At 66.6% G+C, this 112157-nt stretch carries 106 protein-coding genes, 1 tRNA gene and 1 pseudogene (1 of these 108 running past the window's edge); 36 read left to right on the top strand and 72 right to left on the bottom strand.

Annotated features, from left to right (window positions below):
* Positions 1-19: 19 nt before the first annotated feature.
* From Q1A36_RS12185 to Q1A36_RS12345, 33 genes are all read right to left on the bottom strand, one after another.
* Positions 20-643: a hypothetical protein gene (locus Q1A36_RS12185; RefSeq protein WP_299844209.1), complete on the bottom strand. Its 624-nt coding sequence runs from the start codon at positions 641-643 to the stop codon at positions 20-22.
* A gap of 16 nt (positions 644-659) precedes the next feature.
* Positions 660-2336, bottom strand: a complete 1677-nt coding sequence (locus Q1A36_RS12190; RefSeq protein ID WP_299844212.1) for a ribonuclease J — start codon at positions 2334-2336, stop codon at positions 660-662.
* Entirely contained in the window at positions 2329-3108 is a 780-nt protein-coding gene (locus Q1A36_RS12195) for a type III pantothenate kinase (protein ID WP_101750851.1), read from the bottom strand. Before Q1A36_RS12195 ends, Q1A36_RS12190 begins: the two co-directional genes overlap by 8 nt.
* A 6-nt stretch (positions 3109-3114) precedes the next feature.
* Positions 3115-3888, bottom strand: coding sequence for a biotin--[acetyl-CoA-carboxylase] ligase (locus tag Q1A36_RS12200; RefSeq protein WP_299844217.1), 774 nt, complete (start codon positions 3886-3888; stop codon positions 3115-3117).
* Positions 3881-5377 carry an NADH-quinone oxidoreductase subunit NuoN gene (nuoN, locus tag Q1A36_RS12205; RefSeq protein WP_299844220.1) on the bottom strand — a complete coding sequence of 499 codons (1497 nt, stop codon included), beginning with the start codon at positions 5375-5377 and terminating at the stop codon, positions 3881-3883. The genes Q1A36_RS12200 and nuoN overlap by 8 nt, the downstream gene beginning before the upstream one ends.
* Before the next feature lie 10 nt (positions 5378-5387).
* Positions 5388-6959, bottom strand: coding sequence for an NADH-quinone oxidoreductase subunit M (locus Q1A36_RS12210; protein ID WP_299844223.1), 1572 nt, complete (start codon positions 6957-6959; stop codon positions 5388-5390).
* A 1-nt stretch (position 6960) separates the two neighbouring features.
* Positions 6961-9156 (bottom strand): NADH-quinone oxidoreductase subunit L, encoded by a 2196-nt coding sequence (gene nuoL, locus Q1A36_RS12215; RefSeq protein WP_299844225.1) that lies wholly within the window; start codon positions 9154-9156, stop codon positions 6961-6963.
* Between the two features lie 4 nt (positions 9157-9160).
* Positions 9161-9466 (bottom strand): NADH-quinone oxidoreductase subunit NuoK, encoded by a 306-nt coding sequence (gene nuoK, locus Q1A36_RS12220; protein ID WP_101750847.1) that lies wholly within the window; start codon positions 9464-9466, stop codon positions 9161-9163.
* A 66-nt stretch (positions 9467-9532) separates the two neighbouring features.
* Positions 9533-10135, bottom strand: coding sequence for an NADH-quinone oxidoreductase subunit J (locus Q1A36_RS12225; protein ID WP_299844228.1), 603 nt, complete (start codon positions 10133-10135; stop codon positions 9533-9535).
* Positions 10132-10554: a carboxymuconolactone decarboxylase family protein gene (locus tag Q1A36_RS12230; RefSeq protein ID WP_299844230.1), complete on the bottom strand. Its 423-nt coding sequence runs from the start codon at positions 10552-10554 to the stop codon at positions 10132-10134. The genes Q1A36_RS12225 and Q1A36_RS12230 overlap by 4 nt, the downstream gene beginning before the upstream one ends.
* A 31-nt stretch (positions 10555-10585) precedes the next feature.
* Positions 10586-11077 (bottom strand): NADH-quinone oxidoreductase subunit NuoI, encoded by a 492-nt coding sequence (gene nuoI, locus Q1A36_RS12235; RefSeq protein ID WP_101750844.1) that lies wholly within the window; start codon positions 11075-11077, stop codon positions 10586-10588.
* Positions 11077-11262: a hypothetical protein gene (locus Q1A36_RS12240; protein WP_101750843.1), complete on the bottom strand. Its 186-nt coding sequence runs from the start codon at positions 11260-11262 to the stop codon at positions 11077-11079. Before Q1A36_RS12240 ends, nuoI begins: the two co-directional genes overlap by 1 nt.
* 4 nt (positions 11263-11266) lie before the next feature.
* Positions 11267-12301, bottom strand: a complete 1035-nt coding sequence (gene nuoH / locus Q1A36_RS12245; RefSeq protein WP_299844234.1) for an NADH-quinone oxidoreductase subunit NuoH — start codon at positions 12299-12301, stop codon at positions 11267-11269.
* Between the two features lie 18 nt (positions 12302-12319).
* A complete protein-coding gene (locus tag Q1A36_RS12250) occupies positions 12320-13093 on the bottom strand; it encodes a hypothetical protein (protein WP_299844236.1) in 774 nt (257 codons plus the stop codon).
* A 7-nt stretch (positions 13094-13100) separates the two neighbouring features.
* Positions 13101-15125: an NADH-quinone oxidoreductase subunit NuoG gene (gene nuoG / locus Q1A36_RS12255; protein ID WP_299844238.1), complete on the bottom strand. Its 2025-nt coding sequence runs from the start codon at positions 15123-15125 to the stop codon at positions 13101-13103.
* A gap of 10 nt (positions 15126-15135) precedes the next feature.
* Positions 15136-15549 carry a DUF5333 domain-containing protein gene (locus Q1A36_RS12260; RefSeq protein ID WP_299844240.1) on the bottom strand — a complete coding sequence of 138 codons (414 nt, stop codon included), beginning with the start codon at positions 15547-15549 and terminating at the stop codon, positions 15136-15138.
* 122 nt (positions 15550-15671) lie between these two features.
* A complete protein-coding gene (locus Q1A36_RS12265) occupies positions 15672-16025 on the bottom strand; it encodes a hypothetical protein (protein ID WP_299844242.1) in 354 nt (117 codons plus the stop codon).
* Complete coding sequence (locus Q1A36_RS12270; protein WP_299844244.1) at positions 16022-16525, bottom strand: hypothetical protein; 504 nt, start codon at positions 16523-16525, stop codon at positions 16022-16024. Before Q1A36_RS12270 ends, Q1A36_RS12265 begins: the two co-directional genes overlap by 4 nt.
* Positions 16525-17019 (bottom strand): DUF3291 domain-containing protein, encoded by a 495-nt coding sequence (locus Q1A36_RS12275; protein WP_299844246.1) that lies wholly within the window; start codon positions 17017-17019, stop codon positions 16525-16527. Before Q1A36_RS12275 ends, Q1A36_RS12270 begins: the two co-directional genes overlap by 1 nt.
* Positions 17016-17513 carry a DUF3291 domain-containing protein gene (locus Q1A36_RS12280; RefSeq protein WP_299844248.1) on the bottom strand — a complete coding sequence of 166 codons (498 nt, stop codon included), beginning with the start codon at positions 17511-17513 and terminating at the stop codon, positions 17016-17018. The genes Q1A36_RS12275 and Q1A36_RS12280 overlap by 4 nt, the downstream gene beginning before the upstream one ends.
* Before the next feature lie 4 nt (positions 17514-17517).
* On the bottom strand, positions 17518-18816 hold the full coding sequence (gene nuoF / locus Q1A36_RS12285; RefSeq protein ID WP_299844250.1) for an NADH-quinone oxidoreductase subunit NuoF: 1299 nt from the start codon (positions 18814-18816) through the stop codon (positions 17518-17520).
* A gap of 27 nt (positions 18817-18843) precedes the next feature.
* A complete protein-coding gene (locus Q1A36_RS12290; RefSeq protein ID WP_299844252.1) occupies positions 18844-19059 on the bottom strand; it encodes a DUF5337 family protein in 216 nt (71 codons plus the stop codon).
* Positions 19059-19817: an endonuclease gene (locus Q1A36_RS12295; RefSeq protein WP_299844254.1), complete on the bottom strand. Its 759-nt coding sequence runs from the start codon at positions 19815-19817 to the stop codon at positions 19059-19061. Before Q1A36_RS12295 ends, Q1A36_RS12290 begins: the two co-directional genes overlap by 1 nt.
* Positions 19818-19865: 48 nt before the next feature.
* The gene (gene nuoE, locus Q1A36_RS12300; RefSeq protein ID WP_299844256.1) at positions 19866-20969 is read right to left on the bottom strand and encodes an NADH-quinone oxidoreductase subunit NuoE; all 1104 of its coding nucleotides are present in this window, start codon (positions 20967-20969) and stop codon (positions 19866-19868) included.
* Between the two features lie 7 nt (positions 20970-20976).
* Positions 20977-21327 (bottom strand): hypothetical protein, encoded by a 351-nt coding sequence (locus Q1A36_RS12305; protein WP_101750831.1) that lies wholly within the window; start codon positions 21325-21327, stop codon positions 20977-20979.
* Between the two features lie 9 nt (positions 21328-21336).
* A complete protein-coding gene (locus Q1A36_RS12310) occupies positions 21337-21462 on the bottom strand; it encodes a hypothetical protein (protein WP_269801962.1) in 126 nt (41 codons plus the stop codon).
* Positions 21462-22706: an NADH-quinone oxidoreductase subunit D gene (locus tag Q1A36_RS12315; protein WP_299844259.1), complete on the bottom strand. Its 1245-nt coding sequence runs from the start codon at positions 22704-22706 to the stop codon at positions 21462-21464. Before Q1A36_RS12315 ends, Q1A36_RS12310 begins: the two co-directional genes overlap by 1 nt.
* Positions 22703-23320 (bottom strand): NADH-quinone oxidoreductase subunit C, encoded by a 618-nt coding sequence (locus Q1A36_RS12320; protein WP_299844261.1) that lies wholly within the window; start codon positions 23318-23320, stop codon positions 22703-22705. Before Q1A36_RS12320 ends, Q1A36_RS12315 begins: the two co-directional genes overlap by 4 nt.
* 2 nt (positions 23321-23322) lie before the next feature.
* Positions 23323-23856: an NADH-quinone oxidoreductase subunit B gene (locus Q1A36_RS12325; RefSeq protein WP_198590247.1), complete on the bottom strand. Its 534-nt coding sequence runs from the start codon at positions 23854-23856 to the stop codon at positions 23323-23325.
* A complete protein-coding gene (locus tag Q1A36_RS12330) occupies positions 23847-24212 on the bottom strand; it encodes an NADH-quinone oxidoreductase subunit A (protein WP_101750828.1) in 366 nt (121 codons plus the stop codon). Before Q1A36_RS12330 ends, Q1A36_RS12325 begins: the two co-directional genes overlap by 10 nt.
* Before the next feature lie 196 nt (positions 24213-24408).
* A complete protein-coding gene (locus tag Q1A36_RS12335; RefSeq protein ID WP_299844268.1) occupies positions 24409-26055 on the bottom strand; it encodes a VWA domain-containing protein in 1647 nt (548 codons plus the stop codon).
* Positions 26056-26320: 265 nt separating this feature from the next.
* Positions 26321-29755, bottom strand: a complete 3435-nt coding sequence (locus Q1A36_RS12340; protein ID WP_299844271.1) for a pyruvate carboxylase — start codon at positions 29753-29755, stop codon at positions 26321-26323.
* A gap of 188 nt (positions 29756-29943) precedes the next feature.
* A complete protein-coding gene (locus Q1A36_RS12345; RefSeq protein WP_299844274.1) occupies positions 29944-30294 on the bottom strand; it encodes a GFA family protein in 351 nt (116 codons plus the stop codon).
* Positions 30295-30510: 216 nt separating this feature from the next.
* Between Q1A36_RS12345 and uvrA the strand changes: the two genes are divergently transcribed.
* Together uvrA and Q1A36_RS12355 are read left to right on the top strand one after the other, a co-directional pair.
* Positions 30511-33381 (top strand): excinuclease ABC subunit UvrA, encoded by a 2871-nt coding sequence (gene uvrA, locus Q1A36_RS12350; protein WP_299844277.1) that lies wholly within the window; start codon positions 30511-30513, stop codon positions 33379-33381.
* On the top strand, positions 33378-33749 hold the full coding sequence (locus Q1A36_RS12355; RefSeq protein WP_299844280.1) for a DUF4260 domain-containing protein: 372 nt from the start codon (positions 33378-33380) through the stop codon (positions 33747-33749). Before uvrA ends, Q1A36_RS12355 begins: the two co-directional genes overlap by 4 nt.
* Here Q1A36_RS12355 and Q1A36_RS12360 read toward each other — a convergent pair.
* Positions 33746-34174, bottom strand: a complete 429-nt coding sequence (locus Q1A36_RS12360) for a hypothetical protein (protein WP_299844283.1) — start codon at positions 34172-34174, stop codon at positions 33746-33748. The genes Q1A36_RS12355 and Q1A36_RS12360 overlap by 4 nt on opposite strands.
* Positions 34171-34785, bottom strand: coding sequence for a DUF5671 domain-containing protein (locus Q1A36_RS12365; protein ID WP_299844286.1), 615 nt, complete (start codon positions 34783-34785; stop codon positions 34171-34173). Before Q1A36_RS12365 ends, Q1A36_RS12360 begins: the two co-directional genes overlap by 4 nt.
* A gap of 165 nt (positions 34786-34950) precedes the next feature.
* On the opposite strand from Q1A36_RS12365, the gene Q1A36_RS12370 reads away from it, so the two are divergent.
* Both Q1A36_RS12370 and Q1A36_RS12375 read left to right on the top strand, forming a co-directional pair.
* A tRNA-Gly gene (locus Q1A36_RS12370) sits at positions 34951-35025 on the top strand.
* A 288-nt stretch (positions 35026-35313) separates the two neighbouring features.
* On the top strand, positions 35314-35901 hold the full coding sequence (locus tag Q1A36_RS12375) for a TetR/AcrR family transcriptional regulator (RefSeq protein ID WP_299844288.1): 588 nt from the start codon (positions 35314-35316) through the stop codon (positions 35899-35901).
* On the opposite strand, the gene Q1A36_RS12380 is transcribed toward Q1A36_RS12375, so the two are convergent.
* Positions 35902-38400 (bottom strand): FAD-dependent oxidoreductase, encoded by a 2499-nt coding sequence (locus Q1A36_RS12380; protein WP_299844291.1) that lies wholly within the window; start codon positions 38398-38400, stop codon positions 35902-35904.
* A gap of 192 nt (positions 38401-38592) precedes the next feature.
* Between Q1A36_RS12380 and panC the strand changes: the two genes are divergently transcribed.
* Positions 38593-39459, top strand: a complete 867-nt coding sequence (gene panC, locus Q1A36_RS12385; RefSeq protein ID WP_299844294.1) for a pantoate--beta-alanine ligase — start codon at positions 38593-38595, stop codon at positions 39457-39459.
* Here panC and Q1A36_RS12390 read toward each other — a convergent pair.
* From Q1A36_RS12390 to Q1A36_RS12420, 7 genes are read right to left on the bottom strand one after another with little or no spacing between them, the layout of a single operon-like run.
* A complete protein-coding gene (locus Q1A36_RS12390; RefSeq protein ID WP_299844297.1) occupies positions 39378-40649 on the bottom strand; it encodes a hypothetical protein in 1272 nt (423 codons plus the stop codon). The two genes, panC and Q1A36_RS12390, sit on opposite strands and share 82 nt — an antisense overlap.
* Complete coding sequence (locus Q1A36_RS12395) at positions 40643-41269, bottom strand: hypothetical protein (protein WP_299844300.1); 627 nt, start codon at positions 41267-41269, stop codon at positions 40643-40645. The genes Q1A36_RS12390 and Q1A36_RS12395 overlap by 7 nt, the downstream gene beginning before the upstream one ends.
* Positions 41266-42174 (bottom strand): hypothetical protein, encoded by a 909-nt coding sequence (locus tag Q1A36_RS12400; RefSeq protein WP_299844303.1) that lies wholly within the window; start codon positions 42172-42174, stop codon positions 41266-41268. Before Q1A36_RS12400 ends, Q1A36_RS12395 begins: the two co-directional genes overlap by 4 nt.
* Positions 42171-43115, bottom strand: a complete 945-nt coding sequence (locus Q1A36_RS12405) for a VWA domain-containing protein (RefSeq protein WP_299844306.1) — start codon at positions 43113-43115, stop codon at positions 42171-42173. Before Q1A36_RS12405 ends, Q1A36_RS12400 begins: the two co-directional genes overlap by 4 nt.
* A complete protein-coding gene (locus Q1A36_RS12410; RefSeq protein ID WP_299844309.1) occupies positions 43112-43444 on the bottom strand; it encodes a hypothetical protein in 333 nt (110 codons plus the stop codon). Before Q1A36_RS12410 ends, Q1A36_RS12405 begins: the two co-directional genes overlap by 4 nt.
* Entirely contained in the window at positions 43441-44280 is an 840-nt protein-coding gene (locus tag Q1A36_RS12415; protein ID WP_299844312.1) for a DUF58 domain-containing protein, read from the bottom strand. Before Q1A36_RS12415 ends, Q1A36_RS12410 begins: the two co-directional genes overlap by 4 nt.
* Positions 44274-45233: an AAA family ATPase gene (locus Q1A36_RS12420; RefSeq protein WP_299844315.1), complete on the bottom strand. Its 960-nt coding sequence runs from the start codon at positions 45231-45233 to the stop codon at positions 44274-44276. The genes Q1A36_RS12415 and Q1A36_RS12420 overlap by 7 nt, the downstream gene beginning before the upstream one ends.
* 169 nt (positions 45234-45402) lie before the next feature.
* On the opposite strand from Q1A36_RS12420, the gene Q1A36_RS12425 reads away from it, so the two are divergent.
* Positions 45403-46863 carry an aldehyde dehydrogenase family protein gene (locus Q1A36_RS12425; RefSeq protein ID WP_299844318.1) on the top strand — a complete coding sequence of 487 codons (1461 nt, stop codon included), beginning with the start codon at positions 45403-45405 and terminating at the stop codon, positions 46861-46863.
* Between the two features lie 17 nt (positions 46864-46880).
* Positions 46881-47630 carry an SDR family oxidoreductase gene (locus tag Q1A36_RS12430; protein ID WP_299844321.1) on the top strand — a complete coding sequence of 250 codons (750 nt, stop codon included), beginning with the start codon at positions 46881-46883 and terminating at the stop codon, positions 47628-47630.
* Positions 47631-47648: 18 nt separating this feature from the next.
* Here the strand turns inward: Q1A36_RS12430 and Q1A36_RS12435 are convergent, their stop codons facing one another.
* From Q1A36_RS12435 to Q1A36_RS12445, 3 genes are all read right to left on the bottom strand, one after another.
* Complete coding sequence (locus Q1A36_RS12435; protein WP_299844323.1) at positions 47649-48122, bottom strand: SRPBCC family protein; 474 nt, start codon at positions 48120-48122, stop codon at positions 47649-47651.
* 88 nt (positions 48123-48210) lie between these two features.
* Positions 48211-48447 (bottom strand): Lrp/AsnC ligand binding domain-containing protein, encoded by a 237-nt coding sequence (locus Q1A36_RS12440; RefSeq protein ID WP_299844326.1) that lies wholly within the window; start codon positions 48445-48447, stop codon positions 48211-48213.
* Positions 48448-48479: 32 nt separating this feature from the next.
* The gene (locus Q1A36_RS12445; RefSeq protein ID WP_299844329.1) at positions 48480-49856 is read right to left on the bottom strand and encodes an MATE family efflux transporter; all 1377 of its coding nucleotides are present in this window, start codon (positions 49854-49856) and stop codon (positions 48480-48482) included.
* Positions 49857-49972: 116 nt separating this feature from the next.
* Between Q1A36_RS12445 and Q1A36_RS12450 the strand changes: the two genes are divergently transcribed.
* From Q1A36_RS12450 to plsY, 4 genes are read left to right on the top strand one after another with little or no spacing between them, the layout of a single operon-like run.
* Positions 49973-50944, top strand: coding sequence for an aspartate carbamoyltransferase catalytic subunit (locus Q1A36_RS12450; RefSeq protein ID WP_299844331.1), 972 nt, complete (start codon positions 49973-49975; stop codon positions 50942-50944).
* A complete protein-coding gene (locus tag Q1A36_RS12455; protein WP_299844334.1) occupies positions 50937-51368 on the top strand; it encodes a hypothetical protein in 432 nt (143 codons plus the stop codon). Before Q1A36_RS12450 ends, Q1A36_RS12455 begins: the two co-directional genes overlap by 8 nt.
* A complete protein-coding gene (gene pyrC, locus Q1A36_RS12460; protein ID WP_299844337.1) occupies positions 51361-52632 on the top strand; it encodes a dihydroorotase in 1272 nt (423 codons plus the stop codon). Before Q1A36_RS12455 ends, pyrC begins: the two co-directional genes overlap by 8 nt.
* The gene (gene plsY / locus Q1A36_RS12465) at positions 52629-53213 is read left to right on the top strand and encodes a glycerol-3-phosphate 1-O-acyltransferase PlsY (protein WP_299844340.1); all 585 of its coding nucleotides are present in this window, start codon (positions 52629-52631) and stop codon (positions 53211-53213) included. Before pyrC ends, plsY begins: the two co-directional genes overlap by 4 nt.
* Positions 53214-53286: 73 nt before the next feature.
* Here plsY and Q1A36_RS12470 read toward each other — a convergent pair whose 3' ends face one another.
* Positions 53287-53979, bottom strand: a complete 693-nt coding sequence (locus Q1A36_RS12470; protein ID WP_299844343.1) for an acyl-homoserine-lactone synthase — start codon at positions 53977-53979, stop codon at positions 53287-53289.
* Complete coding sequence (locus Q1A36_RS12475; RefSeq protein ID WP_157935883.1) at positions 53951-54193, bottom strand: hypothetical protein; 243 nt, start codon at positions 54191-54193, stop codon at positions 53951-53953. Before Q1A36_RS12475 ends, Q1A36_RS12470 begins: the two co-directional genes overlap by 29 nt.
* Positions 54194-54333: 140 nt before the next feature.
* Here Q1A36_RS12475 and Q1A36_RS12480 point away from each other — a divergent pair, with 140 nt between their 5' ends.
* Positions 54334-54954 carry an autoinducer binding domain-containing protein gene (locus Q1A36_RS12480; protein WP_299844348.1) on the top strand — a complete coding sequence of 207 codons (621 nt, stop codon included), beginning with the start codon at positions 54334-54336 and terminating at the stop codon, positions 54952-54954.
* 9 nt (positions 54955-54963) lie between these two features.
* Here the strand turns inward: Q1A36_RS12480 and Q1A36_RS12485 are convergent, their stop codons facing one another.
* Genes Q1A36_RS12485 through Q1A36_RS12575 form a run of 19 tightly spaced genes read right to left on the bottom strand, consistent with a single transcriptional unit; the run spans position 54964 to position 78759 of the window.
* Positions 54964-55500, bottom strand: coding sequence for a hypothetical protein (locus Q1A36_RS12485; protein ID WP_299844351.1), 537 nt, complete (start codon positions 55498-55500; stop codon positions 54964-54966).
* Between the two features lie 13 nt (positions 55501-55513).
* The gene (locus Q1A36_RS12490; protein WP_299844354.1) at positions 55514-58861 is read right to left on the bottom strand and encodes a DUF6519 domain-containing protein; all 3348 of its coding nucleotides are present in this window, start codon (positions 58859-58861) and stop codon (positions 55514-55516) included.
* Between the two features lie 18 nt (positions 58862-58879).
* A complete protein-coding gene (locus tag Q1A36_RS12495; protein WP_299844357.1) occupies positions 58880-61012 on the bottom strand; it encodes a hypothetical protein in 2133 nt (710 codons plus the stop codon).
* A complete protein-coding gene (locus Q1A36_RS12500; protein ID WP_299844360.1) occupies positions 61009-63792 on the bottom strand; it encodes a hypothetical protein in 2784 nt (927 codons plus the stop codon). Before Q1A36_RS12500 ends, Q1A36_RS12495 begins: the two co-directional genes overlap by 4 nt.
* Positions 63789-66311, bottom strand: coding sequence for a putative baseplate assembly protein (locus tag Q1A36_RS12505; protein WP_299844363.1), 2523 nt, complete (start codon positions 66309-66311; stop codon positions 63789-63791). Before Q1A36_RS12505 ends, Q1A36_RS12500 begins: the two co-directional genes overlap by 4 nt.
* Positions 66308-66670: a GPW/gp25 family protein gene (locus tag Q1A36_RS12510; protein WP_299844366.1), complete on the bottom strand. Its 363-nt coding sequence runs from the start codon at positions 66668-66670 to the stop codon at positions 66308-66310. Before Q1A36_RS12510 ends, Q1A36_RS12505 begins: the two co-directional genes overlap by 4 nt.
* A 4-nt stretch (positions 66671-66674) precedes the next feature.
* Complete coding sequence (locus tag Q1A36_RS12515) at positions 66675-66995, bottom strand: hypothetical protein (protein ID WP_299844369.1); 321 nt, start codon at positions 66993-66995, stop codon at positions 66675-66677.
* A gap of 17 nt (positions 66996-67012) precedes the next feature.
* Positions 67013-67522, bottom strand: coding sequence for a phage baseplate assembly protein V (locus Q1A36_RS12520; protein ID WP_299844372.1), 510 nt, complete (start codon positions 67520-67522; stop codon positions 67013-67015).
* Positions 67519-68646: a hypothetical protein gene (locus tag Q1A36_RS12525; RefSeq protein WP_299844375.1), complete on the bottom strand. Its 1128-nt coding sequence runs from the start codon at positions 68644-68646 to the stop codon at positions 67519-67521. The genes Q1A36_RS12520 and Q1A36_RS12525 overlap by 4 nt, the downstream gene beginning before the upstream one ends.
* Positions 68646-69005, bottom strand: a complete 360-nt coding sequence (locus tag Q1A36_RS12530; protein WP_299844377.1) for a hypothetical protein — start codon at positions 69003-69005, stop codon at positions 68646-68648. Before Q1A36_RS12530 ends, Q1A36_RS12525 begins: the two co-directional genes overlap by 1 nt.
* Positions 69002-69658 (bottom strand): hypothetical protein, encoded by a 657-nt coding sequence (locus Q1A36_RS12535; RefSeq protein WP_299844380.1) that lies wholly within the window; start codon positions 69656-69658, stop codon positions 69002-69004. Before Q1A36_RS12535 ends, Q1A36_RS12530 begins: the two co-directional genes overlap by 4 nt.
* A gap of 7 nt (positions 69659-69665) precedes the next feature.
* Positions 69666-71090 (bottom strand): DUF4157 domain-containing protein, encoded by a 1425-nt coding sequence (locus Q1A36_RS12540; protein WP_299844386.1) that lies wholly within the window; start codon positions 71088-71090, stop codon positions 69666-69668.
* The gene (locus Q1A36_RS12545; RefSeq protein WP_299844389.1) at positions 71087-71320 is read right to left on the bottom strand and encodes a hypothetical protein; all 234 of its coding nucleotides are present in this window, start codon (positions 71318-71320) and stop codon (positions 71087-71089) included. The genes Q1A36_RS12540 and Q1A36_RS12545 overlap by 4 nt, the downstream gene beginning before the upstream one ends.
* A complete protein-coding gene (locus Q1A36_RS12550) occupies positions 71320-73197 on the bottom strand; it encodes an ATP-binding protein (protein ID WP_299844392.1) in 1878 nt (625 codons plus the stop codon). Before Q1A36_RS12550 ends, Q1A36_RS12545 begins: the two co-directional genes overlap by 1 nt.
* Complete coding sequence (locus Q1A36_RS12555) at positions 73194-74534, bottom strand: DUF4255 domain-containing protein (protein WP_299844395.1); 1341 nt, start codon at positions 74532-74534, stop codon at positions 73194-73196. The genes Q1A36_RS12550 and Q1A36_RS12555 overlap by 4 nt, the downstream gene beginning before the upstream one ends.
* The gene (locus tag Q1A36_RS12560; RefSeq protein ID WP_299844398.1) at positions 74531-75208 is read right to left on the bottom strand and encodes a hypothetical protein; all 678 of its coding nucleotides are present in this window, start codon (positions 75206-75208) and stop codon (positions 74531-74533) included. Before Q1A36_RS12560 ends, Q1A36_RS12555 begins: the two co-directional genes overlap by 4 nt.
* The gene (locus Q1A36_RS12565; protein ID WP_299844401.1) at positions 75205-75879 is read right to left on the bottom strand and encodes a hypothetical protein; all 675 of its coding nucleotides are present in this window, start codon (positions 75877-75879) and stop codon (positions 75205-75207) included. Before Q1A36_RS12565 ends, Q1A36_RS12560 begins: the two co-directional genes overlap by 4 nt.
* Positions 75880-75927: 48 nt before the next feature.
* Positions 75928-76440, bottom strand: coding sequence for a phage tail protein (locus Q1A36_RS12570; RefSeq protein ID WP_299844404.1), 513 nt, complete (start codon positions 76438-76440; stop codon positions 75928-75930).
* Between the two features lie 18 nt (positions 76441-76458).
* Positions 76459-78759 (bottom strand): phage tail sheath C-terminal domain-containing protein, encoded by a 2301-nt coding sequence (locus Q1A36_RS12575; protein WP_299844407.1) that lies wholly within the window; start codon positions 78757-78759, stop codon positions 76459-76461.
* Between the two features lie 530 nt (positions 78760-79289).
* Between Q1A36_RS12575 and Q1A36_RS12580 the strand changes: the two genes are divergently transcribed.
* Genes Q1A36_RS12580 through Q1A36_RS12595 form a run of 4 tightly spaced genes read left to right on the top strand, consistent with a single transcriptional unit; the run spans position 79290 to position 84057 of the window.
* Positions 79290-79943, top strand: coding sequence for a hypothetical protein (locus tag Q1A36_RS12580; RefSeq protein ID WP_299844410.1), 654 nt, complete (start codon positions 79290-79292; stop codon positions 79941-79943).
* Positions 79944-79967: 24 nt separating this feature from the next.
* Positions 79968-80990, top strand: coding sequence for a hypothetical protein (locus Q1A36_RS12585; RefSeq protein WP_299844412.1), 1023 nt, complete (start codon positions 79968-79970; stop codon positions 80988-80990).
* A gap of 15 nt (positions 80991-81005) precedes the next feature.
* A complete protein-coding gene (locus Q1A36_RS12590) occupies positions 81006-82682 on the top strand; it encodes a peroxidase (protein WP_299844415.1) in 1677 nt (558 codons plus the stop codon).
* Positions 82683-82704: 22 nt separating this feature from the next.
* A complete protein-coding gene (locus tag Q1A36_RS12595) occupies positions 82705-84057 on the top strand; it encodes a cytochrome P450 (RefSeq protein ID WP_299844418.1) in 1353 nt (450 codons plus the stop codon).
* 7 nt (positions 84058-84064) lie between these two features.
* Here Q1A36_RS12595 and Q1A36_RS12600 read toward each other — a convergent pair whose 3' ends face one another.
* Together Q1A36_RS12600 and Q1A36_RS12605 are read right to left on the bottom strand one after the other, a co-directional pair.
* The gene (locus Q1A36_RS12600) at positions 84065-85600 is read right to left on the bottom strand and encodes a TRAFs-binding domain-containing protein (protein ID WP_299844421.1); all 1536 of its coding nucleotides are present in this window, start codon (positions 85598-85600) and stop codon (positions 84065-84067) included.
* 12 nt (positions 85601-85612) lie between these two features.
* Positions 85613-86758 (bottom strand): patatin-like phospholipase family protein, encoded by a 1146-nt coding sequence (locus Q1A36_RS12605; protein WP_299844423.1) that lies wholly within the window; start codon positions 86756-86758, stop codon positions 85613-85615.
* Positions 86759-86881: 123 nt separating this feature from the next.
* On the opposite strand from Q1A36_RS12605, the gene Q1A36_RS12610 reads away from it, so the two are divergent.
* Complete coding sequence (locus Q1A36_RS12610) at positions 86882-87427, top strand: hypothetical protein (protein ID WP_299844426.1); 546 nt, start codon at positions 86882-86884, stop codon at positions 87425-87427.
* A gap of 28 nt (positions 87428-87455) precedes the next feature.
* On the opposite strand, the gene Q1A36_RS12615 is transcribed toward Q1A36_RS12610, so the two are convergent.
* Positions 87456-88760: an outer membrane protein transport protein gene (locus Q1A36_RS12615; RefSeq protein ID WP_299844429.1), complete on the bottom strand. Its 1305-nt coding sequence runs from the start codon at positions 88758-88760 to the stop codon at positions 87456-87458.
* A gap of 567 nt (positions 88761-89327) precedes the next feature.
* On the opposite strand from Q1A36_RS12615, the gene Q1A36_RS12620 reads away from it, so the two are divergent.
* The 9 genes and pseudogenes from Q1A36_RS12620 to Q1A36_RS12660 all read left to right on the top strand — a co-directional run.
* Positions 89328-90371 carry a hypothetical protein gene (locus Q1A36_RS12620; protein WP_299844432.1) on the top strand — a complete coding sequence of 348 codons (1044 nt, stop codon included), beginning with the start codon at positions 89328-89330 and terminating at the stop codon, positions 90369-90371.
* A 10-nt stretch (positions 90372-90381) separates the two neighbouring features.
* Positions 90382-91323: a hypothetical protein gene (locus Q1A36_RS12625; protein WP_299844435.1), complete on the top strand. Its 942-nt coding sequence runs from the start codon at positions 90382-90384 to the stop codon at positions 91321-91323.
* Between the two features lie 6 nt (positions 91324-91329).
* Entirely contained in the window at positions 91330-92016 is a 687-nt protein-coding gene (locus tag Q1A36_RS12630) for a class I SAM-dependent methyltransferase (RefSeq protein ID WP_299844438.1), read from the top strand.
* Complete coding sequence (locus Q1A36_RS12635; protein ID WP_299844441.1) at positions 92013-93890, top strand: SLC13 family permease; 1878 nt, start codon at positions 92013-92015, stop codon at positions 93888-93890. The genes Q1A36_RS12630 and Q1A36_RS12635 overlap by 4 nt, the downstream gene beginning before the upstream one ends.
* Positions 93887-94948 (top strand): ABC transporter substrate binding protein, encoded by a 1062-nt coding sequence (locus tag Q1A36_RS12640; protein WP_299844444.1) that lies wholly within the window; start codon positions 93887-93889, stop codon positions 94946-94948. The genes Q1A36_RS12635 and Q1A36_RS12640 overlap by 4 nt, the downstream gene beginning before the upstream one ends.
* Positions 94948-98739 carry a TIR domain-containing protein gene (locus tag Q1A36_RS12645; protein ID WP_299844447.1) on the top strand — a complete coding sequence of 1264 codons (3792 nt, stop codon included), beginning with the start codon at positions 94948-94950 and terminating at the stop codon, positions 98737-98739. The genes Q1A36_RS12640 and Q1A36_RS12645 overlap by 1 nt, the downstream gene beginning before the upstream one ends.
* Positions 98740-98813: 74 nt before the next feature.
* Complete coding sequence (locus Q1A36_RS12650; RefSeq protein WP_299844450.1) at positions 98814-99170, top strand: VOC family protein; 357 nt, start codon at positions 98814-98816, stop codon at positions 99168-99170.
* 127 nt (positions 99171-99297) lie between these two features.
* On the top strand, positions 99298-99741 hold the full coding sequence (locus Q1A36_RS12655; RefSeq protein WP_299844453.1) for a DoxX family protein: 444 nt from the start codon (positions 99298-99300) through the stop codon (positions 99739-99741).
* Positions 99742-99780: 39 nt separating this feature from the next.
* A pseudogene (locus tag Q1A36_RS12660) lies at positions 99781-99882 on the top strand (carnitinyl-CoA dehydratase); the annotation flags it as partial.
* Positions 99883-99885: 3 nt separating this feature from the next.
* Here Q1A36_RS12660 and Q1A36_RS12665 read toward each other — a convergent pair.
* On the bottom strand, positions 99886-101370 hold the full coding sequence (locus Q1A36_RS12665; protein WP_299844456.1) for a PLP-dependent aminotransferase family protein: 1485 nt from the start codon (positions 101368-101370) through the stop codon (positions 99886-99888).
* Between the two features lie 115 nt (positions 101371-101485).
* On the opposite strand from Q1A36_RS12665, the gene Q1A36_RS12670 reads away from it, so the two are divergent.
* The 8 genes from Q1A36_RS12670 (at position 101486) to Q1A36_RS12705 (ending at position 110218) form a co-directional block, all read left to right on the top strand.
* The gene (locus Q1A36_RS12670) at positions 101486-102490 is read left to right on the top strand and encodes a TRAP transporter substrate-binding protein (RefSeq protein ID WP_299844459.1); all 1005 of its coding nucleotides are present in this window, start codon (positions 101486-101488) and stop codon (positions 102488-102490) included.
* Between the two features lie 92 nt (positions 102491-102582).
* Positions 102583-103140, top strand: a complete 558-nt coding sequence (locus tag Q1A36_RS12675; protein ID WP_299844462.1) for a TRAP transporter small permease — start codon at positions 102583-102585, stop codon at positions 103138-103140.
* Positions 103140-104480 (top strand): TRAP transporter large permease, encoded by a 1341-nt coding sequence (locus tag Q1A36_RS12680; RefSeq protein WP_299844465.1) that lies wholly within the window; start codon positions 103140-103142, stop codon positions 104478-104480. The genes Q1A36_RS12675 and Q1A36_RS12680 overlap by 1 nt, the downstream gene beginning before the upstream one ends.
* Before the next feature lie 18 nt (positions 104481-104498).
* Positions 104499-104909 (top strand): nuclear transport factor 2 family protein, encoded by a 411-nt coding sequence (locus Q1A36_RS12685; protein WP_299844468.1) that lies wholly within the window; start codon positions 104499-104501, stop codon positions 104907-104909.
* Positions 104910-104916: 7 nt separating this feature from the next.
* Positions 104917-106308 (top strand): FAD-dependent oxidoreductase, encoded by a 1392-nt coding sequence (locus Q1A36_RS12690; RefSeq protein WP_366141572.1) that lies wholly within the window; start codon positions 104917-104919, stop codon positions 106306-106308.
* A gap of 12 nt (positions 106309-106320) precedes the next feature.
* Positions 106321-108102: a sulfoacetaldehyde acetyltransferase gene (gene xsc / locus Q1A36_RS12695; protein WP_299844474.1), complete on the top strand. Its 1782-nt coding sequence runs from the start codon at positions 106321-106323 to the stop codon at positions 108100-108102.
* A 58-nt stretch (positions 108103-108160) separates the two neighbouring features.
* Positions 108161-109183: a putative sulfate exporter family transporter gene (locus Q1A36_RS12700; RefSeq protein ID WP_299844477.1), complete on the top strand. Its 1023-nt coding sequence runs from the start codon at positions 108161-108163 to the stop codon at positions 109181-109183.
* 45 nt (positions 109184-109228) lie between these two features.
* Positions 109229-110218, top strand: coding sequence for a phosphate acetyltransferase (locus Q1A36_RS12705; protein ID WP_299844479.1), 990 nt, complete (start codon positions 109229-109231; stop codon positions 110216-110218).
* Here the strand turns inward: Q1A36_RS12705 and Q1A36_RS12710 are convergent.
* A complete protein-coding gene (locus Q1A36_RS12710; protein WP_299844482.1) occupies positions 110191-110664 on the bottom strand; it encodes an Lrp/AsnC family transcriptional regulator in 474 nt (157 codons plus the stop codon). The two genes, Q1A36_RS12705 and Q1A36_RS12710, sit on opposite strands and share 28 nt — an antisense overlap.
* 333 nt (positions 110665-110997) lie before the next feature.
* Between Q1A36_RS12710 and Q1A36_RS12715 the strand changes: the two genes are divergently transcribed.
* Together Q1A36_RS12715 and cysT are read left to right on the top strand one after the other, a co-directional pair.
* The gene (locus Q1A36_RS12715) at positions 110998-112080 is read left to right on the top strand and encodes a sulfate ABC transporter substrate-binding protein (protein ID WP_299844485.1); all 1083 of its coding nucleotides are present in this window, start codon (positions 110998-111000) and stop codon (positions 112078-112080) included.
* Positions 112081-112088: 8 nt separating this feature from the next.
* Positions 112089-112157, top strand: partial view of a sulfate ABC transporter permease subunit CysT gene (gene cysT / locus Q1A36_RS12720; RefSeq protein ID WP_299844488.1) — the 5' end (the start) only. Its footprint extends 768 nt past the window's final position; 69 of the gene's 837 nt are visible here — the first part of the coding sequence; the start codon lies at positions 112089-112091; its stop codon lies off the right edge, out of view.

The raw sequence follows: 112157 nt of genomic DNA on the forward strand, positions 1-112157 counted from the left end.
AATGAACGGAAATCCATAGTCAGAGGTGGCTCACTTCTCGATGGAAATGCCGGCTCACTTCTGAGTGAAAATCAACAGCCATGGCCAGCAGGATCAACAGCGCATCCACTGTCCAGCCCAGCAGCAGGACCGCCAGCAGCAACAGGGCAGTGACCAGCGAGGCCAGCACGGCAGGCAAGCGGCCAAGCCGCGCCAGCCGTTCACGCAGCGCCAGACCGATGCCGAAGGGCAGGATGACCAGCGCCAGCAGCATCACGAAGGCTGCCTCGACCGGCGCCTGCATGACGAGCGTGGCGAGGAAGAACGAACCAACGAAGGCCGAGGCGACGGTGCTCACGGCGGCCAGCCGCCCGTAAAGCGGCACCGCCCTGCCAGCGATGGCGGCCAGCGGCAGACCTGCGGCGGCAGCCGGCGCGGCAAAGGCCAATATCAGTCCGGTGCCGGCAAAACGGTCGATGTCAAGAGCGACCACCAAGGCCTTGCCCAGCAGCATTGCCAGAACCGGCAGCAGGATCAGCCGCAGCAGCAGCGACAGAAGGACGGCGCGCGCATCGCCGTTCCACTCTTTCAGGTCACGCGGCTGCAGCGCCGCGCCCTGCGCGATCATCACCAGAACAAGGCCGAGGGCAAAGAGCGCGTTCACCCCCCGCCCCCGCCGGTCAGTCGGCCATCAGCCGGCTGATGATAACGGTCACTTCGGGCTTCTTGCCGATCTCTTCCATGGCGACCTGACGGGTGATCTTGCGGATCGCCTCGTCCATCTTGCCATCGTCGCGGACCGTGCGGTCATCGGCGCCTTCGAGGAACTCGGCCAGCTCGCCCTCGATATGGCTGGACAGATCCTCGCCATTGCGGGTGCGTTCCGAGAGGCCCATCAGCTCGACCCAGGCATCCGGCAGGACATTGTCCTCTTCGTCGACAATGACGCTGACCAGCGCATGACCGTTCAGCGCCATGCGGATGCGGTCGCGGACAACGCCGTCCATCGCGCCGATCAGCTGGGTGCCGTCCAGATAGACGCGACCGGTCTCGATCTGGTCGACGATCTTCGGGCGGTCGCCGGTCAGGTCCAGCATGGTGCCATCGGTGGCGATGATCGAGGCCGAGCCCTTGCCTTGCGCGATCAGCATATGTTCGCGCAGATGCATGTGCTCGCCATGCATCGGCACCACGATCTGCGGCTTCAACAGGTCATGCACCGCCTCGATGTCCGGGCGGTTGGCATGGCCCGAGACGTGATAGGTGCCGTCGCTGTCGTCATAGACATCGACGCCCAGCTCGCTCAACTGGTTCATGATGCGGATGACGCTGCGATTGTTGCCGGGAATGGTCTTCGAGCTGAACAGGAAGCTGTCGCCATCGGAAAGCGACAGGCCGAGATAGCGGCCCCGCGACAGCTGCGCCGAGGCCGCACGGCGTTCGCCCTGGCTGCCGGTGACGATCAGCATAACCTTGTTGCGCGGCAGGTTCGTGGCCTCTTCCGGGCCGATCGTGTCGGGGAAATCGGTCAGGATGCCGGTCTCCATGCCGACGGAAACCATGCGGCGCATGGCCCGACCCAAGAGACAGACCTTGCGGCCGGCGGCGGTGCCGGCCTCGGCCAGCGTCTTCAGCCGGGCGATGTTGCTGGCGAATGTGGTGGCAACGACCATGCCCTTCTGCGCCATTACCCAGTCGAGGATCGGGTTTGCCAGCAGGGCTTCCGAGCGGCCGGGATGGGGCGAGAAGATATTGGTCGAGTCGCAGGTCAGCACCTTGACCCCCTGCCCCTCATTGGCGATCTGGTGCCAGAGGACCGGGTCGAAGGCATCGCCCACGACCGGGGTGCCATCCAGCTTGAAATCGCCGGTATGCACGATCCGCCCCGCCGGGGTGTCGATGATCAGCGCGGCGCTTTCCGGGATCGAATGGCTGATCGGCACGAATTGCACGGTGAAGGGCCCGACCTGTGTCACCTCGGGCCGGGCGCCGGTGATGCGCACGGTGTCGGCGGGCTGCCCGGCCTCTTCGAGCTTCAGCCGGCAGAGCGTTCCGGTGAACTGGCGGGCATAGATCGGCACGCCAAGACGCTCCCACAGATAACCCACGGCGCCGATATGGTCCTCGTGCCCGTGGGTGATGAAGATGGCGTCCAGCCGGTGCTTGTTCTCGACCAGCCAGCGCATGTCCGGCATGATCAGGTCGATGCCGGGCGAGGTGTCCATGTCGCCGAAGGTCACGCCAAGGTCGACGAGGATCAGCCGTTCCTTGCCGGGCGCGCCATAGCCATAGACATAGGCGTTCATGCCGATTTCGCCCGCGCCGCCGAGCGGCAGATAGATCAGGCGATCAGACATTTCCCGCCTCCTTGTTATAATCATAGATGAGCCGCAGCCCGTGAACCGTCAGATCCTCTTCGATGGCATCGAAGAGGTCAAAGCCCTGATCGAACAACGGCGCCAATCCGCCTGTGCCGATGACCTTCATCGCCATGTCGCGTTCGGCCCGGATGCGTTTGATCAGGCCCTCGATCAGGCCGATATAGCCCCAGTAGATGCCCGACTGGATGCAGGCAACCGTATTCGTGCCGATCACCTTCTCGGGCATGGTGACATCGACATGCGGCAGCGCCGCCGCCGCCATGTGCAGCGCCTCGAGCGACAGGTTGACACCCGGCGCGATGACGCCGCCGACATAGGCCCCATCCACATCGACCACGTCGAAATTGGTTGCGGTGCCGAAATCCACCACGACCGAATTGCCGCCATGCCGGTCAAAGGCCGCGACCACGTTGGCCAGCCGGTCGGGGCCGACCTTGGTGCCCGGATCGACGCGCGGGGCGACGGGCAGCAGGCATTCCGGGCGGCCGACGACCAGCGGGCGGGTGTTGAAATAGCGGTTGCAGAGGACGCGCAGGTTGAACAGCACCCGCGGCGCGGTGGTCGAGATGATGCAGGCGTCGATATCCAGATCGAAATGCCTGAGCGAGATCATCGTCTGCAGCCAGACGAAATACTCATCCGCCGTGCGCCGGTGATCGGTCGAGATGCGCCAATGCGACAGGAACTCCTTGCCATCCCAGATCGAGAAGACGCTGTTGGTGTTACCGGTGTCGATGCAGAGCAGCATGGTCCCTCAGCCTCCCTCGAAAAACACATCGGCGGCGGGAATGATCCTCGAGCCCTCGGCGGTCTGCAGGATCAGCGCCCCGGTCTCGTCGATGCCGTCAAAGCGCCCGGTCCAGCTGTCGCGGCCGGTGCGGGCGGTGATGGTCTCGCCCAGCTTGGCCGCGCGGGCGAGCCATGCGGTGCGGATCGGATCGAAGCCATAGGTCTGCATCTGCCGCAGCCAGTGGTCGAAGGACGGGGCCAGAAGGTCGAGGAAATCGTCCTGCGTCACCGCATGGCCGGTCTCGGCCAGAACCGAAACCGGGGCCATCGCCCCCGGCTCGACGCTGCCCGGATGCGGGGCCTCGGCCAGATTGACGCCGATGCCGACGGCCAGCGCGTCCACGCCCTGCCCGCTGCCGATGCTTTCCAGAAGGATGCCGGCGACCTTGCCACCGTTCAGCAGCACGTCATTCGGCCATTTGATGGCGATCCGGGCGAAGGGTCCGCAGACGGCGGTCAGCGCCTCGTCCAGCGCCAGCGCGGCGACGAAGGACAGTTTCGCCACCTGCGCCGGTCCGCCTTGGGGGCGCATCAGCAGCGAGGCGGCGAAATTGCCGGCGCCGGTCGACCAGTCGCGCCCGCGCCGTCCACGCCCGGCGGTCTGTTGCCGGGCCATGATCCAGGTCGGGCCAGAAAGCTGCCCGGCCAGGCGCTGCGCCTCGGCATTGGTGCTGTCGACGCGGCCCAGCACATGCCGCGCCACGCCCTCGGGCCAGGCTGCGCCCGCGCGATCAGTCAACGGCGGCGGGCTCGGCGGCGGCGGGCTCGGCGGCAGCTTGCGCGGCCTCCGGCTCGATCAATCCGCGCGCGGCCTGCGCGGCGGCCTCGTCCACGCCGAACATGTTGGCCGCACCGACCAGCACGATCCCGGCCGAGATGATCAGCGCCGCGTTCTGCACCAGGCTCATCCGGCTTTCGATGCCATCGGTCTCGGCGCCGAAATACATGTAGTAAACGATGCGCAGGTAATAGAAGGCGCCGATCACCGAGGCGACGACGCCCGCCACCGCCAGCCAGCCCATGCCCGCCTGCACGGCGGCATTCAGCACGCCGAACTTGGCGAAGAAGCCCAGCAGCGGCGGCACGCCGGCCAGGCTGAACATCAGGATCAGCATGGCAAAGGCCTTCAGCGGCTCGGCGCTGGCAAAGCGGTTCAGGCTTTGCAGGTCAGTGACCGGGCGGCCATCGCGCTCCATCGACAGGATGAAGGCGAAGGCACCGACGTTCATCACCGCATAGATCGCCATGTATTGCAGCATGGCGCTGACGCCCAGATCGGTGCCCGCGGCAAGGCCAACGAGGGCAAAGCCCATATGCGCGATCGAGGAATAGGCCATCAGGCGCTTGATGTTGGTCTGGCCGATGCCGGCGATGGAGCCGAGGAACATCGACAGGATCGCCAGCGCGGCAAGGATCTGGCCCCAGTCATCGGGCACGGTGCCGAAGGCGCCGAACAGCAGCCGCGCGATCAGCGCCATGGCCGCGACCTTGGGTGCGGTGGCGAAGAAGGCGGTCACTGGCGTGGGCGAGCCCTCGTAGACATCGGGCGTCCACATGTGGAAGGGCACGGCCGAAACCTTGAAGGCCAGACCGACCAGCAGGAACACGAGACCGAACAGCAAGCCAATGCTCAACTCGCCCGCATGGACGGTGGTGATGATGCCCTCGAAGCTGGTGGTGCCAGCAAAGCCATAGACCAGCGAGGCGCCATAAAGCAGCAGGCCCGAGCTGAGCGCGCCGAGGACGAAATATTTCAGACCGGCTTCCGAGGATTTCGCGCTTTCGCGGCGCATGGCGGCCACGACATAGAGCGACAGCGACTGCAGCTCGAGACCCATATAGAGCGACAGCAGGTCGCCGGCCGAGACCATGATGCACATGCCGACAGCGGCCAGCACGATAAGGATCGGGAACTCAAAACGCATCAGCCCGTGGCGGGTCAGGTAATCCGCGCTCATCGCCAGCACGATGGCGGCCGACAGAAGCACCGTCACCTTGGCGAAGCGGGCAAAGCCGTCATCGATGAACATGGCGTGGAAGGCGCTTTGCTCCGGGCGGTCGGCGACGCCGATGTAAAGCCCGGTCAGCAGCAGCGCCGCCACGGTGATCCACAGGATCGGGCGGGCAATGGCGTCCTTGCCGAAATAGGCCCCGGCCAGCAGCGCCAGCATGGCATAGGTTGCCAGCAGGAACTCGGGCAGGATGGTCGAGAAATCGAGCGCGGTCATCTGGCTCTCCTCAGTGGCCGGCTTCCGCGGCGCCGGCATCGGCGACCACGTTGCGCGGGGCAAGGTCGTTCTTTTCGGGGACGGACTGGTGCACGTCCTGCAGCAAGGCTGCGACGGAGGGTCCGGTGATGTCAGTCACCAGCCGCGGATAGACACCCAGCAGCAGGGTCATGGCGATCAGCGGGGCAAAGATCCACTTCTCGCGCGGGGTCATGTCGGTGATGGTCTTGAGGCTTTCCTTGATGAGCGCCCCCAGCGTCACCCGGCGATAGAGCCAGAGCGCATAGGCCGCCGACAGGATCACCCCGGTCGCGGCGACGACGGCCACGACGGTATTCGCGCGGAAGGTGCCCAGCAGCGTCAGGAATTCACCGACGAAGCCCGAGGTGCCGGGCAGGCCGACATTGGCGAGGGTGAAGAACATGAAGACCAGCGCATAGACCGGCATCCGGTTCACCAGGCCGCCATAGGCGTCGATCTCGCGCGTGTGCATCCGGTCATAGATGACGCCGACGCAGAGGAAAAGCGCGCCCGAGATGAAGCCGTGGCTCAGCATCTGGAAGATCGCGCCGTCGATGCCCGGCTGGTTCGCGGCAAAGACCCCCATGGTCACATAACCCATATGGGCGACCGAGCTATAGGCGATCAGCTTCTTCATGTCGGTCTGCGCCAGCGCCACCAGCGAGGTATAGACGATGGCAATGGCCGACATCCAGAAGACCACCGGCTGGAAGATGTCCGAGGCGACCGGGAACATCGGCAGCGAGAAGCGCAGGAAGCCATAGCCGCCCATCTTCAACAGCACCGCCGCCAGCACGACCGAGCCCGCCGTGGGCGCCTGAACGTGGGCATCCGGCAACCAGGTGTGCACCGGCCACATCGGCATCTTCACCGCGAAGCTGGCGAAGAAGGCGAGGAACAGCAGGGTCTGGGTGCCGCCAATGATGGTCCAGCCGAGGAAATGCAGCGGCTCCGAGGCAAAGTTGAACTTCAGCAGCTGCTCGATGTCGGTGGTTCCGGCGGCGCGATACATCACGATCATCGCAACCAGCATCAAGACCGAGCCGAGGAAGGTATAGAGGAAGAACTTGAACGCCGCGTAGATGCGGTTCGCCCCGCCCCAAATGCCGATGATCAGGAACATCGGGATCAGCCCGGCCTCGAAGAAGAGGTAGAACAGGATCAGGTCCAGCGCGGTGAAGACGCCGATCATCAGACCTTCCAGCACGAGGAAGGCGATCATGTATTCCTTGACCCGGGTCTTCACGTCCCAGGTCGACAGGATGGTCAGCGGCATCAGGAAGGTGGTCAGCAGGACAAACAGGATCGAGATCCCGTCCACGCCCATCTTGTAGCGCAGCCCCATGATCCAGGGGTGATCCTCGACGAACTGGAAGCCGGTATCGGCCGGGTCGAAGCCCGCCAGCACGAAGAGCGAGATCAGGAAGGTCGCCGTGGTCGCGATCAGCGCCAGCCATTTGGCATTGGTCTGCGCCGCCGCGTCGTCGCCGCGCAGGAACATCGCCATGATGGCGGCGGCCACGATCGGCAGGAAGGTGATGATGGAAAGAAGGTTCGTCATATCAGTGCGCGCCCCGCATCATCACCCAGATCAGAAGCCCAACGATGCCCAGAACCATCGCGAAGGCATAGTGGAACAGATAGCCGGATTGCAGCCGGCCGGCGAAACGGGTCAGCCGCGGGATCAGACCCATCGCCACCCCGTTGATCGCGCCGTCGATAACCCGCCCGTCGCCGCCCGTCCACAGCTGCTGGCCCAGCCATTTCGCCGGCCGCACGAAGATCACCTCGTAGATCTCGTCGAAATACCACTTGTTCAGCAGGAACTGGTACAGCGCCGGTTGCGCAGCGGCCAGACGGCCCGGCAGGCTCGGCTGGCGGATATAGAAGATCCAGGCCAGCAGAAGTCCGCCCAGCATGGCGATGAAGGGCGAGACCTTCACCCATTTGGGCGATTCATGCGCTTCGGTCATCACATGGTTATAGGGTGCCATGTAGATCGCCCCTCCCATGGCTGCCGGAGTTTCATCGGCGGCAACGGTCACGACGCCGCCATGATCGCCCTCGCCTTCTGCCGCAGCGGCAGGCTCGGCGGCAGCGTGCTCGCCCTCGGCGGGCGAAGCGGCGGTGCCGGCGGCGGCCTGGGCTTCGCCCTCGCCCTCGGCGGGTGCGGCTTCACCATGCCCGGCTTCGGCACCGGTCTCGGCCGGCGCGGCTTCGACGGCTGCCTCGGCATAGTGGATGCCGAAGAACTGGTTCACGCGGTCATGGCTGCCGAAGAAGGGCTGATACCAGATCATCCCGGCAAAGATCGCGCCGGCGGCAAGGACACCAAGCGGAATGGTCATCACCGGGGGCGATTCATGGGCGTGCTCATGCGCATGGTGATCGCCGCGCGGCTCGCCCCAGAAGGTCATGAACATCAGCCGCCAGCTGTAGAAGCTGGTCATCGCGGCCGCCGCAACCAGCAGCCAGAAGGCATAGCTGTTGCCGGCAAAGGCGCTTTCGATCACCGCATCCTTGGACAGGAAACCGGCAAAGCCGATGGTGGTCAGCGGGATGCCGACGCCGGTGATGGCCAGCGTCCCGATCAGCATGGCGTAGAAGGTCAGCGGGATCTTTTTGCGCAAGCCGCCATAGTTCCGCATGTCCTGCTCGTGATGCATCGCATGGATGACCGAGCCGGCGCCGAGGAACAGCATGGCCTTGAAGAAGGCATGCGTGAACAGGTGGAACATCGCCACCGAATAGACACCGACGCCGGCGGCCACGAACATGTAGCCCAACTGCGAGCAGGTCGAATAGGCGATGACGCGCTTGATGTCGTTCTGCACCAGACCCACGGTCGCGGCGAAGAAGGCGGTGGTCGCACCCACCACGGTCACGAACATCTTCGCTTCCGGGGCAAACTCGAACAGCGGCGACATGCGGCAGACGAGGAACACCCCGGCCGTCACCATGGTCGCGGCGTGGATCAGCGCGGAGACAGGCGTCGGGCCTTCCATCGCGTCCGGCAGCCAGGTGTGCAGGAACAGCTGCGCCGATTTGCCCATCGCGCCGATGAACAGCAGCACGGCCAGCAGGTTCGCGGCATTCCAGTCGCGCCAGAGGAAATGCATGTCCATCTGCGCCAGCTCCGGCACGGCGGCAAAGATGGCGTCGAACTGGATCGAGCCGGTCAGCCAGTAGATGCCGAAGATGCCCAGCAGGAAGCCGAAGTCACCGACGCGGTTGACGATGAAGGCCTTCATGGCGGCGGCATTGGCCGAGGGCTTGCGATAGTAGAAGCCGATCAGCAGGTAGGAGGCGACGCCCACGCCCTCCCAGCCAAAGAACATCTGCAACAGGTTGTCGGCCGTCACCAGCATCAGCATGGCGAAGGTGAAGAACGACAGGTAGGCGAAGAAGCGCGCCTTGTAATGCTCGTGATGGGTCCAGTTGTCGTCATGGGCCATGTAGCCGATCGAATACATGTGCACGAGCGCCGAGACGGTGGTGACGACGATCAGCATGATCGCAGTCAGCCGGTCGACGCGGATCGCCCATTGGCTGACGAAATCGCCCGAGACGACCCAGTCCATCACCGGCACCATGTAGGTGGTGCCGTCGAAGGTCAGAAAGACGATCCAGCTGAGCAGGCAGGCGAGGAACAACACGCCCGTGGTCAGGTATTGCGCGGCGGTCTCGCCGATGATGCGCCAGCCAAAGCCGGCGATGATCGCGGCCAGCAGCGGGGCAAAGAGGATGATGCTCGTCATGATCTCAGCCCTTCATCACGTTGACGTCTTCGACCTCGATGGTGCCGCGGTTGCGGAAGAACACCACCAGGATCGCGAGGCCGATGGCGGCCTCGGCCGCGGCCACGGTCAGGATGAACATGGTGAAGACCTGCCCCGCCAGATCGCCCAGATGCGAGGAGAACGCGACGAAGTTCACGTTCACCGCCAGAAGCATCAACTCGATCGACATCAGGATGACGATGACGTTCTTTCGGTTCACGAAGATACCGAACACGCCGGTGACGAACAGGATCGCCCCCACGACAAGGTAATGTGTCAAGCTTATCATCGTCTCATGTCCCTCCGGGCTATTGCCGGTAAGTCTTGTCTTTTCGAACGGGCGGGCGGGCTGTGGTTACAGCCCCTGCCCCGGTTTCACGTCGCGCAGTTCCAGCGTCTTGGCCGGGTCGCGCCACATCTGTTCCAGCACGTCCTGGCGCTTGATGTCGCGGCGGTGGCGCAGGGTCAGCACGATGGCGCCAATCATGGCGACCAAGAGGATCAGCCCCGCCAGCTGGAACGGCAGGAGGTAGCGGTCATAGAGGATGGCACCGATGGCATGGGTGTTCAGCGTCTCGGCCACGATCGGGGCGGTGCGCAGCGCCTCGGCCTGATCGGCCGATTGCCAGGCGCCGAAGCCGATGGCAAGCTGTGCCAGCAGGATCAGCGCGATCAGCCCGCCAAGCGGCAGGTAGCGGGCGAACTCGCCGCGCAGTTCCGCGAAATCCACGTCCAGCATCATGACGACGAAGAGGAACAGCACCGCCACGGCGCCGACATAGACGATGATCAGCAGCATGGCGACGAACTCGGCCCCCTGCAGCACGAAGAGACCCGAGGCCGAGAGGAAGGCGAGGATCAGCCACAAGACCGAATGCACCGGGTTGCGGGCGGTCACGACCATCAGGCCGGCAATGCAGGCGCTGACCGCGAACAGGTAGAATGCGAATGTCATCATAGCTTGTCGTCCTCTGCGCCCTTGTCCGTTTCCGCGAACACGCTTTGCGCCACGTCCAGGGCCTTCTGCATCGCCGGGATGCCGCCGAACATGCCCATCTGATAGATCACCTCGGCGATCTCGCGCCGGGTTGCGCCGGCCTCGAGCGCGTGACGGATGGTCAGGCGCAATTGCGGCTCGGCGTGGGCGCCCTGCACGGTCATCGCCGCCACCGTCACCAGCAGCCGCGTCCGCGCATCCAGCCCGTCTCGGTTGAAGGTCTTGCCGAACCACATTTCCAGCATGTCCGAGGACATGGTCGGGATCAGCTTCTCGAAGGCCTTGGTATCGACCTTCTCCAGCGCCGGATTGAAGGCGCGCGCCATCTCCTGCCCGGATTCGAGCATCTGCTGGAACAGTTTCTGGAAGGCGTCGTTCATGCGTGGCCCTCGTGATATGCGGCGCGTCCGGTCATCGATAGGGCGCGTCGATGGCAAGGTTGCGGGCGATCTCGGCTTCCCAACGGGCGCCGTTGTCCAGCAGCTTGGCCTTGTCGTAGAACAGTTCCTCGCGCGTCTCGGTGGCGAATTCGAAATTCGGCCCCTCGACGATGGCATCGACCGGACAGGCTTCCTGGCAGAAGCCGCAATAGATGCACTTGGTCATGTCGATGTCATAGCGCGTGGTCCGGCGCGAACCGTCCTCGCGCGGTTCGGCATCGATGGTGATGGCCTGCGCGGGGCAGATCGCCTCGCAGAGCTTGCAGGCGATGCAGCGTTCCTCGCCATTGGGATAGCGGCGCAGCGCGTGTTCACCCCGGAAGCGCGGCGACAGCGGGCCTTTCTCGTGGGGATAGTTCAGCGTCGCCTTGGGGGCGAAGAAGTATTTCATCCCGAGGCCGAAGCCTTTGATGAAATCCCACATCAGGAAATATTTCGTAGCGCGGGCGACGTCGAAGGCCATCAGAAATGCTCCCTGCCCTTGGGCGCCGCGAAGCGGTCGAAGGCCGCGACGATCTGGCGCACGAAGGCGCTGTCATGGGCGTGTTCGCCCTGGTCGATGTTGTTGGCGAGGAAATGCGCCAGCTCGGCCTTGTCGGTCTCGGAGGCGAGAGCCAGCATTTCAGCGATCTTGTTGGAATAAGCCATCGGATTACACCCCCGCCCAACGGGCCCAGGCCCCGCCCAGCACTTCGAATTTTGCAAGGAACGCCACGATCACCACCCAGGCGAGTGACAGCGGCAGGAACACCTTCCAGCCGATCCGCATCAGCTGGTCGTAACGATAGCGCGGCACGATGGCCTTCACCATGGCGAACATGAAGAAGAAGAACCACATCTTCAGCACCATCCACATGGCCCCGTCGGGGATGCCCGGGATGGGCGACAGCCAGCCGCCGAAGAAGAGAATGCTGGTCAGCGCGCACATCAGGAACATGGCGATGTATTCACCGGCCATGAACAGCAGATACGGCGTCGAGGAATATTCGACCATGAAGCCCGCGACCAGTTCGGATTCCGCTTCCGGCAGGTCGAAGGGCGGGCGGTTGGTCTCGGCCAAGGCCGAGACGAAGAACAGCACCACCATCGGCAGGTGCGGCAGCCAGTACCAGTTCAACAGGCCCCAGTCTCCGCGCTGCGCCTCGACGATGGCCGACATGTTCATCGAGCCGGTCGAGATGATGACGCCGATGATGATCAGGCCCATGCTGACCTCGTAGGAGATCATCTGCGCGGCAGAGCGCAGCGAGCCGAGGAACGGGTATTTCGAGTTCGAGGCCCAGCCACCCATGATGACGCCGTAGACCTCGAGCGAGGAGACGGCGAAGATGAACAGGATACCCACGTTCAGGTTCGACACAACCCAGCCATCGGCAAAGGGGATCGCCACGAAGGCGGTCAGTGCCAGGGTCATCGACAGGAAGGGCGCGAGGAAATAGACGAACTTGTCGGCGCCCGCCGGCACGACAATTTCCTTCAGCACGTATTTCAGCGCATCGGCAAAGGTCTGCAGCAGGCCCCAGGGTCCGACCACGTTCGGGCCGCGGCGCATCTGCACGGCCGCCCAGATCTTGCGGTCGCCATAGACCATGAAGATCAGCGACAGCATGACAAAGGCGATCACCGCCAGCCCCTGCGCCAGCATGATCAGTGAAAATCCAAGGGGGGATGCCCAGAACCCTGCCATGACCCTCTGTCCCTTCCTTTATGCCGCGGGGATGCCGCGGTTCCTGCATTCGCGCAGGGTGTCATTCGTTTCCATCACCCGCAGCCCCATCGGTCGGTCTTTCGACAGCATGTAGGCGGCGCCGATCAACAGCTTGCCGTTGCGCTGGTCCTGCAGCGTGCGGATGTGGCGCGCATAGGGCGTGCCCTGTTCCTTGGCCCAACGGGCAAGCGCGCAGGTCGCATACGAAAAGGCGATATCGGCGTCCACCCCTTCCCGCAGATTGGCCGAAACTTCAACCAGATCGCTGGAGCGGTCGGGCGAGATCGTGGTGATCTTCACGCCGATGAAATCCGCCGGGTCGATGGGCGCTGCGCCCTCTTTCACCTCGGGCAGCGCCGGGCCGGTCTGGGCGGCGAATTCCTGCAGCGCCAGTTCCTGCGCCGTCGGTCCCTTGCGCGTCACGCCCTTGGCCACCACCCCGTCCCAGATCGGATCGTTGCCATTGCGCAACGCCACCATCTGCGCCTCGGTCACGCGGAACACGTCGCGCCCCTGCGGCGAGTCAAGCTGCATGGTGCTGACCCGGCCATCGGGCTCGAGAATCAGGATCTCGCCGGATTTGGTCGAGACCTGCGCCTGCATCATCGGCGCGCCACCCTTGGCGCGATCACTGGCCGCCACGGCCACCGACACGCGGTCGGGCTTGGCCGGGGGACGCCCGGCCGTCCCGTCGCCAGCCGTGCTGCCGCAGCCCGCAAGCAGCGCGATCAGCGCGGCGGGAAGGGGCAGATGCTGGCGAAGGGCTGGCATCATCGGCTTACTCGGCAGCCATCGGTTGCGCCCGCCGCGCGGCGGCCATCGCCGCCAGTTCGCCCATCAGGGTCGAGGCCCGCGCGATCGGGTTGGTCAGGTAGAAGCTGTGGATCGCCGGGGCGAAATCGCCCTTGCCCATCGCCTTGACCGGCAGCGCCTGCCAGGCGTTTTCCGGCACTTGGTCGAGACCGGCCAGATGCGGCACCGCCTCGACCAGCGCGCGACGCAGCGCCGCAAGGCTGTCCCAGGGCAGCTTGGCGTCCAGTTCGGCCGACAGCGCCCGCAGGATCGCCCAGTTCTCCTTGGCCTCGCCCGGTGCGAAATTGGCGCGCAAAGCCAGCTGCGGCCGGCCTTCGGTATTCACGAACAGCCCGGTTTCCTCGGTATAGCAGGCGCCCGGCAGGATCACGTCTGCCCGATGCGCGCCGCGGTCGCCATGGCTGCCCTGGTAGATCACGAAGGCACCCGGGGCGATATCGACCTCGTCGGCACCAAGGTTATAGACCACCTCGGCCCCGTCCAGCGCGGCTTCCATGCCGCCATGGGTCGCGGCCCCCACATCCATCGCGCCGACGCGGCTGGCGGCGGTGTGCAGGATCAAGAGTTTCGAATTGCTGTTCTCGGCCAGCGCCATCGCATGGGCCAGAACCGCCTCGCCATCGGCGCCGGTGATGGCGCCCTGCCCGACGATCACGATGGACGGCTTGTCCTTCGTCTCCTGCGAAATCTCGCGGCTCGACAGGCTTTCCAGCGCGGCGCGGTCGGTGCCGACATGGGCGTAATCATAGGTCAGATCGGCAGCCTCGCCGACCAGCCCGACCTGCGCGCCGCGCGCCCAGGCCGCGCGGATGCGGGCGTTCAGCACCGGCGCTTCCTCGCGCGGGTTGGTGCCGATCAGCTGGATCATCTTGGCGTTGTCGATATCGCTGATCCGCGCCGTGCCGGCATAGCCTGCGCGATTGCCGATGGGCAGTTTCGCGCCATCGGTGCGACATTCGACCCGGCCTTCCAGCCCGTCGACGATCAGCGATTTCAGGCTGAAGGCGGCTTCGGTCGAGGCCAGATCACCGACGATCCCGGCAACGCGCTTGCCCTTCATCGCCGATGCCGCAGCCGCCAGCGCCTCGGGCCATGTTGCCGGGCGCAGCTTGCCGTTCTCGCGGATATAGGGCTTGTCCAGCCGCTGGCGACGCAGGCCGTCCCAGACAAAGCGGGTCTTGTCGGAAATCCACTCTTCGTTCACGCCGTCATTGTTGCGCGGCAGGATGCGCATGACTTCGCGGCCCTTGGTATCGACGCGGATATTGCTGCCAAGCGCGTCCATCACGTCGATGGTCTCGGTCTTCGACAGTTCCCACGGGCGGGCGGTGAAGGCATAGGGCTTGGAAACCAGCGCGCCCACGGGGCAGAGATCGATGATATTGCCCTGCAGGTTCGAGTTCAGCGTCTCGTTCAGATAGCTGGTGATCTCGGCATCCTCGCCCCGGCCGGTCTGGCCCATCTGGGTGATGCCGGCGACCTCGCTGGTGAAACGCACGCAGCGGGTGCAGGAGATGCAGCGGGTCATGTGGGTCTCGACCAGCGGGCCCAGATCCAAATCGTCGCTGGCCCGCTTCGGCTCGCGGTAGCGCGAGAAGTCGATGCCATAGGCCATGGCCTGATCCTGCAGGTCGCACTCGCCGCCCTGATCGCAAATCGGGCAGTCGAGCGGATGGTTGATCAGCAGGAACTCCATCACCCCCTCGCGGGCCTTCTTGACCATGGGCGAATTGGTCTTGATCTCGGACGGCGCGCCCTCGGGTCCGGGGCGCAGGTCCTTGACCTGCATGGCGCAGGAGGCGGCGGGCTTGGGCGGGCCGCCCACCACTTCGACCAGACACATGCGGCAGTTGCCGGCAATCGACAGCCGCTCGTGATAGCAGAAGCGCGGAACCTCGATGCCCGCCTGTTCGCAGGCCTGAATCAGGGTCAGGTTGGGATCGACCTCGATTTCCTTGCCATCAATGATGATTTTGCGCAGATCCGCCATCACTTCACCTTCATTTTGCAGCCAGCAGCGATCCGCTGACGGTCTTTTTTGCTATTTCGTCCCGCCCGACACGGCAGAAGCTCTCGGCATCGCCGCGCGTCGCGCCCTGCTGTGCCAGATAAGCGTCGGCGATGCCATAGATGCGATCCTTGACGGGGCGGCTGTCCAGATATTCGTCGATCGCCGCATCGCTGTTGCCCTGCTCGCGGGCATAGCGCTGCAGCGCGCGGGCCTGCGACCATGCGGCCACGACGCGCAGATCGATCGAGGGGCATTCCCGGCGGATGCGGTCGGCCACGCGGGCCGCGACCAGCCGGTCGTTAAGGTACTTGTCTTGCGCCATGTTTCCCTGCGCGAAGGCCGGGGCGGCGGTGGCCAGCGTGGCGGCGATCAGGGCGGTGCCCAGAAGGGTGCTCGGTTTCATTCGGGTCTGCTCCGTTCCGTTATGGGCCTTGCCCATAACACGGAAGCGCCCGGCCTGCCCGACACGCTGGGGTGAGGCGTCTGTGAGGTCCGCCGTGAGATGATATGCCGCAGCCCGCTTGCTCATGCGCCACAGGCCCCGAATTTCCACGCCGAACGGCCGCCGAACTGCGAGAAATAGCCCTCGCCGCCCAGTCCCGGCCCGCCCTTGTCTTGGCAATAGGCGGCATAGACGGCGCGTGCAGCAGCCTCGTCCTTCGTCGTCGTGGGCTTGCTGTCGGCACGGGTGACGAGCAGCAGCGTCAGCGGCCCCCCGGCAATGCCCTCGACCGTTTCGCCGGTGCTGACCCGCATCTTCGCCTCGCCCGCCTCGATGACGGTGCCGCCGGTCACGCCGCTGCCGGTCGTGGTCGGCTCGCAGGCTGCCAGCGCGATGACGGCAAGAGCCGCCGCGGCATATGCGCGCCCGGCGATCAATTCACCGCATCCGAAAGATCAAGCGAACACCACGAGGGGAAAACCCACTCGTTGCTGTCGCCCGGACGATCAATGGCAACGAAGCGCGGGTTGCCCCGCGCCGAGGCCGAGATCAGGCTGCTCAGCCTGCTGCAATCGGCAATCGCAACCCGTTCGGCCTCGGCCCGGTCGGCTTGCGTGAAAGGCGTCGCCTGCCTGCTGACGGCGATGTCATGGGCCTCGTCCCAGATCGCCGGCTCAACGTCGATCACGTCATCCGGCAGATCGACCGGTCGTGGCACACGAGGCGCCCGCACCTGACGGAACTCGACCAGATAGGTTGCGCCCTCGACGGTGATCCGATGCGGGGCAATCATCCCCTCATAGGCCGCACGGCGGACCTCATAGGGCACGGACACCTCGCCGCCCGGCACCGGCACAACCGGCGCCGCCACGTCCTGCGCTGCGTCGCATCCGGCCAGAGACAGCATGGCCAATCCGATCAGAATGGAACCGCGCATCATGCCACCGCCCCGCTGCAGCCGCGCGTGCGGTAAAGCCGCGCCTGTTCCAGCCAGGACCAGCCAAAGGCGTGATCGCTGTCGCCATGTTCGCGCAGGTGATCCAGCCGCTCCAGCGCCTCGTCCAGCGTCGGCTGATGCCCGGCGGGCACCCACCACATCACGAAATGCATCTGGCCCAGCAATTCGAACCACTCGGCCCGGCGTTCGTAGAATTGCCGGTGCACCGTCTGCCAGACGAATTTTTCGAGGCTTTCGACATCCTCCCAGACCGTCAGATTCGAGACATATTGCGGATCGCCACCGATCTTGGCCTCGGTATTGCCGGTCCCCGGCTCGCCCGAGCCCTCCATCATCCAGACGAAGCCCGGCATCCGCTTGCCCATGCCGTTGATCCGGTCGAGCGCGTTCATGAAGTCGGCCACGCGCGGATCGTCGGTGGGGGCGACAAGGCGGCCCACGTTCAGCTCGGCAAGGTGCAGGGCCTCGGTCATGCCGCCTCTCCGCATTGCCGGGTTTTCCACAGATCCGCATTGCGCAGGCCGGACCAGCCGAAGGCTTCGGGGGTGTCGCCCTGCGCCGCGAGCTGGCTGAGGCGCTGCATCGCCTCGGCAATCGTCGGGCGGTGTCCGACCGGCACCCACCACATCACCAGACGCGGGGTGTCTACGGCGTCATACCACTCGGCCTTGCGGTCATAGAACTGCTTGTGAACGGTGTTCCAGACGAACCGTTCAAGGCTGGCGCCATCCTGCCAGACCGACAGGGTCGAGGCTGTGCGGGGATTGCCGCCAAGGGCACCGTCCGGATCGCGCTGCGCCGCGTCCATCTCGTCTTCACTCAGCATCCAGACAAAGCCGGGGCTGCGTTGGGCGATGCCGTTCACCCGGTCGAGGCCATCGACGAAATCCTTGACCCGGGGATCGGCCCAATCATGCTTGAGCACCCCCAGGTTGAATTCCGCCAGATGATGCCCGACCGGCTGCATCCGTTTACTCCGCCGCCATGGCGCCCATGCGCCCGGTGCGTTTGGCCTTGATGCGGTCCTCGATCTCCTCGCGGAAGTTGCGGATCAACCCCTGAATGGGCCAGGCAGCCGCGTCGCCAAGGGCGCAGATGGTGTGGCCTTCGACCTGCTTGGTCACATCCAGCAGCATGTCGATTTCCTCGACCTCGGCCTCGCCGCGCACCAGGCGGTCCATGACCCGCATCATCCAGCCGGTGCCTTCGCGGCAGGGCGTGCACTGGCCGCAGCTTTCATGCTTGAAGAAGGCCGAGAGCCGCCAGATCGCCTTGATGATGTCGGTCTGCTGATCCATCACGATCATGCAGGCGGTGCCGAAGCTGGATTTCAGCTCGCGCATCCCGTCATAGTCCATGATGGCGTTTTCGCACTGTTCCGCCGTCAGCACCGGGCAGGAGGCACCACCGGGGATCACCGCCTTGAGGTTCTTCCAGCCGCCGCGCACGCCGCCGCCATGCTTCTCGATCAATTCCTTCATCGGGATCGACATGGCCTCTTCGACCACGCAGGGCGCGTTGATATGGCCGGTCAGACCGAAAAGCTTGACGCCCGCATTGTTCGGGCGGCCAAAGCTTGCGAACCATTCAGGGCCACGGCGCAGGATGGTCGGCACCACGGCGATGGATTCGACGTTGTTCACCGTGGTCGGGCAGCCATAGAGGCCCGCCCCCGCCGGGAAGGGCGGCTTCATCCGGGGCATCCCCTTGCGGCCTTCGAGGCTTTCCAGAAGCGCGGTTTCCTCGCCGCAGATATAGGCGCCGGCGCCGTGATGCAGGTAGAGATCGAAATCCCAGCCCGAGCCGGCGGCGTTGCGGCCCAGGAGGCCCGCGTCATAGCATTCGTCGATGGCGGCCTGCAGCGCCTCTTTCTCGCGGATGAACTCGCCGCGGATGTAGATATAGCAGGCATGCGCGCCCATGGCGAAGCTGGCGATCAGCGCGCCTTCAATCAGCGTGTGCGGATCGTGGCGCATGATCTCGCGGTCCTTGCAGGTCGCGGGCTCCGATTCGTCCGCATTGATGACCAGATAGGACGGGCGGCCGTCGCTGCTTTCCTTCGGCATGAAGGACCATTTGAGGCCGGTCGGAAAACCCGCCCCCCCGCGCCCGCGCAGGCCCGAGGCCTTGACCTCTTCGACGATCTTGTCGCGGCCGCGGCCGATGATCTCGGCCGTGCCATCCCAGCAGCCGCGCTTCTTCGCGCCGGCAAGGCTGCGATCACCCATCCCGTAGAGGTTGGTAAAGATACGGTCCTGGTCTTTCAGCATTCTCGTCCGTTCCTTGTCTTGGCGCCTTCAGCCATTCCTGCGGCGCCAGATACGCCAGGTTACCAGCAGCGACCAGACGAAAGCGCCGATCGCCGCAAGGTCGACCAGAAACACCCAGCGGGGCTCCCAGCCATATTGTTTCGCCGCCCATTGCAGGACGATCCATCCGACCATGGCGACCGCGATCACCACGGCGGCCAGCCGCAGCTGGGCCGCGTCCCGGGGATCGTCGCGCCCGGCCATCAATACACGTCGCCCTTCTTCACGCGCGACGCGAATTCGGTCGAGCCGCCTTCGGCCAGCGTCCTGGCCTGCGCGATCCAGTCATCGCTGCGGATGCGCCCGCCCATGCTGCCGATCTTCTCGGCAAATTCGTCGATCTCGGCCTCGCCCCATGCCGCAATCTGCGCGAACTGGGTGATGCCGTTCTCGTGCAGCAATTGCTCAAGCTTCGGCCCGACGCCCTTGATCTGCTTCAGGTCGTCAGGCTTGGCCTTTGCGGATTTCGCCGCCGGCTTGGCATCCTTCTTCGCCACCGGCTTTTCAACGGCCTTGGGTTCGGCCTTCTTCTGGGCCTTCGGTTCCGCCGGCTTTTCGGAGGCGGGTTTCGGGGCCGGTTTGGGGGCCGGTGCAGGCGCAGGCTCGGCCTTGGCCTCGGTCACGGCCGCCGGGGCGGAAGCGGCCGGAGCCGGTGCGGGTTTCGGCGCAGGGGCCGGAGCCGGTGCCGCAGTAGTGGCGACAGGCGCGGCGCCTTGCAGCGGCATGATGGTCGAGCTGGGATTGGCGCGGGTCAGGCCGTGATGGCGGTCATCCTCGGCCGAGCCGCTGCCGCGGCACAAGGCCCAGACCAGCAACAGGCCCATCAGGACGGCGGCAATGAGGCCGAGGAACAGGCCGCCAAAGGCCGGGGTGGAACCGATGAAAGAGGCGAAAATCCACACCAGCAGGCCAACCACGCCAGCGGCGATCCAGCAGTTTCGCGTGCACTCGTTCTGTTGCATGTCGTCCTTCCCTGTCCTGTCGGCCTTCGGGCCGTTCCGCGTTTATCCTTAGTCGTAGATACCATCCTTTTCGGCACGGCGCGAAAATTCCGTCTCGCCGCCTTTGGCCAGCAGATCGGCCTGTTTGACCCATTCATCGCGGCTGGCGCGACCGTGGAAGCCCTCGAGGTTGCTATCGACCCAGGCCAGCTCGTCGGCGGTCCATGCCGCGATCTGGTCGAAATGCCAGAAGCCGAGGCTGTTCAGCAGCGCCTCGAGCTTCGGCCCGACGCCCTTGATCAGCTTCAGGTCATCCGCCTTGCCGTCGCGCGCGCCCTCGAGACCCGCCGGACGGGTGCCTTCGGATGCGACGGGCGCCGGTGCCACAGCAGGCGCCGCAGCCTTAGCCGGCTTCTCGGCGGGCTGTTCCGCCGGTTTCGCGGCGTCGGGCGCGGTCGTCTGGTTCGCCCCCTGCTTCCATTTGGTCAGGATCGGCACTTCGGTACCGTCGATGCGTTTGATCGTGTCGCCCACGCGCAGCGCCTCGGCGACCGAGGCATTGCGCTCGGACCCGCCCTTGGCCTCGACGAGGCTGGTCAGCCCCGTCACCGGCTCGGACGAGAAGCGGCCGGTCTGCGAGCCGGGCACCGGCACCGAGCCATCGGCCAGGCCGTCGATCAGCGCCGACAGCTTCTCGGCGGTCAGGTCCTCATAGAAATCCTTGCCGATCTGGATCATCGGCGCATTGGCGCAGGCGCCAAGGCACTCGACCTCTTCCCACGAGAAGCGGCCATCAGCCGAGATGCCATGCGCCTCGGGCGATATCTTCTCGCGGCAGACACGGATCAGGTCCTCGGCCCCGCAGATCATGCAGGTCGTGGTGCCGCAAATCTGGATATGCGCAACTTTACCAACCGGTTGCAGCTGGAACATGAAGTAGAATGTCGCCACCTCGAGCACCCGGATATAGGGCATGTCCAGCAGGTTGCCGACATATTCGATGGCCGGCCGGCTAAGCCAGCCTTCCTGCTCCTGCGCCCGCCACAGGATCGGGATGACCGCCGAGGCCTGACGGCCCTCGGGGTACTTGGTCATCTGCGCCCGGGCCCAGTCCAGATTGGCCGGGGTGAATTCGAAGCTGGCGGGTTGTTCTTTTGAAAGGCGGCGAAGCATGAGATCCTCAGTTCATCGCAATGAGCGACAGGAACGCGCAGAACAGGGCCGCGCCTCCAACGATCAGGTGAAGCCAGAACGGATGATCCGCCCGGCGGTAAATGAAAGCGTCTCCGAATCCGATGACCGAGACGGCCAGCAACACGCCGAACAGCACGCGCGGCGCGCCGATCCAGGCGGTGATCAGCGCCAGCACGGTCATCCCGGCATAGCGCACCAGCATGGCCTGCGGCAGCATCTCGGGCCGGTGCTGGATCAGCGCCAGCCCGGTCTGCTTGTTCAGCGCCAGCAGCACGGTGATCCCGGCCAGGATGATGACCAGACCCCAGGCGATGTAGTTCAGGAAGGCATCGATCATCGGCGCCCCCTATTTCCGCGATGCCGGCGTCTTGCGACCCGCCGGCTTGCGGACGGGTTCGCTGCCGATGGCGGCGATGGCCGCCGTGACGGCCAACGTCGCGGTGGCCAGCAGCATCAGCACCGCGCCCTTCATCACCGGTCGACCTCGCCGAACACGATGTCCATCGTCCCGATCAGGGCGCAGACATCGGCCAGCATATGGCCCTTGGCCATGTAATCCATCGCCTGAAGATGCAGGAAGCCGGGGGCGCGGATCTTGCTGCGATAGGGCTTGTTGGTGCCGTCGCTGACCAGGTAGACGCCGAATTCGCCCTTGGGCGCCTCGACCGCCGCATAGACCTCGCCTGCCGGAACCTTGAAACCCTCGGTATAGAGTTTGAAGTGGTGGATCAGGCTTTCCATGTTGGTCTTCATCTCGGCGCGCTTGGGCGGTGTCAGCTTGCCGCGGGCCAGCACATCGCCCTGCCCCGCCGGCTCGCGCAGCTTGGCCACGGCCTGCTTCATGATGCTGACCGACTGGCGCATCTCTTCCATGCGGATCAGGTAGCGATCATAGCAGTCGCCGCTTTTGCCGACCGGCACCTGGAAGGCGAACTCGTCATAGCATTCATAGGGCTGGCTGCGCCGCAGGTCCCAGGCCAGGCCCGACCCGCGCGCCATCACGCCCGAGAAGCCCCAGTCCAGCACGTCCTGCTCGCTGATGATGCCGATATCGACCATGCGCTGCTTGAAGATCCGGTTCTCGGTCAGCAGCACGTCCAGATCGTCCACGACCTTCAGGAACGGGTCGCACCAGGCCTCGATATCGTCGATCAGCTCGGGCGGCAGGTCCTGGTGGACGCCGCCGGGCCGGAAGTAGGCCGAGTGCAGACGCGCGCCGCAGGCGCGTTCGTAGAAGACCATCAGCTTCTCGCGCTCTTCAAAGGCCCAGAGCGGCGGGGTCAGCGCGCCCACGTCCAGCGCGCCGGTGGTGATGTTCAGCAGGTGGTTCAGGATTCGGCCGATTTCGCTGTAAAGCACCCGGATCAGGCTGGCGCGGCGCGGCACGGTGGTGCCGGTCAGCCGCTCGATCGCCAGACACCAGGCGTGCTCCTGATTCATCGGCGCCACATAGTCGAGCCGGTCGAAATAGGGCAGGTTCTGCAGATAGGTGCGGCTTTCCATCAGCTTCTCGGTGCCGCGATGCAGCAGCCCGATATGCGGATCGGCGCGTTCGACGATCTCGCCGTCCAGCTCCAGCACCATGCGCAGCACGCCGTGGGCGGCGGGGTGCTGGGGACCGAAGTTGATGTTGAAGTTGCGGATGCGCTGCTCGCCGGTCAGCATGTCCCGGCTGCCGTCGTCATACTGGTTGATGCGGATATCGCCGTCCATCATTTCGCGGCCCCCTTCTCATCGCCGGGCAACACGTATTTCGCACCCTCCCAGGGCGAGAGGAAATCATACTGGCGGTATTCCTGAACCAGCTTCACCGGCTCATAGACCACGCGCTTCTCGACCTCGTCATAGCGGACCTCGACATAGCCGGTGGTCGGGAAGTCCTTGCGCAGCGGATGGCCGCGGAAGCCGTAATCGGTCAGGATGCGGCGCAGGTCGGGATGGCCCGAGAACATGATGCCGAACATGTCGAAGACCTCGCGCTCGAACCAGTTGGCGCAGGGGAAGATGCCGATCAGCGAGGGCACCAGCTCGTCCTCGCGGACATTGGCCTTCAGCCGGATACGCTGGTTGCGATACATCGACAGCAGGTGCCAGACCATGTCGAAACGCTGGCCGCGCGCCGGGTGATCGACGGCGGTGATGTCGACCAGCGTCGAAAAGCGGCAATTGGTGTCGGTGCGCAGGAACTCGACCAGATCGACGATGCCGGCGACGGTGGTGGTGACCGTCAGCTCGCCAAAGGCAACTTCGGTTTCGACGACCGCATTGGGGCGGCGCATCGTGATGTGCTCGGCCAGTTCGGCGAGCGCGTCCAGATCGGGATAGGCCATCGTTACCTCACCAGCGTGCCGGTGCGCCGGATACGGCGCTGAAGTTGCAGGATGCCGTAAAGCAGCGCCTCGGCGGTCGGCGGGCAGCCCGGGACATAGATGTCGACCGGCACCACGCGATCGCAGCCGCGCACCACGGAATAGCTGTAATGGTAATAGCCACCGCCATTGGCGCAGCTGCCCATGCTGATGACATAGCGCGGCTCGGGCATCTGGTCATAGACCTTGCGCAAAGCCGGGGCCATCTTGTTGGTCAGGGTGCCGGCGACGATCATCAGGTCGGACTGGCGCGGAGAGGCGCGCGGCGCGGTGCCGAAGCGTTCGACGTCATAGCGCGGCATCGACATCTGGATCATCTCGACGGCGCAGCAGGCCAGGCCGAAGGTCATCCAGTGCAGGCTGCCGTTGCGGGCCCAGTTGATAATGTCCTCGGTCGAGGTCAGCAGGAAACCCTTGTCCTGCAGCTCGCGGTTCAGTTCCGCCGTGGCAACGTCGCGGTCGGGGCCGGCCGTATTGGTTCCGATCATCACGCCCATTCCAGCGCCCCTTTCTTCCATTCATAGGCAAAGCCAACCGTCAGCACGCCGAGGAAGACCATCATCGACCAGAAGGCCACCGTCGACAGCCCGCCGAAAGCCACCGCCCAGGGGAAGAGGAAGGCCACTTCGAGGTCGAAGATGATGAACAGGATCGACACCAGATAGAAGCGCACGTCGAATTTCATCCGCGCGTCGTCGAAGGCGTTAAAGCCGCATTCATAGGCGCTGACCTTTTCCGGGTCGGGATTGCGGACGGCGATCAGCGCGGCGGCGAGGATCAGGATGATCGCCAGGGCGCTGGCCATGCCGGCAAAGACGAGAATCGGCAGATATTCCTGCAGCAGATATTCCACGGGATTTGTCCCCTGTTTTGCCGCGGGGACTGTGGCTGCCCGCGACGGGTTGGCTTAGCCCGGTTTAGACCCGGTGAAAGGCGGGGTCAACGGGCGGTGGCGCGGCGTTTTCGACCCGTCCGGCACGGCTGATAGCGCCAAAACAGCCCCGACGGAAGCCCGCTCCGATCTTCGGGAAGCGGCGCGGCCGGGTCCGCTATTCCACCGTGATTTCTGTCCGCTCGCCCGCCGTGACCGTCGCCGTCGCCTCTTTCGGCGGCAGATCGCCGGCATAGGTGACGCGGATCAGGTAGTCGCCCAGATGCAGCGTGTCCTGGTAGGCCTCGCCATAGCCGCCGCCGAAGCTGTCGCGATCGCCGTTGATCTTGGCCTTGGCCGCCAGCAGATCGATCCGGTCCGCCCCCGGTGCGGCGATGGCCAGCACCCCGGCATTCAAGAGGATCGGCGCCTCGACCGTCTGGCCCGCCGCCACCGTCACCGGCTGCGAGGCGGCGCGAGCCTGCCCGAGACTGACCTCGACGATCATCTCGCCCGCCGGCACGTCGACCGTGCCCTGACCATAGCCGCCCTGCACCGGCTCGCCCCCCGATGCCGGTCGGATATCGAAGCGCATCCCCGAATCCTCGACGGGCGGCCCACCCTCGGCATAGAGAACGACCGGGGTGATCCAGCCCGAGCCGATCACCAGCTCATGCTCAAGCGTCTGTCCGGCCACCACGGTCAGCGTGGCCTCGGCCCGCGCCGCGCCCATGCTGCCGGTCAGTCGCACGGTGCCGGCAGGAACGAGCTGGTCATAGCTCGTATAGCCGCCGCTGGTCCAATCGCCGTTCACCAGATCGAGCCGCGCGCCTTCCAGCAATTCGGTCGCGCCGGGGGTCGAGGTGATACGGATCTTCACCGGCGCGGCGTCCCAATCGATATGCAAATCGGTTTGTTCACTCTCAGCGATGGCGAAGGGCATCTGGCGCTGGATGTCATTGGCGCTGGCAACCAGAACATAATCGCCGGGATCGAGCGCCATCCCGAAGCTCGCGGCATAACCACCCTCGACCGGCGCGCCCAGCCCGTCCTGCGCCTCGGGCGCGGCGTGGAAGACATCCCACCGCACCCGGCTGTCCTCGCCGGGCAACGCGTCGCAGGCCTCGCAGAGTGCCGAAGTGACCTGCAGGTTCATCGCCGGCGGGGCCGGCTCGGGTTCGGGTTGAGGTTCCGGCACTGGTTCAGGTTCCGGCGCCGCCACCACCGTCTCGCGCAGCGCCTCGGCCAGTGCACCGGCATCGCTGGCCTGCAGGTAGCGGCCGCCGGTCGCCTCGGCCAGACAGGCCACCTGCGCCCCCACCTCGGCGGTCAGGCCAAAGCCCACCACATGGGCGGTGAAATCGACGCCGGATGTCTCCAGTTTGGCAGCCAGCGCGCAGGGATCGGCCTCGCAGGTCTCGAGCCCATCGGTGACGAGAATCACCGTGGCCTTGTCCTCGGTGGACTGCAGCGCTTCGGCTGCCTGCCGCACCGCATCGGTCAGCGGCGTCTTGCCAAGCGGGTTCAGCCGATTGGCGGCCTCGGCAATGGCCGGCCCGTTGCCGGCAGCAGGCGGCACCACCAGCTCGATATCTGCGCAATCTCCCTTGCTGCGATGGCCATAGGCGATGAGGCCAAGCTCCCGTTCCGGCGGCAGCGTTCCCAGCACACCGGCCAGCGTCTCGCGGGCAATCTCGATCTTGGAACGCCCGTCAATCTGGCCCCACATCGAGCCCGAGGCATCCAGCACGATGATGGCGCGATCCTGCGCAAGTGCGGGTGCGGCCAGCAGGAACAGGGCAGTCAGGGCGGCGGCAAGGCGCATGGCGGGAACCCCTTGGGTTTGCAAGGGAAATAGTGCCACGCGCGGTACGATTCGGGCAAAGGAAAAGGCGGATTCATCCAAGCGCAGCGGAGGGCAAGCGCCGGCCCGTGGGTGGGCGCAGGACCAAATCGCCGGGCGCTTTATGGCGCCAGGCCCCTCGCCTCTCTGAACTCGGGACCAGCGGCACCAAAGCGCCTACCCGCCGGGACGGGCAGGCGCTGGCCCGGCGGCACTGCGTGCCTTGTTCCGGGACGGGGTCGCGACCTCACTCCAGCTCGATCAGCAGGTCCTTGGCGTCGATCCCCTGTCCGGCGCTGACATGGACGGCCTTGACCACGCCGTCGCGCTCGGCGGACAGGCCGGTTTCCATCTTCATCGCCTCGATGGTCAGAAGCAGATCGCCCTGCTTCACCGCCTGCCCCGCCGTGATCGCGACCGAGGCGACGACGCCCGGCATCGGCGCGCCGATATGCGAGGGGTTGGCCGGGTCGGCCTTGGGGCGGGCGACGGTCTCGGCCTTCACCAGACGGTTCGGCACGCGGATGTTGCGCGGCTGGCCGTTCAGCTCGAAGAAGACCTTCACCTCGCCCTTCTCGTCCGTCTCGCTCAGCGCCTGCAACCGGATCTCGAGGATCTTGCCCGGATCGATCTCGGCGGTGATCTCTTCGCCCGGCTCCATGCCATAGAAGAAGGTGCGCGTCGGCAGGGTGCGGACCGGGCCATAGACCCGGTGACGGCCCATGTAATCCATGAACACCTTGGGATACATCAGGTAGCCGTTCAGGTCCTCGTCATCGACCTCCTTGCCCTCCAACTCGTCGCGGACGCGGGCGCGGGTCTGTTCCAAGTCGACGGGCGGCAGATGCGCGCCGGGGCGGTCGGTAATCGGGGCCTCGCCCTTCAGCACCTTCTTCTGCAGCGCCTCGGGCCAGCCGCCCGGCGGCTGCCCCAGATTGCCGCGCAGCATGTCGACCACGCTGTCGGGGAAGGCCACGTCCTTCTGCGGGTCCATGACATCCGCAGGCGTCAGGTTCTGCGCCACCATCATCAGCGCCATGTCGCCCACGACCTTGGACGAGGGCGTGACCTTGACGATATCGCCGAACATCTGGTTCACGTCGGCATAGGTCTGCGCCACTTCGTGCCAGCGATCCTCCAGCCCCATGCTGCGCGCCTGCGCCTTGAGGTTGGTGAACTGGCCGCCCGGCATCTCGTGCAGATAGACCTCGGAGGCCGGTGCCTGCAGACCGGATTCGAAGGCGGCGTAATTCTCGCGCACGCGTTCCCAGTAATTGCTGATCTCGCGGATGGCGGCGATGTCGAGGCCGGTATCGCGCGGCGTGCGCGCCAGCGCCTCGACCACGGACCCCAGCGTCGGCTGGCTGGTATTGCCGGACAGCGCATCCATGGCGCAATCGACCGCATCCACCCCGGCTTCGGCAGCGGCAAGGATGGCCGCACCGCCCATGCCCGAGGTGTCATGGGTATGGAAATGGATCGGAAGGCCAACCTCTTCCTTCAGCGTGCGCACCAGTTTCGCGGCGGCGGTGGGCTTCAACAGCCCCGCCATGTCCTTCAGGCCCAGCACATGCGCCCCGGCCTCGCGCAGCGATTTCGCCGTCTCGACGTAGTATTTCAGATCATACTTGGCGCGGTCGGGATCGTTGATATCGCCGGTATAGCAGACCGTGCCCTCGCAGATTTTTCCGCTCTCGACCACGGCATCCATGGCCACGCGCATGTTCTCGACCCAGTTCAGGCTGTCGAAGACGCGGAACACGTCGATCCCGGTCGTCGCCGCCTGCTTCACGAAGGCCTGCACCACGTTGTCGGGATAGTTGGTGTAGCCCACGCCATTGCTGGCGCGCAGCAGCATCTGGGTCATCAGGTTGGGCATCGCCTTGCGGATGTCGCGCAACCGCTGCCACGGGCATTCCTGCAGGAATCGATAGGCCACATCGAAGGTCGCCCCGCCCCAACATTCGACGCTGAAAAGCTGCGGCAGGTTCGCGGCATAGCTGGGCGCCACACGGATCATGTCGATCGAGCGCATCCGCGTCGCCAGAAGCGACTGGTGCCCGTCGCGCATGGCGGTGTCGGTGATCAGCAGGCGCTGCTGCGCGGCCATCCAGTCGGCCACCGCCTGCGCGCCCTTCTCCTCCAGCAGCTGCCGGGTGCCGGGTGCCGGATCGGCCTTTGCGGCGGGCGGCACGGGGATGCGCGCCTCGGCCGGGGGCAGCGGGCGGCCCGCCGTCTCGGGATGACCGTTGACCGAGATATCGGCGATATAGGTCAGGATCTTGGTCGCCCGGTCGCGGCGCTTGCGGAAGGTGAACAGGTCCTGCGTCGTGTCGATGAACTTTGTGGTATAGCTGTCATCGAGGAAGGTCGGATGCTTCAAGAGGTTGATGACGAACTCGATATTCGTCGCGACCCCGCGCACGCGGAATTCGCGCAAGGCCCGGTCCATCCGCGCGATGGCCTTTTCCGGCGTCTGTGCATGGGCAGTCACCTTGACCAGCAGCGAATCGTAGAAGCGGGTGATGACGCCGCCCGAATAGGCGGTGCCGCCATCCAGCCGGATGCCATTGCCGGTGGCGCTGCGATAGGCTGTGATACGGCCATAGTCCGGGATGAAATTGTTCAGCGGATCTTCGGTCGTCACCCGGCATTGCAGCGCATGGCCGTTCAGCCGCACCTCGTCCTGCGAGGGAACGCCGGTGGCCTCGGCCAGCGTGGCACCTTCGGCGATCATGATCTGGGATTGCACGATATCGATGCCGGTAACTTCCTCAGTCACCGTATGCTCGACCTGGACGCGCGGGTTCACCTCGATGAAGTAGAACTGCTGGCTGTCCATATCCATCAGGAATTCGACCGTGCCGGCGTTCTGATAGCCGACGGCGCGGCCGATCTTCAGCGCCAGCTCGCAGACCTCGGCCCGCTGTTCGGCGGTCAGATAGGGCGCGGGCGCGCGCTCGACGACCTTCTGGTTGCGGCGCTGGACGGTGCAGTCGCGTTCATAGAGGTGATAGAGTCCGCCATGGGTATCGCCCAGCAGCTGCACCTCGACATGGCGCGCGCGCAGGATCATCTTTTCCAGATAGCCCTCGCCATTGCCAAAGGCCGCCTCGGCCTCGCGCCGGCCCTCGCGGACCTTCTCGACCAGTTCCTCGGGGCCGTTGATCGGGCGCATCCCGCGACCGCCGCCGCCCCAGCTGGCCTTCAGCATCAGCGGATAGCCGATCTCGGCGGCCTCGGCCTTGATGGCGTCGAAATCATCGCCCAGCACCTCGGTCGCCGGGATCACCGGCACACCGGCGGCAATGGCCACGCGCCGGGCGCTGGCCTTGTCGCCAAGGGCGCGCATGGTCTCGGATTTGGGACCGATGAAGGTGATGCCGGCCTTGGCGCACGCATCGACGAAATCGGGGTTCTCGGACAGAAGGCCATAGCCCGGATGGATCGCGTCGGCGCCGCTTTCCTTTGCGACCCGGATGATCTCGGGGATGGAAAGGTAGGCCGCGACCGGGCCCAGCCCCTCACCGATGCGGTAAGCCTCGTCCGCCTTGAAGCGGTGCAGGCCCAGCTTGTCCTCTTCGGCGAAGACGGCGACGGTCTTCTTGCCCAGCTCGTTCGCGGCGCGCATCACGCGGATGGCGATCTCGCCACGGTTGGCGACAAGGATCTTGTTGAACATGCCGGTCCCCCTTCTGAAGTTCGCGGCATCCTAGCGATGCTGCAACGCAGCGCAAGCTTTCACCGGGCATCCGCGACGGATAATCGCAACGCAGATACCCGCCGACGGCAGTGCGGCGCAAGAAAAGAAAACCGTGTGGTTCGGCGGCGGAAGATTGTTTCCCAACGCTCGCAAAGGCCCGTCGCCGGCTAGTTCGCCGCCCCGTTCACATGCTGCGAGTCGAGGGCGCGCGCATCCACGCCGTCGAGGCAGTTGACATTCACCGCCACCATCTTCGCGCCGTCCTTCTCGCCGAAGGCAAAGGGCTGGATGCCGCAGACCGGGCAGAAGCGATGCGAGATCGCCTCTCTGTTGAAGCGGTATTCGGTGGTCGCCCCGTCGCTGGTCAGCTTGAAATCACCCGCCGGGGTGAAGGTCAGGACCGAGCCCAGCCTGCGACAGCGCGAGCAGTTGCAGGTGACCGTGCGGTCAAGATCCAGATCGGCCTCAAACGCCACCGCGCCGCATTGGCAGCTGCCGGAATAGTGCTGTTTCGCCATTGTCGTTCCTCCTGTTGGGCAGAGGCTGCCCGGTTCAGTGAACCGGGTCAACGCCTCCCGAGCACGCCAGCCACCCTGCGGCGGCGCGCTGCCCGCGCTTGATACCGGGCGCGTTCTCGCCGCAATTGATCTTTTGTTCTTGCTATGTTCCGCGTTTCATGTTGCCTTTTGGTCCGGGGTGACTATGTGATGCGCTTGGTCGATTGGGGCACGCCTATGGAACAGAAGTTCATCGAAGTGCGCGGCGCGCGCGAGCACAACCTGAAGGGCGTGGATATGGACATTCCGCGCGATCAGCTGGTGGTCATTACCGGCCTGTCGGGTTCGGGCAAGTCCAGCCTCGCCTTTGACACGGTCTATGCCGAGGGTCAGCGCCGCTATGTCGAAAGCCTGTCGGCCTATGCGCGGCAGTTCCTCGACATGATGGGCAAGCCGGATGTGGACCATATCAGCGGTCTTTCCCCGGCCATTTCCATCGAGCAGAAGACGACGTCCAAGAACCCCCGCTCGACCGTCGGCACCGTCACCGAGATCTATGACTACCTGCGGCTGCTCTTCGCCCGCGCCGGCACACCCTATTCGCCCGCAACTGGCCTGCCGATCGAGGCGCAGCAGGTGCAGGACATGGTCGACCGGATCATGGGGATGGAGGAAGGCAGCCGGGCCTATCTGCTCGCCCCGATCGTCCGCGACCGCAAGGGCGAGTATAAGAAAGAGTTCCTCGAACTCAGGAAGCAGGGCTTCCAGCGGGTGAAGGTCGATGGCCAGTTCTATGAATTGGACGAGCCGCCGGTGCTGGACAAGAAATTCCGCCATGACATCGACGTTGTCGTTGACCGCATCGTCGTGCGCGAGGGGTTGGAGACGCGGCTGGCCGACAGTCTGCGCACCGCGCTGGATCTGGCCGACGGCATCGCCGTGCTGGAAACCGCGCCGACCGAAGGCGATCCCGAGCGCATCACCTTCAGCGAGAATTTCGCCTGCCCGGTCTCGGGCTTCACCATCCCCGAGATCGAGCCCCGGCTGTTCTCGTTCAACGCCCCTTTCGGTGCCTGCCCGGTCTGTGACGGCCTGGGCGTCGAGCTGTTCTTTGACGAGCGACTGATCGTGCCCGACAGTGCCCTGTCGGTCGCCAAGGGTGCCATCGCACCCTGGGCCAAGTCGAAATCGGCCTATCTGACCCAGACCATCAACGCACTGGCCAGTCATTACGGCTTTGACAAGAAGACCGCCTGGAAGGACCTGCCCGAGACGGCGCAGAAGATGTTCCTCTATGGCTCGGGCGAGGAACAGATCAAGTTCCGCTTCGATGATGCCGGCCGCGTCTATGAGGTCACTCGCGTCTTCGAAGGCGTGATCCCGAACATGCAGCGCCGCTTGCGTGAATCCGACAGCGCCTGGGTGCGCGAGGAATTCGAACGCTACCAGAACAACCGCCCCTGCGGCTCGTGCCACGGCTATCGCCTGAAGCCCGAGGCGCTGGCGGTGAAGATCGCCGGCACTCATATCGGCGAGGTGGTGCAGCTGTCGATCCGCGAGGCGCTGGCCTGGGTCGAGGCCGCGCCCGCCAGCCTCAGCAATCAGAAGAACGAGATCGCCCGTGCGATCCTGAAGGAAATTCGCGAACGGCTTGGTTTCCTTGTGAATGTAGGCCTCGACTACCTGACCATGTCGCGCGCCGCCGGCACCCTCTCGGGCGGCGAAAGCCAGCGGATTCGCCTGGCCAGCCAGATCGGCTCGGGCCTGACCGGGGTGCTCTATGTGCTGGACGAACCTTCGATCGGCTTGCACCAGCGCGACAATGACCGGCTGCTCAAAACGCTGATGAACCTGCGCGATCAGGGCAATTCGGTGCTGGTGGTGGAACATGACGAGGATGCGATCCGCCATGCCGATTACGTCTTCGACATGGGCCCCGGCGCGGGCGTGCATGGCGGCACCGTGGTCGCCAAGGGCACGCCCGAGGAGATCGCCGCCGATCCAGCCAGCCTGACCGGGCAATATCTGTCGGGCACACGCGAGATCGCCGTGCCCTCGGAACGCCGCAAGGGCAAGGGCAAGTCCGTGACCGTGGTTGGTGCAACCGGCAACAACCTCAAGGACGTGACCGCCGAATTCCCGCTGGGGAAATTCGTGGCCGTCACCGGCGTCTCGGGCGGCGGCAAGTCGACGCTGACCATCGAGACGCTGTTCAAGACCGCCTCGATGCGCCTCAATGGCGCGCGCCAGACCCCGGCCCCCTGCGAGACGATCAAGGGGCTGGAGCAGTTGGACAAGGTCATCGACATCGACCAGCGCCCGATCGGCCGCACGCCACGCTCGAACCCCGCGACCTATACCGGCGCCTTCACGCCCATCCGCGACTGGTTCGCCGGTCTGCCCGAGGCCAAGGCCCGTGGCTACAAGCCCGGCCGCTTCAGCTTCAACGTCAAGGGTGGGCGTTGCGAGGCCTGTCAGGGTGATGGCGTCATCAAGATCGAGATGCATTTCCTGCCCGATGTCTATGTCACCTGCGAGACCTGCAAGGGCAAGCGCTACAACCGCGAGACGCTTGAAATCCGCTTCAAGGGCAAGAGCATCGCCGATGTTCTTGACATGACGGTTGAGGATGCCCAACAGTTCTTCGCCGCTGTCCCCTCGATCCGTGAAAAGATGGACGCTTTGATGCAGGTCGGGCTTGGCTATGTGAAGGTCGGTCAGCAGGCGACGACGCTGTCAGGCGGCGAGGCGCAGCGGGTGAAGCTGTCGAAGGAACTCAGCCGACGCTCGACCGGCAAGACGCTCTATATCCTCGACGAGCCGACCACCGGCTTGCATTTCGAGGATGTGCGCAAACTGCTCGAGGTGCTGCATCACCTTGTCGACGAGGGCAACACGGTGATCGTGATCGAGCATAATCTCGACGTCATCAAGACCGCCGACTGGATCATCGATATCGGCCCCGAGGGCGGCGATGGCGGCGGGCAGATCGTGGCCACCGGCACGCCCGAAGACGTGGCCGGGATCGAGGCCAGCCACACCGGACGCTATCTCGGCCCTATGCTGCGCCCGGCGCGTGTCAGGCCGCGGATCAAGGCCGCCGAGTGATCGCTGTTGGCTGGCAGAAGGCCGAGGGCGCGCTGGTCGCGCTGGCCGGTCTGGGCATTGCCCTCGCGGTGCAGCCCGGCTGGCCCTGGTGGCTCTGGCCGCTGATCCTGCTTGCGCCCGATCTTGCGATGGTCGGCTACGTGGCCGGGCCGCGCGTGGGTGCGGCGCTGTATAACGCCGCGCATCTCTACGGGCTTGCCCTGCTGCTGGCAGTGCTGGGCGTGGTCTCGGGCCTGCCGATCCTGATTGCCATCGGCGGGCTGTGGCTGGCGCATATCGGCCTCGACCGGGCGCTTGGCTATGGGCTGAAATCACCCGAGGGCTTCCGCCTCACCCATCTTGGCCGGATCGGTCGCGGCGAGGGTTAGCCGCCGGGCTGGTATTGCGCCTTCGGCAGGTTCATCACCATGCAGCCCCGCTCGTCGAACCCGGCCTGCCCGGCATAGCGCGGGCGGTTCGGATCGCTCGGCGGAAGTTCGAAACTGGCGCAAAGCCGCAGATTCTCGTCATCGATCTGCTCGACCACATAGGCCTGCCCGGTTGCCGGGTCCGACAGGCGCGGGGTGGACGGACAGGCGGCGGTGGACTCGACCAGCGGCGACAGCACCCTGCGCTCGCGCGCGAGGCAATCCAGTTGCGCCTGAAGCGACCACAGATCGCTGCGCCGCATGTCGTCGCGCCGTTCCGCCCGGCCCTGCCCCGGCCCGCCGGCGATCAGGAAGCCGCCGACGATCGCCGCCAGCCCGAGTGCGGTGATGGCATGGGTTGCCCAGCCCTTGCTCAGCCCTCTCATTCCATCTCGTCCCTGTAATAGGCCAGCACCAGCCCGCCCATGACCGCGACCAGCAGCGCCTTGGCCAGAAAGCGCGCCGACAGGTCACCGCCGAGAAACACATAGACCACTGTCACCACGTCGCAGAGCAGGGCCAGAAGCGCGATCAGCATGGTGACCGAGGCGACCCATCGCCTGACCAGCGAGTGCTGCCGCCGGGTCTCGTCGGCGGCGTGACGGTTGGCCTGCCGGTTGAGGTAGAGAAACAGCGGCAGGAAGGCGATCAGCGTGGCGATGGGCCAGCGCAGCCAACCGCCATCGCCCGGATAGGTCTCGTAGGGATCGGGCAGCAGATATTCGATGATGCCGAATCCCAGCATGACGATATGCGAGCTGACCACGCCGAGCGCGATGAACAGGAGGCCATAGAGCAGCGCCTCGCGGGCCGAGACATAGGCGCTGGGGCGCGGCACCGGCGGCAGGCCGGGCGCATCGGCCCATTGCGCCAGCGCCGCATCGATCTCGGCCTCGGCCCATCCGGCCCCCTTCAGCGCCTGCACGATCGCCGGTCGGTCAGCACCACCGGCCAGCCCCGCATGGACGAATTCCGACAAGGCCTCGGCTGCCTTCATCACGCCTCCCGATGACGTTCTCTCGCGTCCGGGGAACGATGCCGCAGGGGCAGGCCAAGTCAACCTGCAAAAAATTCGCCGATGGTCGGATTTTCCTCTTGCAGCCCCCCGCGCGCCCTTATAGATGACCCTCCACCGGCGGATGAAAGACCACCGGGACGGAGTGCGGGCGTAGCTCAGGGGTAGAGCATAACCTTGCCAAGGTTAGGGTCGTGAGTTCGAATCTCATCGCCCGCTCCAATTCAAAAAGCCGGCCGCAAGGCCGGCTTTTTTGATTTGCAGCAAGGTGTGGTGGCAGGTTCCGGCCTATGCTGGGACAAGACAGGGAACTCGCCCCGGTCTGGTGACCTTTTACCGATGCGAGCGTGAACCAAACCAAACCGAGGCGAGCGGCAAGTTGCCCACAACCCGTACACTGATCGCAGGACCTACTTGCCACAGCAGGCTGCTGACTCGGGAAACGTCAGGGCGCGGTCCTTCTAGCACCGAACTTTACACTGTCAATTACACGGACTGCAGGACCCGGTGATGGCTGCGGCAAAAACACATCACCATGGCAACCTGCGCGAGGCGCTGGTCGAGGCGGGAATCGCGCTGCTGTCCGAGGGCGGGCCCGGCGCCCTGACGCTGCGCAAGGCGGCGGCGCGGGCGGGCGTGTCACATGCCGCCCCGGCGCATCATTTCGACGGGCTGCCCGGTCTGCTGGCCGAGATCGCCCTGCGCGGCTTCGAGATGTTCCATGCCCATCTGGACCAGCGTTGCCGGGCCGAGACCTCGGACGACCCCTTCGCGCAGCTGATGGCGGCGAACAGCGCCTATGTCGAATTCGCCCGTTGCCATCGCGCGCTGTTCCAGCTGATGTTCGTCGAGGTCGAGCATTCCACCCCGCCGCTGCGGCTGGCGGCAGTGCGCTGCTATGGCGTGCTGCAGGAAAAATGCCGGCCGCTCTGCGGCGACCGCGACCCGGCGGCCTTCGAAAGCGCGGTCTGGGCGCTGACCCATGGCTATGTCGCGCTTGGCATGGCCGAGCCGAGGCCCAACGCCCCGGCCCAGGTGCCGTCCTACGAGACCCTGCTGCGGATGCTGGTCCGCCCCGAGGGCGAACCAGCGCGCTGATCAGCCGTCCTGGCGGATGCGGGCGTTCGACGGGTCGAAGGGGCTGTCCTCGGCCACTTCGGCGTCATAGAGCTCGCGGAACATGCGGACCTTCAGCTTGGTGCCCGGCGCGGCCAGTTCGGGGCGGACATAGCCCATGCCGATCTGCTTGCCGAAGGCCACCGACCAGCCGCCCGAGGTCAGCCGCCCGACCCGCTGCCCGTCAAGGAACAGCCCCTCGCGGCCCCAGGGATCGGCATCCGCCGGCCCGTCGATCAGCAGGGTGACGCATTTCGAACGAATGCCCTTGGCCAGCATCTTCGCCTTGCCGTTGAACTCCTTGTCCAGATCGACGAAACGATCCAGCCCGGCCTCCAGCGGCGTCGCGTCGCGGCCCAGCTCGGTGCCGAAGGCGCGATAGGATTTCTCCTGACGCAGCCAGTTCTGCGCCCGCGCGCCGACCAGCTTCAGCCCGTGTTTCTCGCCCGCCTTCACCAGCTGGTCCCAGAGATAGCGGCCGAATTCGACCGGGTGGTGCAATTCCCAGCCCAGCTCGCCGGTATAGGCCACGCGGATCGCCATGGTCGGGCACATGCCCAGCTCGATATCCTTGGCCGAGAGCCAGGGGAAACGCTTGTTCGACAGCGCGGTTGCCGGGTCGGCATCGCGGATCAGCTCGGCCAGGATCGCGCGGCTGTTCGGCCCGGCCAGTGCGAAGACGCCATATTGGTTGGTCACGTCATGGATATGCACCGGCCCGAATTCGCCGCCCATCTCTTCGGCCAGCTTGCGCAGGTTGTCGGAATCGTAATCCGCCCAGGCCCCGGCCGAGACGAGGTAGTATTCGTTCTCGCCGCGCCGGACGATGGTGTATTCGGTGCGCGTGGTGCCGGCCTCGGTCAGCGCATAGGTCAGGTTGATGCGGCCGACCTTGGGCAGCTTGTTGGTGGTGAACCAGTCGAGGAACGCCGTCGCGCCGGGACCCGAGACCGAATGCTTGGCAAAGGCCGAGGCGTCGATCAGCCCGGCGGTGTCGCGGATCGCCTGCGCCTCGTCGCGCGCATATTGCCACCAGCCGCCGCGGCGGAAGCTGCGGGCCTTGTGGTCGAAATCGGCGGGCGCGTCCTTCGGGCCGTAATAGTTCGGACGCTCCCAGCCATTCACCTGCCCCATCTGCGCGCCCGCCGCGATCTGGCGGTCATAGGCGGGCGCGGTGCGCAGCGGCCGGGCGGCCTCACGCTCTTCATCGGGATGGTGCAGGATGAAGACGTGGGAATAGCATTCCTCGTTCTTCGTCACCGCATATTCCGTGGTCATCCACTTGCCATAGCGGCGCGGATCGAGGCTGGCCATGTCGATCTCGGCCTCGCCCTGGGTCATCATCTGCGTCAGGTAATGCCCCACCCCGCCGGCTGCGGTGATGCCAAAGCTGAAGCCCTCGGCCAGCCACATGTTGCGCAGGCCCGGCGCCGGGCCGACCAGCGGGTTGCCGTCCGGGGTATAGCAGATCGGGCCGTTGAAATCGTCCTTCAGGCCCACGGTTTCCGACGAGGGCAGCCGATGAATCATCGACATGTATTCTTCTTCGATCCGCTCGAGATCCAGCGGGAACAGGTCGGCGCGGAAGGTCTCGGGCACGTCATAGGGGAAACGTGCCGGCGCGCCCTCCTCATAGGGGCCAAGGATCCAGCCGCCGCGCTCCTCGCGCACATACCATTTCGCATCGGCATCGCGCAGCACCGGATGCTCCGGGTTGCCCGCCGCGCGCCAGGCGGCCAGCGCCGGGTCGGGCTCGGTGACGATATACTGGTGCTCGACCGGGATGGCCGGGATCTTGATGCCCAGAAGTCGCGCGGTGCGCTGCGCGTGGTTGCCGGTCGCAGTCACCACATGCTCGGCCCGGATCTCGAAGACCTCGCCCGACGGCACCAGCCGGCCCCCCTTCTCGATCATGCGCTCGCAGGTCACGACCCACTCGTCACCGCTCCAGCGATAGCCGTTGACCTGCACCTTGCGCTCGATCGCGGCCCCCGCCATGCGCGCGCCCTTGGCCAGCGCCTGCGTCACATCGGCCGGGTTGATATAGCCATCGGTCGGATGGAACAGCGCGCCCTTCAGATCGTCGGTGCGCAGCAGCGGCCAGCGGTCTTTCATCTGCGCGGGCGTCAGGAATTCATGCTCGACCCCAACCGTCTCGGCAGTGGCGGAATAGAGCATGTATTCATCCATCCGCGCATCGGTCTGCGCCATGCGCAGGTTGCCGCAACGGGTGAAGCCGGCATTCAGCCCGGTCTCGGCCTCGAGGCTGGCATAGAGCTTGACCGAGTAATCGTGGATATGGCTGGTGGCGTAACCCATGTTGAACAAGGGCAGCAGACCCGCCGCGTGCCAGGTGGAACCTGCCGTCAGCTCGTCGCGCTCGACCAGCAGCGTGTCCCAGCCGGCCTTGGCCAGATGATAGGCGATGCCACATCCGACGGCGCCGCCACCGACCACCAGAACCTTAACCTGCGTCTTCATTGCGCGAATCCCCTGCTCAGATCTTGCAAACCGTAGTGCCAGACAAGTCCGCAGGCGCATAGCATGGCCCGACACATCCCCGCGCGAAAACGACATACCCACCGTCACCCGCCCTGATGCTGCAATGCAGCACTTGCACGAATCCGTTAATTTCCCTTATCTTTCCCGGAATTGCGCGGGGGAGGTGCAGCCATGGAAATCTGTCGCGACACGGGCTCGATGATCGCGCTCTCCGACCGCTGGCGGGCCGAGGGCAAGCCCATCGTTCTGGTCGCCACCATGGGCGCGCTGCACGAGGGGCATCTGACGCTGGTCAGTCGCGCGCAGGACTGGCTTGCGGAACGCGGCGGCGGGCGGGTCGTCACCTCGATCTTCGTGAACCCGACGCAATTCGGCGAGGCCGAGGATCTGGCGAAATATCCCCGCACCGAGGAAGCCGATACCGCGCTTCTCGCTGGCGCCGGGGTGGATGCGATCTTCCTGCCGGGGGTCGCCGATATCTACCTGCCCGGCGTGCAGACCATCGTCGATGTGACCGGCCTGTCGCGCGTGCTGATGGGCAAGCTGCGCCCCGGCCATTTCCGCGGCGTGGCGACGGTGGTGACGAAACTCTTCAACATCACCGGCTGCAATGCGGCGACCTTTGGCGAGAAGGATTACCAGCAGTTGACGCTGGTGCGGCAGATGGTGCGCGACCTGAACACGCGGGTCGAGATCATCCCGGTGCCGACCGTGCGCGAGGCGGACGGGCTGGCCATGTCCTCGCGCAACCAGCGCCTGACGCCCGAGGATCGTGCGGCGGCACCGGTGCTCAGCCGATCGCTCGACCGCGCGCAAGAAGTCGCGGCCAGCGGCGGCACCATCGCCGCCATCCGGCGCGAGGTGGCGAAGGTGCTGGCGGGCGAGCCGAGGGGCGAGGTTCAGACCATAGACATCCGCCGTGCCAGCGATCTGGCGGCGATCAGCGGCCAGCCGGATCAGCCGGTCGTGGTTTTGCTGGCCGTGCGCTTTGGCGGCGTGCTGTTGATCGACCAGAGGGTCTGCGATCCCTCGGCCTGATCTCGCGGGCGCTTGCGCCCCTGCCGGATGACCGCGCGCACCGTCTCTGCGGCATCGAAGTTCCGGTCGGGATCGGTGGAATAGATCTGCCGCTCCAGCGCCCGGATCGCCGGCGCCTGTTGCGGATCATGCCCGCGCAGCCGCAGATGCGCCCCCGCCGCGTGCAGCAACTCCATCAGCCTCCCCTCGCCCGCCGCCTTGCGCATGGCCCCGACATGCGGGCTCGGCCGCCAACGCAGGATCGCGCGCCGCATCGCCGCCGGTGGTCGGAAACCGCGTCCCCAGAAGAGCAGGACCAGACCGGCAGCCCCGCCCAGCAGCAGCATCGCCGTGGCGGTCAGCGCAAGCCGCATCCGCGCCTGCCCGGCATCGGCGATATTGGCGGCAAAGCTGGCGAAGCCGAAGGGGATGGGCTTCATCGCCGCCACCTCGATCTGCCGGGTTTCCGTATCGAGCCAGGGGAAGGCAAAGGCCTTCAGCACTGCCGGCTCACCGGTGATCGGCTGCATGGTCCATTCCCAGACCACGGTCGAGACCGGCCCCTCGGGCGTCGGCTCGGTGCTGCGCTGTTCGGGCTGGGTAAAGCTTTTCAGCCAGCGTTCGCGCAGATCGGGGCGCGGCGGCAATTGATGAGACAGCGCGCCCTCGGCCCGGATGGTGACGCGGCGGATCAGCAATTCGCCGTCCTGCAGCTTGGCCGGATCGGTGGACAACTCGTCCGTCAGCGTCAGGCGATGGGCCGAAAGCGGCGGCGCGTCCGCCGGGAAGGGCTTCACATCGATGGTGATGGCGGGCGAGATGACCTGGATCTTGCGCTGCCGTCCATCCGCGCCGGTGATGGTCAGGTCATGGGTCAGCGGCCCAATGGTCAGCGGCCCGGCCTCGCGTGGAAAGACGGCCAGCTTGCGCTCGAAAATCTGCCACATCCGGCCCTTGATCCGCTCGCGATACCACTTGTCGGTGTCGAGCTGCATCCAGTCATAGCCGGGACTGTCGGGAAAGATCAGCTCGGACAGGTTCACCGTCGCATCATATTCGGCCCTCAGCGTCAGCGGGATCATCTCGCCCGCCACCGGATTGCCATGCGGATGCAGGATGTCCAGCCGCATCTCCTGCGCCGGGGCGGGACGCAGCGACCAGACCAGCAGCAACAGCACAGCCAGCAGCGGGGCGATCAGCCATTTCACCATGGCTGACCCTCGCGCGGGCGGATCAGGCCAAGGGTCTCGCGCCGCCGATACTCGGCCTGCAATCGCAGCGCCAGAAATTCGCCCGGGTCATCCGAGATCGTCGCCAGCCAGTCCTCGCTGGCTGCCACGCCGCGCGCCTGCATCATCCTCCGCCAGTCGGGATTGCTGCGCCCGATGGGATTGGCGAGGCCCGGCAGCGGCGGCGTGCCGTCGCCCTGTTTCCCGCCTGCGCCTAGCAGCCGCCCCGGCGCAACGCTGTCGCCCTGCTCGGGCGGATACATCGCCGCGACAAGATCGCGGTTCCGCCGCGCCTCGGCATCGGCGGGGTTCGAGAACAGCACCGCATCGAAATAGGCCACCGACAGCGGGTAATCGCCGGTGGCGGCCAATGACAGACCGCGATTATAGGTCTCGGACCGCCCGGCGCGGGCAAAGGCGTCATCCGCCGCCCGCCAGTCGCCAAGCCGATAAAGTGCCATGCCCTCGGCCGCCGGATCGCTGAGAAAGGGCATGGCCAGCCGTTCGGCCCCTGCGCGCAGCGCCAGCCGACCCCAGGCATCGGGACCGGCAAGGGCGAGACAGGCGAGGCCTGCCGAGGCGATGAGCAGCAGCCGGTTCATTTCGCCCTCCGAAGCAGCGACAGCAGCGGAAGCAGGGCCAGCGCGGCAAGGAAAGGCCCGAGATCGCGGTATTGCGTGGCGGCCAGCGCCGGGTCGCGGGCGCTGAGACCGGGGCGGGTCAGCAGGTGCTCGACCGCCGCCGGATCGGCGGCGCTGGCCGAGGCGCCGCCGCCAAGCCGGGCCAGTTCGGCCAGCGCCTCGGGCGCGGGCGGCGGCGCGTCGGGGGCGCCCCGGTGCAGCGCCAGCGTCGACAGGCGGATGCCGCGCTCGGCCAGACGGTCGGCAGCGCCGCGCGTAGTGGCATCGATGCCGCCGCCATCCGAGATCAGCACCAGATCGGCGCGCTTCATCCCCGCCAGCATCTCGCCCCCCAGCCCGAGAGCCGCCGAAGGACGGCTGCCATCGCCGGGCATCAGCCCCGGCGCCATGGCGGCGATCTGGGTTTCCAGCACCCGCCCGTCCATGGTGGGCGCCGAGACGGCAAAGGCCTCGCCGTCATAGAGGATCAGCCCGACCGGCCGACCGGCCAGCGCCTGCACCAGACCGGCCGTGGCGATCTGGGCATCGGCCAAGGCCGGCCCCTCAGCCACCGAGGGCGACAGGTCCACCGCAAGGATCACCGCATCGACCTGTGCGAGCACCGGCGCATCGCCGCGCGGCAAGGCCGGTCCCGCCAGCCCCAGCATCAGCGCCGCCCCGCCCATCAGCGGCAGGAAGCGCCGCCAGCCGCTGCCGCCGATGGTCAGATGACCCAGCTGGCGCATCCCCTCCAGCATCGCGGGCGGCATCACCGCCTGCCAGCCCCCGGCATCGGGCCGCCGCTGCCATTGCCACAGCGCCAGCGTGATCAGCGGCAGGATCAAGACCAGCCACCATGGGCGCAGCAGGATCAGCGGCCCGCTCATCGCGGCCGCCTGAGGCCGAGGACCAGCAGGCACAAAGCGGCAAGACCGGCGGGCCAGACCCAGAGGCTGCGCCAGAAGCGCAGCGGCGGGCGTTCGGATTGCCCTGGTTCCAGCCGGTCCAGCGTGCGGGCCATGGCGAGAAGATCGGCCATGTCGCGAACCCGGAAGCTGGCACCGCCGCTGGCTTCGGCCACCTCGCGCAGGGTCTTGGCATCGACGGCATCGCGTGACCGGGGCTGGCTTTCCAGATCATCCGGCCCCAGCGCGATTGTGTGGACCCGGATGCCCTTCTCCGCCGCCAGCCGCGCCACCGAAACCGCCGGGACCTCGCCCGAAGTGTTCACCCCGTCGGACAGCAGCACCACCACCCGGCTTGGCGCCTCGCTGTCCGAGAGCCGCTTCAGCGCCAGCCCCAGCCCGTCGGAAATCGCCGTCGAGCGCCCCGAGATGCCGATCTGCGCCTCGTCGATGGCCCGCGACACCGTGCCCACGTCAAAGGTCAGGGGGGCTGCGAAATAGGCGCGGTCGCCGAAGATCACCAGCCCGATCCGGTCGCCCCTCCGTGCCTCGACGAAGGCGCTGGCCGTGCGTTTTACCGCCTCGAGCCGCGAGATCGGCTGGCCGTCCAGCCGGAAATCCTCCTTCACCATGCTGCCCGAGAGATCCAGCGCAAGCACGATCTCGCGCCCCGAGACCGGCAGCATGTCCGAAACCTCGCTGATCCGTGGCCCCGCCAGTGCGATCACCAGCGCGACCCACGCGAGCGCCGCGATCAGCAGCCCGGCGCGGTCGGCCTGCCGCCCCTGCCCCGGCTCGGCTCCCTGAAAGACCGGCCCCGGCACATGCAAGGCCGGGCGCGGGCGTTCCGGCGCGGGCCAGAGCCAGCGCAGGATCAGCGGCAGCGGCAGCAGGATCAGCATCAGCGGCGCGGCAAGGTTCATCGGTGAAACCGCCTGCGGCTGGCGCGCTCGATCTCGTCGGCGTTTGGCGGGGTCGCGAGATAGGCGGCTTCGCGCAGATCGGGCGGCAGGCGACCGGTGATCCGGGCAATGGCCAGCAACCGCTCGCCCGCCGGCAGGTCGCGGGTGGCGCTGAGGCGCTGGCGGGTCGTGGCCCGGCGGGTCAGCAGCGGGCCGAGGAGCAGTGCGATCAGCGCCGCCGCCAGAAGCCCCAGCCCGACCAGCGCCAGCATCTCGCGCCCCTCGAGCACCCGCATTGCGGCGGGCAGGCGGATCGGGGCCAGCGCCTCCAGCAACTCCTCGCGGGTCATGGCAGCACCTGTTCGACCGTCGCGCCAAGCGCACGCAGGCGCGCCAGATCGCCTGCAAGGTCCAGCGGCCGGAGCCGCCCCAGCCGGAAGGCCGCACCATCGGTGACGGCCAGCGCACGCGCGGGCGGGGCGGATTCGGCCGGATCGACGATCAGCGAGATGACCAGCCGCCGCCCCCGCGCCAATCGTGCCAGCGCCGGGGCGTCGGCCTCGGTGATCGCCTGCGCCTCGGTCGCAAGATGCAGCCGGCTGCCCGGCGGCACCATCCGCGCGGCCCGTCCCGACAGCGCCGCCAGCCCAAGGCCCTGCGGCTCGGGCCGGGTCAGCGCAAGATCATGCTCGCCCTGAAACATCCGGGCGATCGCCGCCATCTGCCGGTCGCCCTGCCCCGCTGCGATCGCGCCGATCCCGGCCTCGGTCAGCGCCAGCGCGCCGACATTGCCGCCGCGCATCATCGCCTGCCAGCCGATCCGCGCCAGGTGCAGCCCGGCCCGGACCGAGCGAAACGCCTCCCCCGTGCCCCACAGCATCGGCGCACGGAAATCCGCGATCAGCAGGGTGGTGTCGTCGCGATCCTCGTGAAAGCTGCGGATATGGGGAATGCCGGTGCGGGCAGTGGCCGAGGGATCGATGCGGCGCGGATCATCACCCTCGACATAGGCCCTGAGTTCGCGCAGATCCATGCCCGCGCCCGGTGGCCGGGCCGGCAGCGCGCCGGGGCGGCGGGTGGCCGGACGGTGGCGCGCGGTCGATTGCGCCTCGCTGCGCAGGGCCAGCATCTCGGCGGCCAGAAGCCGCAACCCGGGCCGGTCCAGCGCCGCCGGCAGGGCTACCACGGCTTGATCCCGGCTTGCGCCGCCGCGATCAGGTCGCGGCCGCTGCGGCCCTCGCTGGCGGCGGCCCAGCTGGGCACCAGACGGTGCGACAGCGCGTCGCCAGCCAGTTCCTCGGCATCCTCGGGCAGCCCGTGATCGCGGCCATTCAGCCAGGCCCGTGCCCGCACGGCGGCGGCCAGCGCCAGCGTGCCGCGCGGCGAGACCGCATGTTCCACATCAGCAGCCACCGCGCCCCCGGCCCGTGTCGCCATGACCAGCCGGATGATGTAATCCTTCAAGACCGGCGCCAGATGCACCCGCGCTACCTCGGCCCGCGCCGCCCGGATCTGCGCGCCCGTCAGCGGCGCACCTGTCAGCACCGGCGGGGCCACCGCCTCGGCCTCGACCAGATCGAGGATCTGCCGCTCGATCTCGGCATCGGGCAGGTCCAGCGACAGATGCAGCAGGAAACGATCCAGCTGCGCCTCGGGCAGCGGGAAGGTGCCCTCGTGCTCGATCGGGTTCTGCGTCGCCACCACCATGAAGGGATCAGGCAAGGGCCGCGTCACGCCGCCCACCGTCACCTGCCGCTCGGCCATCGCCTCGAGCAGCGCCGACTGCACCTTCGGCGGCGCGCGGTTGATCTCATCCACCAGCACGAGGCTGTGAAAGACCGGGCCGGGGACGAAATCGAAGGCCCCTGTCTCGGGGCGAAACACCTGCGTCCCGGTCAGGTCCGAGGGCAGCAGGTCGGGCGTGCACTGGATGCGGGCGTGATCGCCCGGCAGATGCGCCGCCAGCAGCGTGACGGCGCGGGTCTTGGCCACGCCGGGCGGCCCCTCGATCAGCACATGGCCGCCGGCCAGCAGCGCGATCAGCAGACGCTCGACCATTCGCGCATGGCCGATCAGCCCCGCCCCCACCTGCTCGCGCAAGCTGGCGACGGCATCCCATTCGGTGCGGGCATCCTCCATGCGGCTCCTCCTGCCGTTTCCCCCACCTTAGGGGGGATTTCGCGGCGGGCCAGCCGTCAGGCGGGAAAGGTCCACCCTTAGGACTAGGCGAAAGCCGCCCGGGCGGATTGCAATTCCCCGCAGAACGTCGAACCATGGTCCCGCCGCTGCCGAGGAGAAGGATCCCGCGATGAACAGGAAGCCCGACAATCTGACCCTGCCGCAGCCGCTGAACCTGATCGGCAATGACTGGGTTCCCGCCGCTTCGGGCCGGTCGATGCCGGTGCTGTCGCCCATCGATGGCGCGGTCTTCACCGAGATCGCGGAAAGCGATGCCAGCGATGTCGATGCCGCCGTTGCCGCCGCCCGCGCTGCCTTCGACGGTGGCGACTGGTCGCGCCTGACGGCGACGGAACGCGGGCGGCTGTTGATGACCTATGCCCGGCTGATCGCCGAGCATACCGAGGCGCTGGCACAGCTGGAAACCCGCGACAACGGCAAGCCGATCAAGCAGGCGCGCGCCGACATGGTGGCCACCGCGCGCTATTTCGAATTCTATGGCGGGGCCGCCGACAAGGTGCATGGCGAGATCATCCCCTTCCTCAACGGCTATGACGTGGCGGTGCATCGCGAGCCTTACGGCGTCGTCGGCGCGATCATCCCGTGGAACTACCCGGCGCAGATCTATGGCCGGGTGGTCGCGGCGGCGCTGGCGATGGGAAATACCGTGGTGCTGAAACCCGCCGAGGACGCCTGCCTCTCGGCGCTGCGGCTTGGCGAACTGGCGGTCGAGGCGGGCTTTCCGCCTGGCGCGCTGAACATCGTCACTGGTCGGGGCGAGGTCGCGGGCAAGGCACTGTCGGAACATCGCGGGCTGGATTTCCTGACCTTCACCGGCTCGCCCGAGGTTGGCGTGATGATCCAGATCGCGGCGGCTCGGAATTTCATTCCCTGCACGCTGGAACTGGGCGGCAAGTCGCCGCAGATCGTCTTCGACGATGCCGATCTGGACGCCGCCCTGCCCTATCTGGTGAATGCCATCGTCCAGAATGGCGGCCAGACCTGCTCGGCGGGCAGCCGTGTTCTGGTCCAGCGCGGTATTCTGGACCAGCTGTCGGGGCTGCTTGCAAAACGATTTGCCGAGATCGAGGCCTCGGCCTCGGGTGAAGAGGCGCTGCTCGGGCCGCTGATCTCGGCCCGTCAGAAAGCGCGGGTCGAAACCTATATCGCCGAGGCCGGCGCGCCGCTGATCGCGCGAGGCCGGATCCGCGCCGATGCGCCACCGGGCGGCTTCTATGTCGCGCCGGCGGTCTTTGGCCCGGTCGATCCGGGGTCGCGGCTGGCGCAGGAAGAGGTTTTCGGACCGGTCCTCGCCGTCATCCCCTTCGACGACGAGGCCGAGGCGATCCGCATCGCCAATGGCACCGAATACGGGCTGGTCGCCGCCGTCTGGACCCGCGATGGCGGGCGACAGCAGCGGGTCGCCAAGGCGATGCGCTGCGGGCAGGTCTATATCAACGGGTTCGGCGCCGGCGGGGGCGTTGAACTGCCCTTCGGCGGGGTGCGCAAATCCGGGCATGGGCGGGAGAAGGGTTTTGCGGCGCTGTATGAATTTTCGCAGATCAAGACCATCGTGAACAATCACGGGTAAGAAAGGCAGGCAGGGATATGAGATTGCAGGGAAAAACGGCGCTGGTGACGGGCGCGGCCTCGGGCTTTGGCAAGGGCATCGCGGAAACCTTTGCCCGCGAGGGCGCGAAGGTCGCGGTGGTCGATCTGAACGAGGCGGGCGCGCAGGCCGTGGCGGCCGAACTGGGCGGTGACGCCATCGCCATCGCCTGCGACGTGTCCAAGAGCGATCAGGTCGAGGCGGCCGTGCAGGCCGCTCGCGCCGCCTTTGGCCGGCTGGACATCGTGGTCAACAATGCCGGCTGGACCAACCCGAACCGCCCGCTGATGGAGACGGACGAGGCCACCTATCGCAAGATCCTCGACATCAACGTCATGTCGATCTTTCACATGACCAAAAGCTGCGTGCCGGTCTGGCGCGATCAGGGCGGTGGGGTGATGATCAATGTCGGCTCGACCGCCGGCATCCGCCCGCGACCGGGGCTGACCTGGTACAATTCCTCGAAGGGCGCGGTGAACCTGATGAGCCGCTCGCTGGCGGTGGAACTGGCACCCGACAATATCCGGGTGAACTGCATCGCCCCGGTCATGGGCGCGACCGGGTTGCTGGAACAGTTCATGGGCGTGCCCGACACGCCCGAGAACCGCGAACGCTTCATCGCCACCATCCCGATGGGCCGGCTGTCCCAGCCCCGCGACATCGCCAATGCGGCGCTTTACCTCGCCTCTGACGAGGCCGATTTCATCACCGGCGTGGTGCTGGAAGTAGATGGCGGCCGCACCATCTGAAGCCGGACGATCTGAGCCTTAGGTCTCGACCAGTTCCGCCAGCTGGTCGAGACATTGCCCCCAGCCCTCGGCAAAGCCCATCTCCTCGTGCCGCTTGCGGTCGGCCTCGTCCTTGTGCAGCACCCGCGCGGAATAGCGCGTGCCTTCGCCATCCGCCTCCATCAGGATGATCGCGGTCATGAAACCTCCGCCGGTCGGGCGGAAATCCGGGCCGAGGCCATCGGTAAAGACCAGCTTGTGATGGGGTTCGGCCACCAGCACGCAGCCGGGGTTTTCCATCTCGGTCCCGTCGGGCAGTCGCATGACGATGTTGCAGGCCCCACCGGGGCGCGGGTCGATCTCGGCCTTGGTCACTTCGACCGGCTTCGGCGCGAACCATTGCTTCAACAGGTCGGGCGTGGTCCAGGCGCGCCAGATCTTTTCCGGCGTGGCATTGATCCGGCGCGAGATCATCAGATCCCGCCCGTCGACGGTCACGGTGTTTTTCGGCATTGTTGCTCTCCTCTGCGCCGGATGCTGCCAGAGGGGGTTATCAGGCGCAAGGCAGGGGGAAGGTATCAATGAACCCCGACCGCCCGCCTCAGAACGCCTTGAACGTCATGGTCGTCAGCGTCCGGCTGATGCCCTCGATATCGAACAGGCGTTCGGCCAGATAGCGGCCGACATCCTCGTCCTCGGGGATATAGACCTTGGCCATCAGGTCATATTCACCGCTGGTCGAGTAAAGTTCGCTGACGACCTCGCGGTCGTAGATGGCATCGGCGACCTCGTAGGTCTTGCCGGGGGTGCAGCGGAACTGGACGAAGACGGGGCGCATCGGGAACCTCGGACTGGGGTGATGGCGGCAGGTTAGCCCGCCGCCGCCGCCCGGGTCCAGCCCCCGCGCCGCAACCCGTGATAGAAGCGCCAATAGAGCAGCACCGCAGAGACCGACAGTCCCGCCAGCAGCCCGGCCCAGAGGCCCGGCGCGCCCATGCCAAGGGTGAAGGCGCAGACATAGCTGGTGGTCATCCCCACCGCCCAATAGCCGACGATCGCCAGGTAGAGCGGGATCTGCGTGTCCTGCACGCCCCTGAGCAGGCCCTGCAGGATCACCTGCATCGCATCGGCGATCTGGAACATCGCCGCCCAGATCATCAGCCCCACCGCGACCACCAGGATCGCCCCGCTGCTCGGGTCGGTCTGATCGAGATAAAGCTGCACCAGCGGTGCGGGCCAGAGGATGAAGATCACGATCACCACCGCCGCGAAACCCAGCGACATCAGGATCACCGCCGCCGCCACGTCGCGCAGGCCAGCGAAATCGCGGCGGCCAAAGGCGTCGCCGGCGCGGATGGTCGCGGCATTGGACAGGCCCAGATGCACCATGAAGGCGATCGAGGTGATCTGCAGTGCGATGCCATGGGCGGCCAGTTCGGTGGTGCCGATCCAGCCCATCATCACGTTGCTGCCGGCAAACAGCGCCACCTCGGCCACGATCGCCAGACCGATGGGCAGGCCAAGGCGGAAGACGCTGAAGAAGAAGGGCCAGTCGGGACGCCAGAATCGCTGCATCAGCCGATAGCGCCGCGCCTCGGGCAGCCACAGCGCATAGGCCAGGAGGCCGACCAGTTGCAGCCCGTTCACGATCAGGCTGGCAATGGCCGAGCCGGCCACGCCCAGTTCCGGAAAGCCCCAGTTGCCGAAGATCAGCAGCCAGTTCAGCAACACGTTCAGCGGCAGCCCCGCCAGCGTGATCCACATCACCGCATTGGGCCGGCCAAGGGCCGAGAGATAGGAATTGATGACCATCCCGCCCAACACCAGCGGCATGGCGGGCATCATGATGCGCAGGTAATCCTGCGCCAGCGCAGCGATCTGCGGCTGCTGCCCCAGAAAGGTCAGGATCGGACCCGACCACCACATCAGCGGCGCCATCAGCAAACCGTGCAGCATCGACAACCAGATCGCCATGCGGGTGACGCGCCGCACCTCGACATCATCGCCGCGTGCGCGGGCCCCGGCGATCAGCCCCGAGCCGCCGATGGAATAGCCGCCGCCCAGGAGGAACAGCAGCATGTAAAGCGAGCTGGCCAGAACCAGCGCCGCCAGCGCCTCGACCCCGTACCAGCCGACCATGACCGTATCGGCCACGCCGATGGCCATGCGCGCGACATGGCTGCCGATCATCGGCAAGCCAAGCGCCAACGTGGCGGTCAGTTCGGGGCGAAGGCGGGCGATATCCATTCCTCGCCCATATCTGCACAATCTGCAGGCAGCAAGCGGCATGACATGCTTGGGCAAGTGCTTGCCGCATCCGCCGCCATCTGCGATAGACAGCCCCGACGACACCGGAGCCCGACATGACCTTTCGCGCCCGCCATCTGCTTGGCATCGATCACCTTGCCCCGCAGGAGATCACCACCCTTCTCGATCTGGCCGAAACCTATGTCGAGTTGAACCAGCGCACGGTGAAACATGCCGATGCGCTGGCCGGGATGACCCAGATCAACCTGTTCTTCGAGAACTCGACCCGCACGCAATCGAGCTTCGAACTGGCCGGCAAGCGACTGGGGGCGGATGTGATGAACATGTCGGTCGCCCATTCCTCGGTGAAGAAGGGCGAGACGCTGATCGACACGGCGCTGACGCTGAACGCCATGCATCCGGACCTCTTGATCGTGCGCCACCCGAATTCCGGCGCGGTGAACCTTCTGGCGGAAAAGGTGAACTGCGCCGTCATCAATGCGGGCGATGGCCGGCACGAACATCCGACGCAGGCACTTCTGGATGCGCTGACCATCCGCCGCGCCAAGGGCCGCATCCAGCGTCTGACCGTCGCCATCTGCGGCGACATCGCGCATAGCCGGGTGGCGCGCTCGAACCTGATCCTTCTGGGCAAGATGGAGAACCGTCTGCGCCTGATCGGGCCGCGCACGCTGATGCCGGCGGGCGTCGCTGATCTCGGCTGCGAGGTCTACGAGGACATGCGCGAGGGGCTGAAAGGCGCCGATGTGGTGATGATGCTGCGGCTTCAGAAAGAGCGCATGGATGGCGGCTTCATCCCCTCGGAACGCGAATATTTCCACCGCTGGGGGCTCGATGCCGAGAAACTGGCGCTGGCCAAGCCCGATGCCATCGTCATGCATCCCGGCCCGATGAATCGCGGCGTCGAGATCGACGGAACCATCGCCGATGACATCAACCGTTCCGTCATTCAGGACCAGGTCGAGATGGGCGTGGCCGTGCGCATGGCGGCGATGGACCTGCTGGCGCGGAACCTGCGCAGCGAACGCGGCCGCGTGCTGGCCGGACCGGGGCTGTGGGATGGCTGATCTGCAACCGGGCGAGAAGGTGGTGCAGGTCTGGCGCAGCAGTGACGCCGCCATCCTGCGCAGCGTCGGCATCGCCACCGCGCTGGTGACGGCGCTGCTGCTCTTCATCGCGCGCGACGCCGAGGGCGGCTTTGACACGCGCCGCTTCCTCATCTCGATCGCGATTTTCGCCGCGATCATGCTGGCCTCGGGCTTCCTTCTGGACCGCAACCGCGAATGGGTGATGACCGACCGCCGGGTGATCGCCCCGAATGGCCGCAGCCTCGACCTCGGCCCCGACCTCAAGGTCCGCCCGCTGATCTTCGCCCTGCGCCTGCGCCAGCAGGGCCGGCTGTCGCTGACGGTGCGCGGCGTGCCGGATATCGGCGGGATGGCCGCGACGATCCGGCAGGCGGCGCTGACGCCGAACAAAAGAAATGGCTGAACCGATGATCCACTTCCAGAATGCCCGCCTGATCGACCCCGAGGCGCAGACCGACGGCAGCGGCTCGCTGACCGTCGAGGAGGGCCGGATCGTCGCGCGCGACGGCGAGGCGCCCTCGGGTGCCACCGTCATCGACTGCAATGGCCGGGCGCTGGCGCCGGGGATCGTCGACTGGGGCGTCAAGATCGGCGAGCCGGGCGAGCGGCACAAGGAGAGCTTTCGCAGCGCCGGGCTGGCGGCTGCGGCGGGCGGGGTGACGACGATGATCGTGCGGCCCGACACGCTGCCGCCGATCGACACGCCCGAGGACCTGGAATTCGTCGCCCGCCGCGCCTCGGCGGCGCCGGTGAACATCCGCCACATGGCCGCGCTGACCAAGGGCCGCGAGGGGCGCGAGATGGTCGAGATCGGCTTCCTGACCGATGCCGGAGCCGTGGCCTTTACCGATGGCGTGCGGGTGGTGGGTGACAGCAAGCTCTTGGGCCGCTGCATGAGCTATGCCAAGGGCGTCGGCGCGCTGATCGTCGGCCATCCGCAGGACCCGAGCCTGTCCAAGGGCGCGGCGGCGACCAGCGGCAAGTTCGCCTCGCTCTATGGCATCCCCGCCGTCTCGCCCATGGCCGAGGTGATGGGGCTGGACCGCGATCTGGCGCTGGTCGCCATGACCGGCTGTCGCTGGCACGCCGACCAGATCACCACGGCGGCCGCCCTGCCCGCCCTGCGCCGGGCGCGGGCGGCGGGGCTGGACGTGACCGCCGGCACCTCGATCCATCACCTGACGCTGAACGAATTCGACGTGGGCGATTACCGCACCTTCTTCCGCTTCACCCCGCCGCTCAGGTCCGAGGATGACCGGCTGGCCATGGTCGAGGCCGTGGCCGAGGGCGAGATCGATGTGATCGCCAGCTTCCACACCCCGCAGGACGAGGAAAGCAAGCGCCTGCCCTTCGAGGTCGCGGCCCCCGGCGCGGTGGGCCTGCAGACGCTGCTGCCGGCGGCGATGCGGCTTTACCATCAGGGCGGGCTGACGCTGCCGGAACTGTGGCGCGCCATGTCGCTGAACCCGGCGCGGCGGCTGGGGCTCGAATCCGGGCGTCTGGCCGTCGGCGCGCCCGCCGACCTGGTGCTGTTCGACCCGGATGCGCCCTTCGTGCTCGACCGCTTTGCGCTTCTGTCGAAATCGAAGAATACCCCCTTTGACGGCGCCCGGTTGCAGGGCAAGGTGCTGGGCACCTGGGTGGCGGGCGAAAGGGTCTTTGGATGAGCATTCTGATCTGGGCGGTGCTGGGCTATCTTCTGGGTTCCGTGCCCTTCGGGCTGGTCATCACCCGTGCCTTGGGCCTTGGCGACCTGCGCCAGATCGGCTCGGGCAATATCGGCGCAACCAATGTGCTGCGCACCGGCAACAAGCCGGCGGCGCTGGCGACACTGCTGCTGGATGCCGGCAAGGGCGCCATCGCCGTGCTGCTGGCGCGCCATTTCGCCGGCGAGGATGCCGCGCTGGTCGCGGGCGCGGCGGCCTTTCTGGGCCATTGCTTCCCGGTCTGGCTGGGCTTCAACGGCGGCAAGGGCATGGCCACCTTCCTTGGCACGCTGATCGCGCTCGACTGGCGAGTCGGGCTGATGTGCTGTGCGACCTGGCTTCTGGTGGCGCTGATCGCCCGGATCAGCTCGCTCTCGGCGCTGATCTCGGCAGCGATGGCGCCGGTCTATGCCTGGGCGCTGGGGAAACCCCCGCTGATGGCCGCGGCGCTGTTCATGACGGTGCTGATCTTCATCCGCCACAAGGCCAATATCGCGCGCCTGCTGGACGGGACCGAGCCCCGCATCGGCGCCAAGAAATAGCCCGCCCGTTCCCGGGCGGGCCTGACCTCGCCACCATGCCGCAGATGGGCGGAGAAACCGTCAGCCTTCCCCGTCAGGAGACCGGGACAGGCCTCAGCCGCGTCTCGGCCAGATGCGGGTGCACCGGGGTCGCCAGCGGACGCACGGGCACCTCGATCACCTGGAAGCGGCCATCGGCATTGCCGCAGACCGGCCCCAGCGGCTGCGCCGGCCAGCTGAGCCTGCGGGCCATGCGCAGGAAAGCGGGCGAGCCGAGGAACAGGCAGGTCGTCGCCCCCTCGCTCAGCAGGAACAGGTTGACCTCTTCCAGCACCCGCTCGGTCAGCGATTTCGGACCGTTCACGATCATCCGCGTCAGCTCCCAGGTCCGCGAATCGGATGGCGGCACCTCGTCGCACAGATCGTCCGGCAGCCCCGGCAGATGGCCCAGGCAGGCATCGCGGATCATGTAGGAATAGCGCAGGCTGCCATGACCGCTGTAATGGTCGGTCCGGCGCAACCGCGCCCCGCCGATGACCTCGTCGCCCTCGAGACAAATCACATAAGTCGTGTCGAGCGAATCATATTGCTCGAATTCGACATCATCGGCATAAAAGAGCGGCCATTCCAGCCGATCGACAAATACCTGTTTTCGCAATTTCAGATAGTCATGAACCAAATGCCAGGATGATATATCATCCGGGATTCTGACGATCTTGACGCTATATTCAGGAGAAAGGTCTGGATTCTGTTTCCATTCAATTGGGAAGTGTTTCTCGAGCAGCATGATTGGGCATTTCCTTGGTTGCACCGATAAAAAGCCGCACACCCTCTGCCGTAACCGCCCATACGCCCCATTCTCGAAGCTCTATGGTGACGGGATTATCGCTTTCGCGAACCTCGAACATCAAAAGCAGGTTCCTGACCATGTCGATGGTAAAGTCTGCTTTCGCGACTAGCGGCAAATAGCCAACGGTCACCCTGTCAGATATGGATTCCATAACACCCCCAATGGTCCGCGCTTTCGTTGCGGTAAATTGACCGTATCCCATACAATTTGCAATTGACAGACACCTGTCTGATTAGCCAGTCTCATTGGCCAGACACCACGGGTTGCGGCCCGCAGGAACGGTATTGGAAGATGTTGGAAGCGATTATCCCGAACCACGAGCAGGAACTTGCCGAGATCGCCCTGCTCGCACCATCGGGCTATTTCATGGGTTTCGGTTTGCGATTCGGTCGCCCCGACCTGATCATCAACCGCTATCCGCCGAAATGGACGCAGAAGTACGAAGAGGACAATTACTTCTTCCGCGATCCGCTGGCGATCTGGACCATGGCCCGGACCGGCAAGACCCGCTGGTCCGAGGTCAGCATCCCCGACCCCTTCGACGTGATGAGCGAGGCGGCGAAATACGGGCTGCGCTACGGCGCGACCTTCGTGGCCAAGGTCGACCGCAAGCGGTCCTTCATGTCCATGGCCCGCCCGGACCGCGAATTCAACGATGCCGAAATGGCGATGCTGGGGGTCAAGCTGGACCTCTGGGCGCATCTTTTCGCCCGCAGCCATGTCGCCCTGTCCGAGAAAGAGATCGAGGCGCTGCGGCTGATGCGCGACGGGCTGACCCATTCCGAGGCCAGCGAAAAGCTGGATATAAGTGTCTCGGCCCTGAAACTGCGGCTGTCCGGCGCGCAGAAGAAACTGGGCAGCCGCAACACCATGACGGCGGTGGTCAAGGCGGTGCGCGACGGGCTGATCTGAGCGCGGTCCTCACCCCCGGCGCATCAGCGCGTCCAACTGCTTCAATCCTTCCAGGGCGCCCGAGACCGCCGCCTTCAACTGCTCGGCGGTCTCGCCCTCCTCGGCCTCCTCGCGCGCCAGCCGCGCCTTGGCGGCGGACATGAATTCCGTCACCTGCGGCAACGCCTTGCGCGCCTCGGCCACGAAGGCGCGGTCCCCCAGCCGCTCCTGCGTCTCGCGGCGGGTCAGGGCTGCGCGGTGCAGCGCGTCGTCGATCCGGCTTTGCAGCGCCTCGAGCCGCGCCGCCGTCTCGCCGGTGAGACCCTCGCCCGAAACCTCGGCCTCGGCCTTGGGGCCAAGCCGTCGCAGACCCTGCACCGCCGGCACCAGGATGCTGGCGCCCGAGGCGAAACCCTCGGCCGTCGCCAGCCGCGGATTGGCGGCCAGCAACTGCGCCTCGGCCCGGCGCAGCAGATCCGGCGTGGTCCCTTCGGCGATCTCGTAGACCCGCTTGACCAGCGTGGCGATGGTGCGCTCGCGGCCCAGCTTTGCGATCCGTGTCGACATGGCGCGTTCCTCCTCAGACCTTGATGTTCAGCGCGTCGAAGGGCGGCTTCAGCCCGTTCGGGCGCAGCTCGACCATGGATGAGACGATATTGCCGACCGGGGTGGCGCCGCCGGTGCGTCCGGTCAGGATGTGCAGCGAGATCTTGTCCGAGACATGGATGACGGTATTCCCCTGCACCGAGACGCGGGGCGCGGCCAGCATCACCACCTCGCGCAGCCCGCTTTGCGATTGCAACTCGCACTGGTTGCCGGCGAAGGACAGCGCCCCGCGCGGCTCGACCATCGACACGATGGCCCCGATCACCTGCTGCGCAGAGCGGATCTGGTTCGCGCTGGCCGAGACCTGCCCGGCGCGCACCGGCTGGAAGACGGCGAAATGGCTGGCGGACGCCGCCCAGCTGTTCCCCGCGACATTGACATAGGCATAGTCGCCCCCGCCCGCCTGCGGCAGCGCGCCGGGAAAGCCATTGGTCGCCGCCCCCGGATCACCCCGGTCCAGATCGGCATCCTCGATCAACTGGCCTACGCGGATCGCGCGCCAGTCCGAGCGAACCTCGCCCTGTTCGGCATCGCCGAAGATCCGGTTCCCCCCCAGCACCAACCCCAGATAGGGCGCCATACCAAGGATGCCGACCGCCCGGCTTTCCACCTGCCCGCCGCCGATCTCGCTGAGCACGTTCGAGCCGATATCGACGCTGCCCACGCCCTGCACCCCGATGCCCAGATGGAGCTGGCCATTGCCGCCGGCATTGCCGACCGTTCTGACCGAATTGCCAACCACCTGCGCGGTTTCGACCGAGGTGAGGCCGATCCCTACCGCGCTCGCCCCGGTATTCAGCCCGATCCGCTGGATCGAATTATTGTCCACCGCCAGATGGCGCACGGTCGCGGCGGGATCGGTGACGATGCCCGCCTGCCCGATATCGCGGATGATGTTGCGCTTGATGAAAAGCGTGTCATGCGCGCCCGCGATACGGATGCCCGCCCCGGCCAGATCGAAGATGGTATTGCCGATGATCTGCCCGGAGGTGCGTATCTGCGGCAGGATGTTGGGCGTCAGGATGATGCCGTCCCCCGCCTCATCCCCGCCCGAGATCTCGCAATCGGTGATTCGCATGGTCCCGGCGGAAAGGCTGATCGCCGTTCCATCCGCGATCACCGTCGAGGCGTCGATGGACAGTCCTGCCGCCGGAAGTTCGACCCATTTGACCCGGACGCCGCCGCCCCGCGACAGCACCAGATTGCGCGACAGGATCGCGTTGGCCAGGTTCAGCGCGGCGCGATCGATCAGCACGCCCGCACGCGCGCCGAAGAGGATCGAGTCAAGCACCCGCAACTCGGCAAAGGCAGCGAAGGGCGGCGGGTCGTCATTCTCGCGCGGGAACGAGACGCGCGAGCCGAGCGCATGGGGCGCGATGACCAGACATTCCTCGATCTTGCTGCCGATCTGCATCCCGTCCAGCGCGATGCCGAAGGCAAAGCTGTCCTCGGGGTTCGGCCCGACGACCAGCACGGCCATCCGGCGCAGCGCCAGCAGCGCGCAGTTCTGCGCCGCGATGCCATGCACCGGAACCGCGCCATCCGCCGGCACCGCGAAGACGGTGAAACGTTCCAGTTGGATATCCACCGAACCGATCACCTGCACCGCGCCACCCGCGCCTTGATAGAGAAGCTGTGTGCCCAGACCCTGCCCCTGCAGCGTGATCGCTCGGCGCTCTGCGATCCGCACTGGCTCGGCCAGCCGGTATTGCCCGGCCTCGAGGCAGACGGTTCCGCCATCATCGCCGACCTGATCGATGGCCTGCTGGATGGTCAGCGCGCCGGAATTGTGGCTCTCGGCGGTGACGCAGACGGTGCAGGCACAGCAGTCATCCCCGCCCTGCATCAGCGGCGGCCAGAGGGTGCGGCAGTCGAGCACCTGCCCGCCGGCCCCGGCAGCAGCGGGGCGGATCATCGCCAGCCTCGCGTGATGGCGCTGGATGCCCACTGGCGGGGCGGCGCGCAGGATCTCGATCTGGGTGCCGGCGGTGCGGGCGGCAAAGCGCCAGTGATCCATCGGCCGGAACCGCCCCGGCCCGGCGGCGGTCGAGAAGCTGACGGTGATGCCGCTTTCCAGAACCAGCACGGTCCCGTCGGGCGGCACCGGGATCAGCCCGTTGGACGCGGCCGCGTCCAGATCGACCCATTGCGTGCCATTGGCGCGCCGGATGATGCCCTGCTGATCCCACCGGATGAGCCGCGTATGCCGCGCCGCCAGCGTGTCGCCGCCCACTCCGCTTGGCCGCAGATCGGCGGCGATGGCGGTTTCAAAGCTGATCTCGCGAGTCTCGGCATCGACCTCGGCCACGCGCAGCATCTGGCCCGAGAGGTGGTTGAACTCGCGGCGGTCGTCGGTCAGCTCGACCCAGTCGCCGGGCGCGAAGCGCAGCACCTGATCGCGCCCGATCCGGCTGACCGTCAGGCTTTCGCCATCCGCCGCAATTGCCGTGACCGCGGCCCGGACCGAGGCATTCTCGCGGCTGAACTTGAAGCCCCAGCTGGTCTGGGCCGCCGGATCGGCATTGGCGTTCAGCAGCCCGTGGATCTCGACCCGATAAAGCTGGTTCTCGAGCCCGGTATAGCCATCCGTCGGCGGCACAAGGCAGGGGTTCTCCGGCTCGTCGATATCGATGGTCGCCGTGGTCAGCCGCGCGGTCGAGGGCGCGGTGATCGCAGTCCAGCCGGGCAGTTCGTCGTCGGGCGTCTGGCAGGTCGCATTGGCCCCGACATTCTGCAGCACGCGCACCTGCCAGACGGTTTGCCAGCGCGTCGTGGTATCCAACCCGCCAAGCGCGGGTTCCAAGAGCGCCGGAAGCTCGGTCGGCGTCACCTCGCGGTTCCAGACCGCGAGGTAGACGAGATGCGGGCCGCCGCCCTGTGGCAAAGGCACGGGCGTCGGCCAGAAGGGCTGCTCGAGATAGTTGGTCAGATCGCCGGTGGCGGGCGAGATCATCTCGTCCAGCACACCCTCGGCCCGGCCCGCTTCGATCCGCCCGCGATCAAAGACCGGCGCGGGCCGGGCGGGATTGCTGCCATCGAAATCGGCGCGGCCGAAATGCTCGGCCAAGAGCCCGTCCACGTAGATCCGTCCCCGACCGAACTGCATCCCGCCGGGCACAAGCGAGATTTCGAAGGCTTGTTCCGTTTCGCGCGGCACCACGGCGCGGCCGATAATATCGACCGTCTCGGCCCGGATGCGGCGCTCGAAAAGGGCGACCATCTCGTTCCAGTCGCTGTCCAGAACCGCGCGACCCTGCTGCAGGAAAACGCCGGCAAAGCTGCGCAGCGCGTCGAAACTGTCCCGGCTATAGTCGCCACTCATCGGGTCACTCCTTCACTGTCATGTCTCGAAGAAAATCCCGGCTTCCAGTCCGAAGCGCAGGTATTCCTCAAGCCGGATCCGCAGATTCGCCTCGCGATGCGGGGCGGCAAGCAGGTGCCAGGCGCCCATCTCACCCTCGTCCGAGGCGCCCATGCGGATCTCGGCGGGCGTGGCACGGCGCAACTGGCAGAAGGCGGGATGGGCGGGGGATTGCGCCTCGAAGCCGGGGCGCATGCTGCGACTGATACGCGCGCGGATCAGCGCGCGTTCCGCCGCCGGGATCGGCCCGCCGGCGGCTTCTTCGGCCACAGCAATGGCACTGTCGATGGCCAGCTGCGGCTGGCAGCGATAGCGGCGGGGGGTGATCGAGCCGTCGGGCACGAAGGAGAACCGCATGCAGCCCCGCTGCCGCCGAATGGCGCGGATGGGCGGGCTTCCGTCGGTGTTGCGGGCCTGCACGATCGAGTCCGAGACCAGCGGGAAGCTGCGCGCGAGGATGCGGCCCAGCACGGTCGAGGCGAGGATGGTCAGCGCCCCGCCCGGATCGCCCTCGCCCGCCGGCCCGGCAATGGCCAGCCCCTCGGCACTGTCGCGCGCGGGCAATGCGGCGGCGGTGACGATGCTGTCGCGGATTGTGGCATTGGTGGTCTGGTCCAGACGCAGCGGGCCGGTGATGACCCTGTCCAGCACCAGTTCAACCCCTGTGGTCGTCACCATGAGGCTGGTCGCGCCGGGGCTGGCCGGGTCGCCCGTCGCGGTGAAGGACAGGCCCGGGATCAGCGTCAGGTGGCGCAGCGTGACCGAGGCCGGCGAGGCGCCGTCGCCATCCGGCGCGAGCTCGACCGGCTGGCGGTCAATGACCACGCCATCAAGGATGATCCGCGCATCCTCGCCGCCCGACACCGCCACCGGCTGCGCGGGCCGCAGGATCGGGCGCTGGCCATTGGCGGCGCGCAGGATCAGTTCGGTCCCGGCGGTGGCCGTCAGGGTGATATTCTCGGCAAAGATGCCTGATGAGGTGATCTCGACAATGCCGCCCAAGGGCGCGGCGGCATCGATGGCGCTTTGAACGGTCGGGTGCTGCGCCGTCGGGCAGGGAAGGACGGCCTGCCCCGGGTCATCGGTCAGGGTCGCGGCGCGGTTATATTCGCCCCCGCCGATCCGGGCCGGGAAGCCCAGATGGAACGAGGTGGTGACGCGCCCGGCCTGATCGGCGGGAAAGGCAATCCGGCCCAGCATCGGATCGACGCGGACCCGCGTGCCCGCATGGGGCGAATGGTTCCAGCCCGTGCCATCATCCGAGAGGTCACAGGCCTCGATCAGCGACACGGGCACCGCCACGTCATCGACCAAGATCTGGAAGGCGCGCGGATACCAGAGGCCAGGGTCGGCATCGAGCATCCGCCGGGTAATCGCCCCCGGCACATGTTCGGGGCGCGAGATCGAACCGATCCCGGCCTCGGGCGCGGGCAGGTTCACCAGCTGCCGGTCGGCGCCGAGCGGATCGAAGCGCCAGCGCCGCCCGTCCACCCGCGTCGCCGGCACGCGGGTTTGCGCCATCGGGATCAGCCGCCAGAGGAACACGCCGATATTCGGGAAATTGTGCCTGCCGCCGCTGGAGCGACGCGGCGGCACCTGCTGGATCGAGCGCATATCCGCAAGATGCGTCACCCGGTCAAACGCCCGTTCCAGGGGCTCGAGCGGCAAGGGATCGTACAGGTCCGGGGCAAGCGGGTGATCGGGCCGGACATGGTTCATGTGCTGGCAGGTCGCCGTGGTCTGGAAATACTCGACCACATGGGCGGGCCAGCCGGTCACGTCGCGGGCCAGCGCCTCGAGCACCGCCGCCGTGCCCTTCCGGCGGCGATAGGCGATGGTATTGGCGACCTCGGCGCGGGTGCCGACATCACTGCCCTCGATCGGATAAAGCACCGTGTAGCCAACAGTCCCGCCGATATAGGGCGCCGCCCAATCCTCGCAGGTCTCGATGAAGAGGTTGTCGAACAGCTGTTCGATATTTTCCTCGACCACTGCCCCCTCGCGGGCCAGCACCGCCATCAGTGCCCTGAGCGGTTCACCTTCGCCGGCATCGCGCAGCCGGTGGATGGCGGGCAGCAGGGTATAGAGCGCCTCGGGCGTGATCCGGTTCATGCCATGACCTCCAGCTTGGCCAGCGGCCCGGGATCAAGTGTCAGGATCTCGGCTGGCAGCAGCACGCCGCCCGCCCCCGTGCGCCCGCCAAGCGAGACCAGCCGGTCATGGGCGATGGCAGCGGTCTGGGGGGCAGTGTTGCGGGCCAGCAGATCGACATCAATGGCCGCGACCCCGGCGACCTGATGGGCGGCCTCGGCCACCTCGCTCAGCGGAATGGATTGCGCGAAATCCCGCGCGGCGAAGGCGAAGGCGTCACGCAGATGGGCCTCGGTCGCAGCCAGCACCGTATCGCTGTCATGGGCCGGATCGATCTTGACCCTCAGCCCCAACCGGAAGCTCGCCGGCGCATAACTGAGCAGATCGACCGAGACCAGCGGATCGCCAAGCGCGCGGAAGGCCGCCAGCAGGTTCGCATGGGGGGCAGAGCCGGGCGGGATGGTCTTGCCGCCCTCGCCCGCCACCGTCACCACGATGCGCCTCAGATCGCCCTGCCAGATCCAGCGTGCCTCGGCCTTGTCGATGCCGGGAAAGCCCAGTGCGAAGTCGCGGTAATCGGTCAGCGACACCACGCGGCCCAAGGTCAGCGTGTGCAAGGGCGCATTGCGCCGCGCGTCGTTGGCCGCTTCCGCATCGACCCCGCCCGTCGCCGGCAGCGGATTGTCAGTCTCCTTAAGCCCCAGCGGACGGTCCAGCGGCAGCTTCAACTGCCCGGCGCGCAGGTTCCCCGCCGCGCCAAGCCCGCGCGAATATTCGGCCTGAATATTGTCGCGGCCAGCCGGAGGACGCGCGCCCGACACCCCATCGCCGAATTCCACCACCGTTTCGCCCGTGTCGGTCAGCGAGGTCCTGAACACCCGCGCCGCGGCGCCCCGCTGGTAGAGATCGGGCAGTTCTTGCCATGCCACCCCGTCGATGCGCAGGGTCAGGGTGCTGGCCACGCCGGTCTCGGTCGGGGCCTGACGCTGGCTGACCGGCGCCTGTTTCAGCAGGAATCTCTGGAACGGGCGCGCAGGATCGCCGCCGCCAAGGATCTCTGCCGTGCCCTCGCCATGGGCGGCGCGCGCGACATTGGCATGGATCACCACCGAAGCCCGGTCGAGCGCGGCACCCAGCGCGTCCTCGAGGATCAGCGTTGAATGGCTGGCATCCGTCGCCTGCACCTCGCGCAGCAGCACCGGGATCGCCAGCATCTCGGCATCCTCGGGGGCGGGAAGGATGCGGAAAGCCGACTCCTCGGCGATCACCTGCCCCTGTCGTCCGTCCGGATCGCGGATAGGCCAGAGATTTGCGGGCGAGGGTCCGTCCATCAGCGTGATGTGGTCGCCCCGCAAAAGCTGCCCTGCCCCGCCGTCGTCATAGCTGATGGCAAGCGTCTGAAGGACCAGTTCCAACACGGCACGCCGGCCCCGGATAATCAGCCGCCGGCCCTCGGGCAGGTCATCGACCCGCCGCGACAACTCGATCTCGCCGCCGGTGATCCAGCGCGTCTCGGGCGTCTCGGCCAGCGCGATCCCGGCGCTGCCACCATAGGCGGCGATGCCGCGATAGCCGGGCAACATCAGCGCGAGGTTCGAGCCGTTGGTATCCATGTCGATCCGCTGCGCCTTGCCCGAAATGGCAAAGGCGGCGCGGCTGTCATCGCCGGTGGTGGTGAGGCGGAAGGCTTGGGTCACGCCGTTCGGGCTGTCGAGCACCAACCAGCCGCCCGGCAGGAAGGTCTTGTAGAGGTTGTCCAGATGGATGCGGGTCGTTCCGGGAAAGGCAAAGACCCAGTCCCCCGGCGCCGCCGCGCTGCCGCCGATGGTCGAGGGCGAATTGGCCTTGGGCGCATCGGCATAGCCGAACCCGGCGCGCTGGTCGGCGGTCAGCACCAGGGGATGCGGGGCGTTGAAACCGAAGAGTGCGGCCCGGTCGCGCAGGTGGTGCAGCACCAGCCCCGGCGTTGGCCCGTCCGGCCCGCTGTCAACACTGTCCAGCGCAGCATTCCAGCTGATCCGCGTGCGGCTGCCGTCCTTGGATGGCTCGACCCCGGTGATCCGGCGCAGGTCCCAGAGCGGGGAGTCATCGTCGAACCCGGCAAAACCCGGATCGCCCCTTTCGCGCGAGACGAAGAGGATCACATCGCCGACCACCAGCGACGGAAGGCCCGCAACCCAGGTCTCGCTGTCGCCGTTGCGCGGCAGGCGCGGGCGCGAGGGGCGCGGCGTGAGGCGGTTCCAGCTTACGCGGGTATCCAGATCGTCCATCGTCTCGAAGGTTTGCGCCATTTCCTCCGGCCCCGGCTGCGACTGCACCCTTGTTCCGGCGGGCACGGCAAGCTCGGTCACATCCGGGGGGGCGCCCGGCGGGTCCTCCATCAGGATCACCAGATCGGTCTCGGCTGAGGCGCCCGGATGCAGGCGATAGCCGGTCAGCCGGGCCAGTTCGGCGACCGACAGCCGCTCGGTCGCGCTGCCCAGATAGGCCTCGTTCGCCAGCCGCTCCTGATAGAAGGTCAGAACGTCGCAGGCCGAGGCCCAGGCATCGATCAGCGCGATCGAGAAATCATCATCCGCGCGGGTGCCCAGCCCCGCCAGCGCCGGATGGGCGGCCGAGGCGAGGCCGGTCAGCATCGAGGCCTTGAAGCTGGCATGATCGCCGGCGCGGAAGGCGATGGCGGTCAGGTTCGGGCGGTTTTCGGTCGGGCGCAGCGTCGACAGCTCGGTGCCATCGCAGCAGCCGCAGACATCGCCCAGCGGCAGGTCGGGATGGCCGATGCGAATCGGGGGCTGGCTCATTTCCCGCCTCCCATCGTCACCTCGAGCGAACCGCGCTCGGGGAAGTTGCGGTCATTCTCCAGCCGGGCGATCTCGAGCCGGCCAAAGGTCAGGACGCCATCCTGCAAGGGCACGGTGGTGGTTGTCCCCCGGCGGCGGAACAGCGACGCCTTGACCGAGGTGACGCCTTCGATCGCCATGACACGGGCATAAATGGCGCTGAGATGGATCGGAGTGCCGAAACTCAGGTCGTCGGGATGAAAGAAGCCCGGAGATCCGTCCGGGTTGCGCGTGGCCGAAAGGGCGCGCAATACGTCCTGCCGGACTTGCGTTCGGAAATGCTCGGGATGGGTGCAGACAAACAGGGCGATCTCCAGCGCGACAAAGCACGGGGCGTCGATCTCGAGATCATAGCCGGCCATGCGCAGCCCGTTCAGATCCTCGCGCAATTCGGCCTCGAATTCCGGCGTGACGGGGCGATTGCCAAAGCGGTCGACGGTGACGAAGACAGTGTGCCCATGGCCGTTCCAGCGAAAGGTCGCGGCGGCGCGCTGAACGTCGCGGTGACGCTCGGCCATCGCCGCATAGTCGGCCTCGGTCACTGCGCGTTCCTGCCGGCGATAGGCGAAGGGGGCGGCTTGGCGCGCCGCTTCCACCCCTTCGGGGTCGATGCCGCCCGTGGCCGGCAGCGGGTTGCGGATGGCTATGATCTGGCTGAAGCCGGTCAGCACATGGGCGATGGCATCGGCGCCGACATTGCCGCGCCGGCCATTGCCGACGCGATACGAGGCGGTGAAGGCCGTGCCGCTCGCCGGCCGGCGGCCGTTCTGGTCATCGCCAAAACGCAGCCGGGCGCTGCCATCGGCCTCGGTCTCGACGGTGAAATGCCGGTCCTCGGGCAGGGATTGCAGCAGGTCGGGCTGCGCCAACCAGTTGTCCTTCGTCGGCGGCTGCCCCGAGAGCAGCCCGACCGCAGGCCGGCGCGACGCCAGCGGCAGGTTGGTGGCGGCAAAGGCGGAGGGCGCAGCGGCATCGAAGGCGGCGACCTGACTGACCGGCCCCTCGGCGAGGCGGGGGCGATAGCGGGCCGGAACCGCGACCGGCTCGGGGTGATCGCAGGGCGCGCCCGAGCCGGCGGCGACCAGTTGCAGATGCGGCGCGGGCACGCGGACCAGATCCTCGCCCGTCACGCTTTGCCCGTGATCGGCCAAGAGGATATTGCCAAGCGCATGGCTGATCCCGCGCTGCAGCCCGCCCCCCGCCGCCTCGTCCAGCCGTGCCGACAGGCAGAAAGGAAAGGGCAGCGCGTCTTCCTCGGCCCAACGGATTTCGGTGATCGGCGCAGCTTCCAGATCGTCGGTCAGCCCGGCCTCGACCGCCGTCAGCCGCAGCGCGTGGCGGATGGCCGGGTCGGCATCGGCGGCGCGCCCGGTGCGCGGCCCCAGACGCTCCTCAAAGATCAGCACATCGCCGGCGGCGAGGTCGGGGAAGTCGCCAGCCAGCGTCGCGCGGGTCGCGCCCTTCGGCAGGCAGCATTCGGCATCGGACCATTCGTGGAAGGCCATCGCGTTCAGCGACGGGTGCAGCGCCTTCTCATGCATCGCCTCGAAGACCGTGGGCAGCAGGTTCAGCGCGTCACGCTCGGCATTGCCCGGCGCCACCACCGGCGGGAAACCCGGCAGCCGGGTCAGGAAGCGCGTGCCGGCGGGAACCGCGACCCCATCAACGCCGGTCGTCGCCTGAATCCAGACCCGCGCATTGGCGCCGTCATGCATCCGGTAATCGACCAGCCGCGCCAGCTTCTTCACCGAGGAGCGCAGCCTTGCCGTGGCCAGATAGGCCTCGGTCGCCACCGCATCCTGCGCATAGGAGAGCCGGTCGGCCGTATAGGCCAGCGCCTCGACCAGCGTGATCCCCAGATCGGCGGGCGAGCGTTCGCGCCAGTCGGGCATGATCTGCGCCATCCGCCCCAGCATCAGCCGGCGGAAGGACTGGTAATCCTTGGCCAGATAGCTGAGGGCGGGCGCCTCGGGCACCTCCTCTGGGCAGATCTCGGCCGGGGCGCAGTCGAAATCGGCGGGGCATTCGACCTTGAACGAGAAATTGACCTCGGACAGCACCCGGTCGATCCCTGCCGGCGGACTCAGCGCGCCGGGCGAGGCGACGAGCCGCAGGAGATAGGGCGAGAAATCACCCGAGGAGGAAGTGCGCAGCACCAGCACCTGTTCCGCGTCGGGCAGCGTTGCCAGCCAGCCGATCAACCCCGGCTCGGCCAGCGTGGCATCCGGCGCATCGGCGCGGGTGAGCCAGAGCAGCGTCACATCGGCGATCCGCTCGCCCCCCGACAGTTCGAAATTGTCGAGGCTCAGCACCGGGGCGGTATCGAGGAAACGCAGCAGCAGCGTGCGCTGCGCCGGCGTGTCTGCCGCGGCCTCGCGGTCCAGCACCTCGAGGAAGTCTATGCCATTGATCGCCATGCCCTCGCCGATGCGGGTCAGCACCCGTTCGCGGCGGCGGGGATCGCAGCTGTGATGGATCATGACCCATCCCCCAACCTGAAGCTGGCCGAGGCCTCGGCCCCGGTCCGCAGAAGGCGATAGGTGATGGTGATCAGGATGGCGGCATCCACGGCCTCGGCCCGGATTTCGGTCACCTCGATCCGCCGCCCCAGATGCTGTTGCAGCGCGGCGCGGATGACGAATTCCGTGGTCGCCGCCTGCTCGGGGCTGGCCGGGGCGAAGAGCAGGCGATGGATGCCGGCGCCGAAATCCGGCCGGTTCACCCGCTCGCCCGGATTGGTGAACAGGATCTGCTCGATCAGGTCGCGGATATGATCAGCCTCGGACGTATCCGAGGTCCGCTGGCTGCCGTCGAAATGATAGGGGAAATCAAGTTGCATGGCCCTATGTCCCGATCACGCGGGTCTGCGCCTGCACCGGAAGCAGCGGCGTTCCGGTGGGGGTGCAGACGGAGGTCGAGGACATCAGCACGGCGGGCGCACCCTCGATCAGCACCCTTGTCGCGGCGACGACGTAAGTGGCGGTCACGCAGGGGCCATTGCCCGCCGAAGGCACGAAGGGACAGCCGGCCACGGTCCAGACCGAGCTCTGCGCCACCGCCGGCTGGCCGGACAGCAGCACCCGTGCCGAGGGCGTGGTCGGAAGGGCCTGCCCGCCATGCGAGCACATGACGGTTGCGCCGAGATGCAGGATGGGTCCGCTCATCGCTCTCTCCCTTCCCTTCAGATCACCACCAGCGCGCCATTGTTCACCGTGACCGTCGGGCCGGTCATGATGATCGAGGCGCCCTTGCCGTTCTGGATGTAGATGCCGGTGTCGTTCACGATCAGCGAGGCGCCGGTCGCGGTCTTGATGACGATGCCGCCGGTCGGCCCCGGCAGGTCGGTGACGGTGATGCCGTTCTGCAGCATGGTCTGGATGGTCACGGCGCTGAGCCCCGGCGGGGTCAGCTGGTGCAGTGCCGGCACCTCGGCCGCGGTGCCGTAGAAGCAACCGGTCCAGACCGGGTAATCGGGATCGCCGCGCTCGAACTCGACCCAGACCCCGGCGCCGATCGGCGGCACCGCCAGCACCCCGGTCTGGATGCCCGACATCGGAAAGCAGGGCATGGCCCAGCTGGTCAGCGCCACCGAGCTGACATCGGGCACCATCGCCTGAATCCGGCCGATCATCATCGGGTCGATGTTGTTGATGACCGTGCCGCGGAATTTGCCGAAGTATTGTTCGGTCATACCGTCACCGAGGGGGTTGAGGGCAGAAGCCCGCTGCGTTTCAGGGTGAATTTCTGCGTGTAGCTGCCGCGCGACAGGTCATGGGTCACGCTGTCGATGTAATGGATGCCGTCAAAGGCCATGCCAGCCCCGCGCACCCCAACCAGATTGCGCGCGCGAAGGATGCGGCCATAGCGGACCACGTCGATGGAACCTTGCCCGCGCACCGCGTCACTCCGCTGTGCCGCGCGGGCGAAACCACGCGCCGCCGCCTCGAACGGGTTCAGCCGCGCGGTGTCCTTCATCCGGTTGATCTTGGGCGGCAGCGGCGGCACCAGACCCAAAGGCGGCAGGAACGGGATGGCCGAGGGAATGGGGATCGGGATCGGCGCCTTGGTCTGCGGGTTCTGGATGAAGACGATGGGGACCTCGAACTCGGACTTGTCGAAGGAGAAGGAGAGTTCCTCGCAGTTGGTGGCAAAGCCGCTGTCGACGGTCAGCGCGGGCTGCACCTCGCCGATGCGGATCTCGGGGCCCCAATAGGCAAAGCTGGTCGCGGGCGCCGGTCCGGGCTTCAGGAAGAAGGTATAGCCCGCCTCGGCCGCGAGCGCCCGGATATAGGCCAGATCGCTGTCCTGATGCCGGGGGATCTTCTCGGTCGGCAAAGGCGCGCTTTCCATGCTGGGGATCACCTGCGGGATCACCCCGAGCCAGGCGTATTTGGCCAGCACCAGCGCCACCCGGGCAAAGGGCGGCATCGCCGGATAGGGCAGGCCCGAGAAATCGAAGGTCTCCATCGTCGCGGTCAGATCCTTGCCCTTCACCGACAGGGTGGCCGGCGCACCGCCCGATCCGGGGGCGAGATCGGCCTTGGTGACGACGCCGTTCATCAGCGAAATGGCCTGCCCGTTCATCGAGGCCACCAGCGCCACCCTGAGGATCGGCAGCGCCGCACCGCCGGCCAGCAGGAACAGCGTGTTCAGGGGCGAGTTCTTCTCCAGCGCGAAGACCAGTTCGAAGCCCGATTGCACATCGCCCGAATTCTCCTCGATCTTCACCGATTGCAGCGCCTCGATCACCGCGCGGGGCGCGGGAAGCGGGATGCCGGGTCCGAAAAGGACCGAAAGATCGATGCCCTTGATCATCACTCCTCCTCGGGCGCGGGGACGCCGGCGGGCAGGGTCAGACGCAGTTCGGTTCCGGCAGCGGCCAGATCCTCGGGCCAGATCGCGCGGTTGGCGTCGCAGATGAGCCAGAAGGCTTCCGGGTTGCCGATGGCCTCTGCCGCGATCTGGTCCAGCCGCTCGCCCTCGGCCAGCTGCCGCCAGCCGATGGTGGCAAAGACCTCGGGCGGCGGGGCGAAGCGGCGGGCGAGATACGGGAACTGCCGCCCGTCGGGGGCGGTAAAGCTCCGTGTCGGGATACCGTGATAGCGGCTGTCGGCGGGAAAATCCGTGGCCTCGACCACGCCCGCCTCGTACATCGCCTGGATCGGGTTCTTCACCGCAGACCTCCCGCGCCAAGCGCATCAAGGCTGCCGGCCTGCGCCTTGGCGGCCAGTTGCTCCTTGGCCTGCAGATAGGCCATGAACAGGCCCGCGCCGCGATGGCCAAAGCCCAGGTCATCGACCGAGAGCACCTTCATCGACAAGGACAGCTTGGCGCGGATCGGGTTCAGGTTCGGGTCAAAGAACTCCTCGGTGATCTGCAGGCTGTCGAGCCGGACCGGCACGATCCGCTGCGCCGACCAGACGAACAACGCCAGCGGCGTCTCGGCCGGGGTGATCTCGAAAGACCCCGCCGCGCCCTGCGCCTTCTGTCGTTCAAGCTGGGATGTGCTGGGGTAAAGCAGCGTTTCCAGCGCCGCCAGCGCCGGGAAGATGCCCAGCCGCGCGGCATCGGGATTGCGGTCGGGAAATTCCAGTTGATCGGTGGCGTCGATCACCGCGTCGAGGCTGATCGTCTCGCTGGCCGGCCCGGTCAGGCGCAGGGCTTGCGAGCGGTTCTGCCCGTCAGCGATGGCCTGCGCCTTGACCTCGCGGGTCAGCGTCTCGGGCGCATATTGCAGCGCGATGATGCGGCTGACCGCGCCCGTATCCGGCGCCATCAGCACGAGGCCGGCGCGGATCAGTCTGGGAGAGGATGACAGCCCGCTCATCATGACCTCATGGCGTCGGATCGCCCGGCTTGCGGATGCACATGGTAGTGACCTTGCCCTTCTCGGCATTGCTGGTGTCGATCGACTTGCCGGCGCAATCGGTGCGCAATTCCGAGATCCGGGCCATCGTCTTGATATAGGCGGTGATGGCCGCGCTGAAATTGGTCACATGGGTGCTGAAGGTCGCGGCGGCCTGCCCGGTCTTGCCGGCGAAGACCGGGTAGGGATTGTTCTGCAGATGGGTGATGAAATCCCGACCATGCTCGCCCTCGTGAAAGCCGAGCGTGCTGGTCCCGCTCGAGGCCTTGTCCTCGGTGGTGGTGCCGCGGCCATAGCCCGAGGTGCCGCCAGCGCTTGCCCCCGGACCATAGGTGGTCTGGATGCTCATCGAGAAGACATCCTGATTGAAGGTGAAGCTGGTGATCTTGCCGGCGGGCGAGATCACCCAGTCCGCAAAGTTCATGCCCGCTGGCAGGGGCGAGAGGTTGATCTCGGTCTTGGCGCCATTGGTCAGGGCCGCGTCGGTCGATGTGGTGTCGGGCAGGATGGTCAGGTTGACCGTGCCGATTTTCGTGGTCGCCTCGCCGGTGGCGGCAACCCCGGCGCGGAAGGGCACCGGCGAGGAAATGCCCGGCACGGTCTTCCATTCGGGCACCGGCACGCCCAGCACGGTCGCGGCGCATTCGGCCTTGGCGATGTCGTCAAAGCCCATGACCTTCTGGCACTCCATCAGCGCCCGCGCCTCGGCATAGGTCATGATCGTCCGGCCGGGTTGTTTCTGGCCGCCGCCCGGCCCCGGCATGCCGAAGCCCTGATCGACAGAGCCTTCAAAGGGCTGGTCGGCCAGCAAGTCGATCGGCAGGCGCCGCAGACTTGGCGCCGATTGCTGCAGCGTATGGGTCAACTCATGCGCCATCAACCGCTGCCCCTCGCGGGTGGCGGGGGCGAACTGGCCGGCACCGAAGGCAATGTGGTTTTTCAGCGTATAGGCCCGCGCGCCGATGGCCCGCGCCGCCTGCCCGGCCCGCGCATCGTCATGCAGCCGGACATGGCTGAAATCCCTGCCGAAGCGCGGCTCGAAATAGGCGCGCTCCGCCCCCGACAGCGGCCTGCCGCCCTGCGCCACCGCCCCGGCAGCGGCGGGGGCTGCGGACTGATGTGGTGTAGCGACGGCCTTGGGTTGAAGCGCCGGGACGACGCCATGGTTCAGCGCGGGCGCCGGACGCCCGGCCACAACTGCCTCGGCCATGGCATCGGCCTCGCGCTCAAAGGGATCATCGACCGGGCCGATCGCCAGCCGGGGCTGCACCCCGGCGGCCTTGGCGGCGCAGTCGGGGCAGAGATCATCGCTCGCGGTCTGGGCGTGACAGGCACAGGACCGGCGGATCACGGCGGGGCTGGTGTCAGCTGTAACGGCGGCATGAGCTCTCATGGCGTCACCGCCTTGGCCATCGCCGCCGCGACCTGCTTGGTCAGCGGGCCGCCGCCTTTCTGCAGGGTGGCGGAGACGAGCGGACGCGCGTGACCCGCGCCAAAGGCCCCTGCCCCGCCCGTCGCCGTCATCCGTGTCAGCTCGGCCCTGATCGCCCGTTCCAGCGCGGCCCGGTCAAGCCCCGGCCCATCCGCCACGATCCGGTCGATGTGCAGCGTGACCCTTGTCATCAGAACACCCCCTGTTCGGCGGCGGTGAAGGGTTTTTCCAGCTTGGCATATTCCCGCCGCGCCGCGCGCTGGACATGCCGCATGGTGACCGCCTGATCCTCGCCTGCCGCCAGGTAGGCCGCGTTCAGCGCGACCGAGCGGATCGACCCGCCCGACAGGTTCAGCCGCGCCAGCGCCGCCGGATCGATCCCCTCGCGCGGCGTCTCGAGCGGGAAGATGCCCTGCCAGATCGCCGTCCGCGCCTCGGCATCGGGGAAGGGAAAGCTGACCACATGGCGCAGCCGGCGCAGGAAGGCCGGGTCCAGCGCCGATTTCTGGTTCGTCGTCAGGATCGCCAGCCCGCGATAGGCTTCCATCTTCTGCAGCAGGTAACTGACCTCGACATTGGCATAACGGTCATGGCTGTCCTTGACCTCGGAGCGTTTGCCGAAAAGCGCATCGGCCTCATCGAACAGCAGGATCGCGCCGCTGGCCTCGGCGGCGTCGAAGATGCGGGCGAGGTTCTTCTCGGTCTCGCCGATATACTTGCTGACCACTTGGCTCAGGTCGATGCGATAGAGGTCGAGCCGCAATTCGCCCGCCAGCACCTCGGCGGCCAGCGTCTTGCCGGTGCCCGATGGCCCGGCGAAAAGGACCGCCGTCCCGAGCCCCCGCGCGCCTTTGGCCGCCCAGCCCCAATCCTGATTGACCCGCCATTGCTGGCCGAGATGGCGGGCGAGGTCCTTCAGCGTCTCGATCTGATCGGCGGGCAGCACCAGATCGGCCCAGACCGCGCGGCTGTCGATGCGCATGGCCAGCCCGTCCAGCGCCCGCCGCCCCTGCCGCCGCGCCGCCTGCCAGAGGCTGGAGCCGAAATCCTCGCCCACCCCGGCCTCGGCGACGGCGGCGGCGATCCCCTGGGCATCCAGCGCGAATTGCGTGGCGAGCCGCGAGAGATCGGCATTCTTGGCATTGTCCCCCAGCGCCTGCCGCCACAGCGCGGCGCGAGCCGGGACGGCGGGCGGATCGAGGTCCAGCCGCAGGCGCGGGGCACGGTCGGGCGGCAACGGGTCATCGGCAGCGATGAGCGTCGGGCCGGTGATCTGGTCGGCCAGGCGCGCGGCGGCGCGACCCTGATCCGGCCCAGCCTCGATCAGCAGAACGGCACCTGAAAGCGCCAGTTCCCGGTCGAGCAGGGTCGCCAGCGCCTCGCGCCCAGCCAGGTCATCACAGCTGAGCACAAGCGCCAGCACCCCCAGACGCGCCGCCGCCTCGGCCACGGCCACGCGCTTGCCCACCCGGTCGCGACCTCCGAGCAAGAGGACGGGCAGATGCGCCGCGCCAGCCCAAGCCACCACGATCCGTTCCGCCAGATCGACCACTGCCCCTTCGGCGGGCAGGTTGGCGGCAGGCAGCACCCGCAATAGCCCGTCGAGCCGAGGGGCGAGATAGCTGCTGCCCAGAAGGAAATGCAGGACGCGCTCGTCGATCCTGAGCGGGCGCTGGCGCAGCGGACCATTGCCGAGGCTGTCGATCAGCCGCCAGCGGCGAAGCGGCGCGCCCGGTGACAGCATGTCCCAGGCACCGGCGCCGAAGAACCGGGCGCAGAACTCGGTGTCGATCACCCCCGTCCCCGTCAGCCCGGCCAGCGCCGTGCCGATCCGGGGCGACAGCTCCTGTCCCGCTGCCAGCGCCAGCAGGTACTGGTCGCCGGCATCGAGGCCGAAGAGCCGGCCCAGCAGGGTGAGTGCCGAAACCTCGGGCAGCGGGCTAGACGCCAGAGGCTCGCCCGAAGCCAGCGCCTCCAGCTGCGCGGCGATCTGGTGAAGCGCCTCGTCCAGACCCTGACGCTGCAGGGCAAGGCGGATCTCGGGCGTCTGCTTGATGCCGGCGGTCATGGGATGGTCACCGTGATCAGGCGGGGCGGCGTGGTGGATAGGTCGATCACCGGGCTGTCGATGCCGTCGACCCGCAGGCGCACCGGCACCTCGCTGCCGGATGCCAGACCGTCGAAATGGGCGCTGGCACTGGCCATCGGCGTGGCGGGCGGAGGCAGCACGGCCATGGCCTGCCCGGCAAGGATCGCAAGGCTCTGGCCTTCGCGGACCGGGGGGGCGCAGGTCAGGGTCAGATCCACCCCCGGCGCGGCGGCGACGGCCGAGGCCGTCGAGGCCGGCGCCAGCGCCAGCGGCAGGGCGTTCGATGTCACCTCGCGCCCGTCGGGCCGGCGGATCAGCACATCGATGAGATAGGGACCGACGCGCCAGCTTGCCGGATCGGTGGCCGTGCCCGCCGCAGGATTGCCCGCGCCAAGCGGCGTGGTGGCAGGCAGCCGAACGAGCAAGCGCTCGGGCGCCACCGGCATCTCGGGTGCCATGGCCAGCACCCGCCCGCCGCCCGGTTCCGAGAAGCGGACCGTGACCTCGGCGCCCTGCCCGCCATCCAGTTGCAACCCCGTGATCTCGACCCACCCGCCAAGGCGCATCACCGGGTGGCCGTCACCTGCGCGGGCGGCCGTCATCAACGGCGCGGATCCCAGCAGGCTTGGCCGCACCAGCACGCCGGGATCGCGCCCGGTCAGCGGATCGGTCAGCCCGCCGCGCGACAGGACCGGCAGCGGCACCCGCACCGGCAGCTCGCGCTCGATCAGCACAAGGCTCACATCATAGGCGACCGAGGTTCGGTAGTTGGCCTGAAAGGCGGTCCAGAGCTTTGACATGTCATCCAGCGACAGCGGGCGCGGGGTGATCTTCAGAAGCTCGATCTGATCAGCCAGTTCCGAGGCGCGGATGGGGTCGAACTGCTGCGGCAGGATCTGGTCGATGGCGGCGGCGGCCAACGCCGCGCGGATGGTCTCGCGGGCAAGGATCGGCTGTTCGTGGAACAGCTGCATCGCATAGCCCAGCAGGATCTCGGCATGAAGCTCCTCGCCCGACAAAGCGGTCAGAAGATAGTTCAGGTCCAGCGCCAGGGCCGGCCGCCGCTTCAGCGTGCCGTCGCGCCCCCGTGTCGGCAGGTCGGCATTGCGCAGCGCCGGGTTCGGGGCCACGCCATAGAGGAACAGGTTCAGCTGCGTCGGCTGGTCGCCGGTCTCGGTCACAACCCGGTCGGGCGGCAAGGCGGTGACGGTGAAATCGGCACCAAGCGCGGTCGAGACATCGCCGTTGATGAGGGTGTCGTTCAGCAGATCCTTCAACAGCTGCGTGACTGCGGCGATGGCCAGAACATTGCTCATCTTCGCACCCCGCGCAGGTAGTCGGCAAGGCTGGGCAGGCTGGCCTGTGGCGAGGGTCGGGGCGCGGACCGGGGCGCTGGGGGTTCCGAGCGGATGTCGAGCCGGCCGATATGGATGGTGATTTCGGGTTCGGGTTCGGGGGCGGCGTCGGCGGGTTGGTGCGGGGCGGAATGCGGACGCGCGGGCATGGTCTCGACAAGACGGGTGGTGATGCTGTGCTCGAGGCGTTCGGGGGGCTGGACCTGCAGGAGCGGGAGTGGCGCGGGGCGCATGGGATCGGGTGCGAGGGTCGGGGTCACGGTCGAAACGCGGGGCGCTGCGGGCTTGAAAGACACGGCGGGTGGGCGATCGGCGATGGCCGTAGGCTCGATGACGGCGGACTGTGCGGCGACGGTGGGCGGCTGTGATGGTGCTTGGGTCGGGGGTAGAAGCGGTGCAGGGCGGGCTGGCGGGTTGGCGTGCTCTGCGGGTGCTGCCGGACGAAACTGCGTGTGCGGCGGGACGGACTCAGCCTGCCTTGCCTCAGGAACCTGCGGCGCGACCACCTCGTCGGCGATCTCGCGAAAACCCAACGCGCCCGCGCCGCCTTCGAACATCCCCGGAAGGCGTGGGCGCAGGCCCGGTGTTTCGGCCCCGGTCGCCCGCGCGACCAGCCGCTGCAAGACCCCGCTCATGACCCGACCGCCCGTTGCAGGTAGACCAGCCGCCGCGCCGGGCTGAGAGCGAGGATGTCGCGCTCGGCCCAGCCATAGGCGGCGGCGAGCGTGGCGACCTGATCGATCAGCGAGAGCGCCGAAGTCTCGACCCGCGCCCAGAGGAAGTGCGGCAGGTCCAGAACCTCGGCCCATTCGCGGCCGCAGGCGGCGCAGGTCAGGCGGATGCCCAGTTCGACGCGTTCGGCGGCCTCGGCGATGGCGCGGTCGGCCTCGGCAGCGGCAGCGCCGTCGAGGCCCAGACCGGCGATGCGGTCGCGCAGGCCCGCCGCGACCCGCTCGGGGGAAAGCCCCGCCACCGCCGCCAGATCCCGGCTGCTGATCGGGCGCAGCCCCTGCCCCGTCTCGTCTGGCAACAGCGCGGCGAGCGCGCTTGCCTCCAGCTCCAGCTCCAACTCCGCCCCGCAATCCGGACAGCTTGCCCGCCCCGCCATGGAGGGGCCGAAACTGCCGCACCAGAGCGCCAGCAACCGCCGATCCCGCTCGGCCAGCGGCAGGTCCGCTGGATCGCCTGCTAGAGGCTCATCCCCTTCAGCGGCCCAGAGCATCGCCAGCGCCCGGTCCAGCGGGCTGCGCCCGGCGCCGGTTTCCCAGGCGGCGAGACATCCCGATGCGGACAGGCGCGACGCCATGATGGCCTCTTCTTGCTTGGATCAAACCGCCGCCCCCAACGGGCGGCGTCAGAAGGCCGGTTCGGCCGGTTCCTGCACGTCCACGTCGCGTTCCCAGCCCTCGTTTTCCAGCTTCAGGCTCTGGATGGCGATGGCATTGGCGTTGCTGTCCAGTTCCGGCAGGGCCTGATATTCCGACACCCAGCAGCGATAGATCTTGTAGGCGATCGCCAGCTGCCCGGCCTCGTTATACATCTCGAGGATGATGTCCTTGCGGAAGTTGCTGAGCGAGCTTTCTGCCCCCAGACCCGCACCGAAGGACCAGACCTTGTTCGCCCAGGCCTCGAATTCCGGGTCATGGGTCACGCCGCGTTCCAGCGTGATCGGCTCGAACTTGGACCGTCCCGGCGACTTGCGCCCGGTCGAGGGATCGCCGCCGACCCGGTGTTCCACCACCTCGGTCGTGCGCTTCAAGGCACTGACCTTGGAAATGCCGGCGACGAAGCGGGCATCCCAGCGGACCCGGAACTTGAAGTTCTTATAGGGGTCGAAGCGCTGCGTATTGACGCTGAATTCGGCCATGTGACCTGCTCCTTCGCGCTAGACTTGGCTTTGCCCAGCAATCTGCTGGATCGAGATGACGACAAACTCCGCCGGCTTCAGCGGCGCGAAGCCGACATGGATGTTGACGATGCCCAGATCGATATCGGCCTGGGTCGTGGTGCTGGAATCGCATTTCACGAAGAAGGCCTCGCGCGGGGTGGCGCCCTGAAAGGCCCCCTGTCGGAACATGTTCTGCAGGAAGGACCCGACCGCCAGCCGGATCTGCGCCCAGAGCGGTTCGTCATTGGGTTCGAACACCGCGAATTGCGTGCCGCGATAGAGGCTTTCCTCGATGAACAGCGCCACGCGCCGCACCGGGACATATTTCCACTCGCTCGCCCGCGCGTCGGCGCCAACGAGCGTGCGAGCGCCCCAGCTGACCGTGCCGAAGACCGGGAAGCTGCGGATGCAGTTCAGCCCCAACGGGTTCAGCACACCGTTTTCCTGATCGGTCAGCACATAATCCAGCGCCTGCACGCCCCGCAGCCCCGCCTCGATCCCGGCGGGTGCCTTCCAGATCCCGCGCGCCCCATCGGTCCGCGCCCAGAGCCCGGCCATCAGCCCGGAATTCGGGAAGGACCGCAACCGCCCGTTCTGCAACGGATCGGACAGGCGGATGCGGGGGAAATAGGCCACCGCGTTGGTCGATTTCAGCGAGGTATTCGCCGCATCATTCACCCAGTCCCTCGCCTCGGTCAATGTGTCCACATTGGGGTCGATATCGACGATGATCATCGACCGGCGTTCCTCGGCGTAGGCGACGCCCGCCGCGAGAACCGGGAGGGAATGGGTGCCGGGGTAAAGCAGGATGTTGAAGAGATCGGCATCTTCCAGCGCGAAGGTGCCGGTCTTGGCCGCGCGGTTCCCGATGAAGGTGGCGTCGGCGGCCGGCGGCGCGCCGTCGCTGCCGGGCGTTCCCGCCTGCTGCGACCCGGCGGACAGACCGATGCCCGGCTGCCACGCGGCGATGTTGCGGATGAAGGTATTGTCGGGCGCCGCCGCCCCGCCGGTCAGGCCCAGTTCCGCCGCGCCTGCGCCGTCGCAGTCGAAGCCCTGCCCCGGCACCGAGGCCTGAGCCGGGATGAGGACCAGCGTATCGTCCACGATCTCGACCCGCGCGCCGGAAAATCCCTGTTGGCCGCTGGCCGCGAGCCCGGCCTGGATCTGCGCCCGCGCCGCGCCAAGCGAGGCGGGCACCGGATTGAGCAGCACCGTCACCGTGGCAATCGCCGCGCCCGAAACCGCGCCCGCTGCCGTCAGGTTCACCAGATGGATGTTCACCGGGTCATTCAGGCTGAGGCCGAGCGCCGAGAAATCGGGGATGCGGTCGCCCGTCGTGCCGCTGGCCACCGGCCGGATCTCGCGCGCCCCGGCGATCTCGCGCCCGCGATTGACCGTGCCAAAGCCCAGCAGCGCTGCCGCGTTCTGGCTGGCGGCATTGCGCAGGACGACCGAGGATTGCCGCCCGCTGCTGCCCGAGACGACCGACAGCACGCCGGCAGTATTCGTCACCGTCACCCCGGCCACGCCATCGATGGCGTTGATCCGCTGTTCCAGCCGCGCGCGCAGCGCCGCCACATCGGCCAGATCATTCGCCCCGTCGAACAGCCGGATCTCGGTCGAAGGCCCGCCATCGATCGAGACATTCAGCCGCCGCGTATCGGCGGTCAGCCCGGTCACGTCGCCATTGGCCAGCGTCTCGCCGCTGGTGGAACTGGCATTGATCGTGCCCGCCAGCCCGCCATCGGTCAGCCGGATCAGGTCCGAGGCGGCGTTGACGGCGGCGATGGCATAGGTCGGTGCGAGGTCGTTCATCGACAGGTTCCGATGGGTCTCGGTCCGCAGCGCTACCAGCCGCCCGTTCCGCTCGCCCAGTTCCGTGACCGTCAGGTTGAAGCTGTTGACCGGATCGGCAGTGGCGTAATCGACCGAGAGGATCAGGTTTTTGCCCCAGACCCCCTCGCTCGACGCCTCGGCCACCAGCGTCGCCGACCCGTTCGCCGCCTCGAGGCTGACCGATGCCGCCTGCGCCCCCTCGGCCACCCGGACGATCCAGGCCGTGCCGCCGCCGTTCAGGAAGAAATGGCTGACCGCATAGGACAGGTCGCTGTCGAGATCGAGGCCGCCGAAAGCGCGCTCGAAATCGGCGAAGCTGAACACCTGCCTTGCCTCGTCGACCGGGCCGCGGGCGGTATAGCCGACGAAGGCCGCAATCGAGGTCGGCACCGCGGCAATCGCGCGCGACCCGCTTGGCACCTCTTGGATGTAAACCCCGGGATAGGAAACGGATACGGCCATCTTCGTGACTCCCGTCCTGTGAAGTGCAGCATGTGCAAGCAAAGGCACCGTCAGCGCCGATCCGGCCCGCCCGGTTGTCGAGACAAGTTCTGGATGCGAAAGCGGATCAACGCGGCAACCGGGGACTGCTGTCTACCCAAACCACCCTGATCCCACAGATCGAGAAGCCACTGCCGGAGCTTCCGCAAAGGGTTCCGGGTCCGTGACTGCGCGAGCGGGTGTAAAATCAGGGGCAATTCCGAGCGGATGGTCAAGAAAATGACGATTCGAGTCAAGGGAATTAACGGGATAGGTCACAACTGCAGCGCGCAGCGCCGTCCCGGTTGTTCTGGCCGGACCGATTGATTTGTTCAATTACCATAGGTTGTATCAGACCTGCGCCCCATTCAACGCGAGTATTGCACAGACTGCACAATCCTGACGGGCTAGACCATTGACGGTTTACCTTACGTTAATTACAATGACTTAATCACCGCAAAAAGGTGAATCCGGCCCGATCAAAGGTCGTAAATTCCACGCAGGGGACGTTCATGTCGAACATTGCTGGTAAAGCCTATGCCATGAACGTCATCACGCCGAGCAGCCCCAGAATCACCTGGACCAACCGGCTGCTGTTCATGGCGGCGCGCGGCCTGCCACGAAATTTACTTGGACTTCTGGGGCTTTCCATCATCCACTTCGCCCGGTGGGTCATCATCCGCCCAAAGGACTGGCCCGATCTCGGGCAGGGCAAGCAGAACCTGAAAAACGACTATGTCCTGTTCTGCTCGAACTTCAACGGCACCTGGGATCAATATATCGACGCGTTTTCCGATGGCATCCCCAAGGGGCTGAACCTGTTCTGGTACTCTGCGACAAAATATCCGCAATCGATTCCGATCACCGATTTCAAACGCTATATCACCTATAATCAGATCAATACTGATTTCTACTATAACGCGACTCCGGGCTCGGCGCAGCGCGACGTGAAGGCGGGGCTGCGCGTTTATGACGCGGTTCTGGAATTGGCCGAGGCTCACAAGACCCAGACACCCGAGGACTTCGCCAAGACCTATCGCGCCGCCATGTTCAAGATCCAGCATTCCCTGGGCGAGCCGGGGCTTGGCCCGGTGGCCAGCCTCGATACCGAGCGCGCCGATATCAACCGCGGCGCCTATCGCAGCGATGATAGCTACGGCGCATGAGCAACCACGTGCAGGGGCTTTGACATGGCGGATCTCGACAGCGGGCACATCTTCCTGACCACGCTCGCCCCGATCAAGGGCGTGAATTCCGACAGCGGCACCGGCATCTCGCACGAACAGCGGGTGCGGATCGCGCTGGCGCAGCTACCCACCGCGCTGCAATCTCCGGCGACGCAGGGCATCGGCATCAACAGCCCGTTGGCGCGCAACCGGCGCACCCATCTCGCGCGCATGTTCGTGCTGAGCGATATCGTCTATAACGGCCGCAACCCCCAGAACCCGCTGGTGGCCACGGCCAAGGGCATCGACCCGGTGGACCCGCTGCCCATCGACCAGCTGAGCACCGCCTACCTCGTCTTCTGCGCCGAGGTCGATGCCATCGTGAATGACGGCGACCCCCTGCCCCACAACCTGACCAAGGCGCAGCAAAAGGCAGTCCGTGCCTCTTATGCGCGCAAGCTGTGGGACACGATGGGAGACGAGCTGCAGAACATCTACCAGAACTGCGTCGGCTTCGAGGGCGTGAAGACGGCGGATGATTTCGCCGCCTATCTCGACAAATGCCATGTCGAGACCACCATGCCCTTCCACGACTATTACCTCGACCTGCCGAAGTTCAACCAGCTGAACACCAAGCTGCTCCTGGGCGCGGTCCTGGTGCCGGCGGCGATTGCCGTCCTGTCGCTGCTGTTGCGCATCTTCGGGATGCTGCACCTGCCGATGCTGGGGTTCAGTACCTTCTGGACCTTCGTGATTGCCGCCGTGGTGACGGCGGTCGTGGCGCTGCTGGCCATCGGCTACGCGCTGAGGAACGGCGCAAAGCCCCTGGCACCGGCCAAGCATGACGACCTGCCCTCGGTGCTGAAGGGGCTCTACGTGCAGCAGACCTTCTCGGATTTCGTCATCGACCATCAGGCGTCCGAGCCCGACGAGCTGCACCGCGCCTTTGGCGACTACCTCGCCCGGCACCGACCCGAGAACAAGATGTCCCCGACCCAGACCCCCGGCGTGATCTCGATCAGGGCCGAGGGCGGCATCACCCTCTAAGACTGGACCTCGCCTATGCAACGCAGCCTGGACCTGGACGACATACAGGGCAATGTGACCCGCGCCTATGGGCGCTATGCCTTTCCCTTCTCGCGATCCTTCTTCCTGAACATCCAGGACCCCGGCAAGGGCCGGCAATTCGTCGATGCCGTGCGCAAGAAGGTGACGACCGGCGCGACCTGGACCGAGGCCACCAAGCCGCGCTGCACGGTGAATATCGGCTTCACCTTCTTCGGCCTCTACAAGCTTCTGGTGCCGCAGCGCACCCTGCGCGACATGCCGGAAGAGTTCATCTCGGGGATGCGCGACCGGGCCTTCCTCTTGGGCGACCGCGACCCCGGCAAGACCGAGGCCGAGGCGCGGGGCTGGGACGCGCATTGGGACCCGATCTGGCAGCAGAACCGCATCGGTGACGGCGATATCGGCAATGACAATGTGCATATCTGGGTGTCGTTCAACGCCCAGCTGAAGGAGTTGGGCAAGGCCGAGCCGGTGGACGAGCTGGAGAAGGAAAGCCAGTGGCTGCGCGATCTTTGCGACCATCTGGCCGGCGGGGTCCGCATCATCCCCCATAACGGCCGGGCGGGCGATCAGGAATACCAGGAGGGCTCGGTTCTTTTCGTCCAGCGCGGCGACAAGCTGATCCCGACGCCGAACGAGCATTTCGGCTTTACCGATGCCATCGGCGACCCGGTCTTTCGCGGGCAGTTGAGCGATGCCGAAGCGAAGGACGCGGTCATCGGCACCGGCAAATGGATGAATGCCAGGACCGGCTGGCAGCCGATCGAGCCGGGCGAGTTCGTCCTTGGCCATCCCGATGAAAGCCAGGAGCTGCCGCCCATCGCCCGGCCCTGGGAATTCATGGCCAATGGCACCTTCATGGCCTATCGCAAGCTGCACCAGAACGTCGCCTCGTTCGAGGCGGTGGTGGCGGAAGAGGCGCGGACCTATGCCAAGCTACAGGCCATCGACGAGCCCGAGGCACGCGAGACCCTGCGCGCCAAGATGTGCGGGCGCTGGTCGGATGGCGTGCCCTTGGCGCAGGCGCCGACCTATGCCGAATGGCAGGCGATGAGCGAGAAGCTGGGCTTCAACGTCGCCGACCCGGTTCAGGCGCTGTGGAACAAGCTGAACTACATCCGCTCGCCCGAGGCGTCGAATTTCCGCTATGCCGATGACATGCTGGGCTACAAGACCCCGCTTGGTGCGCATATCCGGCGGATGAACACCCGCGACTACATGGACCCGCTGAACCAGACCGGCATCGACCCGGCGACCGGCTGCCAGTTCGCCAATCCGAATGCCACCCACGGGCTGAACAAGCGCCGCCGCATCCTGCGCCGCGGCCTGCCCTATGGCCCGCCGCCGGGGGCAGAGAAGACCGACGAGACCGAACAGGGCGTGGCGATGATCTCGATGTGCGCCAGCCTGCAGCGGCAGTTCGAATTCGTGCAGCAGCAATGGATCCAATACGGGCTGGATTTCCATCAGGGCAATGACACCTGCCCGATGCTGGGCAATCACCACCAGCACAAGCGCTTCTCGATCCAGTCCGACCCGGCCTCGGGCAAGCCGCCCTTCATCATGAGCAAGCTCAGGACCTTCGTGGAATGCCGGGGCGGGGATTACTTCTTCGTCCCCTCGCTGACATCGCTGAGGATGATGGCGATGGGCATCATCGACCCGACCTGAAGCCCCCCAAGAGGAGACGGGCATGATTTCTGCCATTCGCAATGCGGTCATGACGCCCCTCGCGGTGCTGACCGTCTGGCTCGAGGGGCTGTGGGGGCTGGTGCAGGTGCTGGCTCTCGGCGCGAAGACCGCGATGGGCGGCAAGGCCAAGCTGGCCGAAACCTTCAAACAACCGGCCACCCAGCGCAAGGTGTTCCAGGTGTTGCGCGCCTTCTGGCCGAACCTGTCGCTGAAGAAGCAGCTGGTGAAAGCCTATGACAATAGCGGCACGGTGATCGTGACGCGCAGCGACGACTGCCTCGACGTGCTGAACCGCAACGAGGATTTCGAGGTCGTCTATGGCAGCCGGATGCGCAAGCTGACGGATGGCGAGAACTTCTTTCTCGGGATGCAGCCGGGCTGGGACTATACCCGCGACACCTCGGCCATGCGCCTTGCCGCGCGGCGGACCGATGTGGCCGAGATCGTCTTGCCCCGCGCCACCGAACTGGCCGGCGAACTGGTCGCGGCCAGCAATGGCAAGCTGGACCTGCCGGCGCAGCTGGGGCTGCAGGTCCCCTGGGACATGACCGACCGCTATTTCGGCGTGGGCGGCCCGGATGCGGCGACGATGAAGGAATGGACCACCATCCTTTTCTGGTATCTCTTCGAGGACTTGCCCGCCGATCCCGACCTCGACCGCCGCGCCATGGCGGCGGCCAAGGGGATGCGCGACTATCTCGACGGTGCCATCGCCGCCCGCAAGGCCAGCCCCAGCGATACGCCCGACATCCTGAACCGCTGCCTTGCGCTGCAATCCGCCGATACGCCGGGGATGAGCGATCTGGGCATCAGGAACAACCTGCTGGGCCTCCTGATCGGCGCGATCCCGACGATCTCCAAGGCCTCCTGCTATGCAATGGACGAGCTGTTGAACCGGCCCGACATGCTGGCCCGTGCGCATCAGGCTGCGGTTGCGGGTGATGACGCGCTGCTGGCTAACTACATCTGGGAGGCGCTGCGCTTCACCCCGCATAACCCGGTCATCTATCGCCGCGCGGCACGGGATACGGTCATTGCCCGCGACACGCTGCGCGAGGTGAAGGTGGCGAAGGGCCAGATGGTCTTTGCCGCCACGGCCTCGGCGATGTTCGACCGCTATGCCGTCGAGGCGCCGAACGAGTTCCGCACCGACCGGCGGTTCGAGACCTACATCATCTGGGGCTATGGGATGCATACCTGCTTTGGCGCGGCCATCAACGAGGCGGTGATCCCGGCGGTGCTGAAGCCGGTGCTGGCACAGAAGAACCTGCGCCGCGCGCCGGGTGCGGCAGGCCGGATCGACACCGGCCCGACGCCCCATCCGCAACATTTCCATGTCGAGTTCGACCGCTGATCGGAACTCAGTCGTAATCGATATGCAGGCTGAGATCGACCGAGCGAACCGCCCGGCCCGGTTCCAGCACCGGGCGGATGGTGATCAGCCCGTCCGGCCCGGTTTCCGCGCGATGGGCTGAGACCGGCGGCATTTCAGCCGCCGAGGCCGCCCGCAGCCGCGCAGCCGTGGGCGTCGCCTGTTCATAGGCATCCAACGCGGCGGCCAGCTTTTGCCGCTGTTCATCTCGGCTGGCACGGGCGAAGGGGCTGGCGGTGCTTTCGATCTTGCGGTCCAGCCGCGCCTCGTCACCGCTGCGGCCCATGCCCTGATAGGCCTCGGCCAGCGTCAGATAGACCCATTCCCGGTCGCCGCGTTTGGCAAAGCCATCCTCATCCCCGATCAGCCCCTCGCAGATCTCGGCCACCTGACGGCGGACGATATTGGCGTAACCATGGCTGACGATGGCATCGGTATCATCCTCGGTCAGACTGGCTTTCAGCGTGTAGAGAAAGGCCAGATTGATGCCGTTGTAGTAATTCTGCGCGATGTGGAAGCCGCGCTCATAAAAGCGGATCGCCCGGTCCAGATCGCCCGCGTCACCGGTCAGATCATAAAGCCGCTTGCTGATCGCGCCCGACAGCCCAAGCGTCTCCGGCGCGGTCGAGAGGCGCGGGGCGGCATGGGCTTCCAGCAAAGCCTCGGCCTCGGTCAGCGCCGCCAGCGCGCGGTTCCGGTCGATCTGACCGTTTGCGTCCTTCGCCTCGCCGGCCTTGTAGATCGCCAGCGCCAGCCGCTGCACCAGAAACAGGTCGGGTTTCCGGCTGCCATCCGGCCCGGCCTGCATCGCCATCGCCTGCCGCAGTTCCTCAATCGCCGTCGCGAAATCCTTGGCCCGGATCGCCGCCTCGGCCCGGTCCATCATCGCCGCAAGGTTCGGACCGCTGACCGGCGCGGCCTGCTGGCGCGCGGCGGGGTCCACATAGTCGGGCGGCAGGATGAAGCTGTCGGCGGCATAGGCGGGCGGGGTCATGCCGATCAGCGACTTGAAGACCGGGCTGTCGGATTCCGCCTGAAGCCCCGGCGCAGCGGCGCGGCGCCGGTCCTCGACCGAGGCGATCTTGCGCAGAAGATCGGCCAGATAGGGCACGAAGCGCGCCTGTTCCTCGGCATCGATCTGATCCCCGCCATGGGCGTATTGGTGGATCACGAAGGAGCTGAGATCAAAGGGTATGCGCTGCAGCAGCAGGCTTTCCGCGATGATGACCGTGGTGTTCGGGCGTTGCGCATGACGCACCCCCAGCTCGTAAAACACGTTCGGATTCAGCGTCGACAGGTCCGCAATCACCAGATCGGCCTGAAAGATCCAGCGATACATGACCGCATCGATCTGGCCGGTCAGATTGGCATCGATGGCGCGAAACGCGTTGATCCCGGCCAGATCGCAGGCCGGCTGCACCAGTTGTCGGAAGGTCTGGTCAAGGTTCAGCACCCGGCCGGTGGGATAGTCGGTCTTGCGGCCAAAGCCGGTAACGACGAAGCAGGTCAGCTGCGGGTCGGTCATCTTGGCCCCCGCTCAGGCGATGTCGAACTTGGCGTCGAAATGCGCCGGATCGATCAGCGCGGTGGCAGCTTTCCCGATCTGGATCAGCTGATCCATGTTCTCGGGCTTGTCCATCTGCGCCAGCGAGTCGAGCTGGTCGCTGGTGAAATCGAGGTCCAGCCGCTGTTTCAGCCAGTCCTGATCGAATTCCACATTGTAGCGCAGATAGGTCAAGAGCGGATTGCCCCCACCCAGAAGATCCTCTTTCAGGTCGCCGATCTCGCTGTCGATCTCGCGCGCGGTCGGGCTGTCGGACATCCATTGCAGCAACAGCTCGTTCAGCGCCGCCGCATCGTCCATCAGCGAGGTCAGCCCGCGCACGCCCAGTTCGGCGGCGGGCATCATCATCACCTTCTCCTGGTCCAGCGCGACGGTCTTGGTGCCGGTCCCCAGCGAGACGATCAGCAGCTTGTCGCTGCCCGTCGGCCAGTCGAGCCCGTGCCGTTTCAACGCCGCCAGCATCAAGAGTTGCAGCGCCGGGTTGTTATGCGGGCTGACCCCGCCATCGACGAAAGCCCCCTCAAGATCGGCCGAGACGCGGATACGCTCGGGCTCGAAATAGGTCGGCGCGGCGGCGCTGGCCCGGACCACTTCGCGCAGCAGGAAATCCTTGTTCGCGATCGAGCCGGTGCCCTCGCGCTGGTTGAAATAGGTGCCTTTCGGGCAATTGTGGATCACCCAGGGGCTGCCGGTATCCAGCCGCTTCACCACCACGGCAAGGCCGGTCTTCAGCTCGGGTCCGCCAAGGCAGATATCCTTGAACTCGCGCTCCAGCCCCTCGCGGATGGCCTTGGCCGAGAATTTCGGGCGCAGCAGACCCTTGCGGAACATGCTCGAGGTGAAGATGTCGCGACCGAATTCCTTGTAGATCGCATCGACCCGCTCGACCGGCCAGCCAAGCGCCAGCGCGGCGGCGATGATAGCGCCGGTCGAGGTGCCGCCGATCAGGTCGAAATAATCCGCCAGCACCGCATCGGGATTGCCACTGCGTTCCCGCACCAGCGCCTCGATCTTGCGCAGCATCTGCAGCGTCAGGATGCCGCGAATGCCGCCGCCATCCAACGCCAGAATCCGCTTGGGGCCGGGGCCGAACAGATGGGCGTTCAGGTCATTCGACATGTCTCTGGTCCTTTCAACGCCGGCCATGATCGGCCCGGCAGGGATGCTTGGGTAAGGCGGTTGACGCCGCTGGGGCGATGAAACAGGGTCTCCCCGGCGATGCGGCAGGGAAAGGTCATCGGATTGGGCAAGATCATTCTTTTTAGTGGGCATATGACCGACGGGCCGAACCGGCCCGAACCGCGCTTTCCGGCCTGGCTCGAGCCGCAGGTCCGCACCGCGATCCGGTCCGCGCTGCAAGACTGGCAGGTCGGACCCGGTGATACCGGCATCTGCGGTGCGGCGCGCGGCGGGGATATCATCTTCGCCGAACAGTGCCTTGCGCTCGGCGCGCGGGTGTCGCTGTTCCTGCCGCTGCCGGTTGCGGCCTTTCTGGAGGCCTCGGTGCGCCTGCCCGACGAACTCGACTCTGATTGGGAGGCGCGGTTCTTCGGGCTGCTTGATGACTGCCCGGCCGAGGGACCGGAGGCGGATGACGGCGCCCATCCCTTCGTCGCCAATAACGCGCGGATGCTGGCCGAGGCCCGGAAAGCCGCCGGGGGTGATGACCCCTATGCGCTGATTCTCTGGGACGGGCGCGATCCCGACGGCAAGGGCGGCACCGCCGAGATCGCCGAGGCGACGGAAGGCTGGCGGCATCGGGTCGTCATCGACCCGGCCGGCCTCTGAGCGCCTGCCGCCTTGCCGGTCCACGGGATCAGAACTCGTGGATATATTGCGCCATGATGATATCGGCGTCGATCTTGATATCGCCGTTCAGCGTGCCGCGCCCCGGGTTGTTCTCATCCGTCAGCCGGATCGGCGCATCGTCAAAGAAGGTATGCGACCAGCCCAGCTTGATCGTCCGCCCGGGGCGAAACTCATGCGCCACGCCAAGCGCGACATAGTAGCGGTCGGCATTGGGGGCGCGGGGATTGCGCACCTCGGTGGGCGTCGGGGTCTCGTCATAGGCGATGCCGCCGAAGATCTTGGTCTCGGGCGTGACCTGGTAGCCCATGCCGACGGCGATATACCAGGCATCGTCCCAGCCATTCCGGACCCGCAGGGTGCCGATATTCGAGGTCTCGATGACGGTATCCTTAAAGGCGCTCCAGCCGGTCAGCGTGGCCGAGCCATAGACCTCGAGCTTGTCGGTCAACTGGCCATGCGTGCCCAGTTGCAGCATCCAGGGCGTGGCGATGTCGTATCTGGCGCTGCCTTCGGCTGAGATCCCGGCCAGCGCCAGCGCGCCCATGGTCGCGTCCGGCCCCGACAGCACCACTTCCCCGTCAAAGCCGTGATCGATCTTCGAGCGGTAGGAGAGGCCATAGCGCCACTGGTCATTCGCCTGGTACTCGACGCCAAGGGTCACACCGAAAGCCAGATCATTGCCCTCGAAATCGGCCGAGGCATCGGTGGCGGCCGAGGGCGCTGCGGGGTTCAGGGCCAGGTTGGTGGCAAATTCCGAGGTGTAATACTGGATGTTCAGCGCCGCCGCGACGCTGAGTCGGTCATTCACCTTATAGGCCAGCATCGGGCTGAGGTTATAGGCGGTCAGCGCAGTGGTCGTGGCGGTATAGCGCGAGGCGGCCGTGTCTGTGTAATCGGATTCCGTCGCCCAGGGCGCGTTGAAAGAGAGGCCGAAATACAGCTGGTCGCTCAGCTGGCGGCCCAGATACCAATAGCCCGAAACGGTATTGTCGAGAAATTGCGAGGGCACAGCGGGCGAGCCGTCGGTCACTGGCGCGCCACCAAGCGCGGTGGCCGAGAGGTTCTCGAATGTATCGCGGGGCATGATATAGGTCAGCCCGAAGGATCCATGCGTGCCCGGAAAACGCGTCAGCGAGGCCGGGTTCGAATAAATCGCGGAAATGTCGTCGATCGATGTGCCATTTGCGGCATAGGCCGTTCCCAGCCCCTGCGCGCTTTGATGAAGGTTTTGATAGCCATTGGCCGAAACCGTCAGAGGACACAACCCAAGGATGATAGCGGTCGAGCAGAGGGAAAAACGACGGAAACACATGCTTGCAGCCCTTTCAGTATGTCATTGCCGTTTCATGTCAGCGATCCTTGCCCGCGCCGCCCATGTCCGCCGGTTGACCGGGCGGATGGGTTCTACCCGCGAAACACCACCTGCGCCCTCGCCCGGCACCTGCGGCAATCGGCAATGCGAATCGCTAACCACCTATGACAATTTGCTTTTTCAACCAGGCCAGAGGATCGAGGTCTCCGTCAAGCACGGCGCATCCCGGCGCAGAATTTCCGCGCTGACGTGGCATTTCCTTCGTCCACCTGCCGCATTGGAAACCGTGCCCGAGCCGCCTTACCCTAGGTCAAGTTCAGCCTTGACGTAACACATCTTACGCGCGAAAACTAGAATAAACCGGAGAGTTTTGTTGTCCAGAAAAGTCGAATTCGGAGGATGAATAGACTTCGACATATCGTGCTTATGTCGTTTCTTGGCATTTCCGGGGTGTTTCCTGCGTCGGCACAGATTTGCGATCTTATCGATCCGGTGAAGCCGCCCGACTTTCCGGACCAGCCCATAAACATATTCATTCCGCGCAGCAGCGCCTCGGGTTCCCTCGGGTTGAACGAGGAAATCGCCAAGGCGATTCGAGGGCTGAAGGATGAAAACGGCAATGATCTGAATATCCGGGTCAACACCCTGTTCAAGTTCGGGGGCGACCTCCGTGCGGCGCTGGACTATTTCTTCGACCTGCCGCCGAACGGCTATAACGTCATCCAGCTGACCGACACCTATGCCAGCACGCTGGCAGAATCGGGGGCGGCGGATAACCGGCTGGTGCCGCTTGCGCTGGCGCAGATCACCCTCAGCCAGCTTTACATCCGCCGGAACGATCCGAATTTCTCGGATCTCGATGGCTTCATCCGCTATGCCTCGTCGCGCGGGTCCGGGGACGAGGCCGCGCCGGTGCAGATCGCACTGTTCGGCACCAAGGGCGAACAATTCGGGCTCGAGGACATCCTGCTGGAGAAATTCGCCGACAATTTCGCCACCGGCGCGTTGACCGCGACCAGCGTCACCGAGGCCGCGCCCGATGCGGCAGGGGAAGCCCCCGCGACCACGCCCCCCGCCCCGGAACTGGCCCTGGGGCCGGTGGGGTTCGAAAGCGGATCGGCGCGCTATTTCTCGCTCTTCGGGGCCTCTGCCGAGACCGGGCGGCGGGTCGATGCGCTGATCGAGCAGCCGGGCGACGTGGCGCGGCTGATCAATGGCGGGCTGATCAAGCCGATCTTCACCTTCCTGCCCGAACAGGACCTGAACCGCGAGGTCGCCGCCGACCTGCGCGCAAGGCTTGGCGCCACCGCATCCTTCCCCGAGAAGGGCAGCGAGCATTGCGCCATCTATTACCGCTATCGCGGCTTCTTCATCCCCGAGGGCGTGCCGCCCGAGCGGCGGCAGTTCCTTGAATGGGTGTTCCGCAAGGCCTTCGATTCCGACAGCTTCCGGGCCTTCAACCATGCGGAATACATGGATGTGCTGTATCAGGATCAGGATATCGCCAATGCCTACTGCTCGACGTCAGATCTGAACGCCTTCTTCCAGAACAGCATCCGCGAATACCGCGAATGCCTGAAGGACGGCGCGGCAGCGTCGCCCGGTCCATGACGAGGCGGGCATGAGCGATCCAACCCTTGCCGGACTAGCCCTGCGCGCAAAGGCGGGTGATCCCGAGGCCAGCAACCTGCTGGCGCAGCGGCTGGCAGGCAATCCGCTGATGCGGGCGCTGTTCGGCGCTGATGCCGAGAGGCTCGCCGATCACCTGCAGGGTTTCGGCGCGCTGTTGCCGGTCTATCGCGCGGCCATGGCCAATCTGGGCATTCGGCAGCCGCAGGATGCCTATCTTTTCGACCTGATCCTGCCGCTGACCCGCTTTTTCCGACAGCGCATCCCTGCCGGCCGGGCGCCCTATCTCATCGGGCTGGCGGGCGGTCCGGGCGCCGGCAAGACCACGCTGTCGCGGCTTCTCTCCTGCTGCCTGCAGGCGATGATCGCACCTGCGCCCCGCTGCCTCGGCCTCTCCATCGACGATTTCTACCGCCCGAAAGAGGAACGCCTGCGCCGTGGCTTCGCATGGCGCACCCTGCCCGGCACCCATGACACCGAGCGGATGGCGGATGTCCTCGCGGCGCTGGACCGGCCCGGTTCCCTGACCGTGCCGCGCTATGACCTTGGCCGAGATGCGCCGATGGCCGATGAGGTGGTGAGCGGCAGTCCCGACATCTGCATCTTCGACGGCGCCATGGTCGGCTCGCCGCTGCCCGGCTATGACCGGCTGGCGCGGCGGCTCGATTTTCTCCTCTTCCTCGACCTGCCCACACCGCTGCTGAAACGCTGGCGGTTCGAGCGGGAACGCAAGCTGCGCGCGGATAGCGGCGACACGGTCGGCTTTCCCCAAGAGGTCATGCAGGCCTTCTGGGACGAGGCGCTTGGCCCCAGCATCGAGATGTGGGTCGCACCCAATGCCGCGCGGGCCGATCTGGTCCTGTCCATCGACGCGGCGCGGCGGGTCACGGCGGTCCGGCAACCGCAGCTTTGCACAACCGAAACCCGCGCGTGAGGCGAGATGACCGATCAGGCAACCGATGACGACCTCGCCCACCGCCAGCGCGTCGATGCGCTGCTGAGGCAGGGCAAGAACGTCTACCAGCCGCTTTACAACTTCCCTTATCCGCAGGCGATCGCGGCGCTGCGCCCCTGCGCCGACCGCTGCCGCGCGGTCGAGGCCAGCATGGGCGGGGCCGTCGCCGGGCGGCGGCTGTGGGACATGGGCTGTTCGCTTGGCTACAACACGTTCTGGTTCGTCGATCGCGGCATGACCGGCACCGGCATCGACATTGACCCGCGCAATATCGCGCTCTGCCGCGAGATCAGCCGCTGGACCCCGGGCGAGGCCCGGTTCGCACAGGGCGAACTGACCCGCGAGATGGTCGAGGCCATGATACCGGGCAGCCATGACTACGGCTTTCTCTTCAGCATGTTGCATCATGTGATCGAGGCACGTGGACTGGCCTATGTGCAGGCGCTGATGCAGGCGCTGACCGCGCGCATCCCGGTCCTCTATGTCGAACTGGCGCTCGGCTCCGAAACCCCGCCCCCCGGCTATGACTGGGCGCGCCATCTGCCCGGGGACGAGCTGGCGATCTTTGCCACCTGCGAGGGGCTAAGCTTCGAGTTGATCGGCCACTTTCCAACCCATGTCGGGCCTGTCACCCGCCCGATCTACCGCGTCACGAGAGGGAGGGAAAATTGATCGCCGATCCATACCCCTCACCGGCCATCCTGCCGATGCCCGCCGATGCGCTGCTGGCCGACCCGATCCTCGGGCGGCTGGAGGGCATGGCGCTGTCGGCCTTGATCCCGCATGTGACTCGCCGGGTGATCGCCGCCGGGGAGTTCCTGTTCCGCGCCGGCGAGCCAGCCGATACCGTCTTCCTGATCCAGAACGGCGCGCTGCGGCTGGAGAACGGGCAAGGCCGCAGCGCCCGGCAGGTCGAGGGCTGCGCGGGCGAGGAGGCGCTGCTGGGCCTTGCCAGCCACAGCGCCAGCGCGCTGGCCGAGACCGAGACCACGGTGCTGGCCATCCCGGCGGGCCAGTTGGCCCATCTCGCCGGACGCCGCCGCGACCTGCGCGAGGCTTTCTTTCGCGCCTATGCCGGGCGTTATGACGAACAGACTCAGGCCACGCCCCCAGCAGCGCCCGACAAACCCCAACCCGCCGAGGGTCTCGGCCCGCTGCTGGGCTGGCTGCTGACCATCGCCCTGCCCCTCGCCGTCTACCTTGTCGCAGAGCGGCTGCCGCTGGACCCTGCCGCGACGGATTTCCTCGCCATCGTGATGGTTGCCGTGGTGATGTGGCTGTTCGGGCTGGTGCCGGAATACGTGCCGCCGCTTTTTGCCGCGCTGGCGATGATCCTGCTGGACGTGGCCCCGCCCGCCGAGGTGCTGTCGGGCTTTCGCTCGGACAGCTTCTTCATGACGCTGAGCATCTTCGGCATCGGCGCGCTGATGGTATCCTCGGGGCTGACCTATCGCTTCTCGCTCTGGGTCCTGGGCAAGGTGCCGGCGACGCCCTTCGGCTATAACCTCAGCCTCTTCGGCATCGGCACCGTGCTGTCGCCCGTCATCCCCTCGGTGGTCGGGCGGGTCAGCATCATCACGCCCTTGATGATCGAGTTGATCGAGATCTCGAAGCCCGAGGCGCGCGATCGCTTTGCCAACCGGCTGATCTTCAGCCTGCTCTCGGGCGCCTCGATCTTCGTGCCGATCTTCCTGACGGCGGCGGTGCCGAACCTCGTGGTCTATGGGCTGTTTGATGCGCAGACCCAGTTTGCCTTCGGCTGGATCGCCTGGCTTTACGCCGCCTCGGTCTTCGGGCTGATCGTGCTGGCAAGCTTCTGGCTGGTCTCGGCGCTGGTCTTCGGCCGCGCGCGCAGCTTCAGCCTGCCGCGCGCCACCATCCGGGAACAGCGCCGGCTGCTTGGCCCGGTCTCGGCGCCGGAATGGGCGGCGGCGCTGGCGGTGCTGGCCATGATCGGCGGCATCCTGACCGGGCCGTCGCATCGCATCGACGTGGCCTGGATCGCGCTGGCGATCCTCGTCACGCTGATGCTGTTCGGCACGCTTGGCCGCGACGCCATCCGGGCACAGATCGACTGGCCGATCCTGATCTATCTCGGCACCATCATCGGCTGGGTCCCGGTCGCGGCCAGCACCGGCCTCGATCAGGTGATCGTCGCGCATCTGAACTGGCTCGGCGACTATCTGAAGACGGATTTTCCCCGCTTCATCCTGCTGGTCTCGGGGATGATCCTCGCGGTGCGGCTGGCCCTGCCGACCGGGGTGACGGTGATCCTGTTCACCACCGCCCTCTTTCCGCTGGCGGCGGCGCAGGGGCTGTCGCTCTGGCTCGTCGGCTTCATCATCCTCGCCGTGGCCGATACCTATGTCTTTCCCTACCAAAGCTCCTATTACCTGAAGCTGCGCAGTGATCTCGAGGCACTTGGCCTTGCCCATGTCCTTGACGAGCGGCGGATCATCGCCGCGAATATCGTCATGATCGCGCTGAGGATCGGGGCGATCTATGGCAGCCTGCGCTTCTGGCAGCATCTGGACCTGCTGTCATGACCCGCCGCCATCTGCGGCTGGCCGTGATGCTGGTCTTTGCCGGGCTGTTCTTCGCGCTGGTGGTGATGCAGAAATCCCAGACCGCGCGCATCCTGATCATCCACAGCAACGATCCGGCCTACCCCTGGGTCGCCTCGGTGAACGAGGGCCTCAAGCGCGGCTTCGAGGGTCGGCGCAATGTCCTTTTCCGCTATCACTACATGGACCTGAAGAACCACACCGATGCCGCGTTCAAGGAACGCGCCGCGACGCTGGCGCTGAACGCGGTCGACAGTTGGGCGCCCGATGTGCTGGTTCTTGTCGATGACGAGGCGCAGGCGCTGGTGGGCAAGGCGGTGGTCGCGCCGGGACCGGGCGCGCCAGGGGTGCGGGTGGTCTTCAGCGGGGTGAACGGCGAGCCCGCAGACTACTACCCGCCGGGCGCCGAAGTCACCGGCATCCTTGAACGCAAACCCCTGCCGGCGATCCGCGATGCCGCGCTGTCCATCGCCTTGGAAAGCGCGACACGGCCGCCCCGCGCCCGTCCGCGCGTCCAGTTCATCGGCGATCATTCCTCGTCCATCACCGCCGAGATCCCCACTTACGAAGGTTTCGACTGGTCCCCGGCGGAATTCCTGCCGCCGGTGCAGGTCGACACATTTGCGGACTGGCAGGCGGCGGTCGAGCGGGCGGAGCGCGAGGCCGATGTGATCCTTGTCACCAATTACCGCAATATCCGCGACGGGGTAGATGGCCCCTTCCTGCGCCCGGCGGCGCAGGTGATGCAATGGACCGCCGAACATGCGACCGTGCCGGTGATCGGCATGGGCGCCACCAACAGCGAGGACGGGGCGATGCTGACCGTCTCGGTCTCGCCCTTCGAACAGGGCGAGGTGGCCGCCGCGCTGGCCCTGCAGGTGCTGGACGGCACGCCCCCAGCCAGCCTGCCGGTCGTGGTGTCAAAACAGTTCATCGTGCAGGTCTGCACCCCCTCGCTGGCCCGCTGGGGCCTGACCCTGCCACCGCTTTACGAGGCCTTCGCCCGCGCCACCGACCATTATTACGAGGAGGGGTGCTGATGAGCACGCTGTTCCTCAGCCACAGCTCGGCCGACAATGCGCTGGCGCAGGACCTTGCCGCGCGGCTGAAGGCGCAGGGGCACACTTGCGTGTTTCTGGACCTTGACCCGGAAAAGGGCATCGTCGCCGGCATCAGCTGGGAACGCACGCTCTATCGCAAGCTGCGCGCCTGCCGGGCGGTCATTGCCATCTGCACCGACAGCTACCTGGCCTCGCATTGGTGCTTTGCCGAAATTGCGCTGGCGCGGATGGAGGGCAAGCAGATCATCGCGCTGGTCGCCGACCCGATCAGCGATGCTGGCCGCCTGCCCTCGATCCTGACCGAGCGGCAGTTCATCGACCTGCGCCGCGATCCCGAAACCGGCTATCAGCGGCTGTGGCGCGGGCTGAAGGAGCTGGACCTGCTGGGCGCGGTGGGGGACTGGGACCCGACCGCCTCGCCCTATCTCGGCCTGAACGCCTATCAGGAAAAGGATGCGCCGGTCTATTTCGGGCGCGAGGACGAGATCCGGGGCGCCATCGAGCTGGTCGACCGCGGGGCGCCGGGGCTGATCCTCGTGATCGGCGCGTCGGGCAGCGGCAAATCCTCGCTGGCCCGCGCCGGCCTGATCCCGCGCCTGCGCCGCGAGCCGGAACGCTGGATCGTGCTCGACCCGTTCCGCCCCGGCCGCGATCCCTTTGCCGAGCTGGCGCAGGTCATCGGCCAGGGCTTCCGCCGCTATGCCCCCGATGCGCCCCCGGCGCTGCACGAGGCCGCAGCGCTTGGCGACCGGCTGCGCGACTGGCAGGAGGTCTCGAAACAGCGGCGCAGCGCCGAGCCGGGGCAGGTCGGTGTCACGCCCGTCGATCCGTCGCGGCTTGGCCGGCTGATCAGCGAGCTGGAGGCGCTGAAACGGCAGGAGCCCGCCTCGCGCGAGGCCTCGCTGCTGGAATTTCTGGACTGGAGCCTGACCGACCTGCGCCGCATCTTCGGTCGCCATCCGGGCCCGGGCCATGGCGGCAGCGCCGCCACCCCGCTGCTGGACCTGATCGCGGATCTGCGCCGCAGCGCCGGCCACAGCACCGCCCGCGTCCTGCTGGTCATCGACCAGTTCGAAGAACTGCTGGGCACCGACAGCCCCGAGGGCGAGGCTGCACGCTTCCTCGGTCTCATCGCGGCGTCGCTCGCCGCCGAGGGCTCGCCCCTGACCGTGGTGGCGACGATGCGGTCGGATTTTCTGGAAAGCTTCCAGACCGTCAACGCCCATCACGGCATGGATTTCGCCACGCTGTCGCTCGGCCCGATGCCGGTCGAGGGGATGCGGCGGGTGATCGAGGCGCCGGCGAAGCTTGGTGCGATCGAGCTGGAAGCGGGCCTCGCCGACCGTCTGCTGGCGGATGCGAGCAGCGCCGACGCCCTGCCGCTTCTGTCGTTCACGCTCTACCTTCTCTGGCGCGACGGGCATGGGGCGGGGCGGTTGACGCTGGCCGATTACGACCGCTTGGGCGGGCTGGAAGGCGCGGTGGCGAACGAGGCCGATGCCATCCTCGCCACCGCCCGCCAGCGGGGCCAGGAAGCCGAATTGCGCACAGCCTTCCTCGAGATGGTGCGGCTGGCCGAGGACGGCCAGTTCACCCGCCAGCCGTTGGCGCTGGACGAGCCGGAACTGGTGCCGGTGCAGGACCTGGTCGACCGCTTTGTCGAGCGCCGCCTGCTGATCTCGCGCTCCGAGGGCGATCAGCGCGTGGTCGAGGTGGCGCATGAGGCGCTGTTCCGGGCCTGGGCACCGCTGGCGCAATGGCTTGAGGATCACCGCAGCGAATTGCAGCTGAAGCAGCAGATCCGCCATTCGGCCACGGCCTGGGAGGAACACCGGCACCAGCCCGACTACCTGTGGCGCGGCGCGCGGCTGTCCGAGGCGGTGGAACTGGTCGGGCGCGGTGGGCTGGAGGGCAATTCCAAGGAGGAACGCCGTTGCAAGGCCTTCGTGCTGGCCAGCGAGTCGATGCGCAAGCGGCAGGGCCGCCGCCGCCGCAACCTGGTCCTGATGGTCGCGGCGCTGCTGCTGGGCATTCTCGGCTATGCGCTGAAGAACGAGGACGAGGCCAAGTCGGCCGAGCGCGCCTCCTGGGCGCGGGAACAGGCGCTGCGGGCGATCGGCACGCTGGCGACCGAGCCGCTGGCCAGCATCCGCACCGCCGAGTCCGCCATCTGCATGACCCAGATCCATGACGGGCAGGTGTTGCCCGAGGCCGAAGGCGCGTTGAACCGCGCCGTCAATGCGCTGGAAAAGCAGCGCAGCCTGACCGGCCATAGCCGCGCGGTCTCGCGCCTGATCTTCCTGCCCGAGACAGGGGACGGCCAACCGGCCACGACCGAGCGGCTGGTCTCGCTGGGGCTCGATCATGCCGCGCTGCTCTGGACACTGCCGGGCAGCGGCGCGCCGAAATGCTCGGGCGTGCTGCCGGAACAGCCGCTCTTGCCCCGCGCCAGCCAGATCGCCGGCGATCCCGGCAGCCGCCTGATCGCCGCCGGCCTGCCGGGCGGAGGCGTCACGCTGCAGGCCATCCCGGACTCTGGCCCGCCCCCGGCGCCCGTCGCGGTTCTGCAACTGGGCGCCGAGGTCTCGGCCCTTGCCATCGCGCCCGGCGGCAGGCGCGTCGCGGCGGCAGGCGAGGACGGGTCGCTGCGGATCGGGGGGCTGATGGAATCGGGCGCGGCAACGCAGCCGCTGGCCCTGCCCGACCGGGCCGCCCGTATCGATGTCCTGGGGTTCAGCGGCGATGGCGCGGTGCTGGCGGCGGGCGGTTGGGACGGCTCGGTGACGCTGTGGGACAGCGGCAGCGGCATGATGCTGCGCCGCCTCGACGGCCATGCCGAGGCGGTGACAGAGCTGGCCTTCAACGGCGATCTGCTGGCGACCGCCGGATGGGACCAGGTGGTGCGGCTGTGGAACTGGCGGACGGGGCGTCTGTTGCAGGTCCTGCCGCATGAGGGCCGGGTCTCGGCCCTGCGCTTCCTGCCCGGCGAAGGCGAGGCCGCCAACCTCGCCAGCGCCAGCTGGGACCGCACGGTCAGGATCTGGGACGTGACCAACGGACAATTGCTGAAGACGCTGGAACATGGCGCGCCGGTCGTGTCCTTGGCGATCACGCCCGAGGCGCGCTCGCGGCTGGGGCACCTGACCGGCGGTCCGCTGATCGCCACCGGCGATTGGGATGGCCGCGTGTCGGCCTGGAACGTCGAGCTTGGCCCCGGCGCCCCGGTTTCCTCGCGCATCGTCGCCCAGCATCTCGAGCCGGTGAATGACCTCAGCTTCACCGGCGATGGCCGGTTCCTCGCCAGCGCCAGCGATGACGAGACGATCAAGATCACCCGGCTGTTCGAAGACGAGGGGCAATATCTCTGGCGCAGCAGTCTCGACCTCAGCCCGGCCACCGGGGGCAGCGACCAGGCCCGCTGGATCGCGATGATCCAGAATGGCGAGGTGCGGGTGCTGGACCCCGAGGCGCAGGCGCAGCCGCGCACCATCTCCGATTTCGACGGCAATGCCACCGGCATCGCCTTCAGCAGCGACGGTCCGCAGGTGCTGGCGATCCGCGCCAATGAACTGTTCGACTATCACCTCGATCCGACCGAGCTGATGGTCTGCGCCGACAGAATCGCCCAGCCCGCCCTGCCGCAGCCGCCCAAGGACCCCGATTTCGGCAATCTCTGCGCCGGGATCGAGACCGATCAGGGCTTTACCAGCCTCTGGTCACAGGCCACCGCGCCGATCGCGGGACTGGTCCGGGCGATCACGGGCCGCTAGGGGCGTCGCGGCGTGGAAACTGGCCTCTGCGGCCAATCCGTGCATAGCTGGCCCTGACCAAGAAAGGACCTGCCATGCCGCTGCGCCTCGACCACCTGCACATCTATGCCACCGATCCCGAAGCCGGCGCGGCGGGCTATCTGCGCCTCGGCGCGCGGCGCGTCAGGGAGGTGACAACCGTGAACGGCCTGCGCATCGTCCTCGACCTCGCCGGCCTCAATCTGTTTGTCGAGCAAAGCCCCGACGGCAGCACCGGCATCGATCATCTGGCGATGGCCAGCGACGATCTGGACAGCGATCTGGCTGCTATCATCGCCGAGGGCGGCCGCATCCTGACCGGCCCGCGCGAGGCAGGACCGGGGTTGCGCATCGCCTTTGCCGAACTGGCCGACGGCCAGCGCGCCGAGGTGCTGCAGCGCGGGATCGTCTGACCGCCGCGACGCGGGCGGGGCGGATTAGCCCTGCCCGACCACACGCTGCGCTCACGCGTCTGTTGGTTGACCATGGCGGCGACGGCGCCTTTCTTGCGACGCTTCATTCACGCATTGAGAGCGACCGATGGCTTACCCACCCGGCACAAATCTGTATTTTCCTTTTCTGTCAAAGATCTATGATACGCTTGAACCCTATGGCTATGCCTTCCTGCGCTTTGCCACCGGGATCGTCATGGCCGGCTTCGGGGCGCGCAAACTGCTTACCCCGGGCGGCGCGCAGCCCGATATCGACATCATGGCGCAGATCGGCTTCACCCCGGCGATCTTCTGGGCCTATCTGGTGATCACGCTGGAACTGGTCGGCGGTCTGGCGATTGCGGCCGGCCTTTTGACGCGGGTGTTTTCGGCCATGTTCGTCGGCATGATGCTGGTCATCCTCGCGCTGGTCCTGCTGCCGCGCGGCGCCGGATACGAACTGTCCGTGGTCTGGCTTGGTGCCTTCACCTACCTGACGCTGCGCGGCAGCGGCGCCTTGTCGCTCGACCGCCTGATCGGGCGCGAAATTTGAGCCAAGATGACCGGACCTGACTGGCAGGCGATGATGAACCGGCAACTACCGACCATCGACCGGCTCTATGGCTCCAAGGATCTGCACGAGGGCGCGCGCGCCTTTGCCGAGCGGCGCGATCCGGTCTGGCAGGGGAAATAGGCGCTAGATCCGCGCCATCCGCCGGGCGATCAGCTCGATCCCCGAGGCGATCGCCTCTTCGGCGATCGAGCCATAGCCCAGGCGGAAGAAGGGACAGGGCTCGGGCCGGATCTCGAAAAAGACTGCCCCCGGTTCGATCAGCACGCTGTCCTCGCGCAGCGCCATGGCCAGCGCGGTGGCGTCGATGCCCTCGCGGCCTTCGATCCAGACGCTCGACCCGCCCGCGACCGGTGCCCCGGCGATCCTGAGACCATGGGCGCAAAGCGCCGCCTCCAGCACCTCGCGCCGGCCTTTCAGCGCCTCCCTGAGCCGGGCGATATGGGCGTCATAGTGACCGAGCGCGAGGAAATATGCGGTGATGCGCTGCAGGTGACTGGGCGGGTGGCGCAGCATGATCGAGCGCAGAGCGCGGGCCTGCGCGATCAGCTCCGCCGGACCCACCATGTAGCCGATGCGCAAGCCCGGAAACAGCGACTTCGAGAAGCTGCCGAGGTAGATCACCCGACCGTCCTCATCCATGGATTTCAGCGCCGGGGCGGGCGGAGCGAGATAGGACATCTCGAAATCGTAATCATCCTCGATGATCAGGAAATCCTGCGCAGAGGCGCGCGCCATCAGCTCGCGGCGGCGGTCCAGCGGCATGGTCACGCCGGTCGGGATATGATGGCTGGGGGTGACAAAGACCAGCCGCGTCTGCTCGGGCAGGTCCGCCGGATTCAGCCCACCCTCATCCACCGGCAGGAAGGTGGTGGGGCTTTGCGCCCGGCGCAGGGTCTCGGCGAAATCGGGATAGCCGGGCTCCTCGGACACCGCCAGCCGGTCGACCCGCGACAGCAGTTCCACCGCCAGGAACAGCCCGTTCTGCGCCCCCAGCGTCACCAGCACCTCGTCGGGCCGGGCATGGATCCCGCGCCGCGGCAGGGTGTTCGAACAGATGTAATCGATCAACAGCGGATCATCGGCGCCATAGCGGTCGGCGGCCAGATCGGCGAAGTCGCGGGTGCCAAGTGCGCGGCGGGCGCAGTCGCGCCAGGCGTTGTGGTCGAACAGCGCCGGATCGGCCTGACCGTAGATGAAGGGAAAGCGATAGTCGCGCCAGTCCGCCGGCTTGCGGATCACCCGGCGCGGCATGTGATGGCTCGAGAGCCAGTCGCCCCAGTCCGGCTGCTGCCCATGCGGTCGGGCGGCAAGCTGCTCGGGTCGTGCCGGGCGCAAACGGCTGTGCGGCACCGTCTCGGCCACCGCAATGCCGGATCGTGGCGCCGTCTCCAGATAGCCCTGGCTGACCAGATCCTGATAGACCAGCGTCACCGTCATCCGCGAGATGCCCAGTACCTCGGCCAGTTGCCGGCTCGAGGGCAGACGCGTCCCCGGTCGTGCCCGGCTTTCCAGTACCGCCCGCACGATGGCAGCCGCCAGCCGTCCCTGCAGCGTCGGCGCCTCGCCCTCGCGCAGGAAGATCGTGTCAACGGGAAGTCGCGCCGGCATCTGGACCTATCTTCGGATCAAACTGGACATATCATCGCCCCGCCCGCTCTGCAATCTTGCCCCTGTCATGTCGCCGCACCCCCAACCAGCGGCCATACACAGGGAGAGAAAAACAATGTCTGCAATGACCCGCATTCTGACCGGAGCCGCCACCGCCCTCGCGCTGGTGCTGCCCGCTTCTGCCACCGAATACCGCGTCGCCGTGGGCGATGGCGCCGGCGGCACGCAAGAGGCCTTGGGCAAGGCCTTCGTCGCCGCGCTGGAGGAACAATCCGGCGGCAACATGACCGCGAAACTGTTCCTGAACGGCCAGCTTGGCGACGAACAGGACACCGTGACCGCCGCCGCCACCGGCACGCTGGATTTCTCGATCCTCGCCATCAACAACATCACCCCCTTCTCGCCCTCGGTCGGCACGCTGACCCTGCCCTATGTGATCCTCAGCCAGGAGGATGCCGAGAAGGTGACGCAGGGCGAAATCGGCCAGCAGATGATCGAACAGACCATCGAGGATGCCGGCGTGCGCATCATCGGCTGGGGCTATTCCGGCTTCCGGGTGCTGACCAATTCGAAAAAGCCGGTCTCGACCGTGGCCGACCTGCAGGGTCTGGTGGTGCGCGTGCCGAAGAACGAGATCATGATCGAGACCTATAAAAGCTGGGGCATCAACCCGACGCCGATGGCCTGGGGCGAGACCTTCGCCGCGCTTCAGCAGAAGGTCGTGGACGGACAGGACAACCCCTACATGACCGTCTACGCGATGAAGTTCGACGAAGTTCAGAAATACATCACCAATATCCGCTACATCTTCTCGATCGAGCCGCTGATCGTCTCGGAAGCCCTGTTCGAGGGCCTCAGCGAGGAAGAACAGGCGCAGGTGCTGGCCGCCGGCGAAGCCGCGACCAAGGCCTCGGCCGAATTCCTGCGCGCCGAAGAGGCCAAGATCCGCGAAGAGCTGGTCGCCCGCGGCATGGAGATCACCGAACCTGCCGATGGCGAGAAGGAATTCATGGCGCTGGCCGAGGCCGCTGTCTGGCCGAAATTCTATGACCAGATCGGCGGCAAGGAGGTTCTCGACAATGTCCTGACCTCGCTGGGGCGCCCCGCCGCCGCGGAATAGCTTTCCTCCCCGACTGGCGCGCGGGCTGGTCCTGCGCGCCACTTTTCGCCCGCTGTCCTTCCCCTCAACGCGCCCCTTCCCGGAGGCCCTGCATGTCTATGCTCTGGTCGTTCCTTGACAAGTTCGAAAGCCACCTCTGCCGAGTTCTTCTGGCGGTGTTCGTGACGCTTCTGTTCGTGCAGATCGTCGCCCGCCAGATCTTCGGCTTCTCGATCACCTGGATCGAGGAACTGTCGGTCATCCTGTTTGTCTGGTTCGCCTATTTCGGCGCCTCCTATGCCGCCCGCATGGCCGCGCATAACCGCGTCTCGTTTCACCTGAACATGATGCCGCGCACCCGCGCCCGGATCATCGAGGCGATCGGCGATGCCTTCTGGATCGCCTTCAATGTCGTCTTCATCTGGCAGTCGATCGCCTTCATCAGCCGGCTGAAGCCCTTCGTGAAGGCCCAGACCCTTGGTTGGGAAATGCGCTATGTCTACCTCGCGCTGCCCATCGCCTTCACCCTGATGACGCTGCGCATCCTGCAGGTGAACTATCTGAAACTGGTCCGCGGCATCGACCCGGCCGATCCCGACAAGGTGACTGTCGAGGCCGTTCTGGAACTGGCCGAGGACGAACAGCGCGCCTTCGACCGGAGGAACCACTGATGGACAACCTGCTGATCGAAATTCTCTTCGGGTCGTTCTTCCTGCTGATGGTCCTGGGCGCGCCGATCACCGTGGCGCTGGGGGTCTCGGCGCTGGCTGCGATGCTCTATCTCGGTGACAACCCGATCAAGATGGTGCAGATGGCCTGGTCCTCGGTGGGGTCCTTCCCGCTGATGGCGCTGCCCTCCTTCATCCTCGCCGGGGCGCTGATGGAGGCCGCGGGCCTGTCGCGCCGGCTGATCGCGGTGGCCGAAAGCCTGGCCGGTCCGTTCACCGGCGGTCTTTCTGCCGCGACCGTCATCGCCTGCCTGTTCTTCGGGGCCATCTCGGGTTCGGGCCCCGCCACCACCGCCGCCGTCGGCATGCTGATGATCCCGGCCATGGTGCGCCAGGGCTATGGCGGCGGCTATGCAGCTGCGGTCACGGCCTCGGCCGGCGGGCTTGGCATCATCATCCCGCCCTCGATCCCGATGGTCATCTACGGCATCTCGGCCATGGGCCTGCAGCCCGACCCGGCCGCAATCGAGGCCCATGGGCAATTCCAGTCGGTCTCGATCTCGAAACTGTTCATCGCCGGCTTCCTGCCCGGCGTGGTGATGGCGGGCGGCCTGCTGATCATGAACTACATCCGCTGCCGGATGCGCGGTTTCCATGGCTCGGCCGAGCCGCTGTCGCTGCGCAAGGTGGCCTGCGCCTGCTACAAGGGCTTCTGGGCGCTGATGGCCCCGGTGGTGATCCTGGGCGGCATTTATTCCGGCTTCTTCACCCCGACCGAGGCCGCCATCGTCGCCATCTTCTACACCCTCTTCGTCGGCGTGGTGATCTATCGCGAACTGGATCTGACCGAAGTGGTCAAGTCGCTGGACACCACCACCTGGCTTGCCGGCCGCGTGCTGCTGGTCCTTTTCGCCGCCACCATCTTCGGCCGGGTTCTGGTCGAGAACAACATCCCCGGGGTCATCGCCGGCGGCATCCTGTCGCTGACCGACAACCTCTACATCATCTGGGCCATGGTCATCGGCCTCTTGCTGATCGTCGGCATGTTCATGGAGACGCTGGCCGCCATCATGATCCTCGTGCCGGTGATGCTGCCGGTGGCCTACATGATGGGCATCGACCCGATCCACTTCGGCATCGTGATGATCTGCACGCTGTCGGTGGGCTTCCAGACCCCGCCACTGGGCGAGAACCTGTTCATTGCATCGGGCATCTCGGGCATCTCGATCGAGCGGATCAGCCTGCGCGCCCTGCCCTTCGCCGCCGCCTCGGTCACAGCCATCTTCCTCATCGCCTGCTTCCCCGACATCGCCCTCTGGCTGCCGCGGATGCTGGGCTATTAATCGAAAGGACCTTTTCCCATGACCACCACCACCACGCGCCGCGCCCTGACCGCCGCCGATCTGAAGGCCACCTTCGACGCCTTCAACCGCCACGACATCGACGGCGTGATGACCCATTTCGCCGATGATTGCGTCTTCTTCACCGTCGCCGGCGAGCATGAATACGGCAACCGGATCGAGGGGAAACCCGCCATCGCCAAGGCCTTCGAGGGCGTCTGGACGACCATGCCGGACGTGCAATGGGCCGATCACAGCCACTTCCTCAGCGAGGATGGCAGCCGCGGCGTCAGCCAGTGGACCTTCCGCGCCACCAACCCCGATGGCACCCGCACCGAGGTCCAGGGCGTGGACCTGTTCCGCATCAGGGACGGACAGATCGTCGAGAAACAGGCGATCCGCAAGCAGCGTCCTGCCGTTCCTGCCAAGTGAGCCCGCCATGAACGCGATGAACAGACGCCCCGGATCATCCCCCTACGATCCCCTCTATGACCCGATGACCGCGCCGGCTCTGGGGCCACGCAGCGACTATTGCCCGACCTACTGGATCGGCACCGCCGGTCCTTCCCCCGAGGCCGATGGCCCGGTCAGTGGCGACATGGACGTGGACGTGGCGGTGATCGGCTCGGGCTATACCGGCCTCTCGACCGCGATCCACCTGGCCAAGATGCACGGCATCAAGGCCACCGTGCTCGAGGCCAATGGCGTCGCCTTCGGCTGCTCGACCCGCAATGGCGGCCAGGCGCAGATCAGTTCCGGCCGGCTGAAGCGCAGCCAGTGGATCGCCCGCTGGGGCCTCGACGTGGCGCAGGGTCTCCATGCCGAGATCACCGAGGCGTTCGACCTGTTCCGTGGCCTCATCCGCGACCACGCCATCGACTGCGAGCCGCAGGACGGCGGGCATTACTACATCGCCCACAAGGCCTCGGCCATGCCGGCGCTGGACAGCGAAACCCGCCTTCTGAACGACACCTTCGGCTATGGCGCCCGGATGCTGTCCCGCGACGAGCTGCACCAGACCGTCGCCCGCGACATGGAGGCGCATGGCGCCATGTGGGAGCCTGACGGTACCGGCATCCATGCGGCGAAACTGGCCTTCGGCTACCTGCGCATCGCCCGCGAGTTGGGCGCCAAGGTTCATACCGACAGCCCGGTGACGGGGTGGCAGCTGAAGAACGGCATCCACCACCTGCGCACCCCGGGCGGCACGGTCCGCGCCCGCCGCGTGGCGGTGGCCACCGCTGCCTATGCCCCCCGCAGCCTGCATCCGCGGCTCAGGGACCGGCTCATGCCGATCATGTCGAACAGCGTCGTGACCCGCGTGCTGACCCCCGCCGAGCTTGACTCGGTCGGTATCCGGAAGCTCTCGCCGCTGACCGATACGCGCACGCTCCGCCACTACTACAGGCTTCTGCCCGACAACCGCCTACAGATCGGTTCGCGCGCCGCCATCACCGGCCGCGACGCCGCCAACCCGGCGCATCTCGCGGCCCTGCGCGAGGGCATGGCCCGCAAGTTCCCCGCCCTGCGCGGGATCGAGCTGGATTACAGCTGGTGGGGCTGGGTCGATGTCAGCCATGACATGATGCCCCGGATCACCGGCCTGCCCGATCTTCCCGGCGCCTTCTACGCGCTCGGCTATGGCGGCAATGGCGTCATGTATTCCGCCATGGCCGGTCGCCGCATGGCCCAGCTGGTCGCCGGGGAAGCCGTGCCAAACCTGCCGATCTTCAATTCCGAATTGCCGCATGAGGGCTGGAAAACGCCCTTCCGACGGCTCGGCCAATGGGGCCTCTACCACCTCTACCATTATCGCGACGAACGCAAATAAGGAGCGACACCGATGAAAATGACCACTGAAGAAGCCTTCGTCAAAGTCCTGCAGATGCATGGCATCGAACATGCCTTCGGCATCATCGGGTCGGCGATGATGCCCGTCTCGGACCTGTTCCCCAAGGCCGGGATCACCTTCTGGGACTGCGCACACGAGACCAATGCCGGGCTGATGGCCGATGGCTTCACCCGCTCGACCGGCAAGATGTCCATGGCGATCGCGCAGAACGGCCCCGGCGTCACCGGCTTCGTCACCCCGATCAAGACCGCCTACTGGAATCACACGCCGCTGCTGCTGGTGACACCGCAGGCGGCCAACAAGACCATCGGCCAGGGCGGTTTCCAGGAGATGGAGCAGATGCGCCTGTTTGCCGACAGCGTCTGCTACCAGGAAGAAGTGCGCGACGCGAGCCGCATCCCCGAGGTGCTGAACCGCGTCATCATGCAGGCCTGGCGCAACTCGGCCCCGGCGCAGATGAACATTCCGCGCGACATGTGGACGCAAGTCATCGACGTGGACCTGCCGCAGGTCGTGGCCTTCGAACGCCCCTCGGGCGGCGAGGACGCGGTGGCCGAGGCCGCCAGGCTGTTGAGCGAGGCGAAATTCCCGGTGATCCTCTCGGGCGCGGGCGTGGTCCTGTCGGGCGCGATCCCGGATCTGGCGAAACTGGCCGAGCGTCTGGATGCCCCGGTCGCCTCGAACTACCAGCACAATGACAGTTTCCCCGGCTCGCATCCGCTGGCGGTGGGCCCGCTGGGGTATAACGGCTCGAAGGCCGCGATGGAGTTGATCGCCAAGGCCGATGTGGTTCTGGCGCTTGGCACACGGTTGAACCCGTTCTCGACCCTGCCGGGCTATGGCATCGACTACTGGCCGAAAGAGGCCAGGATCATCCAGGTCGATATCAATGCCGACCGGATCGGTCTGACCAAGAAGGTCACAGTGGGCATCCAGGGCGATGCGGCCAAGGTCGCGCGCGGGATTCTGGCGCAGCTTTCGCCGGGTGCCGGCGATGCCGGCCGGGCCGAGCGCAAGGCACTGGTCGCGCAGACCAAATCGCGTTGGGCGCAGGAACTGTCGAGCCTCGACCACGAACAGGACGATCCCGGCACCGAGTGGAATGCCGAGGCCCGCACCCGCGATGCCGGGCTGATGTCGCCGCGTCAGGCCTGGCGCGCGATCATGCAGGCGGTTCCGGCCGAGGCCATCGTCTCCTCGGATATCGGCAACAACTGCGCCATCGGCAACGCCTATCCCAGCTTCGAGAAGGGCCGGAAATACCTCGCGCCGGGCCTCTTCGGTCCCTGCGGCTATGGTTTCCCCTCGATCCTCGGCGCCAAGATCGGCAACCCGGAGACCCCGGTGATCGGCTTTGCCGGTGACGGCGCCTTCGGCATCTCGATGAACGAGATGACCGCCTGTGGCCGCGACGACTGGCCGGCGATCACCATGGTGATCTTCCGCAACTACCAGTGGGGCGCGGAAAAGCGGAACACGACGCTGTGGTATTCGAACAACTTCGTCGGCACCGAACTGGACCGCGACACCTCCTATGCCGGCATTGCCCGGGCCTGCGGCGTCCACGGGGTTCAGGTCAGCTCGACCGAGGAACTGACCCATGCGCTGCACGAGGCGGTTGATCGGCAGATGAAGTCGGGCGAAACCACCTTCATCGAGGTTCTTCTGAACCAGGAGCTGGGCGAGCCCTTCCGCCGCGATGCGATGAAGAAGCCCGTCAGTGTCGCCGGGATCAGCGCCAGCGACATGCGCCCGCAAAAAGGCGCGGCCTGACCAAGCCTCTGCCCGGCGGCGCAGCCGTCGCCGGGCAATGATCCTGCAGGAGAGTTCCATGGCCAGCATCGACATGCGTCTGCCCAAGATCGAGACACTCAAACCCTACTTCCCCGGCTTTGCCATCTCGGTGCTCGTCGCCGTCAGCGCGCAATTCCTGTCCGATCACTACGGCGCCCCGGCGATGCTGCTGGCGCTGCTCTTGGGGCTGGCGCTGAACTTCCTCGCCGAAGAGGGCACCCGCACCGCGCCGGGGATCGGGTTCACCGCCCGCACCGTCCTTCGCCTTGGCGTGGCGCTGCTGGGGGCGCGGATCAGCGTCGAGATGCTGGCCGAGCTTGGTGGCCCGGCCATCGCGCTGGTCATCGCCGGGGTGGTGCTGACCATCGGCTTCGCGCTTCTGGTCACGCGCTTCGTCGGGCGCAGCTGGAGGTTCGCGCTGCTGACCGGCGGCTCGGTGGCGATCTGCGGTGCCTCGGCCGCCATGGCCATCGCCGCCGTCCTGCCCAAGCACGAGAAATCCGAACGCGATCTGGTCTTCACCGTGCTGTCGGTCACAGTCCTCTCGACCGTGGCCATGGTGCTTTACCCGATGATCGCGCAGGTGTTTCACCTCGATGACCGCGACGCCGGGGTGTTCCTCGGCGGTACCATCCATGACGTGGCGCAGGTGGTGGGCGCGGGCTTCTCGATCAGCCCCGAGGCCGGCGAGACCGCTACGCTGGTCAAGCTGATCCGGGTGTCGATGCTGGCACCGGTGGTGCTGTGCTTCTCGCTGGCGATGCGTCAGATGGGGCTGGCCGATCTCAGCCAGGGCAGGAAACCGCCGCTGCTGCCGGGCTTCGTCATCGGCTTTCTGGTGCTGGCGGGGGCCAATTCCTTTGGCCTGATCCCGCAGGTGGTGGCCGATGCCGCCGGTGCGCTCAGCCGTTGGGCGCTGCTCATTGCCATCGCCGCCGTCGGCATCAAGACCTCGCTGGCGCGGATGCTCGAGGTCGGAACCGGCGCGATCCTGCTGCTGGTCGCCGAAACCGTCTTCCTCGGCGGCTTCGTTGTCACCGGCCTGCATTTCCTCGGCTGACGCCGCCGCCCCCAGATTGGTCCCTCCCCCGAAAGGCCCCCAGCCATGAAACCGCTCGATCGCATCTTCGAGACCGCCCGCAGCGCGCCGCGACACATCATCCTGCCCGAGGGCGATGACCCCCGCGTGGCCGAAGCCGCCGCCCGGCTGGTCTCTGAAGGGCTGGCGCAGATCACGCTGATGAACGGCCCCGACCTGCCCGGTGTCACCCCGCTGAGCCCGTCCGAGGCCCCGGATCTGGTGGAATTGTCCGAGCACTGGCACCAGCAGCGCGCCGCCAAGGGCATGACCGCCGAGCGGGCGCTGGCCGAAATGCGCAACCCGATCCGGCAAGCGGCGATGCGGGTGCATCTGGGTCAGGCGGATGGCACGGTCGGCGGCGCGGTGGCCACCACCGCCGATACCGTCCGCGCCGCCCTGCAGGTGATCGGCCGCGCCCCCGATGCGGCGCTGGTCTCAAGCTTTTTCCTGATGCTCTCCTGCGGCCCCTCGGCCCCGATCAAGGGCGGCATGATCTTCGCCGATTGCGGGCTGATCATCGATCCGGATGCGAAAGAACTCGCCGGCATCGCCCGTTCGGCAGCAGCGTCCTGCCAGCAATTGCTGGGCGAAACGCCACGGGTCGCGCTGCTCAGCTTCTCGACGGCGGGATCGGCCGACCACCACAGCCTTGGGAAGATCCGCGAGGCGCTGGCGCTGATCCGCGCCGCCGATCCCGATCTCGAGGTCGATGGCGAGTTGCAGTTCGACGCCGCGCTGGACGATGCCATCCGGGCGAAAAAGGCCCCGGGCAGCCGGCTCTCGGGCCGGCCGAACGTGTTCATCTTCCCCGATCTCGCCTCGGGCAATATCGGCTACAAGATCGCCCAACGCCTCGGCGGCCTGACCGCCATCGGCCCGATCCTGCAGGGCCTCGCCCGCCCCGCCAACGACCTGTCGCGCGGCGCCTCGGTCGATGACATCATCGCCGCCACGGCAGTCACCGCCGCGCAGGTCGCCCCCGCGCCTCAGCGGTTCAGCGTGTCGACCGGGTAGGCGGTGGTGAACTTCATCCGCTCCATGGCGAAATGCGAGGTGACGTTCTTCAGCGGCACCGCATCGGTCAGCCGCTTGTAGAGCCCGTCAAAGGCCGACATGTCCGAGATCGCGACGCGCAGCAGATAGTCCATCTCGCCGGCCATGCGATAAACCTCCATGATCTCGGGGATCGCCGCCACCGCACGCCCGAAAGCCTCGCGCCATTCGGCCGAATGGTCCGCCGCCTCGATGCCGACGAAGACCGTCAGCCCGAAACCCAGCTTGGCCGGATCGGCCAGTGCCACCCGCCCGGTCAGGATGCCGGCGCTTTCCAGCTTCTGGATGCGCTTCCAGCAAGGCGTCTGCGAAAGCCCGGCCTTATCGGCGATCTGCGCGATCGGCAGGGTGGCATCGTTCATCAGCTCGGTGACGATCTTGCGGTCGATCAGGTCGAGGTCCGTCATCGCGGTCGCAGCCTTTCCGGGGCATTTGGTTGCGACGCCGAGGATGCACCAAACTGGATAAATGTCTACCAGATTAATCGTCTATCTTGGGGCGATCTAAGCTCGACTTTGTTTCGACGTGATATTTTGGGAACCGGCCCTGCCCTCTCGTGGACCGTGCGCAACCTCGCTGGAGAAAAATCTTCTCTTTTCACGACCAAAATAGCCGTGAATTTTCCGTTGCAATACTCGACTTACCCTGTCGTTATTACGGTGAATAGAGGCGGAAGTCGGCAGACCTGCCCCGCCCCCAACACCCGGCTGCACGTCTCGCAGTCACCCAAGGAGAAGTTCATGTTCGTCACGACCCCGCTTGCAGGCACGCCTACCGCGCAACAGCCGATTGCCGCAGCCCGCCGGCTGACCTTCCTGTCGGGCCACAGCACCCTGCGCGGCACGCTGTCGGCGCTGGCCCTCGCCCTGATCGGCCTCGGCGCTGCCCCCGCCCCGGTCCATGCCGAGACCCTGCTGAATGTCAGCTATGACCCGACCCGCGAGCTCTACCGCGAGTTCAACGAGGTCTTTGCCAAGTGGTGGACCGATCAGGGCAACGAGGCCCCGACCATCGAGGCCAGCCATGGCGGCTCTGGCGCGCAGGCCCGCGCGGTGATCGACGGGCTCGAGGCGCAGGTCGTGACGCTGGCGCTTGCCTCGGACATCGACAAGATCGCCGAGGCGGGCAAGCTGCCGGCCGATTGGCAGTCGAAGCTGCCGCACAACTCCTCGCCCTATACCTCGACCATCGTGTTTCTGGTGCGTGAGGGCAATCCGAAGGGCCTCAAGGACTGGGGCGATCTGGTCAACGAGGGCGTCGAGGTGATCACCCCCAACCCGAAAACCTCGGGCGGGGCGCGCTGGAACTATCTCGCGGCCTGGGCCTGGGCCGAGAAGAACGGGCAGGACCCGCAGGAGTTCGTGGGCAAACTTTTCAAGAACGTGCCGGTGCTGGACAGCGGCGCCCGCGGCGCGACCACGACCTTCGCGCAGCGCGGCATCGGTGACGTTCTGCTGGCCTGGGAGAACGAGGCCTATCTGGCGCTGAAGGAACTGGGCGAGGATCAGTTCGACATCGTCGTGCCCTCGGTCAGCGTGCTGGCAGAGCCGCCGGTGGCGCTGGTGGAAGGCAACATCAAGAACGACGAGCAGCGCAAGCTGGCCGATGGCTATCTGAACTTCCTCTATTCGCCCGAGGGTCAGGCGCTGGCCTACAAGCATTTCTACCGGGCCTGGGACGATTCGGCCGCCAACCCCGAAGACGTGGCGCGTTTCCCCGAGCTGGAACTGGTCGGCATCGATCATTTCGGCGGCTGGTCCAAGGCGCAGCCCGAGCATTTCGGTGACGGCGGCATCTTCGACCAGATCTATGTGCCGAAGTGAGATCCGGGATGCGCAGCCCCCTCATCCACCGCTCCCCCATGCCCGGCCTTGGCCTCAGCATGGGGATCACCCTGACC

Origin of the sequence: uncultured Paracoccus sp. (assembly GCF_947487305.1) — a bacterium.
Lineage (GTDB): Bacteria > Pseudomonadota > Alphaproteobacteria > Rhodobacterales > Rhodobacteraceae > Paracoccus.

Bases quoted from the DNA above. Each gene is read 5' to 3' on its own strand.
- Q1A36_RS12395 (WP_299844300.1), bottom strand. From the start codon at position 41,269: ATGAACCGGCTGCTGCTCATCGCCTCGGCAGGCCTCGCCTGTCTCGCC.
- Q1A36_RS12260 (WP_299844240.1), bottom strand. From the start codon at position 15,549: ATGAAACCGAGCACCCTTCTGGGCACCGCCCTGATCGCCGCCACGCTG.
- Q1A36_RS12650 (WP_299844450.1), top strand. From the start codon at position 98,814: ATGCCGCTGCGCCTCGACCACCTGCACATCTATGCCACCGATCCCGAA.
- Q1A36_RS12270 (WP_299844244.1), bottom strand. From the start codon at position 16,525: ATGCGCGGTTCCATTCTGATCGGATTGGCCATGCTGTCTCTGGCCGGA.
- Q1A36_RS12645 (WP_299844447.1), top strand. From the start codon at position 94,948: ATGAGCACGCTGTTCCTCAGCCACAGCTCGGCCGACAATGCGCTGGCG.
- nuoH (WP_299844234.1), bottom strand. From the start codon at position 12,301: ATGGCAGGGTTCTGGGCATCCCCCCTTGGATTTTCACTGATCATGCTG.
- Q1A36_RS12555 (WP_299844395.1), bottom strand. From the start codon at position 74,534: ATGAGCAATGTTCTGGCCATCGCCGCAGTCACGCAGCTGTTGAAGGAT.
- Q1A36_RS12315 (WP_299844259.1), bottom strand. From the start codon at position 22,706: ATGATGGACGGCGATATCCGCATCAACCAGTATGACGACGGCAGCCGG.
- Q1A36_RS12295 (WP_299844254.1), bottom strand. From the start codon at position 19,817: ATGCAACAGAACGAGTGCACGCGAAACTGCTGGATCGCCGCTGGCGTG.
- Q1A36_RS12325 (WP_198590247.1), bottom strand. From the start codon at position 23,856: ATGGGCGTGATGATCGGAACCAATACGGCCGGCCCCGACCGCGACGTT.
- Q1A36_RS12375 (WP_299844288.1), top strand. From the start codon at position 35,314: ATGGCTGCGGCAAAAACACATCACCATGGCAACCTGCGCGAGGCGCTG.
- Q1A36_RS12540 (WP_299844386.1), bottom strand. From the start codon at position 71,090: ATGAGAGCTCATGCCGCCGTTACAGCTGACACCAGCCCCGCCGTGATC.
- Q1A36_RS12705 (WP_299844479.1), top strand. From the start codon at position 109,229: ATGAAACCGCTCGATCGCATCTTCGAGACCGCCCGCAGCGCGCCGCGA.
- Q1A36_RS12515 (WP_299844369.1), bottom strand. From the start codon at position 66,995: ATGAGCGGACCCATCCTGCATCTCGGCGCAACCGTCATGTGCTCGCAT.
- Q1A36_RS12535 (WP_299844380.1), bottom strand. From the start codon at position 69,658: ATGAGCGGGCTGTCATCCTCTCCCAGACTGATCCGCGCCGGCCTCGTG.
- Q1A36_RS12670 (WP_299844459.1), top strand. From the start codon at position 101,486: ATGTCTGCAATGACCCGCATTCTGACCGGAGCCGCCACCGCCCTCGCG.
- Q1A36_RS12405 (WP_299844306.1), bottom strand. From the start codon at position 43,115: ATGAACCTTGCCGCGCCGCTGATGCTGATCCTGCTGCCGCTGCCGCTG.
- Q1A36_RS12485 (WP_299844351.1), bottom strand. From the start codon at position 55,500: ATGTCGACACGGATCGCAAAGCTGGGCCGCGAGCGCACCATCGCCACG.
- Q1A36_RS12320 (WP_299844261.1), bottom strand. From the start codon at position 23,320: ATGGCCTATCCCGATCTGGACGCGCTCGCCGAACTGGCCGAGCACATC.
- Q1A36_RS12345 (WP_299844274.1), bottom strand. From the start codon at position 30,294: ATGGCGAAACAGCACTATTCCGGCAGCTGCCAATGCGGCGCGGTGGCG.
- Q1A36_RS12440 (WP_299844326.1), bottom strand. From the start codon at position 48,447: ATGCGCCCCGTCTTCGTCCAGTTCCGCTGCACCCCCGGCAAGACCTAC.
- Q1A36_RS12475 (WP_157935883.1), bottom strand. From the start codon at position 54,193: ATGGAATCCATATCTGACAGGGTGACCGTTGGCTATTTGCCGCTAGTC.
- Q1A36_RS12490 (WP_299844354.1), bottom strand. From the start codon at position 58,861: ATGAGTGGCGACTATAGCCGGGACAGTTTCGACGCGCTGCGCAGCTTT.
- Q1A36_RS12420 (WP_299844315.1), bottom strand. From the start codon at position 45,233: ATGGAGGATGCCCGCACCGAATGGGATGCCGTCGCCAGCTTGCGCGAG.
- Q1A36_RS12585 (WP_299844412.1), top strand. From the start codon at position 79,968: ATGGCGGATCTCGACAGCGGGCACATCTTCCTGACCACGCTCGCCCCG.
- nuoG (WP_299844238.1), bottom strand. From the start codon at position 15,125: ATGGCGGATCTGCGCAAAATCATCATTGATGGCAAGGAAATCGAGGTC.
- Q1A36_RS12590 (WP_299844415.1), top strand. From the start codon at position 81,006: ATGCAACGCAGCCTGGACCTGGACGACATACAGGGCAATGTGACCCGC.
- Q1A36_RS12685 (WP_299844468.1), top strand. From the start codon at position 104,499: ATGACCACCACCACCACGCGCCGCGCCCTGACCGCCGCCGATCTGAAG.
- Q1A36_RS12310 (WP_269801962.1), bottom strand. From the start codon at position 21,462: ATGAAGGGCGCGGTGCTGATGCTGCTGGCCACCGCGACGTTGGCCGTC.
- Q1A36_RS12505 (WP_299844363.1), bottom strand. From the start codon at position 66,311: ATGATCCATCACAGCTGCGATCCCCGCCGCCGCGAACGGGTGCTGACC.
- Q1A36_RS12500 (WP_299844360.1), bottom strand. From the start codon at position 63,792: ATGAGCCAGCCCCCGATTCGCATCGGCCATCCCGACCTGCCGCTGGGC.
- Q1A36_RS12605 (WP_299844423.1), bottom strand. From the start codon at position 86,758: ATGTCGAATGACCTGAACGCCCATCTGTTCGGCCCCGGCCCCAAGCGG.
- Q1A36_RS12710 (WP_299844482.1), bottom strand. From the start codon at position 110,664: ATGACGGACCTCGACCTGATCGACCGCAAGATCGTCACCGAGCTGATG.
- nuoL (WP_299844225.1), bottom strand. From the start codon at position 9,156: ATGACGAGCATCATCCTCTTTGCCCCGCTGCTGGCCGCGATCATCGCC.
- Q1A36_RS12665 (WP_299844456.1), bottom strand. From the start codon at position 101,370: ATGCCGGCGCGACTTCCCGTTGACACGATCTTCCTGCGCGAGGGCGAG.
- Q1A36_RS12305 (WP_101750831.1), bottom strand. From the start codon at position 21,327: ATGATCGATGCCTTCCTGAACTACATCGCCTGGGGTCTGGTCATCATC.
- Q1A36_RS12390 (WP_299844297.1), bottom strand. From the start codon at position 40,649: ATGGTGAAATGGCTGATCGCCCCGCTGCTGGCTGTGCTGTTGCTGCTG.
- Q1A36_RS12495 (WP_299844357.1), bottom strand. From the start codon at position 61,012: ATGAACCGGATCACGCCCGAGGCGCTCTATACCCTGCTGCCCGCCATC.
- nuoN (WP_299844220.1), bottom strand. From the start codon at position 5,377: ATGACCGCGCTCGATTTCTCGACCATCCTGCCCGAGTTCCTGCTGGCA.
- Q1A36_RS12575 (WP_299844407.1), bottom strand. From the start codon at position 78,759: ATGGCCGTATCCGTTTCCTATCCCGGGGTTTACATCCAAGAGGTGCCA.
- Q1A36_RS12525 (WP_299844375.1), bottom strand. From the start codon at position 68,646: ATGATCAAGGGCATCGATCTTTCGGTCCTTTTCGGACCCGGCATCCCG.
- nuoE (WP_299844256.1), bottom strand. From the start codon at position 20,969: ATGCTTCGCCGCCTTTCAAAAGAACAACCCGCCAGCTTCGAATTCACC.
- Q1A36_RS12580 (WP_299844410.1), top strand. From the start codon at position 79,290: ATGTCGAACATTGCTGGTAAAGCCTATGCCATGAACGTCATCACGCCG.
- nuoK (WP_101750847.1), bottom strand. From the start codon at position 9,466: ATGATAAGCTTGACACATTACCTTGTCGTGGGGGCGATCCTGTTCGTC.
- Q1A36_RS12400 (WP_299844303.1), bottom strand. From the start codon at position 42,174: ATGAGCGGGCCGCTGATCCTGCTGCGCCCATGGTGGCTGGTCTTGATC.
- Q1A36_RS12570 (WP_299844404.1), bottom strand. From the start codon at position 76,440: ATGGCCGAATTCAGCGTCAATACGCAGCGCTTCGACCCCTATAAGAAC.
- Q1A36_RS12600 (WP_299844421.1), bottom strand. From the start codon at position 85,600: ATGACCGACCCGCAGCTGACCTGCTTCGTCGTTACCGGCTTTGGCCGC.
- panC (WP_299844294.1), top strand. From the start codon at position 38,593: ATGGAAATCTGTCGCGACACGGGCTCGATGATCGCGCTCTCCGACCGC.
- Q1A36_RS12240 (WP_101750843.1), bottom strand. From the start codon at position 11,262: ATGGCTTATTCCAACAAGATCGCTGAAATGCTGGCTCTCGCCTCCGAG.
- Q1A36_RS12190 (WP_299844212.1), bottom strand. From the start codon at position 2,336: ATGTCTGATCGCCTGATCTATCTGCCGCTCGGCGGCGCGGGCGAAATC.
- Q1A36_RS12675 (WP_299844462.1), top strand. From the start codon at position 102,583: ATGTCTATGCTCTGGTCGTTCCTTGACAAGTTCGAAAGCCACCTCTGC.
- Q1A36_RS12335 (WP_299844268.1), bottom strand. From the start codon at position 26,055: ATGCGCCTTGCCGCCGCCCTGACTGCCCTGTTCCTGCTGGCCGCACCC.
- Q1A36_RS12195 (WP_101750851.1), bottom strand. From the start codon at position 3,108: ATGCTGCTCTGCATCGACACCGGTAACACCAACAGCGTCTTCTCGATC.
- Q1A36_RS12445 (WP_299844329.1), bottom strand. From the start codon at position 49,856: ATGGATATCGCCCGCCTTCGCCCCGAACTGACCGCCACGTTGGCGCTT.
- Q1A36_RS12230 (WP_299844230.1), bottom strand. From the start codon at position 10,554: ATGAACGACGCCTTCCAGAAACTGTTCCAGCAGATGCTCGAATCCGGG.
- Q1A36_RS12410 (WP_299844309.1), bottom strand. From the start codon at position 43,444: ATGACCCGCGAGGAGTTGCTGGAGGCGCTGGCCCCGATCCGCCTGCCC.
- Q1A36_RS12470 (WP_299844343.1), bottom strand. From the start codon at position 53,979: ATGCTGCTCGAGAAACACTTCCCAATTGAATGGAAACAGAATCCAGAC.
- nuoF (WP_299844250.1), bottom strand. From the start codon at position 18,816: ATGCTGAAAGACCAGGACCGTATCTTTACCAACCTCTACGGGATGGGT.
- Q1A36_RS12365 (WP_299844286.1), bottom strand. From the start codon at position 34,785: ATGAAGGCAGCCGAGGCCTTGTCGGAATTCGTCCATGCGGGGCTGGCC.
- Q1A36_RS12340 (WP_299844271.1), bottom strand. From the start codon at position 29,755: ATGTTCAACAAGATCCTTGTCGCCAACCGTGGCGAGATCGCCATCCGC.
- Q1A36_RS12480 (WP_299844348.1), top strand. From the start codon at position 54,334: ATGTTGGAAGCGATTATCCCGAACCACGAGCAGGAACTTGCCGAGATC.
- Q1A36_RS12275 (WP_299844246.1), bottom strand. From the start codon at position 17,019: ATGACCGAGGCCCTGCACCTTGCCGAGCTGAACGTGGGCCGCCTTGTC.
- Q1A36_RS12625 (WP_299844435.1), top strand. From the start codon at position 90,382: ATGAGCGATCCAACCCTTGCCGGACTAGCCCTGCGCGCAAAGGCGGGT.
- Q1A36_RS12280 (WP_299844248.1), bottom strand. From the start codon at position 17,513: ATGCAGCCGGTCGGGCATCATCTGGCGGAATTCAACCTGGGGGTGCTC.
- Q1A36_RS12715 (WP_299844485.1), top strand. From the start codon at position 110,998: ATGTTCGTCACGACCCCGCTTGCAGGCACGCCTACCGCGCAACAGCCG.
- Q1A36_RS12680 (WP_299844465.1), top strand. From the start codon at position 103,140: ATGGACAACCTGCTGATCGAAATTCTCTTCGGGTCGTTCTTCCTGCTG.
- Q1A36_RS12225 (WP_299844228.1), bottom strand. From the start codon at position 10,135: ATGATGACATTCGCATTCTACCTGTTCGCGGTCAGCGCCTGCATTGCC.
- Q1A36_RS12450 (WP_299844331.1), top strand. From the start codon at position 49,973: ATGACCTTTCGCGCCCGCCATCTGCTTGGCATCGATCACCTTGCCCCG.
- Q1A36_RS12545 (WP_299844389.1), bottom strand. From the start codon at position 71,320: ATGACAAGGGTCACGCTGCACATCGACCGGATCGTGGCGGATGGGCCG.
- pyrC (WP_299844337.1), top strand. From the start codon at position 51,361: ATGGCTGAACCGATGATCCACTTCCAGAATGCCCGCCTGATCGACCCC.
- Q1A36_RS12435 (WP_299844323.1), bottom strand. From the start codon at position 48,122: ATGCCGAAAAACACCGTGACCGTCGACGGGCGGGATCTGATGATCTCG.
- Q1A36_RS12560 (WP_299844398.1), bottom strand. From the start codon at position 75,208: ATGAGCGGGGTCTTGCAGCGGCTGGTCGCGCGGGCGACCGGGGCCGAA.
- Q1A36_RS12520 (WP_299844372.1), bottom strand. From the start codon at position 67,522: ATGACCGAACAATACTTCGGCAAATTCCGCGGCACGGTCATCAACAAC.
- Q1A36_RS12615 (WP_299844429.1), bottom strand. From the start codon at position 88,760: ATGTGTTTCCGTCGTTTTTCCCTCTGCTCGACCGCTATCATCCTTGGG.
- Q1A36_RS12630 (WP_299844438.1), top strand. From the start codon at position 91,330: ATGACCGATCAGGCAACCGATGACGACCTCGCCCACCGCCAGCGCGTC.
- Q1A36_RS12565 (WP_299844401.1), bottom strand. From the start codon at position 75,879: ATGGCGTCGCGCCTGTCCGCATCGGGATGTCTCGCCGCCTGGGAAACC.
- Q1A36_RS12250 (WP_299844236.1), bottom strand. From the start codon at position 13,093: ATGCCAGCCCTTCGCCAGCATCTGCCCCTTCCCGCCGCGCTGATCGCG.
- Q1A36_RS12595 (WP_299844418.1), top strand. From the start codon at position 82,705: ATGATTTCTGCCATTCGCAATGCGGTCATGACGCCCCTCGCGGTGCTG.
- Q1A36_RS12380 (WP_299844291.1), bottom strand. From the start codon at position 38,400: ATGAAGACGCAGGTTAAGGTTCTGGTGGTCGGTGGCGGCGCCGTCGGA.
- Q1A36_RS12510 (WP_299844366.1), bottom strand. From the start codon at position 66,670: ATGCAACTTGATTTCCCCTATCATTTCGACGGCAGCCAGCGGACCTCG.
- Q1A36_RS12700 (WP_299844477.1), top strand. From the start codon at position 108,161: ATGGCCAGCATCGACATGCGTCTGCCCAAGATCGAGACACTCAAACCC.
- plsY (WP_299844340.1), top strand. From the start codon at position 52,629: ATGAGCATTCTGATCTGGGCGGTGCTGGGCTATCTTCTGGGTTCCGTG.
- nuoI (WP_101750844.1), bottom strand. From the start codon at position 11,077: ATGGCCTTCGACGTCGCCCGCGCTACGAAATATTTCCTGATGTGGGAT.
- xsc (WP_299844474.1), top strand. From the start codon at position 106,321: ATGAAAATGACCACTGAAGAAGCCTTCGTCAAAGTCCTGCAGATGCAT.
- Q1A36_RS12290 (WP_299844252.1), bottom strand. From the start codon at position 19,059: ATGGCCGGGCGCGACGATCCCCGGGACGCGGCCCAGCTGCGGCTGGCC.
- Q1A36_RS12690 (WP_366141572.1), top strand. From the start codon at position 104,917: ATGAACGCGATGAACAGACGCCCCGGATCATCCCCCTACGATCCCCTC.
- Q1A36_RS12640 (WP_299844444.1), top strand. From the start codon at position 93,887: ATGACCCGCCGCCATCTGCGGCTGGCCGTGATGCTGGTCTTTGCCGGG.
- Q1A36_RS12655 (WP_299844453.1), top strand. From the start codon at position 99,298: ATGGCTTACCCACCCGGCACAAATCTGTATTTTCCTTTTCTGTCAAAG.
- Q1A36_RS12550 (WP_299844392.1), bottom strand. From the start codon at position 73,197: ATGACCGCCGGCATCAAGCAGACGCCCGAGATCCGCCTTGCCCTGCAG.
- Q1A36_RS12425 (WP_299844318.1), top strand. From the start codon at position 45,403: ATGAACAGGAAGCCCGACAATCTGACCCTGCCGCAGCCGCTGAACCTG.
- Q1A36_RS12360 (WP_299844283.1), bottom strand. From the start codon at position 34,174: ATGAGAGGGCTGAGCAAGGGCTGGGCAACCCATGCCATCACCGCACTC.
- uvrA (WP_299844277.1), top strand. From the start codon at position 30,511: ATGGAACAGAAGTTCATCGAAGTGCGCGGCGCGCGCGAGCACAACCTG.
- Q1A36_RS12455 (WP_299844334.1), top strand. From the start codon at position 50,937: ATGGCTGATCTGCAACCGGGCGAGAAGGTGGTGCAGGTCTGGCGCAGC.
- Q1A36_RS12210 (WP_299844223.1), bottom strand. From the start codon at position 6,959: ATGACGAACCTTCTTTCCATCATCACCTTCCTGCCGATCGTGGCCGCC.
- Q1A36_RS12430 (WP_299844321.1), top strand. From the start codon at position 46,881: ATGAGATTGCAGGGAAAAACGGCGCTGGTGACGGGCGCGGCCTCGGGC.